Source organism: Photobacterium alginatilyticum (assembly GCF_009910675.1).
Lineage (GTDB): Bacteria > Pseudomonadota > Gammaproteobacteria > Enterobacterales > Vibrionaceae > Photobacterium > Photobacterium alginatilyticum.
On the sequence record NZ_RSEJ01000002.1, the window covers coordinates 57,672 to 173,014 of the forward strand.

Annotated in this window: 101 protein-coding genes and 1 riboswitch (2 of these 102 cut by a window edge); of the genes, 54 read left to right on the forward strand and 47 right to left on the reverse strand. The window is 48.9% G+C overall.

Annotation, left to right across the window (positions count from 1 at the left end):
* The 3 genes from norV to EIZ48_RS02530 form a co-directional block, all read left to right on the forward strand.
* A protein-coding gene (gene norV, locus EIZ48_RS02520) for an anaerobic nitric oxide reductase flavorubredoxin (RefSeq protein WP_160648560.1) crosses the window boundary here: on the forward strand, positions 1 to 689 show its final stretch. The gene continues 802 nt to the left of window position 1, outside the view; the window shows 689 of its 1,491 coding nt (coding positions 803-1,491); its start codon lies off the left edge, out of view; it ends in the stop codon at positions 687 to 689.
* Positions 690 to 700: 11 nt separating this feature from the next.
* A complete protein-coding gene (gene norW / locus EIZ48_RS02525) occupies positions 701 to 1,846 on the forward strand; it encodes an NADH:flavorubredoxin reductase NorW (protein ID WP_160648561.1) in 1,146 nt (381 codons plus the stop codon).
* A 120-nt stretch (positions 1,847 to 1,966) separates the two neighbouring features.
* On the forward strand, positions 1,967 to 3,100 hold the full coding sequence (locus tag EIZ48_RS02530) for a ribosomal protein uL16 3-hydroxylase (RefSeq protein WP_160648562.1): 1,134 nt from the start codon (positions 1,967 to 1,969) through the stop codon (positions 3,098 to 3,100).
* A 90-nt stretch (positions 3,101 to 3,190) separates the two neighbouring features.
* Here the strand turns inward: EIZ48_RS02530 and EIZ48_RS02535 are convergent, their stop codons facing one another.
* The 6 genes from EIZ48_RS02535 to EIZ48_RS02560 form a co-directional block, all read right to left on the reverse strand.
* Complete coding sequence (locus tag EIZ48_RS02535) at positions 3,191 to 5,305, reverse strand: methyl-accepting chemotaxis protein (protein ID WP_160648563.1); 2,115 nt, start codon at positions 5,303 to 5,305, stop codon at positions 3,191 to 3,193.
* A 182-nt stretch (positions 5,306 to 5,487) separates the two neighbouring features.
* Entirely contained in the window at positions 5,488 to 6,477 is a 990-nt protein-coding gene (gene oppF / locus EIZ48_RS02540; protein WP_160648564.1) for a murein tripeptide/oligopeptide ABC transporter ATP binding protein OppF, read from the reverse strand.
* Positions 6,477 to 7,442, reverse strand: a complete 966-nt coding sequence (locus EIZ48_RS02545; protein ID WP_160648565.1) for an ABC transporter ATP-binding protein — start codon at positions 7,440 to 7,442, stop codon at positions 6,477 to 6,479. Before EIZ48_RS02545 ends, oppF begins: the two co-directional genes overlap by 1 nt.
* A 75-nt stretch (positions 7,443 to 7,517) precedes the next feature.
* The gene (oppC, locus tag EIZ48_RS02550) at positions 7,518 to 8,429 is read right to left on the reverse strand and encodes an oligopeptide ABC transporter permease OppC (protein WP_160648775.1); all 912 of its coding nucleotides are present in this window, start codon (positions 8,427 to 8,429) and stop codon (positions 7,518 to 7,520) included.
* Positions 8,430 to 8,444: 15 nt separating this feature from the next.
* The gene (gene oppB / locus EIZ48_RS02555) at positions 8,445 to 9,365 is read right to left on the reverse strand and encodes an oligopeptide ABC transporter permease OppB (protein WP_160648566.1); all 921 of its coding nucleotides are present in this window, start codon (positions 9,363 to 9,365) and stop codon (positions 8,445 to 8,447) included.
* A 115-nt stretch (positions 9,366 to 9,480) separates the two neighbouring features.
* Entirely contained in the window at positions 9,481 to 11,112 is a 1,632-nt protein-coding gene (locus EIZ48_RS02560) for an ABC transporter substrate-binding protein (RefSeq protein WP_160648567.1), read from the reverse strand.
* Between the two features lie 59 nt (positions 11,113 to 11,171).
* Here EIZ48_RS02560 and EIZ48_RS29660 point away from each other — a divergent pair, with 59 nt between their 5' ends.
* Positions 11,172 to 11,303 (forward strand): hypothetical protein, encoded by a 132-nt coding sequence (locus tag EIZ48_RS29660; RefSeq protein WP_275690346.1) that lies wholly within the window; start codon positions 11,172 to 11,174, stop codon positions 11,301 to 11,303.
* A gap of 261 nt (positions 11,304 to 11,564) precedes the next feature.
* Here the strand turns inward: EIZ48_RS29660 and EIZ48_RS02565 are convergent, their stop codons facing one another.
* On the reverse strand, positions 11,565 to 11,741 hold the full coding sequence (locus tag EIZ48_RS02565) for a hypothetical protein (protein WP_240152848.1): 177 nt from the start codon (positions 11,739 to 11,741) through the stop codon (positions 11,565 to 11,567).
* A gap of 659 nt (positions 11,742 to 12,400) precedes the next feature.
* Between EIZ48_RS02565 and EIZ48_RS02570 the strand changes: the two genes are divergently transcribed.
* Positions 12,401 to 12,799: a MerR family transcriptional regulator gene (locus EIZ48_RS02570; protein ID WP_160648568.1), complete on the forward strand. Its 399-nt coding sequence runs from the start codon at positions 12,401 to 12,403 to the stop codon at positions 12,797 to 12,799.
* Between the two features lie 62 nt (positions 12,800 to 12,861).
* On the opposite strand, the gene EIZ48_RS02575 is transcribed toward EIZ48_RS02570, so the two are convergent.
* From EIZ48_RS02575 to moaA, 7 genes are all read right to left on the reverse strand, one after another.
* Entirely contained in the window at positions 12,862 to 13,944 is a 1,083-nt protein-coding gene (locus EIZ48_RS02575) for a porin (protein ID WP_160648569.1), read from the reverse strand.
* A 440-nt stretch (positions 13,945 to 14,384) separates the two neighbouring features.
* On the reverse strand, positions 14,385 to 14,921 hold the full coding sequence (locus EIZ48_RS02580) for a hypothetical protein (RefSeq protein WP_083651861.1): 537 nt from the start codon (positions 14,919 to 14,921) through the stop codon (positions 14,385 to 14,387).
* A gap of 365 nt (positions 14,922 to 15,286) precedes the next feature.
* Complete coding sequence (gene moaE / locus EIZ48_RS02585; protein WP_160648570.1) at positions 15,287 to 15,739, reverse strand: molybdopterin synthase catalytic subunit MoaE; 453 nt, start codon at positions 15,737 to 15,739, stop codon at positions 15,287 to 15,289.
* Positions 15,740 to 15,741: 2 nt separating this feature from the next.
* Positions 15,742 to 15,987, reverse strand: a complete 246-nt coding sequence (gene moaD, locus EIZ48_RS02590) for a molybdopterin synthase sulfur carrier subunit (protein ID WP_160648571.1) — start codon at positions 15,985 to 15,987, stop codon at positions 15,742 to 15,744.
* Positions 15,984 to 16,463, reverse strand: a complete 480-nt coding sequence (moaC, locus tag EIZ48_RS02595) for a cyclic pyranopterin monophosphate synthase MoaC (RefSeq protein WP_160648572.1) — start codon at positions 16,461 to 16,463, stop codon at positions 15,984 to 15,986. The genes moaD and moaC overlap by 4 nt, the downstream gene beginning before the upstream one ends.
* 3 nt (positions 16,464 to 16,466) lie before the next feature.
* Positions 16,467 to 16,979: a molybdenum cofactor biosynthesis protein B gene (moaB, locus tag EIZ48_RS02600; RefSeq protein ID WP_160648573.1), complete on the reverse strand. Its 513-nt coding sequence runs from the start codon at positions 16,977 to 16,979 to the stop codon at positions 16,467 to 16,469.
* 82 nt (positions 16,980 to 17,061) lie between these two features.
* Positions 17,062 to 18,051 carry a GTP 3',8-cyclase MoaA gene (gene moaA / locus EIZ48_RS02605; protein ID WP_160648574.1) on the reverse strand — a complete coding sequence of 330 codons (990 nt, stop codon included), beginning with the start codon at positions 18,049 to 18,051 and terminating at the stop codon, positions 17,062 to 17,064.
* Positions 18,040 to 18,188, reverse strand: a riboswitch (molybdenum cofactor riboswitch). Its footprint overlaps the gene before it by 12 nt.
* 180 nt (positions 18,189 to 18,368) lie before the next feature.
* Here moaA and EIZ48_RS02610 point away from each other — a divergent pair.
* From EIZ48_RS02610 to yvcK, 3 genes are all read left to right on the forward strand, one after another.
* Positions 18,369 to 18,596: a hypothetical protein gene (locus EIZ48_RS02610; RefSeq protein WP_160648575.1), complete on the forward strand. Its 228-nt coding sequence runs from the start codon at positions 18,369 to 18,371 to the stop codon at positions 18,594 to 18,596.
* 167 nt (positions 18,597 to 18,763) lie between these two features.
* Positions 18,764 to 19,339: an LON peptidase substrate-binding domain-containing protein gene (locus tag EIZ48_RS02615; RefSeq protein ID WP_160648576.1), complete on the forward strand. Its 576-nt coding sequence runs from the start codon at positions 18,764 to 18,766 to the stop codon at positions 19,337 to 19,339.
* Positions 19,340 to 19,530: 191 nt separating this feature from the next.
* Positions 19,531 to 20,427 carry a uridine diphosphate-N-acetylglucosamine-binding protein YvcK gene (gene yvcK, locus EIZ48_RS02620; protein ID WP_160648577.1) on the forward strand — a complete coding sequence of 299 codons (897 nt, stop codon included), beginning with the start codon at positions 19,531 to 19,533 and terminating at the stop codon, positions 20,425 to 20,427.
* Here yvcK and EIZ48_RS02625 read toward each other — a convergent pair.
* The 3 genes from EIZ48_RS02625 to uvrB all read right to left on the reverse strand — a co-directional run bounded on the left by EIZ48_RS02625 (position 20,389) and on the right by uvrB (position 24,607).
* Positions 20,389 to 20,748, reverse strand: coding sequence for an Hpt domain-containing protein (locus EIZ48_RS02625; protein WP_160648578.1), 360 nt, complete (start codon positions 20,746 to 20,748; stop codon positions 20,389 to 20,391). The genes yvcK and EIZ48_RS02625 overlap by 39 nt on opposite strands.
* On the reverse strand, positions 20,749 to 22,203 hold the full coding sequence (gene luxO, locus EIZ48_RS02630; RefSeq protein ID WP_160648579.1) for a quorum-sensing sigma-54 dependent transcriptional regulator LuxO: 1,455 nt from the start codon (positions 22,201 to 22,203) through the stop codon (positions 20,749 to 20,751).
* A gap of 379 nt (positions 22,204 to 22,582) precedes the next feature.
* Positions 22,583 to 24,607 (reverse strand): excinuclease ABC subunit UvrB, encoded by a 2,025-nt coding sequence (uvrB, locus tag EIZ48_RS02635; protein WP_160648580.1) that lies wholly within the window; start codon positions 24,605 to 24,607, stop codon positions 22,583 to 22,585.
* Positions 24,608 to 24,634: 27 nt separating this feature from the next.
* On the opposite strand from uvrB, the gene EIZ48_RS02640 reads away from it, so the two are divergent.
* Positions 24,635 to 24,799, forward strand: a complete 165-nt coding sequence (locus EIZ48_RS02640) for a hypothetical protein (RefSeq protein WP_160648581.1) — start codon at positions 24,635 to 24,637, stop codon at positions 24,797 to 24,799.
* 509 nt (positions 24,800 to 25,308) lie between these two features.
* On the opposite strand, the gene pepE is transcribed toward EIZ48_RS02640, so the two are convergent.
* The gene (gene pepE, locus EIZ48_RS02645; RefSeq protein ID WP_160648582.1) at positions 25,309 to 26,046 is read right to left on the reverse strand and encodes a dipeptidase PepE; all 738 of its coding nucleotides are present in this window, start codon (positions 26,044 to 26,046) and stop codon (positions 25,309 to 25,311) included.
* Between the two features lie 481 nt (positions 26,047 to 26,527).
* On the opposite strand from pepE, the gene rsxA reads away from it, so the two are divergent.
* From rsxA to gloA, 9 genes are all read left to right on the forward strand, one after another.
* Entirely contained in the window at positions 26,528 to 27,109 is a 582-nt protein-coding gene (rsxA, locus tag EIZ48_RS02650) for an electron transport complex subunit RsxA (RefSeq protein ID WP_160648583.1), read from the forward strand.
* Between the two features lies 1 nt (position 27,110).
* Positions 27,111 to 27,692 carry an electron transport complex subunit RsxB gene (gene rsxB / locus EIZ48_RS02655; RefSeq protein ID WP_075764791.1) on the forward strand — a complete coding sequence of 194 codons (582 nt, stop codon included), beginning with the start codon at positions 27,111 to 27,113 and terminating at the stop codon, positions 27,690 to 27,692.
* 2 nt (positions 27,693 to 27,694) lie between these two features.
* Positions 27,695 to 30,418: an electron transport complex subunit RsxC gene (gene rsxC / locus EIZ48_RS02660; protein WP_160648584.1), complete on the forward strand. Its 2,724-nt coding sequence runs from the start codon at positions 27,695 to 27,697 to the stop codon at positions 30,416 to 30,418.
* Between the two features lie 2 nt (positions 30,419 to 30,420).
* Positions 30,421 to 31,470, forward strand: coding sequence for an electron transport complex subunit RsxD (gene rsxD, locus EIZ48_RS02665; protein ID WP_160648585.1), 1,050 nt, complete (start codon positions 30,421 to 30,423; stop codon positions 31,468 to 31,470).
* 8 nt (positions 31,471 to 31,478) lie between these two features.
* Positions 31,479 to 32,114 carry an electron transport complex subunit RsxG gene (gene rsxG, locus EIZ48_RS02670; protein ID WP_160648586.1) on the forward strand — a complete coding sequence of 212 codons (636 nt, stop codon included), beginning with the start codon at positions 31,479 to 31,481 and terminating at the stop codon, positions 32,112 to 32,114.
* Positions 32,111 to 32,809 carry an electron transport complex subunit E gene (locus EIZ48_RS02675; protein ID WP_160648587.1) on the forward strand — a complete coding sequence of 233 codons (699 nt, stop codon included), beginning with the start codon at positions 32,111 to 32,113 and terminating at the stop codon, positions 32,807 to 32,809. The genes rsxG and EIZ48_RS02675 overlap by 4 nt, the downstream gene beginning before the upstream one ends.
* Before the next feature lie 131 nt (positions 32,810 to 32,940).
* Positions 32,941 to 33,582 (forward strand): endonuclease III, encoded by a 642-nt coding sequence (gene nth, locus EIZ48_RS02680; RefSeq protein WP_160648588.1) that lies wholly within the window; start codon positions 32,941 to 32,943, stop codon positions 33,580 to 33,582.
* 218 nt (positions 33,583 to 33,800) lie between these two features.
* The gene (locus EIZ48_RS02685) at positions 33,801 to 35,435 is read left to right on the forward strand and encodes a methyl-accepting chemotaxis protein (protein ID WP_160648589.1); all 1,635 of its coding nucleotides are present in this window, start codon (positions 33,801 to 33,803) and stop codon (positions 35,433 to 35,435) included.
* Between the two features lie 71 nt (positions 35,436 to 35,506).
* Positions 35,507 to 35,899, forward strand: coding sequence for a lactoylglutathione lyase (gene gloA, locus EIZ48_RS02690; protein WP_160648590.1), 393 nt, complete (start codon positions 35,507 to 35,509; stop codon positions 35,897 to 35,899).
* Between the two features lie 59 nt (positions 35,900 to 35,958).
* Here gloA and EIZ48_RS02695 read toward each other — a convergent pair whose 3' ends face one another.
* Positions 35,959 to 36,291, reverse strand: a complete 333-nt coding sequence (locus EIZ48_RS02695; protein ID WP_240152849.1) for a hypothetical protein — start codon at positions 36,289 to 36,291, stop codon at positions 35,959 to 35,961.
* A 171-nt stretch (positions 36,292 to 36,462) separates the two neighbouring features.
* Between EIZ48_RS02695 and EIZ48_RS02700 the strand changes: the two genes are divergently transcribed.
* Together EIZ48_RS02700 and EIZ48_RS02705 are read left to right on the forward strand one after the other, a co-directional pair.
* On the forward strand, positions 36,463 to 37,077 hold the full coding sequence (locus tag EIZ48_RS02700) for a superoxide dismutase (protein WP_160648591.1): 615 nt from the start codon (positions 36,463 to 36,465) through the stop codon (positions 37,075 to 37,077).
* Positions 37,078 to 37,091: 14 nt separating this feature from the next.
* Complete coding sequence (locus EIZ48_RS02705; protein WP_160648592.1) at positions 37,092 to 37,535, forward strand: DUF2753 domain-containing protein; 444 nt, start codon at positions 37,092 to 37,094, stop codon at positions 37,533 to 37,535.
* A gap of 110 nt (positions 37,536 to 37,645) precedes the next feature.
* Here the strand turns inward: EIZ48_RS02705 and motY are convergent, their stop codons facing one another.
* Positions 37,646 to 38,536 carry a flagellar protein MotY gene (motY, locus tag EIZ48_RS02710; RefSeq protein WP_160648593.1) on the reverse strand — a complete coding sequence of 297 codons (891 nt, stop codon included), beginning with the start codon at positions 38,534 to 38,536 and terminating at the stop codon, positions 37,646 to 37,648.
* A 150-nt stretch (positions 38,537 to 38,686) separates the two neighbouring features.
* Here motY and rnt point away from each other — a divergent pair, with 150 nt between their 5' ends.
* From rnt to EIZ48_RS02725, 3 genes are all read left to right on the forward strand, one after another.
* The gene (gene rnt, locus EIZ48_RS02715) at positions 38,687 to 39,358 is read left to right on the forward strand and encodes a ribonuclease T (protein WP_160648594.1); all 672 of its coding nucleotides are present in this window, start codon (positions 38,687 to 38,689) and stop codon (positions 39,356 to 39,358) included.
* Between the two features lie 599 nt (positions 39,359 to 39,957).
* Entirely contained in the window at positions 39,958 to 41,205 is a 1,248-nt protein-coding gene (locus EIZ48_RS02720; RefSeq protein WP_160648595.1) for an outer membrane protein transport protein, read from the forward strand.
* Positions 41,206 to 41,255: 50 nt separating this feature from the next.
* Complete coding sequence (locus tag EIZ48_RS02725; RefSeq protein ID WP_160648596.1) at positions 41,256 to 43,727, forward strand: VolA/Pla-1 family phospholipase; 2,472 nt, start codon at positions 41,256 to 41,258, stop codon at positions 43,725 to 43,727.
* Between the two features lie 79 nt (positions 43,728 to 43,806).
* Here the strand turns inward: EIZ48_RS02725 and EIZ48_RS02730 are convergent, their stop codons facing one another.
* Entirely contained in the window at positions 43,807 to 44,412 is a 606-nt protein-coding gene (locus EIZ48_RS02730; protein WP_160648597.1) for a peroxiredoxin C, read from the reverse strand.
* Positions 44,413 to 44,715: 303 nt separating this feature from the next.
* On the opposite strand from EIZ48_RS02730, the gene EIZ48_RS02735 reads away from it, so the two are divergent.
* The 3 genes from EIZ48_RS02735 to EIZ48_RS02745 all read left to right on the forward strand — a co-directional run bounded on the left by EIZ48_RS02735 (position 44,716) and on the right by EIZ48_RS02745 (position 51,978).
* Positions 44,716 to 46,038, forward strand: coding sequence for a Na+/H+ antiporter family protein (locus EIZ48_RS02735; protein ID WP_160648598.1), 1,323 nt, complete (start codon positions 44,716 to 44,718; stop codon positions 46,036 to 46,038).
* 183 nt (positions 46,039 to 46,221) lie between these two features.
* Positions 46,222 to 47,550: a response regulator gene (locus EIZ48_RS02740; RefSeq protein WP_160648599.1), complete on the forward strand. Its 1,329-nt coding sequence runs from the start codon at positions 46,222 to 46,224 to the stop codon at positions 47,548 to 47,550.
* A gap of 42 nt (positions 47,551 to 47,592) precedes the next feature.
* Complete coding sequence (locus EIZ48_RS02745; RefSeq protein WP_160648600.1) at positions 47,593 to 51,978, forward strand: transporter substrate-binding domain-containing protein; 4,386 nt, start codon at positions 47,593 to 47,595, stop codon at positions 51,976 to 51,978.
* A gap of 66 nt (positions 51,979 to 52,044) precedes the next feature.
* Here the strand turns inward: EIZ48_RS02745 and EIZ48_RS02750 are convergent, their stop codons facing one another.
* Positions 52,045 to 52,386, reverse strand: a complete 342-nt coding sequence (locus EIZ48_RS02750; protein ID WP_160648601.1) for a Grx4 family monothiol glutaredoxin — start codon at positions 52,384 to 52,386, stop codon at positions 52,045 to 52,047.
* Between the two features lie 373 nt (positions 52,387 to 52,759).
* Here EIZ48_RS02750 and sodB point away from each other — a divergent pair, with 373 nt between their 5' ends.
* Positions 52,760 to 53,344: a superoxide dismutase [Fe] gene (gene sodB / locus EIZ48_RS02755; protein ID WP_160648602.1), complete on the forward strand. Its 585-nt coding sequence runs from the start codon at positions 52,760 to 52,762 to the stop codon at positions 53,342 to 53,344.
* 91 nt (positions 53,345 to 53,435) lie between these two features.
* On the opposite strand, the gene asd is transcribed toward sodB, so the two are convergent.
* A complete protein-coding gene (gene asd, locus EIZ48_RS02760) occupies positions 53,436 to 54,551 on the reverse strand; it encodes an aspartate-semialdehyde dehydrogenase (RefSeq protein ID WP_089153680.1) in 1,116 nt (371 codons plus the stop codon).
* Positions 54,552 to 55,296: 745 nt separating this feature from the next.
* Here asd and nhaC point away from each other — a divergent pair.
* The 4 genes from nhaC (at position 55,297) to fldA (ending at position 63,015) form a co-directional block, all read left to right on the forward strand.
* Positions 55,297 to 56,793, forward strand: a complete 1,497-nt coding sequence (nhaC, locus tag EIZ48_RS02765; RefSeq protein ID WP_338046893.1) for a Na+/H+ antiporter NhaC — start codon at positions 55,297 to 55,299, stop codon at positions 56,791 to 56,793.
* A gap of 554 nt (positions 56,794 to 57,347) precedes the next feature.
* Positions 57,348 to 58,697, forward strand: a complete 1,350-nt coding sequence (gene hcp / locus EIZ48_RS02770) for a hydroxylamine reductase (protein WP_160648604.1) — start codon at positions 57,348 to 57,350, stop codon at positions 58,695 to 58,697.
* 165 nt (positions 58,698 to 58,862) lie between these two features.
* Positions 58,863 to 62,435 (forward strand): pyruvate:ferredoxin (flavodoxin) oxidoreductase, encoded by a 3,573-nt coding sequence (gene nifJ, locus EIZ48_RS02775; RefSeq protein ID WP_160648605.1) that lies wholly within the window; start codon positions 58,863 to 58,865, stop codon positions 62,433 to 62,435.
* An 85-nt stretch (positions 62,436 to 62,520) separates the two neighbouring features.
* Positions 62,521 to 63,015, forward strand: coding sequence for a flavodoxin FldA (gene fldA / locus EIZ48_RS02780; protein ID WP_160648606.1), 495 nt, complete (start codon positions 62,521 to 62,523; stop codon positions 63,013 to 63,015).
* Positions 63,016 to 63,134: 119 nt separating this feature from the next.
* On the opposite strand, the gene EIZ48_RS02785 is transcribed toward fldA, so the two are convergent.
* The 3 genes from EIZ48_RS02785 to yejK all read right to left on the reverse strand — a co-directional run bounded on the left by EIZ48_RS02785 (position 63,135) and on the right by yejK (position 66,721).
* Positions 63,135 to 63,494, reverse strand: coding sequence for a nitrous oxide-stimulated promoter family protein (locus tag EIZ48_RS02785; protein ID WP_160648607.1), 360 nt, complete (start codon positions 63,492 to 63,494; stop codon positions 63,135 to 63,137).
* Between the two features lie 220 nt (positions 63,495 to 63,714).
* Positions 63,715 to 65,469: an Hpt domain-containing protein gene (locus EIZ48_RS02790; RefSeq protein WP_160648608.1), complete on the reverse strand. Its 1,755-nt coding sequence runs from the start codon at positions 65,467 to 65,469 to the stop codon at positions 63,715 to 63,717.
* 238 nt (positions 65,470 to 65,707) lie between these two features.
* Positions 65,708 to 66,721 carry a nucleoid-associated protein YejK gene (yejK, locus tag EIZ48_RS02795; RefSeq protein ID WP_160648609.1) on the reverse strand — a complete coding sequence of 338 codons (1,014 nt, stop codon included), beginning with the start codon at positions 66,719 to 66,721 and terminating at the stop codon, positions 65,708 to 65,710.
* A 74-nt stretch (positions 66,722 to 66,795) separates the two neighbouring features.
* On the opposite strand from yejK, the gene EIZ48_RS02800 reads away from it, so the two are divergent.
* Together EIZ48_RS02800 and EIZ48_RS02805 are read left to right on the forward strand one after the other, a co-directional pair.
* Positions 66,796 to 67,014: a YejL family protein gene (locus tag EIZ48_RS02800; protein ID WP_075764867.1), complete on the forward strand. Its 219-nt coding sequence runs from the start codon at positions 66,796 to 66,798 to the stop codon at positions 67,012 to 67,014.
* Between the two features lie 45 nt (positions 67,015 to 67,059).
* Positions 67,060 to 68,916 (forward strand): DUF3413 domain-containing protein, encoded by a 1,857-nt coding sequence (locus EIZ48_RS02805; RefSeq protein ID WP_160648610.1) that lies wholly within the window; start codon positions 67,060 to 67,062, stop codon positions 68,914 to 68,916.
* A 79-nt stretch (positions 68,917 to 68,995) separates the two neighbouring features.
* On the opposite strand, the gene EIZ48_RS02810 is transcribed toward EIZ48_RS02805, so the two are convergent.
* Positions 68,996 to 69,271 (reverse strand): hypothetical protein, encoded by a 276-nt coding sequence (locus EIZ48_RS02810; RefSeq protein ID WP_160648611.1) that lies wholly within the window; start codon positions 69,269 to 69,271, stop codon positions 68,996 to 68,998.
* Positions 69,272 to 69,438: 167 nt separating this feature from the next.
* Here EIZ48_RS02810 and EIZ48_RS02815 point away from each other — a divergent pair, with 167 nt between their 5' ends.
* From EIZ48_RS02815 to EIZ48_RS02825, 3 genes are all read left to right on the forward strand, one after another.
* Positions 69,439 to 70,134: an SDR family oxidoreductase gene (locus EIZ48_RS02815; protein ID WP_160648612.1), complete on the forward strand. Its 696-nt coding sequence runs from the start codon at positions 69,439 to 69,441 to the stop codon at positions 70,132 to 70,134.
* Between the two features lie 150 nt (positions 70,135 to 70,284).
* Positions 70,285 to 70,476: a hypothetical protein gene (locus EIZ48_RS02820; RefSeq protein WP_160648613.1), complete on the forward strand. Its 192-nt coding sequence runs from the start codon at positions 70,285 to 70,287 to the stop codon at positions 70,474 to 70,476.
* A gap of 344 nt (positions 70,477 to 70,820) precedes the next feature.
* Positions 70,821 to 72,443, forward strand: coding sequence for a GGDEF domain-containing protein (locus EIZ48_RS02825; protein ID WP_160648614.1), 1,623 nt, complete (start codon positions 70,821 to 70,823; stop codon positions 72,441 to 72,443).
* Here the strand turns inward: EIZ48_RS02825 and EIZ48_RS02830 are convergent.
* The 5 genes from EIZ48_RS02830 to EIZ48_RS02850 all read right to left on the reverse strand — a co-directional run bounded on the left by EIZ48_RS02830 (position 72,440) and on the right by EIZ48_RS02850 (position 79,596).
* Positions 72,440 to 74,437 carry a DNA topoisomerase III gene (locus EIZ48_RS02830; RefSeq protein WP_160648615.1) on the reverse strand — a complete coding sequence of 666 codons (1,998 nt, stop codon included), beginning with the start codon at positions 74,435 to 74,437 and terminating at the stop codon, positions 72,440 to 72,442. The genes EIZ48_RS02825 and EIZ48_RS02830 overlap by 4 nt on opposite strands.
* A gap of 125 nt (positions 74,438 to 74,562) precedes the next feature.
* Positions 74,563 to 75,657 carry a tRNA 2-selenouridine(34) synthase MnmH gene (gene mnmH / locus EIZ48_RS02835; RefSeq protein ID WP_160648616.1) on the reverse strand — a complete coding sequence of 365 codons (1,095 nt, stop codon included), beginning with the start codon at positions 75,655 to 75,657 and terminating at the stop codon, positions 74,563 to 74,565.
* Complete coding sequence (selD, locus tag EIZ48_RS02840; RefSeq protein ID WP_160648778.1) at positions 75,657 to 76,694, reverse strand: selenide, water dikinase SelD; 1,038 nt, start codon at positions 76,692 to 76,694, stop codon at positions 75,657 to 75,659. Before selD ends, mnmH begins: the two co-directional genes overlap by 1 nt.
* A gap of 157 nt (positions 76,695 to 76,851) precedes the next feature.
* Positions 76,852 to 77,400 carry an NAD(P)H nitroreductase gene (locus tag EIZ48_RS02845; RefSeq protein ID WP_160648617.1) on the reverse strand — a complete coding sequence of 183 codons (549 nt, stop codon included), beginning with the start codon at positions 77,398 to 77,400 and terminating at the stop codon, positions 76,852 to 76,854.
* Positions 77,401 to 77,583: 183 nt separating this feature from the next.
* Positions 77,584 to 79,596 (reverse strand): NADPH-dependent 2,4-dienoyl-CoA reductase, encoded by a 2,013-nt coding sequence (locus EIZ48_RS02850; RefSeq protein WP_160648618.1) that lies wholly within the window; start codon positions 79,594 to 79,596, stop codon positions 77,584 to 77,586.
* Between the two features lie 264 nt (positions 79,597 to 79,860).
* Between EIZ48_RS02850 and sppA the strand changes: the two genes are divergently transcribed.
* From sppA to EIZ48_RS02865, 3 genes are all read left to right on the forward strand, one after another.
* Positions 79,861 to 81,714, forward strand: coding sequence for a signal peptide peptidase SppA (sppA, locus tag EIZ48_RS02855; protein WP_160648619.1), 1,854 nt, complete (start codon positions 79,861 to 79,863; stop codon positions 81,712 to 81,714).
* An 84-nt stretch (positions 81,715 to 81,798) separates the two neighbouring features.
* Entirely contained in the window at positions 81,799 to 82,809 is a 1,011-nt protein-coding gene (ansA, locus tag EIZ48_RS02860; RefSeq protein ID WP_075764890.1) for an asparaginase, read from the forward strand.
* Between the two features lie 324 nt (positions 82,810 to 83,133).
* Positions 83,134 to 83,805 carry a glutathione S-transferase family protein gene (locus EIZ48_RS02865; RefSeq protein WP_160648620.1) on the forward strand — a complete coding sequence of 224 codons (672 nt, stop codon included), beginning with the start codon at positions 83,134 to 83,136 and terminating at the stop codon, positions 83,803 to 83,805.
* A gap of 29 nt (positions 83,806 to 83,834) precedes the next feature.
* Here EIZ48_RS02865 and EIZ48_RS02870 read toward each other — a convergent pair whose 3' ends face one another.
* Positions 83,835 to 84,128, reverse strand: coding sequence for a YeaC family protein (locus EIZ48_RS02870; protein ID WP_160648621.1), 294 nt, complete (start codon positions 84,126 to 84,128; stop codon positions 83,835 to 83,837).
* A gap of 277 nt (positions 84,129 to 84,405) precedes the next feature.
* Here EIZ48_RS02870 and EIZ48_RS02875 point away from each other — a divergent pair, with 277 nt between their 5' ends.
* The gene (locus tag EIZ48_RS02875; RefSeq protein ID WP_160648622.1) at positions 84,406 to 85,203 is read left to right on the forward strand and encodes a DUF2989 domain-containing protein; all 798 of its coding nucleotides are present in this window, start codon (positions 84,406 to 84,408) and stop codon (positions 85,201 to 85,203) included.
* Between the two features lie 90 nt (positions 85,204 to 85,293).
* On the opposite strand, the gene msrB is transcribed toward EIZ48_RS02875, so the two are convergent.
* On the reverse strand, positions 85,294 to 85,695 hold the full coding sequence (gene msrB, locus EIZ48_RS02880; RefSeq protein ID WP_160648623.1) for a peptide-methionine (R)-S-oxide reductase MsrB: 402 nt from the start codon (positions 85,693 to 85,695) through the stop codon (positions 85,294 to 85,296).
* A 347-nt stretch (positions 85,696 to 86,042) separates the two neighbouring features.
* Here msrB and gap point away from each other — a divergent pair, with 347 nt between their 5' ends.
* Positions 86,043 to 87,038, forward strand: coding sequence for a type I glyceraldehyde-3-phosphate dehydrogenase (gap, locus tag EIZ48_RS02885; RefSeq protein ID WP_075764902.1), 996 nt, complete (start codon positions 86,043 to 86,045; stop codon positions 87,036 to 87,038).
* A gap of 252 nt (positions 87,039 to 87,290) precedes the next feature.
* The gene (locus tag EIZ48_RS02890) at positions 87,291 to 88,166 is read left to right on the forward strand and encodes a D-hexose-6-phosphate mutarotase (RefSeq protein ID WP_160648624.1); all 876 of its coding nucleotides are present in this window, start codon (positions 87,291 to 87,293) and stop codon (positions 88,164 to 88,166) included.
* Between the two features lie 107 nt (positions 88,167 to 88,273).
* On the opposite strand, the gene EIZ48_RS02895 is transcribed toward EIZ48_RS02890, so the two are convergent.
* A complete protein-coding gene (locus tag EIZ48_RS02895; RefSeq protein WP_075764906.1) occupies positions 88,274 to 88,654 on the reverse strand; it encodes a VOC family protein in 381 nt (126 codons plus the stop codon).
* A gap of 571 nt (positions 88,655 to 89,225) precedes the next feature.
* Here EIZ48_RS02895 and EIZ48_RS02900 point away from each other — a divergent pair.
* From EIZ48_RS02900 to EIZ48_RS02910, 3 genes are read left to right on the forward strand one after another with little or no spacing between them, the layout of a single operon-like run.
* On the forward strand, positions 89,226 to 91,160 hold the full coding sequence (locus EIZ48_RS02900; RefSeq protein WP_160648625.1) for a PrkA family serine protein kinase: 1,935 nt from the start codon (positions 89,226 to 89,228) through the stop codon (positions 91,158 to 91,160).
* Positions 91,161 to 91,198: 38 nt separating this feature from the next.
* A complete protein-coding gene (locus EIZ48_RS02905; RefSeq protein ID WP_075764910.1) occupies positions 91,199 to 92,470 on the forward strand; it encodes a YeaH/YhbH family protein in 1,272 nt (423 codons plus the stop codon).
* Positions 92,471 to 92,500: 30 nt separating this feature from the next.
* The gene (locus tag EIZ48_RS02910; RefSeq protein ID WP_160648626.1) at positions 92,501 to 94,030 is read left to right on the forward strand and encodes a SpoVR family protein; all 1,530 of its coding nucleotides are present in this window, start codon (positions 92,501 to 92,503) and stop codon (positions 94,028 to 94,030) included.
* Between the two features lie 74 nt (positions 94,031 to 94,104).
* Here the strand turns inward: EIZ48_RS02910 and fadR are convergent, their stop codons facing one another.
* Complete coding sequence (gene fadR / locus EIZ48_RS02915; protein ID WP_160648627.1) at positions 94,105 to 94,956, reverse strand: fatty acid metabolism transcriptional regulator FadR; 852 nt, start codon at positions 94,954 to 94,956, stop codon at positions 94,105 to 94,107.
* Between the two features lie 466 nt (positions 94,957 to 95,422).
* Between fadR and nhaB the strand changes: the two genes are divergently transcribed.
* Together nhaB and dsbB are read left to right on the forward strand one after the other, a co-directional pair.
* Positions 95,423 to 97,015, forward strand: coding sequence for a Na(+)/H(+) antiporter NhaB (gene nhaB, locus EIZ48_RS02920; protein ID WP_075764916.1), 1,593 nt, complete (start codon positions 95,423 to 95,425; stop codon positions 97,013 to 97,015).
* Between the two features lie 91 nt (positions 97,016 to 97,106).
* A complete protein-coding gene (gene dsbB, locus EIZ48_RS02925) occupies positions 97,107 to 97,628 on the forward strand; it encodes a disulfide bond formation protein DsbB (RefSeq protein WP_160648628.1) in 522 nt (173 codons plus the stop codon).
* Between the two features lie 59 nt (positions 97,629 to 97,687).
* Here dsbB and EIZ48_RS02930 read toward each other — a convergent pair whose 3' ends face one another.
* Together EIZ48_RS02930 and EIZ48_RS02935 are read right to left on the reverse strand one after the other, a co-directional pair.
* Positions 97,688 to 98,101, reverse strand: coding sequence for a (deoxy)nucleoside triphosphate pyrophosphohydrolase (locus EIZ48_RS02930; protein ID WP_160648629.1), 414 nt, complete (start codon positions 98,099 to 98,101; stop codon positions 97,688 to 97,690).
* Positions 98,101 to 98,748: a YecA family protein gene (locus EIZ48_RS02935; protein WP_160648779.1), complete on the reverse strand. Its 648-nt coding sequence runs from the start codon at positions 98,746 to 98,748 to the stop codon at positions 98,101 to 98,103. Before EIZ48_RS02935 ends, EIZ48_RS02930 begins: the two co-directional genes overlap by 1 nt.
* Before the next feature lie 247 nt (positions 98,749 to 98,995).
* On the opposite strand from EIZ48_RS02935, the gene EIZ48_RS02940 reads away from it, so the two are divergent.
* Positions 98,996 to 99,694, forward strand: a complete 699-nt coding sequence (locus EIZ48_RS02940; protein ID WP_160648630.1) for an NAD-dependent epimerase/dehydratase family protein — start codon at positions 98,996 to 98,998, stop codon at positions 99,692 to 99,694.
* A gap of 70 nt (positions 99,695 to 99,764) precedes the next feature.
* Positions 99,765 to 100,727 (forward strand): tRNA dihydrouridine(16) synthase DusC, encoded by a 963-nt coding sequence (dusC, locus tag EIZ48_RS02945; protein ID WP_160648631.1) that lies wholly within the window; start codon positions 99,765 to 99,767, stop codon positions 100,725 to 100,727.
* Positions 100,728 to 100,776: 49 nt separating this feature from the next.
* Here dusC and EIZ48_RS02950 read toward each other — a convergent pair whose 3' ends face one another.
* Entirely contained in the window at positions 100,777 to 101,634 is an 858-nt protein-coding gene (locus EIZ48_RS02950; RefSeq protein ID WP_160648632.1) for a VirK/YbjX family protein, read from the reverse strand.
* A 446-nt stretch (positions 101,635 to 102,080) separates the two neighbouring features.
* Here EIZ48_RS02950 and EIZ48_RS02955 point away from each other — a divergent pair, with 446 nt between their 5' ends.
* Complete coding sequence (locus EIZ48_RS02955; RefSeq protein WP_160648633.1) at positions 102,081 to 103,847, forward strand: bifunctional glycosyltransferase family 4 protein/polysaccharide deacetylase; 1,767 nt, start codon at positions 102,081 to 102,083, stop codon at positions 103,845 to 103,847.
* Positions 103,848 to 103,941: 94 nt separating this feature from the next.
* Here the strand turns inward: EIZ48_RS02955 and EIZ48_RS02960 are convergent, their stop codons facing one another.
* Positions 103,942 to 104,379 (reverse strand): YcgN family cysteine cluster protein, encoded by a 438-nt coding sequence (locus EIZ48_RS02960; RefSeq protein ID WP_160648634.1) that lies wholly within the window; start codon positions 104,377 to 104,379, stop codon positions 103,942 to 103,944.
* Positions 104,380 to 104,606: 227 nt separating this feature from the next.
* Between EIZ48_RS02960 and EIZ48_RS02965 the strand changes: the two genes are divergently transcribed.
* Positions 104,607 to 104,855 carry a YkgJ family cysteine cluster protein gene (locus tag EIZ48_RS02965; protein WP_160648635.1) on the forward strand — a complete coding sequence of 83 codons (249 nt, stop codon included), beginning with the start codon at positions 104,607 to 104,609 and terminating at the stop codon, positions 104,853 to 104,855.
* Between the two features lie 27 nt (positions 104,856 to 104,882).
* Here the strand turns inward: EIZ48_RS02965 and EIZ48_RS02970 are convergent, their stop codons facing one another.
* Complete coding sequence (locus EIZ48_RS02970; RefSeq protein ID WP_075764191.1) at positions 104,883 to 105,128, reverse strand: TIGR02647 family protein; 246 nt, start codon at positions 105,126 to 105,128, stop codon at positions 104,883 to 104,885.
* Positions 105,129 to 105,319: 191 nt separating this feature from the next.
* Positions 105,320 to 106,177: a Tim44 domain-containing protein gene (locus tag EIZ48_RS02975; protein ID WP_160648636.1), complete on the reverse strand. Its 858-nt coding sequence runs from the start codon at positions 106,175 to 106,177 to the stop codon at positions 105,320 to 105,322.
* 207 nt (positions 106,178 to 106,384) lie between these two features.
* Here EIZ48_RS02975 and EIZ48_RS02980 point away from each other — a divergent pair, with 207 nt between their 5' ends.
* From EIZ48_RS02980 to EIZ48_RS02990, 3 genes are all read left to right on the forward strand, one after another.
* Positions 106,385 to 106,780 (forward strand): NINE protein, encoded by a 396-nt coding sequence (locus EIZ48_RS02980; protein WP_075764187.1) that lies wholly within the window; start codon positions 106,385 to 106,387, stop codon positions 106,778 to 106,780.
* Positions 106,781 to 107,054: 274 nt separating this feature from the next.
* Positions 107,055 to 107,651 carry a TetR/AcrR family transcriptional regulator gene (locus EIZ48_RS02985; protein WP_160648637.1) on the forward strand — a complete coding sequence of 199 codons (597 nt, stop codon included), beginning with the start codon at positions 107,055 to 107,057 and terminating at the stop codon, positions 107,649 to 107,651.
* A gap of 12 nt (positions 107,652 to 107,663) precedes the next feature.
* Positions 107,664 to 109,538 carry an MFS transporter gene (locus EIZ48_RS02990; protein WP_160648638.1) on the forward strand — a complete coding sequence of 625 codons (1,875 nt, stop codon included), beginning with the start codon at positions 107,664 to 107,666 and terminating at the stop codon, positions 109,536 to 109,538.
* 75 nt (positions 109,539 to 109,613) lie between these two features.
* Here the strand turns inward: EIZ48_RS02990 and menE are convergent, their stop codons facing one another.
* The 5 genes in view from menE to menD are tightly spaced (at most 16 nt apart) and all read right to left on the reverse strand, a layout consistent with a single transcriptional unit that may run on beyond the window.
* Positions 109,614 to 111,020, reverse strand: a complete 1,407-nt coding sequence (gene menE / locus EIZ48_RS02995) for an o-succinylbenzoate--CoA ligase (RefSeq protein WP_160648639.1) — start codon at positions 111,018 to 111,020, stop codon at positions 109,614 to 109,616.
* Complete coding sequence (menC, locus tag EIZ48_RS03000; protein ID WP_160648640.1) at positions 111,008 to 111,982, reverse strand: o-succinylbenzoate synthase; 975 nt, start codon at positions 111,980 to 111,982, stop codon at positions 111,008 to 111,010. The genes menE and menC overlap by 13 nt, the downstream gene beginning before the upstream one ends.
* A gap of 16 nt (positions 111,983 to 111,998) precedes the next feature.
* Positions 111,999 to 112,865, reverse strand: a complete 867-nt coding sequence (menB, locus tag EIZ48_RS03005) for a 1,4-dihydroxy-2-naphthoyl-CoA synthase (protein WP_160648641.1) — start codon at positions 112,863 to 112,865, stop codon at positions 111,999 to 112,001.
* Positions 112,866 to 112,868: 3 nt separating this feature from the next.
* Positions 112,869 to 113,657 carry a 2-succinyl-6-hydroxy-2,4-cyclohexadiene-1-carboxylate synthase gene (menH, locus tag EIZ48_RS03010; RefSeq protein ID WP_160648642.1) on the reverse strand — a complete coding sequence of 263 codons (789 nt, stop codon included), beginning with the start codon at positions 113,655 to 113,657 and terminating at the stop codon, positions 112,869 to 112,871.
* On the reverse strand, positions 113,641 to 115,343 hold the 3' portion of the coding sequence (gene menD / locus EIZ48_RS03015) for a 2-succinyl-5-enolpyruvyl-6-hydroxy-3-cyclohexene-1-carboxylic-acid synthase (protein ID WP_160648643.1). Its footprint extends 46 nt past the window's final position; the window shows 1,703 of its 1,749 coding nt (coding positions 47-1,749); the start codon falls outside the window, past its right edge; its stop codon occupies positions 113,641 to 113,643. Before menD ends, menH begins: the two co-directional genes overlap by 17 nt.

Here is a 115,343-nt window from a genome sequence, read left to right on the forward strand (position 1 = left end):
TGGCTGATGCCATTGCGCAAGGTATGACTGAAGCCGATCCGAATGTTGCCGTGAAAATCTTCAATGTCTCCCGTCATGACAAGAATGAAATCCTGGCAAATGTGTTCTGCTCCAAGGGTATCCTGGTTGGCTCATCAACAATGAACAACGTCATGATGCCTAAAATTGCGGGGATGCTAGAAGAGATTACCGGTCTGCGCTTCAAGGGCAAAAAAGCAGGAGCCTTCGGTAGCTATGGCTGGAACGGCGGGGCTGTTGACCGAATCCATGCCCGCCTGACAGACGCAGGCTTCTTTACCACCATAGGTATGAAAGCCAAATGGCGCCCTGATGGCAATGCACTGGAAGAATGCCGCGAGCACGGACGTAAAATCGCACGCGAATGGGCACTGCAACCAGTTCCAACAAGCGAAGTAAATACTTCGCAGCCAGCAGAGCAGGCAAAACCTGAAGTCTCTATTGCTCAGCCTGCAACAGTGAAAAGCAATAACGACACCCCGGCAGAAAAAAACACAACTGGCGACAGCACTGAAAAGCAGATTTGTACTGTCTGTCAGTGGGTTTACGACCCAGAACTAGGTGAGCCGAACCAAGACGTTGCACCGGGAACCGCCTGGAATGACGTACCGGACTACTTCCTGTGCCCGGATTGCGGTATCGGTAAAGAAGTTTTTGAACCTATAGCCTGAGGACGTGACTGATGGATAAACATATAGTGATTATTGGTAGCGGCTTTGCCGCTTACCAGCTGGTGAAGTCGCTTCGTAAACTTAATACCGAGACACCGGTCACCGTCATTACGGCGGACAGTGGTGACGACTATTCCAAGCCGGAGCTGAGCCATGTCTTTTCCCGCAGGCAGAACGCGAGTGACTTAATCAAGCAATCGGCTGAAGACTTTGCCAGCACACACAACATCGAGCTGCTTGCCTACACCCGGGTTCAGTCCATAGATACAGAGGCAAAAACAGTCCAGCTGTCAGATAAAACTGTCAGCTACTCAGAGCTGGTATTGGCCACAGGTGCCTCATCTTTCGTACCGCCTTTTGACGGTAATGCAACAGATGAAATCGTAACGCTTAATAGCCTGGGGGAATATGCCAGTCATCAGGACAAGATTGCAACGGCCAAGTCAGTAATTATTCTCGGTGCCGGGCTGATTGGTACGGAGATCGCGATGGATCTTGCCGAGGCCGGTAAACAAGTCACCATCTGTGACCGGGCCAGCAGTTTAATGCCGACACTGCTTCCCTCATTTATGGGTGCCGAGGTGTTTCAGACCATGACAGAAAAAGGGGTCGACGTGAAACTCTCCGCTACCGTGACAGGGGTTAACCGTCACCACCAGCAGCTGCTTGTCCAAATTGATGACAAAAACATCGTCGAAGCCGACGTCGTGATTGCTGCCATGGGGCTAAAGCCGAGCACTGTCTTGGCCGAGCAGGCTAACATTACTGTCAACCGGGGAATTGTAATTGATGAGTTCCTTAAAACATCGGCAGATAGCGTCTACGCACTGGGTGATTGTGCCGAGCTGGGTGGAAAAATCAGGGCATTTCTGCAGCCTACTATGCTCTCGGCCATGGCATTGGCGAAAACCCTGTCAGGCAACCCAACACCGGTAAAATTACCTGCAAGCCTGGTCAAAGCCAAAACCCCGTGGTTCCCGCTTAATCTGTCGGGGCAAACGGCGCGTTCTGATGTGAGTTGGGAAATCACTCGAGATAACGATGGCTATATTGCCAAGGCATTTGAAAAAGGCACGGAGAAACTTGTCGGCTTCGTTGTTAGCCACGAGCAGCAAAAGGCCGCTTTCCCACTGCTTCGTCAACTGCCTGCCGAGTAGCAGCAATAGATTTGCAGCCTATCATCCCGAACTAAACTGACTTCAGCTGCGCATTCCCCGTCACCCTGTGATGCGGAATGCGCTATAATCGCGACAAATGCACCTCGATTAAATGGCACTATGTACCAGCTGACTTTCTCCTTTGAAGCGTTTATGTCCGAGTACTGGCAGAAGAAACCCACTGTAATAAAAGGGGGCTTCAAAGACTTTGTTGACCCAATTAGCCCTGATGAGCTAGCCGGGCTAGCAATGGAAGAAGAGGTAGACTCGCGATATATTGCCAAACGCGGTAATAAGTGGGAGGTTTCCCATGGCCCACTCAGCTTCGACAATATGCCGGAGGACAACTGGTCTTTTGTTGTTCAGGCAGCAAACCACTGGCATGAAGGGGCTGCGAAACTTGTCACTCCGTTTCACCAGCTGCCTAGTTGGCTATTCGACGACCTGATGATCAGCTACTCCACTCCCGGGGGCGGTGTCGGTCCGCATATCGACCAATACGATGTCTTTATTATCCAAGGCTCCGGCAAACGACATTGGCGCGTCGGCCCCAAAAAAGACGATTATGAAGAAGAATTCGGTCATCCGGCACTACGCCAGATCAAAGGGTTCGAACCAATCATTGATGAGATCCTGGAGCCTGGCGATATCTTATATATCCCACCGGGCTACCCCCATGACGGTTATGCCATCGACACGTCAATGAGCTACTCTGTCGGCTTCCGCTCCCCTAAAAAGCAAGAGCTTCTAAGCAGCTTAGCCGACTTTGTCATTGCCAACGAAATGGGTGATGTTCATTACCATAACCCTGATCTACCAACACGAACGAATAGTGGTGCGATCCTTAACGAAGAATATCAGGATCTGGAAGCCATGATGCGCAGCTTACTCGCACATCCCCACTTAATGAAACAGTGGATGGGAGAGCACCTGAGCAACAGCCGCCATGAATTGGATATCATTTCAGCCGAGCCACCTTGGCAAAATAGCGAAACGTACCAGTTTCTTGAAAACGGCGAGACCATGAAACGCCTAGGCGGCCTGCGGGCATTTTACTACCCAGAACAGCCATACATTCTCTACATCAACGGCGAACGGTTTGAGCTTCCCGAAGAATGCAGCTTTGCCGCCACTTACCTTTGCGACAATGAACAGGTCACCAGTGCTTCATTGGGCAAGCAACTCGACCACCCCGCCTTTATTGCCCTACTAACCCAACTGGTTAATTTAGGCTACTGGTACCCTGTCGAGTAGTATCCGAAATAAAAACAGGCGCAGCTGCCAAAGAAATTGGCTAGCTGCGCCGTCTTGTCATCATTTCAGCAATGGTAATAAAGAGCGCGACTAAACCTTAAACTGCCCGGCCAGCTCTTGCTGATGCTTGGCGAGGCTGGTCAGCCGATTGCCAATACCGGCAGAGCTCTCAGCCTGATCTAAGATATTCTCACTCAACTGACGAATATTGGCGACGTTGCTGTTTACTTCAGCCGAAACAGTCTGTTGCTCCTGAGCTGCATGCATAATTTGCTCATTCATCGACTGTATCGCCTTCACCGCATTCGAAATTTGATTCAGGCTGTCAACGGCCTGGCTTACCTGCTGCGCCGTATTCCCGGCCAGCTGGTTGCCCTGTTCGATAGCACCAACCACATCCCGCGTACCTTGCTGCAGTACCTCAATGACAGTACGTATCTGCCCTACCGAGTCCTGTGTGCGGCTCGCCAGCTGGCGTACTTCATCTGCAACAACCGCAAATCCACGCCCTTGGTCACCAGCGCGAGCAGCCTCTATTGCGGCATTCAGCGCCAGCAGGTTTGTCTGCTCGGAAATACCCTCGATCACCTGCAAGATTTGGTTGATGTCTTCACTGTTGTTTTCCAGATCCTTAGCAACAGGTACAGCCGCCTCCATCTGCGAGACCAGTGTCCCCATCGACTGGGCGGATGTCTGAATAACAGTCTGGCCATCCTGGGCAGAAATATCAGCCTGGCTAGCAGCAACCACCGCCGTTTCTGTATGATGTACAACCTGCTCGGCAGTCTGGGCCATTTCCTCGGCTGCCGTTGCAACCATATCAACCTCTTTGAACTGAGACTGGCTGCCATCCCGGGTTTGACTGGCCACATCAGCTGCTTCTGTCGCCGTTTTACTCACTTCGTCCACGGCAACTACGACCTGGCTAATGGTATTTTGCAGCTTATCCAAGAAGCGGTTAAACCAAAGAGCAAGCTCCCCCACCTCGTCTTGCTGTGCAACATGGAGCCTTTGGGTCAAGTCACCTTCACCGGAAGCGATATCTTTCAGCCGCTCAGCCACCTGCTTAATAGGCGCAACCAGGCGGGAGGCAGCCAACAGGACAACCAGCAGGCCGGTAAAAGCGATCACGACACTGGCGATAACCTGAATCCTTGATGACTCATCGCGTTGAATCGCTATTGTTTTATCCAAAGCGATAGCTTCTGCCAATACCTGTTCGCTCGGAAGCTGAATAACAACTCCCCAGCTCACCAGGCCAAGTTCGACCGGCGTATATGCCTGAAGCCATTGCTGATCCTGGCTCCAGCCGACATAATCGTTTCCTGTCGATAGCCAGCTATTTAACTCGACCGGTAGGCCATCGCTGTTGGTAAACTGACTACCGGGGCGATTATTTGCCTGGTCCCACGCAACGATAGTTCCGTCTTTGCTTAGCAAAGATACCTTGCCAGCCCCACGATATAGATTTTTATCAACTTCGCTGATGACAGCCTGCAGCGCATCTAGACGGATATCGATGCCCATCACACCGACAGCTTCGCCATCGACGCTTAGCGGTATGGTAATCGTACTCACCAGCTGCCCGCCGATTCCCCTTTTCGCTATTTGAGGATCAAGCACACAGGTCTGCTTGGCATCCAGGCTACAGTTGAACCATTGGTTTGAGCCACTATCTACAATTTCTTGTTCAGCGATAATAAATTGCTCGGCTTCATCCGCTCCTGCCTTCGACCAATATGGAGCAAAACGCCCATTGCCATTGGCACCGACATAGTCCGCCCCATGATAGTTGCTGTCTTCGGCATCCAACCCGTCAGGGATAAAGACAACGAAAGCACCGTAGATATTAGAAAATTCATTCACGGATCGCCGCAACAGTTCATTGATCGAGCCTCGAAGCTCAGAACTATTGGTAAAATTTTCCTCGGCATTGTATTTGAGGAACAACACGCTCTGGGCCAGCATTTCTGCCCGGTAGATGGCTTCATCGAAATACTGCTGAACATATATCGCCTGACGCTCTGCTTGAGCCTGGACAACATCCTGGGATTTGTTACGAAGAGAAGTGAATGACTGCTCACTCACTAGCTGCTGGCTCTGGCCAGAAAAGTAAAATGATAGGCTGGTTAACACCAAAACTGTTAGTAACAGACCAACCCCTGCCATCAGGGTGATCTTCCACTGCACCGATAGTGACCGCATATAAACAATCCTTGTTCGTACTACTCAGTCGAAAATGTAATGACAAATTACATTTTTATCAATATTTTATAACATGCAGACAAGGTCATAAATTTGACTGTCGGCAACAATTATTTGACAAAACAACAGGCGAAAAAAAGCGCGGCTTTGACACCGCGCTTAAAGCCTGTCACAGGCTTGAATTAATGAACATTCAGGCAGGCTACCGCGTGAACGTCTCCCCCTTCTAACTGAGGCTTGCTGTCAGCACACGACGCCGTAGCCTGAGGGCAGCGGGTACGGAACACGCAGCCTGAAGGTGGATTCATTGGTGAAGGAAGCTCTCCCTCCAGCAATTCAATATGTTTATTACGCTCCAGATCAGGATCCGGGATTGGTACCGCAGACATTAGCGCCTTGGTATACGGGTGCTTAGGCTCAGCAAACAACGCCTCACCTTCTCCCATCTCTACCGCATTACCCAGGTACATCACCAGCACGCGATCTGATATATGCTTAACCACTGATAAGTCGTGGGCAATAAAGATCAAACTCAACCCCATCTCTTTCTGCAATGATTTAAGAAGGTTAACAACCTGTGCCTGAATCGATACATCAAGGGCCGATACCGGCTCGTCACAAATGATGAGTTTAGGTTTGAGGATAAGTGCACGGGCAATACCGATACGCTGACACTGACCACCGGAGAATTCGTGCGGATAGCGGTTAATCACGTTTGGCAGCAGACCAACTTTAGCCATCATTGCCTTGACTTGCTGCTTCACATCGTCAGCAGGCAAGTCCGGGTAGAACGCCTTCAGCGGTTCGGCAATGATCTCGCCGACAGTCATCCGAGGGTTCAGTGATGCAAGCGGATCCTGGAAAATCATCTGGATCTCTTTACGCTTTTCACGCATGCGGACCTGATCTAGCTTGGTCAGATCCTGCCCCAGCCAGACAACATTACCCGCAGTAGCCTCAACCAGACCAATCACAGCACGAGCAAACGTCGACTTACCACAGCCGGATTCGCCAACCACCCCCAGCGTTTCACCTTCATAGAGGCGAATACCAACGCCATCGACCGCTTTTAGCTTGGACGGCTTGCTCCACGGCCATGCCGACTTAGGGGCAATATCAAAATGAACTTTAAGATCTTTAATATCTAACAGCAGGTTCTTTTGTGCTTCCATTACCACGTCCCCATATCAGAAAAACACGCACGTAAACGACCTTCGGCAAAGTCTTTCAACGCAGGAGCTTCCTGCGTACAGCGACTTGTCACCCTGTGGCAACGCTCCTGATAAGGGCAGCCAACAGGCAGGCGAAGTAAGTTAGGCGGGTTACCCGGAATCGTCGGTAACTCCTCGCCGTCCGTATCAAGACGAGGGATCGCTTTGAGCAAACCTTCTGTGTACGGGTGCGATGGTTTGTAGAAGATTTCATTGATCTTACCGTATTCCATCGTACGGCCTGCGTACATCACCAGCACTTTGTCACAGCTACCGGCAACAACACCCAGATCGTGGGTGATCATGATGATCGCGGTATTGAAGTCACTCTTTAGCTCGTTCAGCAATTCCATGATCTGGGCCTGAACAGTTACATCCAGTGCCGTCGTCGGCTCATCGGCAATCAATAATTTCGGACGACACAGCAATGCCATGGCAATCATCACACGCTGGCGCATACCGCCCGAAAATTCATGCGGATACATGGTAATACGCTTACGCGCTTCCGGAATTTTAACCGCTTCCAGCATACGTACACTTTCTTCAAAAGCTTCGGACTTACCCATTCCTTTGTGCAGCATCAGCACTTCCATCAGCTGATCACTGACTTTCATATAGGGGTTAAGCGACGTCATCGGATCCTGGAAAATCATCGCAATCTGCTCGGCGCGAAGCTTATTCAGCTTGCTCTCAGGCAGGTTAAGAATCTCGCGACCTTCAAATTTTGCGCTACCGCCGATGATACCGTTTTTGGCCAGCAGGCCCATAATGGCGAAAACAGTCTGGCTTTTGCCCGAACCTGACTCGCCCACAATACCCAGGGTTTCACCCTGTTTTAGAGAAAAATTAAGATCGTTAACCGCGGTGACAATACCGTCTTGTGTTGTAAATTCTACGCGTAGATCTTTGACATCTAATAAGCTCATAATACTTCCTTATACTCTCTCGCCTTTGACTCACGGCCTCGTTTCATCCGCCATGAGCCAAAGAACGATTCATTCTTATCTGTCTTTTGGATCCAGTGCGTCACGCAAGCCGTCACCCACATAGTTAAAGCAGAATAAAGTTACAACCATGAATGCCGCCGGGAACATCAGCTGCCAGATGGCAACCTCCATCGTTTGTGAGCCTTCCTGTAGCAAGGCCCCCCAGCTCGTCATTGGCTCCTGGACACCCAGGCCGAGGAAACTTAAGAATGATTCAGTCAGGATCATCGACGGTACCAGTAGGGTTGAGTACACAGCAACAATACCTAGAACATTCGGCACGATATGGCGGGTAATGATTCTCCAACGGCTAACGCCCGAAACATGTGCCGCCTCGATGAACTCTTTGCTTCGCAGGGACAAGGTCTGCCCCCGGACGATACGAGCCATATCAAGCCAGGAGATCGCCCCGATCGCCACAAAAATCAGCATGATGTTTCGACCGAAGAAAGTAACCAATACGATCACGAAGAACATGAACGGAATTGAGTACAAGATTTCCAGAAGACGCATCATAATGCGGTCGGTGCGGCCGCCGACAAAACCCGATGTTGCACCATAGAGAGTACCAATCACCACCGCAACCAAGGCGCCCAGAATCCCCACCATCAGGGAGATGCGCCCGCCGATCAGTGTTCGGGTATACAAATCACGACCAAGGCTATCGGTACCGAAGAAATGTCCCTCTGCACCGAGACTCGGAGCGGCATGCAGTGCATACCAATCGGTATCATCGAAAGCATACGAGCTGAACATCGGACCGAAAATAACCGCCAGCGTTATACAGAATAGAATGGCAAGGCTGATCATCGCCGCTTTATTTCGCATAAAACGAATACGGGCATCCTGCCACAAACTACGGCCTTCAATTTCCAGCTGCTCGGAAAACTTCTCGACGGCCTCTACATTGTCTTTTTTAGTAAGCATCATTTGTTCGGCCCTCTAGTAACGAATTTTCGGATCAATGTACGCAAGGACAATATCAACAACGGCGTTGAAGATAATAGTCAGCGTACCGATTAGAATTGTGATACCCAATACCAGTGAATAGTCACGGTTAAAGGCTGCGTTAACAAAGAGCTTTCCGATACCAGGCAAACCAAAGATGGTCTCGATGACAACAGAACCGGTAATAATACCGACGAAGGCCGGGCCCATATAGGAAACAACCGGTAGCAGCGCAGGCTTTAGCGCATGCTTGATAATGATGTAGGGATAACTCAGGCCCTTGGCACGAGCAGTACGAATAAAGTTACTGTTCAACGTCTCAATCATGCTACCGCGGGTAATACGGGCAAAGGTCGCAACATACAACAGTGACATACCGAACATTGGCAGCAGCATGTACTTGGTTGAGCCATCATTCCAGCCACCAGCCGGCAGCCAGCCAAGATTGATTGAGAAAATATAGATAAGCACCGGAGCCAATATGAAGGATGGCATGACCACCCCCGCCATGGCGGTAGACATTATCGTATAGTCTATCCAGCTATTTTGCTTCAACGCGGCAATGGTGCCGACGGTGACCCCCATCACCAATGCAAAGATGAAGGCAAAGAAACCGATTTTGGCGGAGACAGGCAGAGCCTTGGAGACCAGCTCGTTCACCGTAAAGTCTTTATATTTAAAGGATGGGCCAAAATCACCCTGAACAATATTTCCAAGATACGTCGTATATTGTTCAAATACAGGTTTATCCAAGCCGTATTTGGCTTCGATATTTGCCATCACTTCCGGAGGAAGCGGGCGGTCGCTTGAAAAAGGGTTGCCTGGTGCAAAACGCATCAGGAAAAACGAGATTGTAATTAATACCAACAGAGTTGGTATTGCTTCAAAAATCCGTTTAGCGATGAATTTAATCATAAACTCCACCGTATATTTAAGTCTGTGACAGTTAAAAAAATTGTAAGTATCAAGTACGAACAATGAGCACTGCCCCGAGTTCGGAGCAGCGCTTAATTATTTATCTTGCTGTTTATTAGTCAGCAATGATGTACATGTCTTTGCTGAAGATATTATCTTCAGGGTTTTTCTCTGGGTAGCCACCTAGTTTAGGATTAACCAGGCGAGCATTCACATAGTGGTAGATAGGCATGATAGGCATATCTTTAGCCAACAGTGCTTCAGCACCCTTATAGGCAGCCGAGCGGTCTGCATCAGATGCAGCAGCCAACGCCTTGTCTAGCTGGGCGTCGTATGACTTGCTCGAGTACTTCGGATAGTTCTGCGAGTGGCCATCACGAAGGATCGCCAGGAAAGTCGACGCTTCGTTGTAGTCACCACACCAGCCAGCACGTGATACATCAAAATCACCCTGACGCTTGGTGTCTAGGTAGCTCTTCCACTCCTGGTTTTCAAGAACGGCTGTAACGCCCAATGACTTTTTCCACATTGAGGCAATTGCTACAGCAACTTTCTTGTGGTTTTCACTGGTGTTGTATAGCAGGTCAAACTTCAGAGGGTTGTCAGAACCATAACCCGCCTTAGCAAGTAGCTCTTTCGCCTTGGCTACACGTTCTTTCTGCGACAACTCCGAGTACTGAGGCATATCAACGTCCAGTCCGTTAGTCGCGAGCGGAGTAAAGTTATAAGCTGGTGTCTCACCCTTGCCCACAATAAACTTGGCAATCACATCACGGTCGATGGCATAAGATAGTGCTTTACGCACATCTTCGTTATCAAACGGCGCTCTGGTGGTATTGAATTCGTAGTAGTACGAACACAGGTAAGGCGTAACTTTTACATCTTCCGGATATTCTTTCACCAAGCGTTTGAAGTGCTCGTTTGGCATTTCATACGTTACGTCTACCTCGCCTGCCAGGAAGCGGTTCATTTCGGCAACCTGGTTCTCGATAGGCAAATAAGTTACTTGGTTCAGAACGGTTTTATCGTTATCCCAATATGTTTCACTTCGGGCAAGTACGATACGCTCGTTAACCACCCACTTATCCAGTGTATAAGCACCATTCCCGACGTAATTGGCTGGGCTTGTCCACTTGTCACCGAGTGATTCAACAACTTTCTTGTTTACCGGCTTCAGTGAGGTGTGAACCGTCATTGATGCAAAGTAAGGAACTGGCTTATCAAGGGTAACTTTAAGAGTGTGCTTATCGACTGCCTCAACACCCAAAGTTTCTGGGCTCTTCTTGCCAAGAATAATGTCACCGGCGTTAGCCATGGTAGTCATTTCCAGGTAAGAGGCATAAGGCGAACCAGTTTTAGGATCAGCCAGACGACGCCAGGTGTAGACGAAGTCTTCAGCGACAACAGGATCGCCGTTTGACCATTTCGCATCTTTACGGAAGTGGAAGATCCACGTTTTATTATCTTTGGTTTCCCATGACTCTGCTACACCACCAACCAGCGCACCATTGCCGTCTTGGTTAACAAGGCCTTCAAGCAGATCACGCAATACATTGGATTCTGGAACACCTGAGACTTTCTGAGGGTCAAGAGATTCAACTTCTGTACCGTTACCGCGAACCAGTTCTTGTTTCGCTGCTAGCTTGACGCCAGCTGGTACATCAGCCGCAAGAGTAGAAAATGAGGTCGCGGCTACGGCCATACCCGCGCTTAATAGTAGCGCCTGAGTAATTTTATTCTTATACATGCATTAACTCCAATACATTCTATCGATACGTCCATGACGGTCTTCAGCAGGCGCATAAAATGTCAGCAATATCTGCATTATTAATCCTAAACAATACAGAGCAAACCGAAGAATTGGTCAAAACCTTATCAGGCATTGAAGCAATTTGCCACAATTTGATTACAAAAAGTGATATTATGCTTAATAAATAGCGTAAAACCAGTTAATTCACCCAATCAATATCAAGCTTGCAGTTCAATCTATCAGAAAACCCTAACTATAGAGAAAAATCCGCCAAAAACGCCAAGAAAATGTCTTTTTTGAATGAAAAATTGTAGGCATGAATAAATATTCAGCATAAAAAACTCATAGGGGGTAACAAAACAAGCTCGAGTCAATAACATTTTTGCAAAACCTCGACAAGCAAGCACAAAAAAGCACCCTAAACAGGGTGCTTCGGAAAAAACTGACACTTACTTATTTTCACTATCTATATCTAAACCTGGGTTCATATCACGATTTGACTGTTTTTTCTTTTCAACTAATGTCTGATCATTATCACTATTATGCGATTCAGTATGCATATCTTCATAAAGAATCTCACCCAGAATCTGTTTAATTCGTCGGTTTGATACGCGTCTGTGCTTCATAAAACCCTCCGCTGTTAACCTCAATAACAGAAATTCAATAAAACCTAAGCAAGCTGATAGCTAACAGAGGCTATCGATGCAAACAGCCAAATTGAATAATTATTCCCGGCAAAAAGTCTCTTTCATCGAAAAGCTTTCAAGCCGAGTTTTAAATATGGCACAAAAGAGATAACTACGCCTGTAGCACACACTTAATAACGAAACAGAATAAAAAAAACACTGATAGATTAACTTTTCACAAAGGCATTTATTAACAATTTTCAAGTACCTATAACAGGCCAATAACGCTACTATCGTTTCTATTGAAGCGACCCGCCAAGCCAGAGATATCAGGTGTGTACTTCAATATTCCGTTCCCGTTCCGTTCTATCTTGAGAGTTGATATATGAGACCAGCTGGTTGTTTCTCACGTCCAAGTCCTTCCCGTGTTCGTCACGGCTATGTGCCACCGTCACATAAGACCAAAGGCGACACTAACGGTGTCAAGTAAGCCCACGTCTTAAGCTTAAAACACCACCCTAGCCCCTTCTCATAGGGGCTATTTTCATTCTTATCTGCTGCCCCGTCAGCAAACCGGCTTGTCAATTTCAGCACGGTGTGAAATGATCTTTTCGCCGATCCAGGGACGTGGATCTAGATTGTAAATGGAACGACAACGGATGAAAAAAGATAAGCGTGATAATGCAGAAACTTATACCATCTCACAGTTGGCACAAGAGTTCTCGGTGACACTCAGAAGTATCCGCTTCTATGAAGATCAAGGTCTTCTAAAACCTGACAGAAAGGGAAAGCAACGGATCTTTTCACGTCAGGACCGTGCTCGCCTGAAATTGATATTACGAGGTAAGCGGTTAGGCTTCAGTCTTACCGATATTCATGAGCTATTCCATCTCTACGACTCTGAAAAACGAAACAAGAAGCAGCTACAAGCCATGCTGAACACTATCCAGCATCGGCAAAAACTCCTACAGCAACAACAAGCCGATATTCACTCTGTCATGATGGAACTCAATTCAGCTGAGCGCAGCTGTTATCAGCAGCTCGGCAAATTGGAATAAATACTGATTTCAATTCAAAAAAGCCCGGCGATGGCCGGGCTAAACACTGGAAAAGGTATCAATTACCAGTAAACTCGTGCGCCGATAGCAAATTTGCTTTCAGAGTCAGTTGACTTAACCCCGACAAAGCTATCACTTGCCTTATTGGTATAGCCAAGCGTATCGCCGTCTTCATAGCCGTATTCCACATAGATACGTGACCAGCTATTGAAATTGTAATCAGTACCTATGTAATAAGTTTTTCCGTCACCGTCTTCCTGCAGAGCATTCGACTCCTGTGCAGCATAGCCAACACCGGTGTACGCCGTTGCATTATCTGCCCAGCTATACGTTGCTCCCAGGCTAAAGCCATCTCCATCGATAGTAACGTTAGACCCTTTTTTCGCCAGCTCCGAATTATAGTAGGTGAAACCCAGCAGCACCGGTCCGACGGTATATTCTAGCGTACCTTCAAAGAAGGTATTTTCGATATCGGCAGTGATTTTCTCTTCCTTGGTAAACTCCGGAACAGCCGGGTTAGGCGTTACCGTTTTTGTGCCTACACTGAATGACTTATCACGGTTAACACCGCCACCGAAGTGAAAGTTAAAATTACCGACGCTCGAAGAGACGAACAATTCAGCCAGTTCCTGGTTGTTGTCATCTTCTGTCAAACCGTAGTTAGCCGCGAGCAGGAAACTTTCGCCTTCATAATTATATTTAACCAGCGAGTCATGACGTGCTTTCGATAGCGTGGCATGGAGAATTCCGTTTCCTCCAAAGAAATATGAATATTCAGCACCATACATGTCATCCGATACAATCCATTGACGACCGATAGAAAACTTACCAAAATCGGTATCTAACCCGACATAGTGCAGGCGGTTTTTCATCGTGTAATCAGAACCATCAGCTTTAAAGTTCAGGCCAAACTCCACTTTACCAAATACATCCACTGTCTCGGTAAGTGTATATTCAGCCTTTACACCTGCACGCGAAGAACCCGCATTTAAAGTGACATCTTTATCTTCATATTTTTCAATCTGAGTACGAAGCTGGCCATAAAAATCAACCATGGCTTCTTCAGTTTTAAGAAGTTCTACTGCGCTAACAGCGTTACTAAAGATAACGGCAGGAACCGCTACTGCTAATAATGTTTTTTTCATTATACTTTCCTGTAATATTTTGTTGTGTTTTTCAACCCTTCCTGAGTCGAAAAGAAACATATCAACAACAAAAAAACACCGCAACACCACAAAACACCATAAATAACCACATAAGCAGCATCTTGATCCATCATAACAAGCACATACAGAGAATGATTATTCAGTAGCTTTATAAAATAAGACCCAATATTGAAATTTAATTCATAAAACTTGAAAAAAAGGGAACTTTATATCGATAACCAAATGGAATAGGACATAAACAAAAGAGGAAAAAAAATATAATTTATTTTTTACCAATAACTAAAAAGATCTAAATCTGAGTCAATTTTAGGACAAAGTGAACTAATTTATAATAAGGAGAAAGCGACAGTTAATGCCAAACAAAAAATGGCGTCCCATAATTGGACGCCACTATATTCTAATTACGAATAGATTATTTCCTAATGAAGCGCAATACGCACCAACCATATATTATGATGGTCTTGTAAATATCCACCATTTTCTGCGATTGACTTTAAATATCCGAGGCGATGATGGCCCTCAAGCAAATTAAATGGTGCTTTTAATATCCGTCCGTTCGTCGCATACAGGTCTCTTTCATACTGCAGTACAATGGGGGCAACAGGCCAGGTTCCATTATCCTGCATATTCTGAACAAGCCAGCTACGCTGAAACAACGGATTATTCATTCGACTCGAGAACTTACTAACCACATCATCATGCGGTGTTTTGATTTGGTTAATAATGTCATCGGTACTCCATCGCTCCTTTGTAAAGCTCATGGCCTGAAAATCTAACCAGCCCCAATTACAAAGCACGCCTTTCCAATGACGATATACCCACTGCTCAAGCACTTCTTCCGGAAACTGGGGTAACACACCATGTACTCTTTCGCGCCATTGCTCCCAAGGTTCACAATGCCGACTACCAAAACCATCTGGTGCTAATTCATAGAGTAATCGATCGCTCCTGATCATAACTACATCCCCCTATTGCCAAACTGCTGCACCGAGCAACAGCGTAAAAACCATAACCATTCACTTTGAAAGGTTAATTATTCCGTTAATTTGAAATTAGCACAGGATAGGATGAAAGAACATAAGAATATTAGAGAAAGATTATTCACGGTAACGAAGCTGCCAGCCGGCGGCGACTCAAGAAACAACCACACAAGAGCGGCCAAACAACCCAAATAATCAAAGGTGGTAGTTATTCAATACTGGCGCGATGCCAAAACGAAGAGTTATGCAGCAAAAGAGAGAAGGGAGGCACACTCACCCGATACAAACAGGGCAGAACCTAAGTTCTGCCCTGAGCAAGAAAACCAAGTACCCGCATGGCTTTACTGATCTGTTACCCAGCGATCAGCAGCAGAGGTATCGGTCTCACGAGCATCAACCCAGCGTGACTCTTCGGGTGTCTGCTCTTTTTTCCAGAACGGGGCACGTGTTTTCAGGTAGTCCATAATAAACTCACACGCCTGAAAAGCGGCGCCACGGTGGGCACTCGACACACCGACAAAGACAATCTGATCGCCTAACTCCAAATCACCGACCCGGTGAATAACCCGGGTTTGCAGCAATGGCCAACGCTCACGGGCTTGCTCGACGATCTCTTCCAACGATTTTTCCGTCATTCCCGGATAATGCTCCAGAGACAAACCAGTGACAGTATCGCCCTGATTGAAATCTCGCACCTTACCGATAAAGGTCACCACAGCACCGGCATCAGTGCCTTCGGCCAGCTTGGCGTACTCATCCGCAACCGAGAAATCTTCAAACTGAACAGAGATCATATTTAGCCTCCGGTAACCGGCGGGAAGAAGGCAATCTCATCCCCATCCTTGATAACAGTATCTAACGGACAAATAGTCTGATTGACAGCGACCAGCAACTTGCCGGATTCCAATGCCAGTTGCCACTTGTCACCACGCTCGCACAGATGAGTACGCAGCTCCTCAGCCGTCGCAAACCCGGCATCCATTTCAAGGCGATCAACGCCTACCAGCTCTTTTACCTGAGCAAAGAAAAGTACATTAATCATGCTTCCACCTTAAAGTGACCTGACTTACCGCCTGTTTTCTCAAGCAACCGGATCTGACCGATAACCATATCTTTTTGCACAGCCTTGCACATATCATATATGGTCAACGCAGCAACGGAAGCCGCAGTCAGTGCCTCCATCTCCACGCCAGTTTTGCCCGCCAGCTTACAGCAAGATTCGATACGTACCATATTCTCGGCTTCTATCGCCTCTAACTGCACTTCGACTTTCGACAACAACAGCGGGTGACAAAGCGGGATCAAATCCCATGTTTTCTTGGCCGCCTGAATACCGGCAATACGCGCTGTTGCAAATACATCGCCTTTATGATGCTTACCGGACACGATAAGAGCAAGTGTCTCCGGCGCCATGTGGACGAACGCTTCCGCGCGTGCTTCCCGTACGGTTTCCGTTTTACCCGAGACATCGACCATGTTGGCCTCACCGGAAGCATTGATATGTGTAAATTGGTTCATTGTTTATTTTCCTAGATGAGGCATAAAGTTACATGGACGATGGCTGGCATCCAGCTGCTCTTTGATGATTTTCATCCACCCTGTCCGGCAGGCGCCCGTTGAACCCGGCATGGCAAAGATAACGGTCTTATTGGCCATACCTGCAACCGCCCGGGACTGGATTGTTGAAGTGCCGATCTCCTGGTAAGACACCATGCGGAAAATTTCACCAAAACCCTCAACTTGTTTATCAAACAAAGGGATCAACGCCTCTGGCGTATTATCTCTTGAGGTAAAGCCAGTTCCGCCAGTGATCAGTACCGCCTGCACCTTCTCATCAGCAATCCACTGAGAGACAACCGCGCGTATCTGATAAACATCATCAATCACTATTTTTTTATCGGCTAGCTTGTGACCAGCTTCTTGCAGTGACTCTGCAAGGTACTGGCCCGAGGTATCATTGTGTTCGGTGCGCGTATCTGACACCGTCAATACAGCCACATGTGCTGGTTCAAACGCAGTTTCTGCATGACCCATTACAGTAATTCCCAAACTGAAGTAGTAATAAATTGAAATGTAGGCAGTCTGATCAGTATCACGTACCGATCAGAACCGGAAATTATCCACCAATTGAGGCAAGGTGCGGCGTCATACCCGTATTACCGTCATCAAGAAAATGCCCAACGGCTTTTTGCTGCAACCCACTTTGGATACGATCGATCAAGTCTGCTCGCTGAGTATCAGCTTCCAGCAAATCGCGTAAATCAACGCCATGATCGCCGAACAGGCAAAGGTGAAGTTTACCGTTGGCCGAAATACGTAAGCGGTTACAGCTTTGGCAGAAGTCTTTTTCATACGGCATGATAAGACCAATCTCGCCCTGGTAGTCTGGGTGGCAAAATACCTGAGCCGGCCCGTCGTTGTTACTTTTTATTTTAAGAAGCCAACCGTTCGCGATGAGGTGGTTACGGATACTGACACCGGAAACATGATGATTGTTGAACAAATTGTCCATTTCACCCGTTTGCATTAGCTCGATAAATCGAAGTTGGATCGGCCGAGTCTTAATCCAGTCGAGGAACTTTGGCAGCTCCTGTGAGTTGAGATCTTTTAGCAGGACAGTGTTGATTTTTACCTGTTCAAAACCAGCTTCAAACGCAGCATCGATACCCGCCATCACCTGATGGAACATATTTTCACCAGTGATCTGGTAAAACATCTTCGGGTCAAGACTATCGACACTGACGTTGATATGGGTTAGCCCGGCATCACGCCACTCACCAACGTGCTTCGCCATGCGATAGCCGTTGGTAGTTGTCGCTACTTTACTGATACCTGGCTGGGAAGCCACAGTACCGATAATATCAGTAAAATCACGGCGCAGGCTCGGTTCACCACCTGTGATACGCACTTTCGTCGTACCACAGTCAGCAAACGCCCCTGTTACACGCTTGATTTCATCAAGCGTCAGAAAAGAAGGCTTCTTCCTTTCTGCAGGTTGATAGCCGTCTGGCAGGCAGTATGTACATCTGAAATTACAGACATCAGTCACTGAGAGTCGTAAGTAATAAAACTTACGATGAAAATTATCTTCAAATTGATTCGCCACGGAACACCTTTCCAAATACGGGAGGCCGATGCATTTCTTTGTCGACCCTGGTGACTACCTGTCACTGTCTTCATCCACCTATTGTCATCCCCAAAAGGCTGCAACTTAGTGAATAAAGCTCGGAGTTATGGCTGCTACACACATTATTATATCGCCTAGCGACATGTGCAGCGGCTTAATTATTATAACCTATCAGAGAAAGTGCTTTATTGACAAATCTCTGAAAAAAACGTGTTGCATTCTACCTTTCGTAAGAATTCACGACAATACTACTAAAGGGAAGATAGTTAAAAATTCTCATAAAAAGTGGGGGAATTATGTCCAACATTATTGAATCTGCGACTGTTGACGATATTGCACTCTATTTACAGCGAGAAGAAGGACTGGATGCAAAGCGTGCCCGTGAGCAGGCGATGCGTGTCATAGACGGCTTCAACGACATGATGGAAAAGGGGATCATTAAAGGCTGGTACTTTAACGAACAAAGCCATCTTGAGTTATTGCCTAGTGATAATGCGCTGAAAATCATTGCGAATCAGAAATAATTCGCATAATGCACAATGCAAATTGCAGTGAGATTCGCAATATGCAATTACATGCACCCATTCAACTTTAAAGCACCACTGCACAGCCAAAATAGCGGTATAAATTCCGGCATCACAATTGCATTGTCTAAGTTACCTGACAACTATAACGACAGTTGGAGCCGATTATGAAACAGTCTATACCGCTACTTTTTCAACAGCGCCATGTGCTACCTGGTGGGAGAATGCCAATACGGGTTGCCCCTGGGCCACAAATGGACGCATTCAAGGCTGCGCTAACCTCAGACATTGGCTTTGGTATATGTATGTTTGACGAGGCTGAACACGGCCACCACTTCTTCCATATCGGAACCCGAGTGACGGTTGAGGATTTAGATACTTCAGCCCTGGACGGTTCACTGATTGTTACTGTATACGGCCATGAAAACTTCCGAATCAATGCTCTGGAACAAGACGATAGCGGTGTCTTCTCCGGGGAATATGACATTATTCCTCAGTGGCCGGAAGTCGAAATTCGCAACGACCAAATTGTTCTGGCGGACAAACTCAAGCAAATGTTCAACAAGCATCCTGAGCTCAACCAACTTAACTTAAAGAAAGAGTTCAATAATTTAAGCTGGCTATGTCAGCGCTGGCTGGAAATACTGCCGGTGCCTGCCAGCGAGAAGCAAGCGCTGCTTAACACGCCTAACTGTCAGGATACCTACGATTACCTGATGAGTATCATGCAAAAACCGCACTAGCCGCGTTTCATCCCAATACACTGTCGTTCTATGTGTTTGCCTCTCGTACCCGGTACGGGAGGTTTTTTTATTATGAAATTAGCACTATACGTGACTTATACTCCATCTCGTCCCGGCCTATTTGTAATTCACATAGCGATTTGTTTACACTGACCACTCTATTTTGATAACGGATTTATGCAACTACGGCTATGACTACAACAAATATTGCTGATGCTAAAATTGTTGCCATTGGCGGCGGACATGGCCTTGGCAGGATCCTGTCTGCGCTCTCTGACTATGGCTCTCAGGTTACAGGAATTGTCACCACGACCGACAATGGAGGCTCTACCGGCCGTATTCGAGCCTGCCAGGGAGGAATTGCCTGGGGAGATACCCGAAACTGTATCAACCAGCTCATTACCGAGCCCTCGGTAGGTTCAATGATCTTCGAATACCGGTTTCGGGGCAACGGTGAGCTAAGTGGCCATAATCTGGGTAACTTGATGCTTAAAGCTCTGGATAACCTCTCTATTCGCCCGCTAGAAGCTATCAACCTGATCCGTGACATGCTCAAGGTGAAAACCCATATTGTGCCCATGTCTGAGCACCCTGCTGATTTGGCAGCCATGATTCAAAGTGGCGAGATAATCAGCGGCGAAACCAGCGTGGATGAGTTACAGGAAGTGCCGCAGCGACTCTATGTCGAACCCGCCGTTCCTGCCACAAGGGAAGCCGTCACCGCCATCGAGGAAGCGGACGTGATTTTACTAGGGCCAGGTAGCTTCTTAACCAGTGTCATGCCACCACTGTTACTCAAAGAAATTGAACTTGCTCTTAAGAGCTGCAACGCCAATATCGTCTTTGTCACTAATCTGGATAAAGAGAACGGACCTGCCGGGATGATGTCCCTTGAAACAATGCTACATTGGTGTGAGAGGGCAATGGGAGGACGCCAGGTTGATGGCGTCCTGTCGGATCAATACCGTTCTGAATTAGATGCGCGATATCACCAGGTGATTGAAGATCTGGCCTCGAGCAACCACGAGTGGCGTCATGATCGCGAGAAACTAAAGCATGCGGTTGATAAGCTCATCGTTGCTAGCTAGCTGTTTGTATTCTATAGCCATTCCCTTGACCATCTGTGTAAACTCACACAGGTGGTCATTCATCCACTGCTCCTGACCTTGTTTCACCCGAGATTCACACTCTTGCGCCATTTCAGCTAGCTCATCAGCACCAAAACTTGCAGCGCTGCTTTTTATCGCATGACTAATTTCCCTGACCTGGCTAATAGTAGGTTGATCTGATAACTGACGTAAGTACTGCTCCAGCTCGTCACTGAAGACATTAAGCAACAGTGTTACTGTGTCCTGACCAACTTCTTCAGATAAGCGCTTGATTGTAGATGCATTAATACTCGTTGCCATTTATTTTATCTCCCTGTTACTACCTGCCGCTTCCTGCCAGGCCTGTAATTTTCTATATATCGTCGATGGGCTGACTTCCAACAAGCCCGCTGCTCGGGGAATATTTCCCTCACACGCATCAATCGCCGCCTGAATGGCGCGTTTCTCAACAACCCACAAGGGCTCAATTTGCGATTTATCGATGGAATGATTGTGAGAAACCCCATCACGAGTGTCCGCATTATTTTGCGGTTCAGCAGTTAGCTGAACAGTACGTGCAATTTCTGCGCCATCTCCACCAGATATGGGCGGCGGAACCATATCCAACGTGACCTCTTCACCGGTATTCAGTACCACTATGTTTCGGATCACATTTTGTAGTTCACGGACATTCCCCTGCCAGCTATAGCGCTGAAACAGGTTGATGACCTCTGGAGAGAAGCGGCTAAAGTTCTTGCCTTCTTCTACTGACATCAGAGCCAGTAAAGCATGGGCAATTTCAATGACATCCTCGCCACGATCCCTGAGCGGCGGCAAGGTAACGGGAATCACATGCAGGCGATAATACAAGTCTTCACGAAAACGCCCTTCCTGAACCTCAACCCATGGATTGCGGTTGGTTGCACACACAAAGCGAACATCCACGCTGCTAGTTTTGGATGAGCCGACTTTCTGGTAGGTGCCGGTCTGGATAAAACGCAGTAACTTGCTTTGCAAATCCAAATCCATTTCGCAAAGCTCATCGAGAAACAGTGTCCCCTTGTTAGCGAGCTCTACGGCTCCCTGCCTTTCGGTCGAGGCACCGGTAAACGCCCCTTTTACATGGCCAAACAGTTCGCTTTCTATGAGCTCTTTCGGAATCGCCGCACAGTTCAAGGCTACAAAAGGATGATCATTTCGCGGGCTTGCCGCGTGCACAGCTTCTGCACAGACTTCCTTACCTGTGCCGCTTTCACCGGTAATAAATACCGTTGCCTTACTAGAAGCCGCAGACTCAATCACTCGATACACAGCCTGCATTGGAAGGCTGTTACCTATAAATCCTTGGTACTGTGCCCCGCCCTGTTTGGACTTCTGGCGCTCTTTCGGCGCTTTATTCTCTTCTTTTAGCGCGTTGTTAACGGTGATCCGCAAACGGTCCGCTTCACACGGCTTGATCAAAAAGTCCTGCGCACCATGACGCATGGCTTCTACGGCCACGTCGATAGAACCATGTGCCGTCATGATCACCACCGGAATATTACCGTGATCTCGACGCACAGATTCCAGCACTTCCATGCCCGTCATGTCAGGCAGTCGAAGATCAAGCAATATTAAGTCAGGAGTAATATCTTTGACGAAGCTGAGTGCTTCCGTCCCGGTCCCGACAATACTGACCATTAAACCCAGGGGGTTTAGGTAAGATTTGTACAAGGCCGCAACCGAGGCGGTATCTTCTACCATTAATACTTGTCGCTGAGTTGACCTGCTTTCCATTGCCCCTCCAAAGCCTTTCTTCCTAAACTAATTGTAATCAATAGAAAAAAAACTGTTATGAGAAATTTCAAATTTTCTAAACTCCTATTATGAATCGCATATTGATTTGCAAAATGCAAATAACAACGCGATAGATAAAGAAAACGGTGACAAATTACTCGTGAAGCGTCGCAAAAAAGTCCAATTATCGGGGTCAAAAAAGTTGGCACGGAGTCTGCATTAATTAAATTGACTCTTTCCTGAGAGTCAACCTAGCCAACTGACGTTGTTTGTGGAATTATTTCACTAAAACAATGACGCCAACCGAATCTGTTCTCGGTTGGCTTTTTTTTTATGGGGGTCGGGAGGAGTAAAAGAGCCTAACCAGGCCCTTGTGACGTTAGCTGTTTACGATGAACTGCTCTCGCATCGAGTGGATCTTATCGCGCAATTCAGCGGCTTTCTCAAATTCCAGGTTCTGTGCCAAGTCATACATTTCTGATTCCAGCTGCTGAATCTCAATTTCCAGCTGCTGTGGTGACATCGTCGTATACGTACCTTTCTGTTCGGCAACCTGATGAAGCTGGGCCGCCTTATTTGGCTTGCGACGCTTACCCGGCTGACCTAATTCCATGATATCCGATACCGCCTTGTTAAGCGCCTTAGGAACAATGCCGCGCTCTTCATTATAGGCTTGCTGCTTTTCTCGACGGCGATTGGTTTCGTTCATAGCCCGCTCCATCGAGCCCGTTATGCGATCAGCATACAATATTGCCTTACCTTCAAGGTTTCGGGCTGCACGTCCGATGGTCTGGATCAGCGAACGCTCCGAGCGAAGGAACCCCTCTTTATCAGCATCAAGAATCGCCACCAGGGAAACCTCAGGCATATCCAGGCCTTCTCGCAGCAAGTTTATCCCTACCAGTACATCAAACTCACCCAGACGCAGGTCCCGAATGATCTCGACCCGCTCAACCGTATCAATATCCGAATGAAGATAACGTACCCTGACACCATGCTCATCCAGGTACTCGGTCAGATCCTCTGCCATCCTCTTTGTCAGTGTCGTAACCAGCACCCGTTCGCCTTTGGCCTCGCGGATCCTAATCTCTGACAACAAGTCATCAACCTGGGTCGCCACCGGACGAACTTCAATCTGTGGATCAAGCAGTCCTGTCGGGCGCACAACCTGCTCGGCAATATCACCACCCGACTGCTCGATTTCATAGTTTCCCGGCGTTGCAGAAACGTAGAGGGTCTGCGGTGCCAGCGACTCAAACTCCTCAAACTTAAGCGGACGGTTGTCGAGGGCAGACGGCAATCGAAAACCGTACTCGACAAGATTTTCCTTACGAGAGCGGTCACCACGGTACATGGCACCAATTTGCGAGACGGTAACATGCGACTCATCAATGATAAGCAGGCCATCGGCCGGCAGGTAATCAAACAATGTCGGAGGCGGCTCTCCCTCCGCTCGGCCACTGAGGTAGCGCGAGTAGTTTTCGATCCCCGAACAAAAGCCCAGCTCATTCATCATTTCAATATCAAACTGGGTGCGCTGAGCTATGCGCTGCTCTTCCACTAGCTTGTTATTTTCTAAAAGTTGTTTTTTACGTACCTCGAGCTCAACTTTGATTTTTTCTACCGCTTCAAGAATACGTTCACGCGGTGTGACATAGTGAGTCTTTGGATAAATAGTGCAGCGAGGCAGGTCACGCTGAAGTACGGCTCCCGTCAGCGGATCAAATGCGCTGATGCAATCCACCTCGTCATCGAACAGTTCAATCCGTACCGCATTTTTTTCCGATTCAGCCGGAAAAATATCAATGACTTCGCCCCGGACACGGAAAGTACCTCGCTCAAAGGCAATATCGTTCCGGGTGTATTGCAGTTCAGCCAGTCGGCGAAGAATATCCCGTTGGTCCAACATATCGCCACGGCGAACATGCAACATCATCTTAAGGTATGAGTCCGGATCACCGAGGCCATAAATCGCAGAGACGGAAGCAATAATAATAACGTCACGTCGCTCCATCAGAGCCTTGGTTGCCGATAGGCGCATCTGCTCAATATGGGCATTCACCGACGCATCTTTCTCTATAAAGGTATCGGTCGTCGGAACATAAGCTTCCGGCTGGTAATAGTCATAGTACGAAACAAAGTATTCCACGGCGTTATCCGGAAAAAACTCCTTCATTTCGCCATAGAGCTGAGCCGCCAGTGTTTTATTGGGGGCAAGGATCAAGGTTGGCCGATCCGCTTCTGCTATGACATTGGCTACGGTAAAAGTCTTCCCCGATCCCGTCACCCCCAGTAATGTCTGGTGAGCAAGCCCCGCATCCAAGCCTTCCAGCAACTGATTAATTGCTGTGGGCTGATCGCCGGAAGGAGAAAAGCGGGAAGATAAATTAAACGTTTTGCTCATACTGAAGTTCCGTAGTAAGGAGGACTTATGGGACATTTTGCTGTTATGACAAGGCTTGTCAATAATCAGGCTTGTTCACCTTCCCATCCCCCCACCTCTGTCCATTTCCCCTCAGTCAAAACGATTGCTTTTCAGCGGGAAGAAAAAAGCGCAAAAAATTTAAAATCAGGGATTGAACAATTTTATCCTTAGGCGTATTATCACCGCCCACGAACAAGAATGACTTTGTTCAGCTATACTTCAGGTTGGCGATTAAAAGCCTATAAAATCCCTCAAAAACACTCTCTTCAAGAGCGATCATCCACAGCTTTTCCCACAATTGATTCAAATCAATTCACAAGCAACCGTATACTTGGCATTCTCTAAAGTATTTATTCTAATTGATTCATATATATTCTGCCGTTTATTCCTATATCGCTATAATACAACTATTTATTCTTCCTACGACCATGCTGTACAAAATATAACCACAGCGCTCTACCTGTCGCCATCACGGCTTTTTCCAAGCATCCATCAACACACTTATCCACAGTTTCCGTGGATAACTCACCTAACCCCTTGCCAAGTCTGGGCCGAACAAAATCAAGTGAATTTTAATCGCAATTTTAGAAATCAGTTTTGCACTGTTATTATCGGTATCCACTCGCCTCGACAAAAAACGGCAAGCCGTAGCCTGCCGTTATCTTATGCTTAGAAGCTATCTAGCAGCTGTGCGCCATCAGAAACTGAATATCCTCCTGCTCAGAATAATATACTGGCTCGTTTCCATAGCTAAAGAGCTTGAGATCCTTGCCGTTTGCACTGTGATAACTAAGCTGACCGTTATGCAAATGCAGCCAGGTCCCTTCAGGAATACCAATAACAGGTTCGTGCTTGTTCACCTCCAGAAACTCCTGAATGCGCTCATCCCGGGTTTCCCCGTTATGACCTTCTACTTTCGCTTCCAGATAATGCGGGTTGATTTGGAACGGTACCAAATTCAGTGACGGCAATACGGCACCGGTAATAATTGGCATATCGTTGGTAGTACGAATCGTCGGACAGGTAATGTTCGTACCGGCACTCCAGCCGATATAAGGAACACCCCGGCCAAGCACAGCTTTGCGTATTGGACCGACAAGCCCCAAGTCATGCAGTGTCTTGTTCAGGACCCAAGTATTTCCGCCACTCACCAAAATGCCATCTGCCGCCTGTAGCGCAGCAACAGGATCATCAGCCTGATGAAGGCCTGTAACCTGGCAGTCCAGTGCGAGAGCATCAAATGTCTGCTGAACCATGGCCACACGATCATCATGACTTGAACGAATAACCGCATACGGGATCAGCACCCAGTTTTTGGCGCCGGTGCGTTGTACCTGTTCGATGATGGCTTCACCGGCAAATTCCATAACATGTTCGTTTCCGGCGATCTTGCCGTTGCTCAACATTAAGATATCCATCTTTATCCCCTTACGAATACTTGATAACGGCCAGCACCAATGCACCAGCATACTGTTTCTCATTGGTGTTGAACGCTGGTGTTGTTTTTTTGATTTTACGCCCAGTTGCCACATATAAAACCACTGAACGGTCATTTATGCAGTACCTATCACTAAAGTACAGCCGTTAATCAAAAACGAAAACAACACACTTACATCCGCAGGCACACATATTCAAAAGGCAATCACAATTGTCATACATATGCTCAACAATCATGTCTAGTAGCCCTGAATGCATGTCGACACACTGCAAATATCAATCAGACAATACACACGATATTGTGCATGGCATCCATAAACCTTTCTTCTTAATTCGGGCTTAACCAAGTAATAACTGATGAAAAAATCAGCAATATTGAAAAACCCTGCAAGACAAGAGTTGTTATAGCTTGTGCAAAGGAAGATAATATGCAGATCTCTAGCAAATTATAATTAAGACGGTATGACTGAATACCTACTACTACTTGTCGGTACAGTGTTAGTTAACAACTTTGTACTGGTAAAATTTTTAGGCCTTTGCCCGTTCATGGGCGTGTCTAAAAAACTGGAAACAGCAATTGGCATGGGTTTGGCAACAACGTTTGTACTTACCCTGGCATCCGTATGCGCGTATCTTGTTGAAGCCTATATCCTCGTCCCTCTTGGCATTCAATACCTTCGAACACTTAGCTTCATTCTGGTGATCGCTGTCGTGGTTCAGTTTACCGAGATGGTCGTCCATAAAACCAGCCCGACGCTTTATCGTCTGCTGGGAATATTCCTGCCACTAATCACGACAAACTGTGCGGTTTTGGGGGTTGCGCTCCTGAATATCAACGAACGCCACAATTTCATTGAATCTGTGGTGTATGGCTTCGGTGCTGCTATTGGCTTCTCGCTGGTCTTGGTGCTGTTTGCTTCTATGCGTGAGCGCATTGCCGCAGCAGATGTTCCGAGTCCTTTTAGAGGCGCCTCAATCGCCATGATCACAGCCGGTCTAATGTCTCTTGCCTTTATGGGCTTTACTGGATTGGTGAAACTATAAAATGAGCGGAATATTAATTGCAGTTATTGCAATCGCAGTACTTGCCGCGATTTTCGGTCTGGTCCTTGGCTTTGCCTCGATCCGCTTCAAGGTAGAAGCCGATCCGATTGTCGAGCAAATCGATAGCATTTTGCCGCAAACTCAGTGCGGCCAGTGCGGTTACCCTGGCTGCCGTCCTTACGCGGAAGCCATTGCCAACGGTGATGATATTAACAAATGCCCTCCCGGCGGCCAGCAAACCATAGAGAAACTGGCTGATTTGATGGGGGTAGATGTTCAGGATTCGGCTCACGATGATGACAAAGGCCTGAAAAAAGTCGCATTTATCCATGAAGACATGTGCATCGGCTGTACCAAGTGCATTCAGGCATGTCCTGTTGATGCGATCGTCGGCGGCACTAAAGCGCTACACACCGTCATCAAAGATGAGTGTACCGGTTGCGATCTTTGTGTGGCACCTTGTCCGACCGACTGTATCGAAATGGTTCCGGTAGAAATGACCCCGGAAAGCTGGAAGTGGGAGCTTAACAAAATCCCCGTCGTCAATATTCCTGCTGATACAAGCGCCAACAAGGTAGAGTAACCATGCTGTCAATCATCGAACAAATAAAACAGGGTCAGCTATGGGACTTCCCGGGCGGGATTCACCCACCAGAGCAAAAAGCCCTGTCCAGCCATTCTGAAATTGCCGAAGCCAAGATCCCTGGTGAGCTGGTGCTGCCCCTAAAACAGCACATCGGCGCCGTTGGTGATGTCTTAGTCACAGCCGGAGACAAAGTACTCAAAGGTCAGCCACTGACGCATGCCGACGTAGCACTGAGTGTACCGGTTCACGCCCCGACTTCAGGCACAATTAAGGCGGTAAAACCTCATACTATCGCCCACCCTTCCGGCTTATCTGATCTTTGTATCATTATTGAGCCGGATGGCAATGATACCTGGGGTGAGAAAACAATCATCGCTGACTATCGCCAGACTGAAACAGCAGATCTGATTGATCATATCCGCCTCCAAGGGATCTCCGGCATGGGCGGTGCAGGTTTTCCAGCCGGCCGTAAACTTCAAAGTGGTTTGGGAAAAACAGATATCCTGATCATTAATGCTGCTGAGTGCGAACCATATATCACTGCCGACGATCGCCTGATGCAAGATAACGCTCGCGATGTCGTTGAAGGCATTCGGATCCTGAATCATATCCTTGTCCCCAAGCTCACTATCATCGGTATCGAAGATAACAAGCCGGAAGCAATCGAGGCGCTTCAACGCTGTATCAGCGAAGATGACGGTATTGTTATTCGTGCAATCCCGACCAAATACCCTTCCGGTGGCGAGAAGCAGTTAATCAAGGTGCTGACAGGCAAAGAGGTTCCGACTAAAGGGATACCTGCCGACATTGGCATCATGATGCATAATGTGGGAACCACGCATGCAATCAAGCGTGCCGTAGTTGACGGCGAACCCTTGATTCAGCGTGTTGTTACCGTCACCGGCAAAACGTTCAAACAGCCTGGCAACACCTGGGCATTGCTAGGAACACCGGTAAATTTCCTGCTGGAGCGTTTTGGCTATAAAGCCGATAAGAAACTACCACGCGTGATCATGGGTGGCCCGATGATGGGTTTTACCCTGCCACACTGTGATGTTCCAATCACCAAGATTGCCAACTGTATTCTGGCTCCGACACGCAAGGAAATTTCTCCGACAAACCATGAAATGTCCTGCATCCGCTGTACAGCGTGTGCCGAGGCCTGTCCGGTCTCCCTGCTACCGCAACAGCTACAGTGGTATGCCAAAGATCAGGACTATGCCAAATGCGAGGAATACAATCTCTTTGACTGTATTGAATGCGGAGCCTGTGCGTATGTCTGCCCAAGTGAAATCCCGCTGGTTCAATACTATCGCCAGGCCAAAGCTGAAATTCGTCAGCGTAAGCAAGATGAAGAGAATGCCGAGCGAGCCAAACAACGCTTTGAAGCCAAGAAAGCCCGTTTAGAGCGGGACAAGGCTGAGCGAGAGAACCGCTTTAAGAAAGCAGCTGATGATCGCCGCAAAGAAATGGCAGCTTCCGGAGGCGATGATGCGGTTGCTGCTGCTATAGCACGTGTTAAAGCCAAACAAGCAGCGGCCAGCACCAATGCCGACACCGACAAGAAACCAGCAGTTGCAGCAGCGATTGCCCGGGCAAAAGCCAAGCAGGCTGCAGCCCAGTCCGGTGACAGCCAAGTTTCTCAAGAGACTTTGCCTGACAATACGGAGATGGCAAAACTTCGCGAAGAACGCAAGCGCCTGGCTCGCGAGCGAAAAGCTACCAAACAGGCAGAAAGTACCGCTGATACGCCAGCATCGGAAACAACAGGCGATGCTAAAAAAGATGCAGTAGCCGCTGCCATCGCACGTGCCAAGGCTCGTAAAGCTGCGCAAGCGTCTGAGCAAGCTCAGGAAAAACCTGAGCCTGCAGCGACCGAAGCTGAGGCTGATCCGAAGAAAGCTGCCGTTGCTGCTGCCATTGCACGGGCCAAGGCTCGTAAAGCCGCGCAAGCGTCTGAAGCTGCTCAGGAAAAACCTGAGCCTGCAGCGACCGAAKCTGAGGCTGATCCGAAGAAAGCAGCTGTTGCTGCTGCCATCGCACGTGCCAAGGCCCGTAAAGCCGCGCAAGCGTCTGAGCAAGCTCAGGAAAAACCTGAGCCTGCAGCGACCGAAGCTGAGGCTGATCCGAAAAAAGCGGCTGTTGCTGCTGCCATTGCACGTGCCAAGGCCCGCAAAGCCGCGCAAGCGTCTGAGCAAGCTCAGGAAAAACCTGAGCCTGCAGCGACCGAAGCTGAGGCTGATCCGAAGAAAGCCGCTGTCGCTGCTGCCATTGCCCGTGCCAAAGCTCGTAAAGCCGCTCAAGCGTCTGAGCAGGCTCAGGAAACACCAGAGCCTGCAGCTACCGAAGCTGATCCGAAGAAGGCCGCTGTCGCTGCTGCCATTGCCCGCGCCAAGGCCCGTAAGGCTGCCAAAGAAGCTGAAGCTCAGACGGAGCAAACGCAGGACGAGCCAGTCAGCACAGTCACTGAGGAAGACGTCGATCCGAAGAAAGCCGCTGTCGCTGCTGCCGTTGCCCGCGCCAAGGCYCGCAAGGCTCGCAAGGCTGCCAAAGAARCTGAAGCACAGGCGGAGCAAACGCAGGACGAGCCAGTCAGCACAGTCACTGAGGAAGACGTCGATCCGAAGAAAGCCGCTGTCGCTGCTGCTGTTGCCCGCGCCAAAGCCCGCAAGGCTGCCCAACAGGCAGCAAAAGATACACAACAGAATAACGAGGATAACTAATCGTGGCTTTTAATATTGCCAGCTCACCCCATACACATAGCCGACGCAGTACCAGCGATATCATGCGTACTGTCATTCTTTGTTCGGCCCTGGGTATTGCTGCCCAATGGTTCTTCTTTGGCTGGGGTGTATTGATCCAGGTTATTCTGGCTTCTTTGGTAGCGCTCGCCTCTGAAGCTGCAATACTGGTTTTGCGTAAGCGCCCGGCATTACCTTATCTGCGCGATAACAGTGCGCTGCTTACCGGTATCCTGGTTGGTATTTCAATCCCACCGCTGGCTCCCTGGTGGATCACGGTGATCGGTGTTGTCTTTGCAATTGTTATCGCCAAGCACTTATATGGCGGTCTCGGACAGAACCTCTTCAACCCTGCGATGGTAGCCTATGTTGTCTTGCTGATTTCCTTTCCGGTGCAGATGACAACCTGGCTTCCTCCCTCTTCAATCAGCGCCGCTCCAGTGTCGCTGCTTGATAGCCTGTATACAGTATTTACCGGCTTTACCCAGGACGGGTTCAGTGTACATCAGCTCAGGATGTCCGTTGACGGGATAACCATGGCAACCCCTTTGGACACTCTAAAGACATCACTGACAACCGGCCATACCACTACTGAAACTCTCGCGAGCCCAATCTTCGGTATGATTGCCGGTATTGGTTGGGAGTGGGTAAATGTTGGCTTCTTGCTGGGTGGCTTGCTACTGCTGAAGTTACGCATTATTCAGTGGCAGATCCCTGTCGGTATGCTGGGCGCATTATTTGTGATCAGCACCATTGCCTTCCTGTTCAACCCAGACGGTACGGCATCACCCATCATCCACCTATTCTCTGGTGCTACTATGCTCGGGGCATTCTTTATTGCCACCGATCCTGTATCGGCATCGACCACAGTCAAAGGTCGTCTGATTTTTGGTGCCTTAATCGGGATCCTGGTTTACCTCATCCGAACCTGGGGTGGCTTCCCTGACGGTGTCGCGTTCAGCGTGTTGCTGGCAAACATGTGTGTACCTATGATCGATTACTACACACGCCCACGAACATACGGCCACTTATAGGAGCAAGCATGCTGATTGCAATGAAAAAAAACAGCGGTGTACTGGCAGTATTTGCCCTGCTTGCTACCCTGCTAGTATCTGTTACCCAACTGCTGACTGCCGGAAGAATTCAAGAGCAGCAACAAAAGGAGCTGCTTAAGGTTCTGAACCAGGTGATCCCTGCTGAAAACCATGACAACGAGCTCTACAAAAGCTGCACCCTAGTCACCAATGAGCAATATCTCGGCACCTCTACGCCAATGCCGGCTTACCTGGCTGAAAAAGAAGGTGAAGTGTCGGGTGTTGCGATTGAAGCTATTGCGCCCGGCGGTTACAACGGAGCCATCAAAATTATCGTCGGCCTTGATACCTCAGGTGTCGTCACGGGTGTGCGTGTCCTAAGCCACAATGAAACCCCGGGGCTTGGCGATAAAATTGATACCCGGATAACCGACTGGATTTACAGCTTTACCGGCAAGAAACTTCAGGGTGAAAAAGATGCCAGCTGGGCAGTACGCAAAGACGGCGGTAATTTTGACCAGTTTACCGGTGCAACCATTACTCCGCGTGCTGTTGTCGGTGCTGTGAAGAAAGTATCGCTGTATTACCAGCGCTACCAACAGGAATTGTTTAATCAACCTCTGAATTGTCAGGGCCACTCATGAGCATAAATAAAGAATTGATGAAAAATGGCCTGTGGGATAACAACCCGGCTATCGTTCAGTTACTGGGACTCTGTCCTCTTCTGGCCGTATCGGCAACTGTCACCAATGCCCTTGGCCTCGGGCTTGCTACCACGGCAGTGCTCATCGGATCGAACCTGATCGTTTCACTGGTTCGTCAATGGGTGCCGTCAGAAGTTCGGATCCCGGTATTCGTAATGATCATCGCGGCACTGGTTACCTGTGTCCAGTTACTGATGAATGCCTTCACTTACGGGCTTTACCAGTCACTGGGGATCTTCATCCCGTTGATCGTGACTAACTGTATTATTATTGGCCGCGCAGAATCTTTCGCCTCCAAAAACGAACCTATGCCTGCTGTGTTAGATGGTTTGTGGATGGGGCTGGGTCTTACCTCAACCCTGGTGGTGCTAGGCGCAATGCGCGAAATTCTGGGAAATGGTACCTTGTTCGACGGTGCTGACCGCCTGCTGGGTGACTGGGCAGCATCATTGCGAATCGAAGTATTCAGCTTTGACAGTAACTTCTTGTTGGCAATGCTACCGCCCGGTGCCTTTATTGGTGTCGGCTTTATCATCGCACTCAAGAATGTAATTGATAAAAAACGCGAACAGAAAGCGGCTGATGCTGAAGCCAAACCAGAAATTGAACGGGCACGAGTTACCTCGGCCAACTAAACGTTCAACCTTACAAAACATACTATAAACCGCAGTTAGCTACATACCTACAGGCGGCTCAACCTGTTTCTGGCCCTACACCAGAGGAATAGCTTACTGCGGCAACAGCCAACAGTTGTTAGGAAGCAAGCATGAACAATGAAAAACGCGTTCAGATCCTTGAACGTCTGCGGGCAGAGAATCCGCACCCGGAAACCGAACTCAACTGGAGCTCACCTTTTGAACTACTGATTGCGGTTCTTCTGTCAGCACAGGCCACAGATGTCAGCGTCAACAAGGCCACCGACAAACTCTATCCTGTCGCCAACACTCCTCAGGCCATGTTCGATCTGGGTGTCGAGGGCGTAAAGGAATATATCAAGACCATCGGCCTGTTTAACTCCAAGGCTGAGAACGTCATTAAGACTTGCAGGATCCTGCTCGAACAACACGGCGGGGAAGTCCCTGAAAACCGCGAAGCCCTGGAGGCTCTGCCAGGTGTCGGCCGTAAAACGGCCAATGTCGTCCTTAACACCGCATTCGGCTGGCCTACCATCGCCGTCGATACCCATATTTTCCGGGTCTCAAACCGGACCAAATTCGCAATGGGTAAAAACGTTGATCAAGTCGAGCAGAAGCTACTAAAAGTGGTTCCGAAGGAATTCAAGGTTGATGTCCATCACTGGTTGATACTACACGGCCGCTATACCTGTGTGGCCCGCAAGCCCCGCTGCGGCAGCTGTGTTATTGAAGACCTGTGCGAATTCAAAGATAAAGTTTACCCTGGCGAGTAACCACCGTTAACGGCTGTCATTAAGAAGCCGTTAACCTGTTTTTATACCCAATGTGACACATCTAAAAAGGAGTTCTGTGAATTGCGAGGCAACTGTCGCACAACGTAATTCACTATTCCTCACTCAATATGAAAGCACCAGCATAAGTCATACAATTTGAAAAATGATCGTTTTTTCTTACTCTACCTTCAGTGTAGAGGTGCCTTAGTGGTGTTATTATGTTCAATAACTTATCAATATCTCAACGCTTGCTTTTCCCTAGCCTTTTAATTTCTCTGCTTATTTTGCTTGGCAGCTTTATCGGTACCAGACAAATCGAGCAACAGAACCGAATAACCGGGTATATTTTCGCAACAATCAGCCCGGCTCTACTTCGTCATGAAGATGGAAACAAAGATATATTTCAGGCAATGGATGCCATGAAAAGCTATGTTTTGGCCTCTTCAGATAAGCAGAGAAAAAAAGCTAAAGAAGATTACGATAGCAATATTTATAAATCAGCTCCTCGTATTGCCTTCGCCAAAGAAGCCGCAGGGATCCCAGGAACCTCTATCTCAATTGATGCTATAGAGGTGGCCGTTCGTAATATTGAGCAATTAAAACAAGAGATGGACGTTATCATGAACACTCCTCATGAACTGTCCGAAAATATATACAAACAAAGAATTGATAAAATCAATAAGACTCTAGACACCACAATTTCTTCGGCAAAAGTAGTTCACAAAGAGTTATTAGACTCAGAGCAGATACTACTAATGCAGTCAGCCTCTGAGTCAACTCAATCTTATTATTACATCCTGATAATTGGCCTCTTAACCGCTTTCATCGTTATTCTAACCGCCGTCTGTACAGCTCGCTACTTCAGTCAACGTATAAAACTACTTAGTAATCAAGTAATTGACCTAACAAAAGGTAATGGAGACCTAACCGTTCGTCTTGCCGTCACCAATAACGATGAACTGGGCCAACTTTGCCATAATTTCGATTATTTTATTGACTCACTTCACCACACTTTAAGAAATGTTGTAGATGAAAGCAAACAAGTTTCAGAAAACCTTATTGAACTACAGCACCAGGCACATCAGACCAATTCCTTAATGACGGTTCAGCAAAATGAAACTCAAAATGTGTTGTTATCCGTTCATGAATTTGCCAACTCTGCCCAAGATGTCACAACCCAGGCTAATAATGCCCAAAGATATTCAGAGCAGGCCCAAACACAAACAAATATTGGTAATGATGCAATTAATATGACTTTCAATGCAATTACCAAACTTGAGCTGGATATTAGCGAATCATCCTCAATGGTCAGGCAATTAGAAAGTGACATTTCCGATATAACTCATGTTATTGATGTTATTCGCACCATTGCCGAACAAACCAATTTATTAGCGCTGAATGCCGCGATTGAATCAGCTCGGGCTGGAGAACATGGCCGCGGATTTGCGGTTGTTGCTGATGAAGTTCGAGGCCTGGCTTCTAAAACGCAGACAAGCACTCGCGAAATAGAATCGATGCTTCACAACCTGCAACAGTCGGCTTCACAAGCAGTAGATAAAATGACTGCCAGCCAGTCTTCATCAGAAATAACACTCAGTGAAGCCCATAAAACAAAAGAAGCCTTTCAACACCTAGTGGCAGCGATAAAAAAAATTAAAGAAGGTAATGAGCAAATAGCGACAGCTGCAAACCAACAACGTATCGTAAGTGATGAGATTAATACCAATACACAGCGTATTTCAGAAATGGCTCAAGGGTCTTTAGACCAGGCCATTGCTTCAACAAATACTGCCGACAACTCTCACAGGCAAATGCAAGTGATGAAAGAACATTTAGAACGTTTTAAAATCTAAACGACAATTGAACGTCATTAACTTGCTTTATTATAATACTTGGATTCAGCACCACACACACTGGAGGCACTATGGCTAACGGACGCATTCTTCATACTATGCTGCGCGTAGGCGATCTCGATCGCTCTATTCAGTTTTATACAGATATCATGGGTATGCAGCTACTTCGCAAGCGTGACAATGAGGCCTATAAATATACCCTGGCCTTTGTTGGCTATGGCGATGAATCAACAGGTGCCGTCATCGAGCTGACCTATAACTGGGGAACAACCGAATACGAAATGGGTGATGCTTTCGGCCATATCGCAATTGGTGTTGAAGACATTTACGCAACCTGTGATGCCATTAAAGCTTCAGGGGGCAACGTGAGCCGTGAACCTGGCCCGGTGAAAGGCGGAAATACACACATTGCATTCGTTACCGACCCGGATGGCTACAAAATCGAGTTAATTCAGCGCAGTTAAGCACCGCTAATAGAAACAGCAAAGCCTGCTAGAACAGGCTTTGCTTACACATACCATCACTACTCCACTTTACCGAAGTACTCTACGACAGTCGCGCGGTATTCATTGTCTTTATTAGGGTCATTAAACTCTATGGAGTAGAAAGGCATCACACTATCTTTCAGCTTCTCGGCAATTTGCAGCTCCAGATTTTCAACACTTACTGTACTGGTAACTTCATACGTATCAGCGCGATTAAGCTCCATTTCATCAGCTTGCTCTAACGTAATCTGTTTTGCCGACACTTCACGGGCTAATTCCTCTTTGACTCTTTCGGCATCACTGTCTATCACCGAGTCATCGGCAAATACCAAGCCAGAACCGAACATGAGTACCAACAAAAGCTTTTTCATAACTACCACCGCCCTTTCTTAGTATGTTTATCTCTATACCCATCTCAATTTAGCTCTTTCGGCAGTTACTTCAGCTCCAAAATTAAGAAAGTGGAAAGGCATCATAAAAAGCAGGGTTGATAATGATATTTATTCTCATTAGTATACTAAAAAAACCAAGAGAGAACGGTCATGTCATTCAACTTTCCAGAACTACCTTATCCTTATAATGCACTCGAACCGTATATCGATGCCAAAACGATGGAAATTCACTATAGCCGCCATCATAAAACCTACTTCGATAAATTTATCACTGCGATTGCTGGCACCGAGCTGGAACAACAACCTCTTCATGAGATTTTTGCCACGGTATCCCGACAACCTCCCGCTGTCAGAAATCACGGCGGAGGCTTTTTCAACCACAACCTATACTGGCAGTGCATGTCCCCCAATGGCGGCGGGCAACCCGGCGGCCTACTTGGCGAAGCGATTAACTGCCACTTCGGCAGCTTTGAACATTTCAAAACAGCTTTCTCCGAGGCAGCGGCCAACCACTTCGGTTCTGGATTCATCTGGCTGTGCGTCAACGACGGGCGGTTGGAAATCTCTTCCACCAGCAACCAGGACAACCCGCTGATGGATGTTGTCGATAATTGCGGGGAGCCGATTCTTGCACTCGATGTCTGGGAGCATGCCTACTACATCAGCTACCAGAACAAACGTCCGGAATACATCGACGCATGGTGGCATGTTGTTGACTGGCAGCAAGTCGAACAGCATTTTGTCGAGGCATTACAGCAGCAATAATCTAAGGAAGAATCATGGATGTATCACGCTGGGAACGGCATACGTTGCTGGCCGCAGAGGCCGAAGAGAATAACAAGCCAATGATGTCAGTGATTCATTACCAACTCGCTTTGGCCGAATCACAACAGCTAGAACCGGTTCAGGGGACGCGCGAAGAGCTTGAGGACTTACTGACCATCAAAATCACCTCTTGTCATAATCTGGCCTCTTTTTGGCGAAAAGCTGGCGACAACGAGTATGAGCTTAAGTACTTACAGCTTGCCTCTGAGCAAGTAATGGCACTTATTCCTCAGTGTCCTCGCAAGGAATGTGATGCATTTATTGATACTCTTGGATGCTGTAAATCCGCTTTGATCTCATTCCTAAAGCGACATCCTAACCCGGCGGTTGCCCGGCAGCTTGAGCATATCAATATCAGCAATCAGTGCGAGCTGATCGCCAAGTTCCGTCTTCACTGAGACGGCTGAACTTGAATGACACTATAGCCTGATAGGTACTATGAACTAGGATCAAAAAAGCGAGATACACTGAGTATCTCGCTTTGCTATATTAGGGGCTTAGATTTCAGCTAGATTAATGTCCGGCCAAGCGAAATCACTACCCGGCGGTTTTGATTACGCCCGATTGGCGTTTCATTATCGGCAATAGGTCGACGCTTGCCGTAAGCCTCAACCTGGATCCGATCTTTCGGCAAACCCATTGCCATAAAATACTCTTCCAGCTTCTTGGCCCGTCGTTCAGACAAGGCCTGATTGACGTTCTTGCCACCTCGCGAATCGGTATAGGTCGCCACCAATACCAAATCAACATCATCACTATATCGGACAAAGTCACTGATCTGAGCCAGGCGCTTGCGCGAGGCTTTATTCAGCTCATCGCTATCATGATCATAATGGAGAACAGTAAAGGCGATATCATCGAAGCTGTAGGGCAGCAAATTATCTATACACTGACTAAATTGCTGATAGGGTGTCTGGAACGATACCGCAGAAAGCCCGACTTCAATACGCTTATTTCTATGCTGCCAGTCCTGATAACTTAGCGTTGGATAGCGCCCGCTCTCAAGCTCGGTAAGCATAGTCCAAGCCATTTGCCCACCAATATAGCCATCAAACTGTTTGAAGAAGGTAATTTTAGTGATCGGCTCAGCCGCATCACCCGGCATCCAGCGCGGTGGCATCGAGACAAGGCTCACATCGCGTGTTTCCCCCATGGGGCGGCGCATCTTGAGTTCAAAATCCAGGTTGATTTTTTTACTCGCTCGGGAGGTAAACTGAGCTTCACCGTAATTGGGTATCTTATGCAGCATACGACATTCCAGCGGGGTATCAACAGCGACCTTCCAGCTCGATTGCGCAGGCGTAGCGACATATTGTTTGCTTGCCATCACCGGACTACATACTGTCGCAGCGGCTAGCAATGCGCCTGCCAAGCACAATGATGTTGTTGTATTGCCCATATTCCTACCACCAGCTCAATCGTAATGCTGACTATTGTATCGGATCTGACGAAAAAATCTTTAGGTGCAGTTTCCCCGCTATGAATTAAGGTTTAGCTCCCGGAATGAATCTGACATAATGCGCTCTTCATTTTTATCAACCGCAGTGCTATGAGCCAAGATAACGAACTAAACACCCTTAAAAGTCGCTTTCGCGGCTACTTTCCCGTCGTCATTGATGTAGAGACTGCCGGCTTTAATGCCAAAACAGATGCCTTGCTCGAAATCTGTGCAGTTACCCTGCAGATGGATGAAGAAGGCTGGCTAAAGCCTGCTTCGACTATCCATTATCACATCACACCATTTGAAGGCGCAGTGATCCACAAAGAGGCGCTGGAGTTTAACGGGATCCGGGATCCGTTCAGTCCGCTTCGTGGTGCGGTCTCTGAAGATGCTGCGCTAAAAGAGATCTACAAGCAGATCCGTAAAGAACAAAAAGCGGCAGGTTGCTCCCGTGCAATCATGGTTGCCCATAACGCCAACTTTGATCACAGCTTTGTAATGGCGGCTTCTGAGCGAGCCAAGCTAAAACGCAATCCCTTCCACCCATTTGCGACCTTCGATACGGCAGCGTTGAGCGGCTTGGCATTCGGCCAGACAGTATTGGCCAAGGCCTGTAGCACCGCCGGGATCCCGTTTGACAACAAGGAAGCTCACTCCGCGCTCTATGACACAGAACGCACAGCAGAATTATTCTGTGAGATTGTTAACAAATGGAAGAAATTAGGTGGATGGCCACTTTTTGATTCTGCAGAAGAAAAAAGCGAAGAACCTCAAGCTTAAAGAATAACAAACTCATCGGACCACACTAGTAGCTATCTTTTCGGCATTTTAGAGTAATTACTCAATACGCCTGATTGATATTTTTTTGTGAGTCCGTTAACAAATGAAAGAATTAGGCAAACAGCGACTTTTTAAACCTCAAACAGAAAAAAATGAAGTGTCTTAAAAATTAAACACGCAAAACTCATCAGACCTCCTATGAGTCCAGCTGTGCTGGGCTTTTAGAAACATGTTTTCAAACACCCAATTTATTTAAAACATGTGTTTTAAACATAATTTAATAATATACCATTCAATTGCTCATTTCTCACAAAAACAACGTGTTACAACGGCTTAACATTTATATTTTTCATCCTTATACTGCGTAATACTGTTTCATATTGTTTCAGATTGATTCTATGGAAGACTGGTCGCGCCTACGTAATCACCTCGTATCATAATGATGTGAAGCCACTATGCCTGAACAACATGCCTTGTTCTGAGCGCGTTAAGCATAGAGCCGGTGTTTTCTGATTCTGCATGAAGCCGTATTTCATTAATTTGTTTTTCCTTCATGGAACGAAGAACAAGAAGCAAAGATCAGAGAGGCAAATATAATAATGTCCAGAAAAATAACACTCACTGCCGTAGCCGTAACCGCGGCATTAATATCTGTCAATGTCAACGCAGCTGGCTTTCAGGTTAACGAACATTCTGCTTCAGGCTTAGGTAGGGCGTTCTCCGGCGAAGCCGCCGTAGCGGATAATGCATCGGTACTGGCCCGTAACCCTGCCGCAATGACCCTTTTCAAAACCGCAGAATTTTCAGGTGCGATCAGTATCGTTGACCCTGATATCGATGTTGAAGATAATGATTTCGGTCAGACAGCAAAAGACGTGGCACCCTTAGGAATCGTTCCGGCGGGTTACTATATTCATCCTATCAACGATCGCTTCGCTGTCGGATTGGCACTGTTTTCCAACTACGGGGTAGCAACAGAATATCCGGCAGATTTTAATGCTGGCTCCTCAGCTGGTGAGACCTCCCTTATTACACTGAATTTCAACCCGAATATTGCCTATCGGATCAATGAACATTTCAGCATCGGCGCAGGTGTCAGCCTCGTCTATGGCGATGCCGAGCTCACACGTTTTTTAGGGTCAATGGCTACTGCTGTTGATGGTGGAAAACCGAGTGATCAAAGTATAAAAATGGAAGGCGATACCACTGGCTGGGGCTGGAATGTCGGTGCTCTCTATGAAATCAATGATGATCACCGTTTCGGTCTGAGCTATCGCTCGCAAGTTGACCTTGATTTTGATGGTGATTTTACCGATTATCTCGGCGTTATTACAGGAACTCCCAATAATACCGTTCCCGGCTCACTCTCTGTTGTGCTACCTGCGATTGCCGAGTTCTCCGGTTATCACGCTCTAAATAGCCAATGGGCCGTCCACTATGGTATTCAGTGGATACAGTACAGTAAATTCGAAGAGTTACGTGGTACCGGTGATCAGTGTACCCCTGGTTATAATGGCCAAGCCGGGGTTTGCTTGCTGAAAGACGAAGATTACGACGATAACTCCCGCTACTCCATCGGGGCAACCTATATCCTCAATCCAACCTGGACCCTTCGCGCCGGTTTTGCCTTCGACGAGCAAGCCGGTAAATCAACCCTGAGTATCCCTGATACCGATCGTTACTGGTACTCGGCAGGTGCAACCTATACCTATAGTCCGAAGATGACATTTGATGTTGGCCTGACCTATCTCGACGGCAAAGAAGCCACCTTTACCGAGGACGGCAGCTCATTCACCTCTACTGGTGGTGCAATTATCAGCGCCGCACAAATCAACTACAAATTTTAGGATTCGCTAGCCACTCGGCTGCAACATGATTTGAAAGATAGGGATATAACATGAAAAAGAATATTTTAGCGGTACTGATTGCCTCTAGTATTGGCTTGGCTGGTTGCGGGAATGAAAGCGAAGTCGTCGGTAACCCAACCATTGATCCAATTATCGAAAGAAGCCTGAAAGCGGATACCAAGATCAAGTTTGACATTCTTTCCAACCCAAGTGCGCCTATCGTAGTCAAACCGACCTACCTGGCGGTTGATAAAAACGATGGAACCTTAGCGACCGAAGGTTTAGCTGCAGATCCAACTAAATGGTCAGACCCACTTGTGACTATGGGTAAAACTGATGGCTGGAGCACCAACCAACCGATAACAATTGAGTTTATTGGCAATAATTTAGATAGCACCACTGCTGCAGATGGATTCTACTTGCTAGAAACAGGGGATCCAACGTCCAGTACTTATGCTAACACCCAACCAGTACCACTAACTGAAGCTAACGGTGACTTCAAAGTCTTTGCCTCAGGAAAAACCTTGACGGTACTGCTGACCAAACCGCTTAAACCGGCGAGCCAATACCAATTTGCTATTACCTCTGATTTAAAGGATATCAATGGCAATGAAGTTGGCATGAGTAACAGCTACGCGGTATTAAAATCAACCACCCGACCACCGAGCGAAAAACTCGAACCAGCACAGCGCCTCGCCCGTGCCAGTGAAGCAACGTTTGCAGCAACTGGGGTTGATAAAAACAAGATTATCTTTACCAACTGGTTTACGACCGCTTCAGCCGGTGATGTTCTGTTCGCAGGAAAAGCCGCTTCAGCCCTTGCGCTGAAAAATGGAGCCTCAACCGTATGGCAAGGTTCAGCGATCGCTGACAATGTTGACCTCTCGAAAGTTTATAATATGGATCGCCCAACATTCATCCAAAAAACTGTTGGGGGAAACAACGATATCTATACCGGTTCCGTATATCTACCCTATTTCCTTGAAACAGCCGCAGACAAGTTTTCAACGACACCATGGCAGAGCGGCATGCCGAGCCTGGCTGCAATTAAATATATACTGGGAGATGATACGGCCAGCAGCACCGACAAAGCCATTGTTATGCAAAAGCTGACAAGCTGGGGCATTACCTTGGACGATCTTGAAAAAGTCAGTACCGATCCGGCCGTTCAGCTCAAAGTTCTTCCGCTGCTAACAGGCAAAACAATCACTTTATCCGATGGCAGTCAGCTAGATAGCGAACGCCTAATCACACGCTACAGCCCAGTACCTAAGCTCAAATCCGTACAAGAAGTTGAGTACACTCTAATCCTACCGGCTGACAACACTTGCAAAGCTGCTGGAAAGAATACAGTCAGTATTTACCAACATGGGATCACTGCGAATAAAGAGGAGCTCACAACTAGTTCGTTGGCGGATACCATCATCGGCAGTACTTGTAATGCAATTTTTGCCATAGACTTGCCGTTACATGGTACACGTGGCGTAACTATCCCTGGTGTAGGAAATGTTACAGCTTCAACTAAGCCTGAGATCTTCTTAAACCTTGAAACATTACCAGTAGGACGGGACAACCTGCGCCAAAGCGTCATGGACCAGATCAATCTACGTGTTGCTATCGGCCAGAAGTTATTTACGATTAGCAAAGGAGGCGCTGGTACAATTGATGAACTTGGATGGCTAAACCCAGCTAATGGCGTTAGCTTTATCGGCCACTCTCTTGGTGCAATGACTGGGGTTGCATTAGGTAACGTAGCCAACCGCCCACTCGGAACATCTGCAGCAGACCAGCAGAGCGATGCACTGTTCTTTAATATCAATAAACTTGCTCTAGCCAACCCAGGAGCCGGTATTCCTTACCTACTCATGGAATCGGGTGAATACGGTAACTTTGTAAAAGGCGCCCTGCTAGCTGGCTCCAGTGCTAAATTCAAGGCTAATTGTGATGCTCAGACTTTAGATTACAAAACTTGCTATACCGGTTATGAAGCAAGCCTGCTTGGCAATGGTGATCCGACTTCCATAGCAACTTTAACTGAGATATACAAAAACTTCAGTAACTTTGCCTATGCCGCACAGACAATTCTGGATACTGTTGATCCACTCAACCATGCACCACAGATAAGCAGCGGGCTACCTGTCTACTTATCAATGGTGAAAGATGACAGCACAATCCCGACACAGCTTACATTCAGAAGTACTGTCACTGGTACAAGTATCGCTAAGCCTTATTCGGTATTTGGTGGTACCTTGCCGTTGGTTGACGAAGGCCTGCTAAATTTAACTGTCACCGACAGCAATGTAGCATCTCTAGTCAAGCATGTTACTTACTTCACTGCCGGAGACCATGGCAGCCAGAAGAAAGACAGAAACGCTGCTAACCCAGATGCCGCTACAGGCGAAATGCAAGATCACATCGCCGACTTGGTCAATGGTGACGGCAATAGCCTTTCAGTACCGAATACAGGTACTGTACTTTCGGCAACCTTGCCTGATCCTTCTACAAAGCAATATGGCTTTTAACTATCTGTAATACATAAAAAGGCTAGCCTCGCGGCTAGCCTTTTTTTATCTGTCTTCTTCAGCCTATCCTGTAACTGAATTACAAATCATCGGTATGTTCAGACAGGTATTTCGCCACCCCTTGTGGTGATGCATCCATACCCTCTTTGCCTTTCTCCCACTGTGCCGGACACACTTCGCCGTTTTGCTCGTGGAACTGCAGGGCATCAACCATCCGTAGCATCTCGTCGATATTACGTCCCAACGGTAGGTCATTCACCACCTGATGACGAACAACCCCTTCCTTGTCTATCAGGAACGAACCGCGGAAGGCGACACCAGCTTCAGGGTGTTCAACATCATAGGCCTGGCAAATTTCGTGCTTGGTATCGGCAACCAGCGGATACTTAACCGGCCCAATGCCGCCGTCTTCAACGGCTGTATTACGCCATGCGTTATGAGAGAACTGAGAATCAATCGACACCCCGATCACTTCCACGCCTTTGGCCTGAAAGTCAGCAAAGCGCTTATCAAAAGCGATCAGCTCAGAAGGACAAACAAAGGTAAAGTCCAGCGGATAGAAGAAAAGCACCGTCGCTTTTCCCTGGGTATGCTGTTTCAAATTAAACTGCTCGACAATCTCACCATTTCCAAGCACTGCCGCAGCAGTAAAATCAGGGGCAGGACGACCTACTAGTACACTCATAACAAACTCCATTTAGTGAATGCCTTGTCGGGTTATTGACAACAAGGCATTGCGTTCGAAAATTAGCCCTAACATATTGTTATCGCTAACGGTTATACATAGCGTTCATTGCAGAATCAGTATAGACACGGCTTTATGGCAAGGCTGAGACATTCAGCAAAAAAAATAAAATACCTTACCGACATCAAATTTTTCTCGACATGTCGTTAAATTTCAGGAAACTGGATGTTTTTGAGCGAAACAGCCAAAAATAATAATAAACTTTACACATATGCCATAACACAACGGATGGATCTTAGTTTTATGAACCCAGTAGTTATATCGGTATGCGTCATGCTTGTCCTTGCATTAATGCGGGTCAATGTTGTCGTCGCGCTTACCTTCAGTGCCATATTAGGTGGCCTTATCGGCGGGATGCCGCTGGCAGAAACCGTTTCTGCCTTTGAAGGCGGACTAGGTGGCGGTGCCACTACCGCCCTGAGCTATGCCATGCTCGGTACGTTTGCTGTCGCGATTTCACGCTCGGGCATCACAGATGTACTGGCGCAGAAAGTTATCAAGCGAATCAGCGGCCATGAAAATGCAGCGGCTGCAACAGGTGTGAAATACTCCGTTCTTACCATTTTAGTGCTTCTAGCCATCTCTTCTCAAAACGCCATTCCGGTTCATATCGCGTTTATTCCGATTGTGATCCCGCCCCTGCTGCATGTATTTGCCAAGCTGAAGCTTGACCGCCGTCTGATCGCCTGTGTGCTGACCTTCGGTCTGGTTACGCCATATATGGTATTGCCTGTCGGCTTCGGGGGGATATTCCTCAACAACATTTTGCTTAAAAACTTGCATGACAATGGTCTGGATGTCACTGCCGGCCAGGTGCCTTATGCGATGTTGCTACCGGCACTGGGCATGATTTTCGGCCTACTTGTGGCTACGTTCTTCAGCTACCGCAAACCTCGCGAGTACTCTGAGGAAAAAATCCTGGCCAGCGAGCCAGAGCACGCTGAAATCAACATGCAGCATGTCTATATTGCCGTAGGTGCCATTATTGCGGCACTGGGTGCCCAGCTATACAGCGGCTCTATGATCATCGGTGGCCTGATTGGTTTCATGGTGTTCACATTCGGTGGCGTGATCAAGTGGAAAGAAACCCACGATGTATTCACCAAGGGTGTACACATGATGGCTATGATTGGCTTTATCATGATCGCAGCTGCCGGCTTTGCCTCGGTAATGAAAGCAACCGGCGGTGTTGAGACACTGGTTAGCTCTTTGGCCGACGTGATTGGTGATAACAAGCCTCTGGCTGCGCTTCTGATGCTGGTTGTCGGCCTGTTGGTAACTATGGGTATTGGTTCGTCGTTCTCTACCATCCCAATTCTGGCAACTATCTATGTCCCGCTGTGTCTGACGTTTGGCTTCTCACCCCTGGCAACCGTTGCCCTAGTCGGTACTGCTGCCGCTCTGGGTGATGCGGGCTCGCCAGCTTCTGACTCGACGTTAGGCCCGACAGCAGGTCTGAATGCCGACGGTCAGCATGAGCACGTCTGGGAAACCGTTGTTCCGACCTTCATCCACTACAACCTGCCGCTGATTGCCTTTGGCTGGTTGGCATCGATGATCCTGTAGAACAACAAATCAATACGAAATACAATAATAAAAGGCCGCGAAAGCGGTCTTTTTCGTTGTTTCGCCCTAATTACATTCACTTCTGTTAATTATCTCAAAACATAGCCAATTGTTTTCATATGTCATTTTTCTAAACTATAGTTGATTCATACGGATACGTGTTTTTTCGTGATGGGGCTCTATATGGAAATACTTGCTCAATCAACCTATTTGATCATTGACGACAGCAACATTATTCAGAGTGCTACCCGTGCATTGCTTATGAAGCTCGGAGTACCAATGAATAATATAATTAGTACGGCCAGCGCCAAAGGTGCCATTGCTGCCTGCAACAAACAGAAGTTCGACATTCTGCTCATCGACCATAACCTCGGGACAGGAAGCACCGGATTGCACCTGCTCGAGTTTTTGCGTTACAAGGAGATGCTCAAGCAACAGGCACTGGTTTATATTGTAACCGGCAACGACAGCCAGGATGTATTTCTTGGTTACTCACAGCTTGAACCCGATGGTTACCTGATCAAACCCATACGCTCAGATGACATTATCAAGCGTGTGTCGTCCGGGCTATTAAGGCGCGAATTCTGCCAAACTCTCGAACAGGCATTCAACAGAAACGGACTGGCAGACGTCAAACCGCTGTTTGCCGGTGCACCGGATACGATGGCGTTAAAAAATGGCATTCTTCATATCGTCAACCTGCTGTGTAAAAACCAGCAATATGACGAAGCGCAGGCAATGCTTTCCGGATTACTGCAACTGCACAACCACCTACCGGCTAAAATCAAGCAAGTCGAAATATTATTACGCAAGCAGCAGCACCAGCAGGCACTTCAACAAGTGAACACCCTGATCAAAGAAAATAAATTCAATGTTCGCCTGCTATATCTCAAAACGGAAATCTGTATCGAGGCAAACCAGTGGCCGGAAGCCGAAGATACCATTCAGCGAGCGTTGAAGTTAAATAACAGCAGCATTGAACAAACACTGAATATTGCCTGGCTGCATATTGCCAACGGTCATTTCGACAAAGCAATACCACACCTGCTGCATGTTGCCCATCTACTGCCTTATTCGATGTGGGACAACTCGGGCCGCCGTGGTTTGGCTGTCTATGCCGACATGTTCAATACAGAGCTAGAGCCACTGCAAAACTGGCGGACTGATGCCGCCTGGTACCGGCTAAGCAAGGGAAACGAAAGTCAGTTATCTTCAAAAGCAACCCTCAAGGCGCTGCAGGCACTGCGGCAGAATCGATTGGGCAATGCCGAGCTGGCAGCTGAGCTATTAGGCCAAATCCCCGATCAGGATATTACCGATTTTGAAACCGGCTTTTTAATTTGTCTTGGTTATCGCGAACTTGGGCTCAATGAACAGCTTAACCAAATGAAGCTCAAATTGAATGAACTGAACATACTTACCACGACAACGCCTGCACTCTCACGACTTCAGTTTTTGGCCTTGAAGGAGATGGGAAATGTTAATGCCCCTTCTATGACAGTAACGGGTTAACGAGGCGGGTTAACGACAACGACATCGGAAAGGATGTAGGGAATGATGACCGAACAGTTCTTTCAACGGACCAGGTGTTTTTTTATTACCTGTTGTCTGCTCTTGAGTATCTTGCCAATTCCCGGCCAGGCAGATCCACAATCATCACTAACGATCGTAAGTGACAGACCCCATCTTCGAGTCGGTCTCCCCGGTTTCAGTTTTCCTCCCTATATTTTCGTTACCGAGAATAAAGATGCCTCCCCTGGCACCCGCACATCGACAAAGACAGAAACTCAGGTTGACGGGTTGCTAATTGAGATCCTCGACCAGGTCGCCAAACATGCCGATTTTACCTACGAGATTACGTTTTATTCGACTTATAACGAGGTCGTCACAGCCTTTAAAGCCGGTGAACTGGATCTCCTCCCCGGAGTAACCTCCACCTTCAGCCGCCAACAATATATGGCATTCAGCGAGCCGATGTTTTCAATACGGCGGGGAGTGATCACCAAGCAACAGCCGGTTAATCAGTTTCAGGAATTAACGGGCAAGAAAATTGCCGTAGAGCAAGGCTTTGCCCTAATGGAGCTGTTACCCAGCCTGATGCCGAAAACAACCTTAGTTCCCGTCAGCAACAGCCTGCAAGCCATTGAATCAGTCCAGCAGTCTAAAGCCGATGGCTATATCGGCGATGCCGTCGTCCTATCCGACCTGCTCCGGCAACATAATGATCCTTCACTGGAACTGTCGATCCTTCCCGGCCTGCCGACCAACCATTTACATTTCGCAACCCAAAAGGGTAAGCACAAACTGCTAAGCAGGATCAATTTCGCCTTGGAAGACATAAAAAGTCAAAGCCTGACAGCGATTTATAACCAATGGCTAAACCCCGGGCAAATTAATATGTTCACGAACTATGGACAGCTTCGCCTCAGCCCGGAAGAAAGAAGCTGGTTAGACAAAAATCCCTACATCACCATTGGCGTTCATCGTGACTGGGCGCCCTATGACTATATAAATGTCGATAAGATCCATTCCGGCCTGACGGCAGATTTACTGAATATCATCAGTAACGAGCTGGGCGTCAAATTTGAAATCAGCAGCAACAAAACCTATTCGGAGCTCAACCGCGCTTTTCATGACGGTGAGCTTATGATGCTCTCAGCGCTGCCTGAAACGCCGACTCAAGACAAGCTGATGTACTTCTCAAGCCCATACATTGACGAACCCTGGGTACTGTTTGCACCCGCCGAGGAAGGGATCGACTCCCTGCTTAACAACAGCAAGCTCACTGTCGGCATCATTGCCGATACTTCGGGATCGGAACTGCTCACTGATTTCTGTAACAATTGCTCGTCGGTCTCATACATCAATCAGGTATCAGCCTTTCAGGCCTTGCAAAAAGAAGAGGTCGACCGCGTGCTGACCTCGCTGCACCACGCCTCCCCGCTACTGCAATCGGACTACCTCGGCCAGTTTAAAATGGTCGGCCAGATCGAAGATAAAAACCTCGTTCCCTTACACTTTGCGGTGAATTTCCGCCAGCCGATATTACTCAATATCATCAACAAAGCGCTGGGCTCCATACCGCAGGAAGAATTGACCCGGCTTGAGAACAAATGGCTGACCTTTGAATATCAGGAAGGATTAGCCCCCAAGGAGGTCGCGAAATGGGCGGGCATCATAACCTTACTGGTGCTGACGGTAATCATTACTATCACCTGGTGGAACCGTAAAATGGCCGAGGAGATTTTACAGCGGAAAACGGCCGAGAAACGTGCCAAACGAGCCGAACGACGCCTGCAACACCTTGCCGACAACCTGGACGGTGTCGTATTACAGCATGTTCAGCCCGACCCGGAACAGCCTCTGAACATCCAGTACACCTTTGTCAGTGCGGGCGTTAAAGATCTGCTGGGGGTTTCAGCCACCTCGATCAAGCTCCATCCCGAGCACCTGCTCAACCTGCTCGACGACATTGATATGCCCGCACTTAAGCAGAGTATGTGTGAGGCAACCAAGCAAGGTCACTGGGATAGCGAACAAAAACTGAAATACCACAGAGGCCAGCTTAAGTGGATACAGTTTAAGAGCCGTGTCACTCCCCATGAAGAAGGCGGATTTTACTGGAATACGGTTGTCACCGACATTTCCCTGCTAAAACAACAACAACTCGCTCTGGAACATGCAAGGCAAAAGGCAGAAATCGCTACCGCCGCAAAATCACAGTTTCTTGCCACTATCAGCCATGAGGTACGTACTCCCATCAGCGGTATTCTGGGTCTACTCGAATTGATGGCAGACCAGCCCCTCAATGATGAGCTTGTTAACCTGCATGGCGGCCTGACCCAATCGGCCAGGAATATGCTCCACATCGTCAATGACGTTCTGGATTATTCTAAAATCGAAGCCGGAAAACTGGATCTTAATCCAACCAATATCGAGCTCGGCAAAGTGCTGGCCCGTATCATCCAGCCTCAATCCATTCATGCTCAGCAAAAGAACCTGGCCTTTAAATACTGGCAGGATCCCAGATTGGCTGACTGGGTACTCGCCGACGATATTCGCCTCCACCAGATCCTTAATAACTTCCTGAACAATGCGGTCAAATTTACCGAACAAGGCACGATCGGGCTGGCTGTCGATGTACTCAGCCCGGCTGACTCTGAGCTCTCTTCCGGGAAACAAACAATACGCTTTACCGTCAGCGACACGGGTATAGGTATCTCACAGGCACAACAAAAGAACCTGTTCAAGCCGTTTGAACAAGCCGATCAAAGCACCAGCAGACGGTTTGGCGGCACGGGTCTGGGACTCGCGATAGCGCGCAAACTGGTCGAACAGATGGATGGGAGTATCCAGCTCAACAGCCAATTAGGCAAAGGGAGTGAGTTCAGTATCATAGTGACTCTTCCATTGGGTGAGCCGGAGCCTGAACACAGGCCTTCTCATACGGCAAACGATACTGATGTCCCCGCCTCTATAACTAGCGGCAGCAGCCTGATTATCGGCTATTTTATGCAGCGGGAAGCCCTGTACCGCTACCTGCAGCACCTGCAACTCACCCCGGTGATCGTTGCTGCCAAACACCGTTACGAACTAAAAAATGAAGCGGACAAACACCAGCCCAGACATATCTTTATTGCCATGTCGATCTGGCAGCAGCTTCAGCTCAATGACCAATGGCTGGAAGAACACTTACCGGACATCAATATTATTATCATCAACCAGAACCCGATGCTCTCTCCGGAACCTCTCGGCCAGCAGTGGTGTCTGTCTGTCAATCCACTCCTTCCAGACAACCTGCGGCATGTTCTTACCATGCCGGTCAGTAGCATGCAGAATAGACTCATCGAACTTGTTGAGTCTGAAAACTGGACGGAGAGCCGGGAATCTGCCGAGGCCAACGGACGGCTGATCCTCGTTGCCGAAGATCACCCCGTCAACCAGCAGGTTATATCCAAGCAACTGAAGAAGATTGGCCTCCATGCCGACATCGTTGACAACGGTGTCCTGGCCCTGGAAGCGATGAAACACCACCGCTATGGACTGCTGCTCACCGACTGCCATATGCCTGAGATGGACGGATATACCCTCTCAGCCACAATTCGACAACAAGAACGTCGCGCCACTGACACTGACAACGGAGGTGAACTGGCACATGAACAACTCATCATGGAATTCGGACCGACCATTAGCCATTCCTACCAACAAATGCATGCCGGACACAGCGTCAAAGGACTCCCCAAATCAGGACTTCCTATCATCGCCCTGACAGCAAATGCGATTCAGGGAGAGGACAGCCATTGTTTTGAAATGGGTATGAGTGACTTTCTGGTCAAGCCAGTCTCAATAGCCAAACTCAAACAGGTTCTGCTGAAATGGCTTAACGCAGACCCGGTTACACCGATGAACACAGAAGAGCAAGGCCAAATCCAAGACGATGATAGCCACAGTGCCAGCGAATTCCTCGATCTGTTCAGCGCTGTCGACCAACAGCTTGACGACGATGATCTGCAAGCGTCTCTGGACGCTTCACCTCGAAAAACCAGCAACGCAGATGATATCAACCAAAATAAAAGCTCATCGTCAGCAGTACTCGACGAACAAAAGATCCTGTTGCTATTTGAAGACCAAGAGGTGGTCAGTCAACTGATGGAGGAGTTTAAGCACAACCACCGGCAAGATTTCAGACTGCTGAATAAGGCAATCGAGCAAGGTGACCAGCAATCGATAAAAACCATTGCCCACCGGATGAAAGGCGCCTCCCAGATGCTGGAGTGCGACACGCTGGCAATTCCTTTGGCTACGATTGAAAAAGATGCGGAACGCGCACAGTTCAGCGCCGACTGTACTGCTTATGTCACCTTAAAAGAAGCTACTGCCAAGCTGCAACAAGAAGAGAGCTCTGACCGTAGTCACCATAAAGCAAGCCAGCAGACATAACACAGACAATAAAAGCCCCGACAGATGCGGGGCCCTTCTTGAACTCAGTATTAGCAAACGGGAGAATTACTCCGCAGCCGCTTCACCGTCACGACGCTCGGCCGCTTCTTTGATCAGAGGCTGCAGTTCGCCTTTCTGGAACATTTCAAGAATAATGTCACAACCGCCAATCAACTCACCTTCAATCCATAACTGCGGGAAAGTCGGCCACTGCGCATAGGCAGGAAGTTCTGCACGGATATCCGGGTTTTGCAGAATATCGACATACGCAAACTTCTCGCCACATGCCATTAGCGCCTGAGATGCCTGAGATGAAAAACCACAGCTAGGCAGTTTTGGCGAACCCTTCATGTACAACAGAATTGGGTTTTCAGCGATCTGTTGCTTAATTTTGTCGATGGTTTCCATAGCTTCCTCTTACGACACTTACTTATAAGTTGAATTTCACAGACATCATTCTACTTGGTCATGCCAAGGAAAAAAACGCCTAAAATTTATATGGATATTTTAAATGGCAATCTAGGCAAGTGTCTGAATGAAAAATATCACTTGAGATCCCGGCATATCCCTCTTTGAGATGCTATTTTTTAACAGATGGGGGTTTTAATAAAGTAAAAACTTGCTAAAATAGCTCAGCAGTCACATTATGCCTCTATACCAATGAGTATAGTGACCTAATATGATTGGTATCAGTCAGTTTCAAAACAATAAGTAGACCGAAGTCTACTGGAAGCAATGTCGGGGGCTTGTCCCCAAAAAAATCAGAATGGAGAACCGAGCAATGGCATTTGAACTACCAGCTCTACCGTACGCAATCAACGCTCTTGAGCCACACATCTCTCAGGAAACGCTTGAATACCACCACGGCAAGCACCACAACACCTACGTTGTGAAGCTAAACGGCCTGGTTGAAGGTACAGAGCTAGCTGAGAAGTCTCTGGAAGAAATCATCAAAACTTCTACTGGCGGCGTATTTAACAATGCAGCTCAAATCTGGAACCACACTTTCTACTGGCACTGCCTAAGCCCTAACGCAGGCGGTGAACCAACAGGCGAAGTGGCAGACGCAATTGTAAAAGCATTCGGTTCTTTCGAAGAATTCAAGGCGAAGTTCACAGACTCAGCAATCAACAACTTCGGTTCTTCATGGACTTGGCTTGTTAAGAAAGCTGACGGTTCTCTAGACATCGTGAACACGTCTAACGCAGGCACTCCTCTAACAGAAGAAGGCGTAACTCCGCTTCTGACTGTTGACCTATGGGAACACGCTTACTACATCGATTTCCGTAACCTTCGTCCTGACTACATGAATGCGTTCTGGGCACTGGTTAACTGGGAATTCGTTGCGAAGAACCTGGCTGCCTAATTGTTAGAAAATTAGACATACTTTCAAAACGCCTGCAAATGCAGGCGTTTTGATGCTTAACCGTTAGAACAACTTGCAGGTACTGCCTGCGTTATTGTTTCTCGGCCAAAATGATACGCAGCGTACGACGTAACGGCTCTGCCGCCCCCCATAGCAGCTGATCACCCACCGTGAAAGCATTCAGGTAATCATCACCCATTGCCAGCTTGCGCAAGCGACCAACCGGAATAGACAGTGTCCCGGTTACCTTGGTCGGGCTCAGCTCCTGAACAGTGATATCACGCTCATTCGGGATCACCTTCACCCAATCGTTATGGGACGCAATCATTTCTTCAATTTCATCCAGCGGAACGTTCTTCTTAAGCTTAAGAGTCAGCGCCTGACTGTGACAGCGCATGGCACCGATACGGACACAAGTACCGTCAATCGGGATTGGGTTATTGTCCAAACCAAGGATCTTGTTGGTCTCTACCGAGCCTTTCCACTCTTCCTTGCTCTGGCCGTTATCACGCTTCACATCAATCCATGGGATCAGCGAGCCTGCCAGCGGCACACCAAACTCCTGGGCAGGGAAATCAGCAGCACGCATTGTATCTGCCACCTTACGGTCAATATCCAGGATTGATGTTGCCGGGTTAGCCATTTCGCTAGACACCGTATCGTTAATCACACCCATCTGGCTGATCAGCTCACGCATGTTCTTGGCACCGGCTCCCGATGCAGCCTGGTAAGTTTGAGAGGTCATCCACTCAACCAACCCGGCCTGATAAAGGCCGCCTACCGCCATTAGCATCAGGCTGACCGTACAGTTACCACCGGTAAAGGTGTTGGTGCCAGAGTGAATACCCTGTTTAATTTGATCGAAGTTCACCGGATCAAGCGCGATGATCGAGTCTTCTTTCATTCGCAGCGTTGAAGCAGCATCAATCCAGTAACCTTTCCAGCCTGCCTGGCGCAAAGCCGGGAAGACTTTCTCGGTATAGCTGCCACCCTGACAAGTAATAATGGCGTCGAGTTTTTTCAGGCTCTCGATATCAAATGCGTCCTGCAATACACCAGCGTCTTTACCAAAATTGGGCGCCGGAATACCAACTTGAGACGTAGAAAAGAACACTGGCTCGATAACGTCGAAGTCTCCTTCTTCAACCATTCGCTGCATCAGCACCGAACCCACCATACCACGCCAACCAACCAGACCAACTTTCATCATTGTTACTACACTCCCTGTTCAGAATTTCATATTCGACATACCAATCGGCAGAACTATCTGGCCATACCACTCACAGCATTAGCTGCAGATAGTTATGCCTACTGGCAGTAGTTCATCTATAGAGATTTAGGCGATGAAAAACAAGCACAATCTGCATGAAATGAGCAAAAAAATGCCTAATCGCAGAATAAGGAGCATTTTTACTGGGTAAAAATGCCTCATACCAAACAAAACAGCCACCACCAGTTCAGACACCCTTTACGGGCCAGAAAACAATCTACTTAGCAGTAAAACGCCAGATAAACAGCCTAAAAGTGACCCTTTTATACACCAATAAGAGAAAAGCACATTTAACAAAACAAACTGTATCATACGACTGTTTTTGAAATACTGCTCACACCCTGATAACCTAAAAATAGCCATAACACTGGTCGTTTACTTCAACAACAAAGCAAATAACCAGAAATAAAGCTACAAAACAAGGAATTTAAGACAAATAGATCAACCTTTGAGAACAGTTAAAAAACAACCAAAGCACAACACAAACACTAAAAATTAACACTTTTTAAAAGAGTTAATATGTATTTTTTCTTTATTCAGCCAACTGGTTGGATGAGGTCACAGAAAGGCACAATATTTATCGCGGGACTCAGTGCATTCGGATAGAGTAGCGCCGAAACGACATGAGCACCTAAATAAATGACTCACAAGTCATAAGAATTATTATTATTTGCCTCTGAGAATTGCTAATTCAGAGGCTTTCCATTTTTTACAGGCTCGAACTAACAAGGTTAGAAGTATGAACAAACAGACTGTGAAACTGCCATCGCTGTTACAAGTCATTGTAGCGTTGGGTATTTTTCTTGCGCTGGCATTCTCTTTCACCGCAAAACTAGATTTACCTATCCAGCTGGCTCTCTATATCGGCTGGTTCGTTATCATGGCACTGGGCATTAAACTGGGTCATGACTACAAATCTCTGGAACAGGCTGCAACCAAAGGTATTTCCAACGGCCTGGGTGCCGTACTGATCCTGCTTGCCGTGGGTGCGCTGGTCGGTACCTGGATTGCCGGCGGTATTGTTCCAACCATCATTTACTATGGTCTTAAAGCCATTCACCCATCCATTTTCCTTCTGGCAACAATGATCATCTGTTCCCTGACGGCGCTGGCTACAGGTACTTCCTGGGGAGCTGCCGGTACAGCAGGTATCGCCATGATGGGGATTGGTCAGGGCCTTGGGATCCCGGCACCAATGACTGCAGGTGCGGTACTGTCTGGCTGTTACTTCGGTGACAAGATGTCTCCGCTGTCAGATTCGGTGATCCTTGCCTCTTCTATGTCTAACGTAGAGATCATGGAACACATTAAAGGCATGCTGCCGATTGCACTGATCAGCTACATCATTACAGGTATTCTGTTCACCGCGGTAGGCTTCCACTACGCAGGCAATGTTGACATGTCTCAGGTTGAGTCTGTTATTGCCGCGATGGATCAGCAGTTCGTTATCTCTCCGTTCTCGTTCGTTCCTGTCATTATCGTGCTGGCACTGCTAGCCATGCGTCTGCCTTCATTCCCTGTTATTTCGCTTGGCTCTCTGCTAGGTATCGTCTGGGCAGTGATGGTTCAGGATATGGATCCGCTACTTGCGTTCAACACGGCATGGGCACCATTCTCTATCAGCTCCGGCGTAGACTTCATCGATGCGATCCTGAACCGTGGCGGTATGTCATCCATGCTGGGCTCGGTTGCGGTTATCGTCTTCGGTCTTGGTTTTGGTGGCCTGCTGGACAAAGTCGGCGTGCTGCAGACCATTGCCAAGCTATTTGAAAAACGTGTTAACTCTGCAGGTAGCCTGTCTGTATCGACCATTGCAACGGCATTCCTGGGTAACGTGTTCGGCTCGGCGATGTACGTATCGCTTATCCTGACGCCTAAGATCTGTGCCAAGAACTACGACCGTCTGGGTTACCAGCGCAAGAACCTGTCTCGTAACGCCGAGTTCGGTGGTACGTTAACTTCCGGTATGGTGCCGTGGAGTGATAACGGTATCTACATGGCAAGTATCCTGGGCGTGGCGACATTCTCTTACGCACCATTCATGTGGCTAAGCTTTGTTTGTATCATCGTCACGATTGTGTCTTCTTACATGGGCTGGTTCGTTGACCGCTGTCCACCATCAGCAACGGCTGATGCTGAAGACGAGATTGAAGGTATTACCCAGCAGCAAACCGCTTAATACCTTGCACATAAACTAAAAAAGCGCCTAAGGGCGCTTTTTTATATCCGCGCCCTGTGTAGTTAATAATGATTATCCTGCCGTTCGTGATCTCGCTGGGAGCTTCGGTGCCGGTTACCCGTATACCTTTTCATAAATTTCGCTCTGACCGCACACAAGTGCCGTTGAGACTCATGAAGCACTTCTTTTCGTAGCTTTCTTTCTAGTTTGCACGCTTTCATTGCCAACCTCGATACAGACTTCTATCAGGGTCACATCAGTACTCAACATCTTTGATAGCAATGCTATTTCACTCCGACCATTATGCTCGCAATGAATTCCTGACGGTTCAATCAATAGAATATAACTGCGAATAGTCCCTCTCAACCAATATGACTCAATCCTGACAAAACCATACAAGCTGATGCTTTCCTGCTCGGCATCAAAAGTTTCATTTCAAATGTAGGTTATTGGGCAGATAATGATCCGGATCAATGACCCGGGGCATTCAGTACCTATATCCTCCTCCCCTATTATAAAGTTGCACAATAAATACACCTTTAAGGAATGCAATAATGTCGAACCTAGCAATGTTTTGTCACCAGTGCTCAATGGCCCAAAGCGGCGGCTGTGGCAGCACAGGTAAAACTCAGGGTACATGCGGCAAGGATGAAACCCTGTCTCGCCTTCAGGATATTATGATTTTCGGCCTAAAAGGCCTGTCAGCATACCGTACCCATGCCGACGATCTTGGCGCGGATACCAAATCGGTTGACGATGTTATCGCCGAAACACTGTACTTCACACTAACAAACGTTAACTTCAGCTTTGACCAGCATATTGCCCAGCTAATGAAAATCGGCGGTGCCGGTAGCGAAATGATGTCTCGCCTCGGTGAAGCTCACCATGGTCGCCTTGGGATCCCTACTCCTGTATGCGTACCGCAGAACAAAGCCGAAGGTAAAGGTATTCTTGTTACCGGTCACGATCTTGAGCTGCTAGAGCGCCTGCTGATTGCCACTGAAGGCAAAGGCATCAACATCTACACCCACTCGGAAATGCTGCCAGCCCACGGCTACCCTGAGCTACGTAAGTACAGCCACCTTAAAGGCAACATCGGTAAAGCTTGGTTTGACCAGAAACAACTGTTCCAGAAGTGGAACGGTACCATTATTGTAACGACTAACTGTATCGTTCCTCCTACAGGCCGTGCCGATTACGCCGACCGTCTGTACAGCTACGGTATTGTAGGTATCGACAACTGCCGCCAGTTGGAAGATGACTTTGCACCGCTGATCGAGCAAACACTAAGCCTGCCGGATATCGAAGGCTTCGACAGCGACGACACGCTAATGACAGGTCATAACTACAAGACAATTCTTGGCCTTGCTCCGCAAATTCTTGAAGCCGTTAACGCTGGCAAGATCAAGCAGTTCTTCGTCGTTGCCGGTTGTGACAAACCAGGTAAGCCGAACGATTACTTCCGTGATCTGGCACTGTCTATCCCGGACGACTGCATTATCCTGACCTCGTCTTGTGGCAAGTTCCGCTTCAATGACCACGACTTTGGTACCGTACCGGGCACAGAGATCCCTCGCTACCTTGACCTTGGCCAGTGTAACGACAGCTATGGTGCAGTCATGATTGCACTTGCACTGAGCGATGCGATGGGTGTACCGGTTAACGAGCTGCCTGTGAACATCGTTCTATCCTGGATGGAACAGAAAGCCGTTCTGATCCTGCTGGCCCTGTTCAACCTGGGTATCCAGAACATCTACCTGGGCCCCAACCCACCAGAATTTGTCAACGAGGCAATCTTCGAGTTCCTGCAGCAGCAATTCAACCTGCAGCTAACTGGCAATGTTGAAGATGACCTTGCCAAAATGCTGAACCCTCAGCCAGAGATTGAGGTAGTCGAAGCCTAAGTCGCTTCGCTCCCTTCGCTCAACCGGGCCGGCCTCACCCTACCCACACAGAGGTCGGTCCGATTCAAAATAATAAGACAGCCAAGCTTAATCACTGACGGTACCCCATTTCAGACGCCATCAGTATTCGCTTGAACAGACAGTGCTTGTTCGCTGGAGTAAGTTATGCCTAAAAATCCACGGATTGATAACCAAAACATCACCTATGCTACGATGGACGGCAACGAAGCCGCTGCTTCCGTCGCCTATCGCTGCAATGAAGTCATCGGTATTTATCCCATCACACCTTCTTCCCCGATGTCGGAAGCATGCGAGATCTGGGAAAGCCAGGGACAAAAAAACCTGTGGGGACAAATACCGCGGGTCATTGAAATGCAATCTGAAGGTGGTGCAGCCGGTGCGGTTCACGGTGCATTGATGGCCGGTTCGATGGCCACCACCTTTACCTCGTCTCAGGGCTTGCTGCTTAAAATCCCGAACATGTACAAAATTGCCGGTGAACTGACACCGTTTGTTATGCATGTCGCTGCGAGAACACTTGCCACCCATGCTCTATCTATATTTGGCGATCACTCTGATGTGATGGCAGTACGCCAAACCGGTTTTGCCATGCTGGCGGCCAACTCTGTCCAGCAGGCCCACGATTTTGCCCTGATCAGCCAGGCGGCAACACTGGAAAGCCGGATCCCATTTGTCCACTTCTTCGATGGCTTCCGCACCTCGCATGAGATCAACAAGATTGCCAAGATCGACGATGACACCATTCGCCAGATGATCTCCGAAGATCATGTTGATAGCTTCCACCAGCGCGGGCTGACACCCGATGCGCCAAGCATTCGCGGTACAGCGCAAAATCCGGACACTTTCTTCCAGGCACGTGAAGCCGCCAATGGTTTCTATCAGGCCTGCCCGGATATCGTGGCCGATAAAATGGCCCAGTTTGCCAGCCTGACTGGAAGAGAATACAAGCTATTTGATTACTACGGACACCCGGAAGCCACCGATGTCATTGTGATTATGGGCTCGGCCACCTCGGCTGTTGAGCAGGCGATTGATCACCTGCTGACGACCGGCCGTAAAATCGGTATCGTCAGTGTTCACCTTTATCGTCCGTTCTCGCTCAAGCATTTCATGTCCGTGCTGCCTGCTAGCGTTCAGCAGATCGCCGTCATGGATCGTACCAAAGAGCCAGGATCCGTCGGTGAGCCGCTATACCTTGATGTGGTTTCGACCATCCAACAGGCACATGCAGCGAAACAATACCCGCACCTGCCAGCAATAATGGGCGGTCGCTACGGCCTGTCATCGAAAGAATTCAATCCGGGCCATGCCGTCAGCATCTTCAATGCGATGGCCGACGAGCAGCTCAGCCATAACTTCACGGTGGGGATCTGTGATGATATCACCCACCTTTCTCTGCCGCCGGTTCCTGCCATTGATGCCGAGCCAAGCAGCCGACTACGTGCCCTATTCTACGGTCTGGGTGCCGACGGTACGGTCAGTGCCAATAAAAACACTATCAAGATCATTGGTGAAAACACCGACCTGCATACGCAGGGGTATTTCGTCTATGACTCCAAGAAATCAGGCGGTACGACTGTTTCGCACCTGCGTTTTGACACCATGCCTGTCGAAGCGCCGTACCTGATTGAACAGGCTGAGTTTATTGCCTGCCACCAGTTCCAGTTTGTCAACAAACTGGAGATGTTCGAGCACGCTGCCGAGCAGGGTATCCTGTTGCTCAACAGCCCGCATAGCGCCGATGATGTCTGGGAGCACCTGCCGCAGGAAGTCCAGAAAGTTATCATCGACAAGCAGCTCAACCTGTATGTTATCAATGCCGTAGAGCTGGCCCGTGAGCTCGGGCTGAAAAACCGCCTGAACACCATCATGCAGACGGCTTTCTTTGCCCTCAGCGAGCTGATGCCACTCGAGCAGGCTATTGCCCAGCTCAAAGAGGCGATTGAGAAAAGCTACGGCAAACGTGGACCGGCCATTGTTGAGGCCAACCACAAGGCCGTCGATGCAACGGTTGCCCGTCTGCAACAGGTGGCAATTCCGCAGCAGGCCACCAGCCTGTTCCGCCGTCCGCCTGTCGTTAATGAAAAGGCCCCTGAACTGGTCAAGCGTGTCAGTGCCATGATGATGGCCGATAAAGGTGACCTGCTGCCAGTGAGTGCCTTCCCTGTTGATGGCTGCTGGCCAACGGCGACCAGTCAATGGGAAAAACGCAACATTGCCCAGGAAGTACCGGTCTGGGAAGAAGACCTGTGTACCCAGTGTAATATTTGTACCCTTGTCTGCCCGCACGCAGCAATCCGTGCCAAGACTGTCAGTGCCGATGCTCTGGAACTTGCGCCAGTTGATTTCAAGAGCGCCGAGTACAAACAGCGAGACTTTAAAGGCCAACAATACACATTGCAGGTTTCACCGCAGGATTGTACCGGGTGTAACCTCTGTACCACGGCTTGCCCGGCCAGTGACAAGGCCGATCCATCACGCAAGGCCATTAACATGGCACCGAAGCAGCCGGTACTGGAATCACAAAGCAAGAACTACGAGTTCTTCCTTGACCTGCCAGAGCTTGAGCGTATTGATATCAAACGTATCGATGCCCGTACCAGCCAGTTACTGCAGCCATTGTTCGAGTATTCCGGAGCCTGTTCCGGTTGCGGGGAGACGTCCTATGTGAAGCTGCTAACCCAGCTGTTTGGTGATCGTCTATTGGTTGCCAATGCCACCGGCTGCTCGTCAATCTATGGCGGTAACCTGCCGACCACACCGTATGCCGTCGACAAGCACGGACGCGGACCGGCCTGGGCGAACTCTCTGTTCGAAGATAACGCCGAATTTGGTTTAGGTATGCGCCTGGCACTCGACAGCAAACGTAACAACGCGCTAAGCCTGTTGGAGACAGCTGCTGACATCTTACCGACCGAGCTACAGGAGCAGATCAAGCAGGATGCCTTTGACAGCAGCGAAGCCGCTGTTACTCGTCAGCGCCAGAACCTTAGCCGCATGCGAGCCGAGCTGCCTTACAGCCACCGTCAGCTCAACGAACGGGCAGACAACCTGGTTGCCAAAAGTAACTGGATTGTCGGCGGAGACGGCTGGGCCTATGACATTGGCTTCGGCGGCCTGGATCATGTCCTGGCTGGCAGCGATAACGTCAATGTACTGGTCATGGATACCCAAGGTTACTCCAACACTGGTGGCCAGCAGTCCAAAGCAACCCCAACCGGTGCTGTGGCCAAATTTGCCACCCAGGGCAAAACCAGCAACGGCAAAGATCTGGCGCTAAACATGATGATGCACGGCAATGTCTATGTCGCCAAAATTGCATTGGGTGCCAATATGAACCAGACCATCAAGGCTCTTCAGGAAGCTGAAGCGTATCCTGGTCCGTCACTGGTTATCGCCTACTCACCATGTATTACCCATGGCTTTGACATGGCCGAGGGTGTCGAGCACCAGCAGTTACTGGTAGAAACCGGTCTGTGGCCACTGTTCCGCTTTGATCCGCGACGGACAGACAAAGGCCGGGCCGCTCTGCAAATGGACTCTAAAGCACCGAAAAAGGATGTCGAGGAGCTGATCAGCCGTGAAGCTCGCTTTACGCAGATCCTGCGCCGCAACCCTGAACAGTATCAGGCCAACCTGGAACGGTTGCGCCAGCAAGTTGCTCACAAGCACCTGTTGCTGGAGCAACTAGGCCAATGGAAGCCTGAAAAGAAATAAACATTTGGCGTGGCAGCTCTCTGCTACGTCTAACCGAACATAAACAGACTGAACCATCAGCAATACAAGTTAGCTGGAGATGAACATGACAAATATTGGTATTTTTTTCGCAAGTGACACAGGCAACACCGAGAAAGTTGCTGAAAAAATCGCGACCCGACTAGAGCTGGAGACCAACGATATTGCCGGCTGCAGCAACGAGGTTTTTGATGACTATGATTTGCTGATCCTCGGTACGCCAACTGCAAACTATGGTGAAATGCAGCCGGACTGGGACTGTTTTGTACCAGAGCTGGAAGATGCTGATCTAAGCGGAAAGAAAGTAGCACTATTTGGTCTGGGCGATCAGGTGGACTACCCGGATAGCTTCCAGGACGCCATGGGTGATCTGGCCGATCTGATTGTTGAAGCAGGCGGCGAGATCATCGGTCAGTGGCCAACGGACGGTTATGAGTTTAACGACTCGCGCGCGGTAAAGGATGACAAATTTGTCGGTCTGGCTCTTGATGAAGACCGCCAGCCTGAGCTTACCGATGACCGTATCGCAACCTGGTTAAACACGCTGGGACTTTCGGCTTAACGCCTTAACATGTACCAGACGTTATAATAGCGCAAAACAAACAAAGGCTGCATCATGCAGCCTTTGTCGTATATAGCCAAAATGTATCGAACACTTCTGTGTGATTTATCTCGAAGCTGTTATCTTGTCGACATTGACTGTGCGTCAACCGTTCCTACAGAGCGATAACTGTCGAGTTTGAACTTTAAGGCCTGCAACGGACGCCGCCAGGCGAATTTTGGCGAAGACCAACGCAGCACATGAGAGAAATGCAGTCGCTTGGCAGGGTGGTAACACTGACTCTTGCATTGCAGACAGTTAGGCTTGTCTTCTCCCAGGCGACAGCTGGCAACCCGCGTTTCGACATATTCAATAAGCCCTTCACATTCAGGACAAATGATTGCCCCACGGTGCAGCGTTTTACAATATAGGCGAATCATCGCTTTTGCTGTGTCCAGTTCACGCTGCTTACGAACTGAATGTTTCGTTTGAACTATCATAGGGGCGGTATTATCCATCGCAGCCAAAAACAACCTTTGATAAAGATCAATTTTGCCTGTCGATTGAATTATTCCGCCAAATCAACCATACCCGCAGTATAAATATCTAGCCAAACTCAAACCAGACAGCTGTTATTCTGCAATAATTACTTTCACCTCTCAGATTTGGGTCAAAAAACACCATTTTAGCCTATCCAGATCCCAATTATCCGAACGAGATTTAAGCAACCACCGCTGCTTGTTGAGTCAGGTAATGCGTAACTGCAACAACAGTATCATTCAATACTCTCTCCAGTTTCCTGTATTCAACATCGGCAACAACTTGCTGCTTTTTGAAATGCTTCTCGATGATCTCCGCCTGCCGCTTTAGAGACGCAGCACCCAAACTGCTTGCGACCCCTTTAAGAGAGTGAACCAGCCTCAGAGCAGCCTCATCGATGTCATCGGGCGCACGCTGGTAGACCATCTGCTGCAGCTTTTTGGCATCAAGTGCATGTTCCTCAATAAATATCTCAAACAACATTTTGACTGATTCTACATCGTCATCCATAGACTCCATCACATACGCCACATTCAGCACGTCTAGCTGCTCATCCTCTCTCTTAGGTCCTGACTGCTGGGCGTCAGCCTCCAAACTCTCACTGGCCGCACTACCGCGCTCGGTAATATCAGGTATCTCAGAAGAGTTGGCCTCAAAATACTTGATCTGAGAATGATCAGTCTCAACAGGCTGGATCTCAGCATCCTGAATCACGTCAGGCGCAACAACCCTAATCTGTTCAGCATTCGCCACCTCTTCATCACATGTCATCTCTTCAACCACAACAGCACCTTGTTCGCGTTCTGCTTCCTCGGCAAGGTATGCCACGATGGCCGCCTTCAGCTCTTTAAGCGCCCCATCTAATCGCTCAATATCTTCGGCGTGAACGGCAATACCCTGTTTGCAACAATGCTCGATATATTCAGCACGCTGGCGCAACCGGCCTGCGCCAAAACTGCTAGCGACACTTTTGAGGCTGTGTGAGATTAAACTGACCTCATCACACTGACCGCGCTCAAGACTGGCAGATAGGCGCTTGGCATCATCAATGTGCTCCTTGAGGAAAACCTCCAGCAGCATCACCACTGACTCCCTGTCACCGTCCATGCTGTCGAGCATCTGTTCCGTATCAAGTACAGAGTCCGCAGTGCGGGCTTTTTGCTCTGGGTCCTCAGCAATCACATCCGAGCCCTTAACCTCGTCGTCCTCTCTTATATCACGCTCCGGTACTAACAATGGAGGTGCTGCCTCCGTGATCTGCATGGCTTGCACTTTCCTGCGGCGACCGACAACACCATAGCTCACCCCACCAATACCCACGAGCGCTACCAGAACAGCCAGCAACAAGCTCAACCAGGTCAGGGTTGTCTCAGATTGGATCAAAGCAGATTGCAACTTCTGTAGGGAGGCAAGGAAAGGGTTCATGTCGACGCTTTTGATCGCCGTCAGGTCTGCGGTAACCTGACCTTTAGCAAGGAGAGTCTCCTTATCAAAAACATAATGCCGAGTCAGCCAGGCATATTCGGCCTGGTCGGCAAATTGATTACCCTGCTTAACCAACGGGGTGATCTTGGCTTGAACTGAAGCCGGGATATCGCCATATTGCCACTCGGTCAAACGGCTACGAAACGGCGCTGTCAGTTCACTTTGTTGTTCTGAAACGGGCCGTAATGAGTCGGCAGGTACGGTAATCACTTGCCACCGCAACTGCTCAGCCTCATTTTGCAACTGCGAGGTAGAACTGATGAAACTCAGGGTCGATGCCGATAGCATAGACAGATAGGCAATAACGCCCGTTCCGACCAACAATAACAATAAACCCAACACGAGAATAATAGGTGACGAGTCTCTGCCCTGCTCTTCAGCCTGCCGACTTCGTTCTGGCATTACAGGTGCAACAGCAAACTCTGATACAGGCTTTTCTTCTATTTTCATACTCACCCCTATCTACGGTATTACAAGATCTGTTGGTACACCCCTTTCCAACGCTAAGTCACTTTACACACTATATAAAAACCAAGTCATCATAGCCTAGCAACACTAACATTAACCTTAGTCAAGATATTCACCATATTCCATTAGACCTTATGCACACAATGGCACACCCATAACTAAGTTACAAAAAAACCACCTCCATCAAAGACAAAGGTGGCTGTCTGCTCGTCAGCGTAATTTAGCTATCAGTGTTTAGACGTCGCTGCAGTTGATCCTTCAGATTCGGTGGCGTTCCCTTAATTGTCAGCGTATCGGTTTCGGCATCATAAAAAATGCGCTCACCCAGTAGCATGCTGTCAAAGTTAATCGAAATCCCGCCACCTGAACCGACAAATTTAGTCAGCTTGCGCATGGCGGTACGATCGGCCGGAAAGCTCTCTTCCAACTCGTACCCCTGGTTGGCAGCAAACTGATAGAAGTCAGTCCCGTCCTCGGTGGTCGGCAGCTCTCCCGCCAGCTCCTTCACCGTCACCTCATCGCCGGCCTGTAGCTGGCCATTGCAGTAATCGTAGACTTGCTTACGGTATTGCTGTTTCTCATCCTTTTCCAAACGCGAGTCAGCACAGTAGTCCTCTACCGCCTGCATCAGCACCTGATTTTGTTCCTTCACGTCCAGCCCGACTTCTGCCTGCATGAAATCAAGGAAAAAGTCTGCAATTTTACGACCGACACGCCCCTTAATGAAGGTCAGGTAACGGTTGGATTCGCTATCCGTTTCCCAGGACGAGAGATCGATGCGCGCAACAATGTCCATTTTGCCGACATCGAGATAGTCAGTCGCACTGATATCTAGTTGCTCGGTCACCTTCATACTGTGACAGGTCGGCAGCAAACCGATAAACAGATAGTCGGTTGCCAAAGACTGGTACTCGGCCAGAACCAGGGTGCCAGCATCGGCAAACGGATATTTAGCCAGCTCGGTCTGCAGTTTTTTCGCCGATTGGTTAGAAAATGACAGGAAATCTAATTCTCCGGAGCGAATTTGCTTCAGCCAATGACTAAACTCACTGTCTTCGGCAAAGTGGGCAAAGCCTTTCGCGCCCTTGCTGCTGTAGACCCGGTGTAGTTCAGCAACCAAATCCTCTGTCGATTGGCTATTTTCAAGCGTTTGTTTTCTAAGATGAACTTCAAGTTCATCCTGATCATTTTTTGTCAGTTGGTGCAGGATGACGTTCGAAAGCGTAAGACTCATAATGGAAAAGTTTCAGTTAATCTAAAGTGTAGGTTATTATAAGTCGCTTTCTTTAACATTAAACAAGACTTCCTATGCCAATTACTTCAAAATACACCAATAAAAAAGTTGAACAAATCATTGATGACGTGTTCGATGTACTAGAGAAGCATGATGCTTCTGCGGAACTAGCACTGATGATCGTAGGTAACATCGCTACCAACGTGATCAATGCCGACGTTCCAGCATCGCAAAGGAAAGCAATCGCAGAAAAATTCTCACAAGCTCTGCTCTCCTCGATTAAGGAAGATTAATTTGTTTGTTGGCGTCGCAACTATGACTGGGAATTACTGACATCTATGGTCAACAGCGGTAACAATTATAAAGACAAAGTCTCACAGCTCATCAGCTGGGGACACTGGTTCAGTTTTTTCAATATCATCGCGGCCATGCTTCTTGGCACCCGTTATATTGCCCATTCTGAATGGCCTGAAACTATCCTGGGCCAACTTTATCTTGGATTAAGTTGGGTCGGACACTTCGGGTTTCTTGTATTTGGTTTTTATATTCTGGTTCTCTTTCCGGCCAGCTTTCTGATCCCCTCACAGCGCCTGATGCGGCTGTTTGCGGTGTTGGTCGGCACCATTGGCCTGACAGGGTTGCTTCTGGACACCCATGCCTATGAGTCTCTGGATTTGCACCTAAGTCCACTGGTGTGGGACTTGCTGTTAAGCGGTGAGAAAACAGATCTTAACGCCCGCTGGCAATACCTATTTGTTGCTGTCCCTGCGATATTCCTTATGCAGTTAATTCTGTCGGAATGGTTGTGGCGCAAGCTCAGGAAGCTGACTCGAAAACATGTCGGCGTACCTATCGCTGTTATTTTCGGTTTCTGTTTCCTGAGCAGCCACCTGATCTATATCTGGGCGGATGCGAACCTATACCGCCCTGTGACCGTGCAGCGCTCCAACTTCCCGCTGTCCTATCCGATGACTGCGAAGACCTTCATGGAAAAGCATGGCTGGCTGGATAAACAGGAATATGCCAAACGCCTTGATGCCCAGGGCATTGCCGAAAGCGAACATATCCGCTATCCAATGAATAAGCTGGCATTCAACGATCAGGGCACGGGTCAGAATGTGCTGATCGTGATGATTGATAGCCTGCGTAGCGATATGGTCAACAAAGAGACCATGCCGTATCTAACCGCTTTTGCCCAGCAAAACCTGAACTACAGCAATCACTATAGTGCCAGTAACGAGAATGCCGGGGGTGTCTTCGGCCTCTTCTACGGGTTGCCGGCCGGCTATATCAACAGTGTCCGCTCTGCGAACTCGTCACCGGTATTACTCGATACGCTCAAAAGGCGCGGTTACCAGTTTGGCTTGTTCAGTGGTAACGGGTTCGAGACATCAATCTACTCGGAAGCCATTTTTTCCAGCCGCAAGCTGGCTGAAATAGCAGACGAAACCGTTACCAATAGTGACACGAAAGCCATCGCGGAGTGGAAGGACTGGCTTGACACCCAATCCAACGACTCACCGTGGTTCAGCTATATTGAACTGGCATCTATCGAGAATTTCGAGGAAGATGGCGACTTTTCCCCGCAATTTGAACCATCTCTGAGCAGTACCGACTCAAATCCTGCCAATGTCGATACGACCCAGTTGCTGAAGAACAGTTACCGCAATGCCGCCTATTATGTTGATGAGCTGCTTATTGATGTATTTGATCAACTCGTTGCCAACAATGCGCTGGACAATACCGTGGTTGTCATCACATCGAACCACGGCAACGAATTTAATGAAACAGGTACCAATAGCTGGGGGGCAGAAACCAACTACAGTCGCTACCAGCTAAAAGTACCGTTTATCATGCACTGGCCGGGAACTGTACCGACCCAGACTACGCGTGCAACAAGCCATTTGGATCTTGTACCGACATTGATGGAGTCATTATTGGCAACAACCACGCCGGTCACAGACTACAGCAGTGGTGTCAGTTTGTTCGAGACTAGCCCCAAGCGCCGCTGGGTACTGGCTGGGAGTGACCGGGACATTGTCGTACTGCAGAAAAACACGACGACAGTCGTGGATAAACACGGTAACTACCGGGTTTATGATCAGGACTACAAGCTGAAAAGCGGTGGCAAACCGAAGCTTTCAACCCTGATGCAGGTCATGCATGAGCTGAAGCGCTTCTATCAGCCGGAGTGATCCTACAGTCACCGGCTGTCACAACTAATCCATCACCTATCAAAGGCAGCTTCCGAGCTGCCTTTGTTCTATGCCCAAACTAATAAAACTTGGAATTATCGGCATAACACTGCTCGAACCCGTCATTCCAGCCATTGGCATATTTCTTGTCAGTCATCAGCCGCTCAGGATCACGACGAAAGCCGTCATGGTAAGTCTGAGCTTCTTCTTTCCGGCTGCTACAGCCATCTTGGTACCCATCAAGGTAATTACGGGTAAACCCCAGCTCAACAAGCCTTTCATGGCGAGTATCTGCACAGCTGGCAACCAAAATGAGGATGCCGGCAACCCAGCTCCCGCGCATTATGAGAGTCATAGCACACCACCCTAAATTGCATCGAAAATCATAGGCAACAATGAACATAATAGGCTAGCTTGACGGCGTAGCGCTGTCTTAGTTCCGATACTGATTCTGAATAAATAGCCAACTACATAAACGATTTGATTGGTATACACTTGGCAAAAAACTAACAGGATTGAACCATGCAAAAAAATGCACTGATAACCGGGGCTAACCGAGGTGTCGGCCTCGCACTGGTAAAGGCCTACCTGTCAGCAGGCTGGCGAGTCTTTGCCTGCTGCCGTCATATCGCCGATGCAGCAGAGCTTCGGCAGCTACAGGCCAATAACACCTCCCTGACCTTGCATCAGCTGGATGTCACTGACTATCAGGCAGTAACAGCACTCAGCCAGGAAATGGCCGATGTTACTCTCGATCTGCTCATCAACAATGCAGGCTACTACGGTCCCAAAGGCTACGGCTTTGGTAACACCGATATCGACGAATGGCGAAAAGTACTCGAGATAAACACCATCGCACCGCTTAAGCTGGCCGAAGCATTCTACCCCCAGCTCTTGGCCAACCAACCCGGTACCATTGCCAACCTCTCATCCAAGGTAGGGAGCATGACCGAAAATACCAGCGGCGGCGGCTATATCTATCGCTCTTCCAAGGCCGCGCTCAACTCGGTGGCCAAGAGTTTGTCTAACGACCTTTCCCCCCAGGGGATCATCTCGGTAGCCCTTCATCCTGGCTGGGTACAAACTGAGATGGGCGGGCCAAATGCTAAAATAACAGCATCTGAGTCTGCGCAAGGGCTGAAGGCTGTCATTGATTGCCTTACTTTAGAAAGAAGTGGTGGGTTTTATAACTACGATGGTTCAGTGATCCCGTGGTGATATCAATAATGACTGGTTAATACAACCAAATATGTACTACCATTACATATGCAACAGGATAACCATGTCAACTCAGACATGGCGATATAGAACTTGTCTTTTGTTCTGTTTTTTCGGGATTGAACCTATCCAAGGAAAAGGGGAAACAGTATGAATAGAGCAACAGTTATTCTATTAGTAATGGCGGCCGCCCTAACAGGGTGCGAGGCAACCACAACTAGCCATCAATACGCGGGAGTTGAGTGTCAGCAGTTAGGATCTGGCGCGTCACCAGCCACACACCCTGGTTGCGCACCCGTTTGGGGAGCACAAAGCTCAGACAGCAACTCTTCACCGAACTAACTTCAGCAAACTTCTACTAATAACACGCTAATAACCTCAAGCTAATACCTTGAGGTTATTTATTCCGCTATCAGCCCTAGTCTCAAGATGAATGATCCACTTTTTGGGCTCACTATAAAGCCTCACTTTCCTCATCACCTGATTGATAAAATAAACATTCCACCACGACGGCCAACCATCCTGACACAATCCTCCTTACATACTGAAGATCGGTGTGTTTTGAGTCGCAAATTTATAAATCTGCCCAACTTTCTGATCATAATGCGGGCTTGGTGCCTAGCTTTATTTCTGCGATTGATAAAAATAAGTGCTCAACCATTTAACTCTCACACGGACAACCAGTATTGACCCAAACTGAACGGTTAGACAATTTCTATCAACGCATCCTTGAGCAATGGGGGAAGGCCCACGGACTTCGTACTGTCTGCGAACTCACCTGCCGAAACCTAAGCGAAAGCTTCTCAGCCTACCGGGCCCAGCTGGTCGTTGCCTACAAGTCGCGATGGAAAATTCTTCTCGAAATGAATGACACCGGGATCCACTACCAATTCCCGCCTGTCGACATCTCTGACCGTAACAGTATTCCATTCTTCCAGGTAACCAGGGCTATTCGTCAACGCACGCCCAAAGTTGAACTACGTGACGGTTACGCGCGCTTATGCCTGCCGCTGGAGCACCGTTCCCATATCATCGGCTGCCTTATCGTCGACTTTCCGGAGCATTCAATCACGGAAGGCAGTGAATTCGCTTTCCTGGCTGCCCTCATGGCCTCTGAGCTCGATGCCTGCCTGCTGAGCGAAAGTATCCAGGATGAACATGACGGCCGCCGCTCTGCTGAACGTGAACTGCAGATCAGCCAACAGGAACAGCAACTGCTCAAAGAGCAGCTCCAGGCGCTACACGATATTTCGTTCAAACTCTGGCGCGCCGGCTCCATGGATAATATGCTGTTTACCGCCGTCGATGAGGCAAAAAAGCTACTGCTCATCGACCGCATGGCCATCTTTCTGTTCAAAGGGAAGAACCGCATGCAGGGCACCTATGGCACAGATATTCACGGCAATACCGTGAACGAGCACTATTTCGAGGAAGAAATTCCGGATCTGTGGTTTACCAAGATAAACAAAGACTACCGGCGCAAAGAGTACCTGGCCATTGAAGAAGATACGCCGCTTTTCCATGAACTCAGGCAAGTTGGATTTGGTTGGAGCGCCTATATTTCCCTGTGGGACGAAGACACCCCGGTAGGCTGGATTGCCTGTGACAACCTGTTAACCGGTACTCCGCTCCATAACTATCATCAGCAACTGTTAAAACAATTTGGTTTCATCGTTTCACAGCATCTGGTTCGCCGCCAGGCAGAAGAGAACTTAATCAATCTGAACAAAGAGCTTGAGCAGCGAGTATCCGACCGTACCGCCGAGCTGGAAAAGGTAAACCGAAAATTAGAGAAGATATCCCGGCTGGATCCGCTCACCTCGGTGTCCAACCGCCGGGTCTTCGATAGAAGAATTAACGAAGAGTGGCGTCGCGCCGAACGCCACCAGCTTCCGCTTTCCCTGCTGATCATCGATGTCGACCTGTTTAAGGCCTATAACGACAGCTACGGTCACGCCGCTGGCGACCAGTGTCTGAAAATCATTGCCAACACCCTGGCAACGCTGGAAAAGCGTGCCGGAGCTCTCTTTGCACGCTACGGCGGGGAAGAATTTGTACTGCTGCTTCCGGGCCAGGACAAAAGTGCAGCTCGTTACGCCGCCCAACGTGCCATCCATGCTATACGTGAACTGCAGCTGCCCCGCAGCCAGGGAGTCAGCAGCGCGCCAGACATAGTTACCATCAGCATAGGGATCAGCACGGCGGTTCCCTCGGTGCAGAGTTCCCCCGGCGAGTTTTTCAAACAGGCCGATGGGGCGCTATATGAAGCCAAATCACTGGGCCGCAACCAGTATTACGAACATGCTTAGTCGGCTTTCTTTCTTGGCTTACGTTTCGCTCCCGCCCGGCTGCTGCCGGCCTTGGTGCCAGTTCTGCCTCCTCCCTTGCTGTTTTTGCTATAACGCCGCTTCTTGCCGCCTTTAAAAGGCTCCGGCGATTTCAGCTCTCTCAAACTCGGGGGGACCTCGCTATGTTTCACTTTCTCCATGATCTGCTGGACCCGCACCTGCAGTGCATCCATAAACGGCTGATAGGCACATTTCTTCTCCGCCATATCCTGCAACTGGTGCTCCCAGTGCGCCGTCATATCCGGATAGGTTGACTCATCGGGAAGCGCATAGACAAGCCCCCGGCCAGCCTCGGTGGCATGAATACTCTTGCCCTGCCGTGTTAATAACTGACGTTTGAACAAAATATCAAGGATCCCGGCACGGGTGGCCTCAGTCCCCAACCCGTCGGTATCACGGAGAATTTTTTTCAGTGACGGATCTGATACAAACCGGGCGATGCCTGTCATAGCCTGCAACAATGTCGCTTCGGTAAACGCTTTGGGCGGTTCTGTCATTTTGTCCTTTATCTCACCGTCCTGGCAGGTCAGTACCATACCTTTTTCAAGCGGTGGAACCTTATCGGCCAGATCCTGTTCACTGGTCGAGTCCTCTCGTCCCAGCAACTCTCGCCAGCCTGCACTCATCAGCTGACGTCCTTTGGCCACAAACATCCCCCCCGCAATGGTAAAGACAAGTTTCGCCTCACTATAGACAGCGGCTGGATAGAACTGCATCAGGTACTGTCTGGCGATAAGCTGGTAGATTTTATTCTCCCCGGCGCTCAGCGCATTGCTGTTAACGGCCTTGGGAGTCGGGATGATTGCATGGTGAGCGTCCACCTTCTTATCGTTCCATGCCTTCGATTTTAATGTGGTATTGGCACCGTCGACGGCCGAACTAAGCGCTGCGGCAGTCTTGGCTATGGCCTGACAGACCTCATCCGCCTGCCTGAAGTGATCCAATGGCAGGTACCGGCAATCTGAACGCGGATAAGTGATGACTTTGTGCTTTTCATAGAGCGACTGACAGGTTGCCAGTACGTCGGCCGCACTCATGCCGAATCGCTTGGCGGCATCGATCTGCAACGCCGACAGCGAATACGGCAAAGGCGCAGACTGGCGCGTTTCCTTACGTTCTGATTCAGTTACCTCTGCAGGCTGACCCTTTATTCGGTTAACGACGTTTTCGCACAACTTTCGGTTCAGAATCCGACCATCTTCATCCTGCCACGGCTTGCATGCCTCACTGGGTATCCAGCGGGCGCGGATCATGTTGTCCTGATAGGGGATCAGGGCGAACAACTCATAAAAGGGCTTGGGAACAAAATTGGCAATTTCATCATCCCGTCGTGTTACCAGCCCCAATACGGGAGTCTGAACCCGGCCAACCGATAATACGCCCCGGTATCCCCCTTTCTGCCCCAGCAAGGTATAGGCACGAGTCATATTCATACCGTACAGCCAGTCTGCCCGCGAACGGGCCAGCGCCGAAACCGACAGCGGAATAAAATCGCGGTTGCTTCGCATCTTGCCCAGCGCCCGCTTCACGGCAGCCGGGTTAAGATCGGAAATCAGCAAACGTTGCATGCTGGCCTTCTTGTTCGCAGCGAGCTTGATATAGTCAATCACCTCATCAACCAGCAGCTGCCCTTCCCTATCCGGGTCACCAGCATGAACAACCTCGGTAGCCTGCTTGGCCAACTTGCGGACAACGCCCAGCTGTTGCCTGGCCGTCTTCCTCGGCACCAGCTGCCATTGCTGTGGCACAATCGGCAAATCAGCCATGTTCCACTTCTTGTATTTTTCGTCATAGGCATCGGGTTCGACCTGCTCGAGCAGGTGGCCGATACACCACGTCACAATATCGCCATTTCCGACTTCGATATAACCGTTGTTGTTTTTATGGGGGCGCGGCAATACCGCAGCGATGGCTCGGCCTAAGCTTGGTTTTTCAGCAATATATAGACGGGTCATGAAAATTGTTGGCTAGTTCTTAGTAACACGAACTATAGAGAAAAGAAGAATAAAGGACAAGAAAATACTGGATATAAATACAGGGCGAGAAGCGAGGACAGTATCCCCCGCTTCTCGTTTTCAGCTTACGCCGTTTTATCAACCAACCAGGCTTTTACCTCATCGTATTCGCCGCGGAATACAATACGATCAGCTTTTTTGCTGAGCTGGTAGGTATACATAGGGTCGTAATACTGCTCCAGCAAGGGCTTGAGCCAGCCTTCATGGCCGTCCAGCGAGCCCGAGCTTTGCATCAGGCGAACCGCATCTTGCTGTACCTGCAGCAATTGCTCATAACGCTCCAGACCGAGACGCTTGCGAATACTGAACATCCCGCGCTCCAAGTACTCGGCAAAACGTGTCCAGCCCAGCTCCTCACCGTAGTGAGCAACAAAATCCCGCTGCATCCGCACGACATAGTCATCCGTCAAGCGAGCCAGACGCACATCGAGTGGATCATCAACAATAGCAATCGGTGCCTCTTGCATTGCTGCATGAATAGGCAAAGGAACGCTGACCGAGCCGATAATTTTCCCTTCGTCCTCAAGAACAAACTGGTTGATACCAAGCGCCTGCTTTTTCAGCATTGACACAGCCAGTACATTCTCGAAGTCAATCTGGGTTCGCTGTTTGGTCACATACCGTCCGAACGAGGAGCCACGGTGGTTGGCCGCGCCTTCCAGATCAAGGCCGCTTTCCAACTCGTTGACCATAATAGTCTTGCCACAGCCGGTGTTGCCACCAATCAGGGTCATAGGCTGCTGGGCAACCTGCTCGATGGTATCAATCAGGAAGCGTCGCAATGCCTTGTAACCACCCACAATTCGCGGATACTCAATGCCTGCCTCTTTCAGCCACTGCTGGGTGATCTGGGAGCGCAAGCCGCCGCGGAAGCAGTAGAGATAACCATCGGGATTCGCTTCGCAGAAAGCTTTCCACTGGGCAATACGCTCAGCTTTGATATCACCATGAACCAGCTCGTGGCCAAGCGCAATTGCAGCCTCCTGGCCTTGTTCTTTATAACAGATACCGACAGCCTCACGCTCGCTATCTTGCATCAAAGGGCGGTTTACCGATGTCGGAAAGGCACCCTGTTCAAACTCGACCGGGGCACGCATATCCATTAACGGGGTATCATTGACAAATAACTGTCGAAAATCTTCGCAATTCGGACGTGACATTAACAAATCTCAATCAAGGTAGTATCGCCATCAGCCGGTAGCAACTCACCAATTGCGTTTAGCTCAATGCCGTGGCGCTCGGCAACGGCCTGAACCTCAGCTTCGGCTTCCGGGCTCACAGCCAACAGCAGGCCGCCAGATGTTTGCGGATCACATAGCAACGCTTTTTGCTGCTCGCTCATGTTACCCAGGCGATGGCCGTAGCTATCAAAGTTACGTCCCGTACCACCCGGTACACAACCCTGCTCGATATAATCAAACACGCCCGGCAGATGCGGGATCTGATCAAACCATACTTTGGCCTTTAACTCGCTGCCTTCACAAATTTCGTTCAGGTGGCCCATCAGGCCAAAGCCGGTCACATCCGTCATGGCTTTAACGCCTGCAACATCGGCAAAATCTGCACCCGGCTTGTTCAGCTTGCACATCCAGTCACGCGCCAGTCCCTGGTGCTGCTCGGCCAGCTTGGATTTTTTCTCGGCCGTGGTCAGTACACCGATCCCCAGCGGCTTAGTCAGATACAGTTTGCACCCGGCTTCGGCCTGATTATTTCGCTTCACGCGATCGGTATCAACAATACCCGTTACGGCAAGGCCAAAGATAGGCTCCGGCGCATCAATAGAGTGTCCGCCAGCCAGGGAAATCCCTGCCTCACGACATACCGAACGACCGCCTTCGATCACCTGCTGGGCAATCTCTGGATCCAGCACATTGACCGGCCAGCCAAGAATAGCGATTGCCATGATCGGCTTGCCGCCCATCGCATAGATATCACTGATGGCGTTCGTGGCGGCAATGCGGCCAAAATCAAATGGGTTATCGACAATCGGCATAAAAAAATCAGTGGTACTGATCACCGAACTGCCATTGCCGAGATCATAGACGGCAGCATCATCCTTGCTTTCATTTCCCACCAGCAGGTTAGGATCCGAGAATGGGGCGAGTTGAGTTCGGAGAATAGTATCAAGAACTTGAGGGGATATTTTACAGCCGCATCCTGCGCCGTGGCTGTATTGTGTAAGGCGGACATTTTCCATGACACGCTCCGGAATAATAACAAGAGCAGAGAATTCTACTCCGGCGGTCAAACCCTGTCACCTCTCTGGATCAATAAAGAGGGGAAACTGATAGAGTATCAGCTTCCCGATAAACGATTTTTAGCGTTCAGCACCTGAACAAGACTTCAAGCTAAGGCTAGAGGTATTCAACAAACTGGCCCAGATCTCGTTCAGAGACTTTTGCCTCGCGACACCCCGGCGTACCAAGATATAAAAATCCGACAATCTGGTCATTGCCTTGTACACCCAATGCCTCACGTACGACCGGATGGTAGGCCCATTTGCCGGTGCGCCAGAAACCGGAAAAGCCCTGCGCGACCGCCGCCATCTGCATTGCCTGAGCAGCGCAACCTGCCGACAGGTGTTGCTCAATCACCGGCACCTTCTCGTGCTCGGTCACTTTAGCAACCACAGTGATCACCATCGGGGCGCGAAATGGTGCTCTCGCGGCTTTTTCAATGGTCGCCTCATCGGCACCATCCGCTTTCGCCGCTTCCACCAAAATACCCGCCAGCTTATTCAGGCCTTCACCATGCGAAACGATAAACCGCCATGGCGTCAATCCGGCATGATCCGGTGCACGCAGGCCGGCCCGGAAGATATTGTCCAGCACCTCGCCCTGCGGAGCCGGCTCCATCAGCTTGGGTAACGAACGACGATTTAACAATAATGACAGAGCATCCATAACAACCTCGTGATGATAATAATTATTGTTTTACAATATCATAAATAACACGCAGTAAAACCGCAGTAATATTATGGAATTTAGTGGAAGAATACTCCTCCCCATTTTCAAGGGGGAGGCTGGGAGGGGGTTCGCAGCCAGCCCCGAACATCTCGGCACTGGCTGCTTAGCTTACCAACTATCTTATAGTTTCGCGGCCAGCTCGATACCCTGGCGGATAACCCGCTTGGCATCAACTTCCCCTGCGACATCGGCACCGCCAATGACATGCACGTTGACATTCATCGCCTTCAACTTGTCAGACAGCACCTCCACCGAGGTTTGACCGGCACAGAGCACGATATTGTCGACCTCCAGCAGGCGGGGCTGACCTTCGACCGTAATATGCAAACCCTGATCGTCAATCTTGTCGTAGCTGACGCCACTGAGCAGCTCCACCCCGCGCTTTTCCAGTACCTTGCGATGAATCCACCCTGTGGTGCGCCCCGGTCCCTTACCGACTTTGCCCGGCTTACGCTGCATGAGCCACACCTGGCGCTGACTCACATACTCATCATGGGGATACAGGCCACCGGCATGTTCAATCGACTTGTCGACGCCCCAATCCTGAAGCCAGCTGTCGAGATCCTGATTTTCAGGCTCTGTCAGCATGGTCGAGACGTCCACACCGATACCGCCGGCACCGATAACGGCAACTTTCTGACCAAGCTGGACCTTATCTCGGATCAACGTCTGATAATCGATCACTTTTTCATGCTCAACACCCGGGATCTTCGGATTTCGCGGCTGAACCCCGGTTGCAACGATCACTTCGTCATAGCCTTTAAGCTCATCGGCACCGACAGGATGACTCAGCTTGACGTTAACGCCGGTCTGTTCCAGGCGGCGGGTAAAGTAACGGATCGTTTCCTTGAACTCTTCCTTGCCCGGGATTTGCATTGCAAGGTTAAACTGGCCACCGACATGGTCGTTCTTCTCAAACAGATCAACCTCGAAACCACGTTCTGCCGCTGCGACGGCGGTAGCCATCCCGGCTGGCCCGGCCCCGACGATGGCCACACGCCGCTGTTTAGCCGTTGGGGTCAGCACCAGCTCGGTTTCGTAACAGGCCTGCGGGTTGACCAGGCAACTCGCGCGCTTACCGACAAACACATGATCCAGGCACGCCTGATTACAGCCAATACAAGTATTGATATCGTCTGCTCGATCCTGCTCTGCTTTGACCACAAAATCCGGGTCGGCAAGAAACGGTCTTGCCATCGAGACCATATCCGCCTGCTGCGAGGACAATATATCTTCGGCAACCTGAGGAGTGTTGATCCGGTTACAGGTTACCAACGGAATATTGACTTCACTCTTGAGCTTTTCGGTCACCCAGGTAAATGCCGCACGCGGGACCTGGGTCGCAATAGTCGGCACCCTGGCCTCGTGCCAGCCGATACCGGTATTTAGAATTGTCACCCCGGCCGCTTCGAGCTCCTTCGCCAACTGGACCACTTCTTCATGGGTACTGCCCTGCTCGACCAGATCCAGCATCGACAGACGGAAAACAATAATGAAGTCTCGCCCGACACGCTTGCGAACTGCCTTTACCACTTCAATCGGAAAACGAATACGGTTTTCATAACTTCCGCCCCATTCATCATAGCGATGGTTGGAACGCTTACAGATAAACTGGTTAATCAGGTATCCTTCCGAGCCCATGAGCTCAACACCGTCATAACCCGCTTCACGTGCAAGCTCTGAACTACGCGCAAAAGCCTCGATCGTCTTGTTGATCTGGCGCGTACTCATCTTGCTCGGGGTAAACTTTGAAATTGGCGCGCGAATGGCTGACGCACTCACGGCAAACGGGTGCATCGCATAGCGACCGGCATGCAACAGCTGCAGGGCTATCTTGCCGCCTTCTTCATGAACCGCATCGGTAATCACCCTGTGGGCCCGGGCAGCGCGCGCCGAACTGAACTCGGCACTCAGTGGATGCAGCCTGCCACGGAAATTCGGCGAAAAACCGCCGGTGACAATCAACCCGACCCCGCCTCGAGCTCGGGCTGCATAGAACGCAGACAGTTTCTTGAAGCCGTCTCGCGACTCTTCAAGGCCAGTGTGCATAGATCCCATTAACACACGGTTACGTAACTGAGTGAAACCAAGATCTAGGGGCGCTAACAAATGAGGGTAAGATTTATCGTCCATGGCTTCCATTCTTTTGTTGTTATGGTCTGACCAGTATATTAACTGCTCAAACTTTTATCAAACACTTGTTTACATTATTACAACACTCATCTCTACATGTGGTAACTCATAACCCTGGGATCTAAGCTGAACTATCCTTACAACAACCGTTGAAGCACGCAATACTTAAGGGAAGGAATACATGGTAAACAAGGATTATTACTGTAATTCCTTGTTTACTAAGTTAGGATAGAAATAATACCGATCGCATCATCAGGAACGTTCATGAAAGTGGTACTCAAAGGAATTGGAAAACTATTCCGAGCTATCTGGAAACTGATCAGTTTCACCCGGCAGCTGATACTTAATCTGATTTTTTTATTTGTTATCGGCCTGCTTTTCTTCGCATTTAACCAGAGCGGAGAGCAACCGGCACTCCCCAAAGAAGCCGCATTGGTGCTGGATTTGTCTGGCCCGATCGTCGAACAACGCACCTACATTAATCCGATTGACCAGTTGGCCAGCAATGCCCTGGGCCAGCCGCCTGTGCAGGAAAATGTCCTGTTCGATATTGTTGATACTATCCGCGCCGCTTCAACAGATAACCGCATCACGGGCCTGGTACTGAACCTGAAAGGAATGGCTGAGACCAATCTCACCAAACTGCGCTACATTGCCAAGGCCGTCGAGGAATTCAAGCAAGCGGGCAAACCTGTCTATGCGGTAGGTGACAACTACAAACAGAGCCAGTACTACCTCTCTAGCTATGCAGACAAAATCTTCATGTCGCCAGATGGCGGCGTGTTACTGACAGGCTACGGCAGCTATACCCTGTACTACAAAAGCCTGCTCGAAAAGCTCGATGTCAACACCCATGTATTTAGGGTCGGCACCTATAAATCTTTCGTTGAACCCTATACCCGAAACGGTATGTCAGCACAGGCACGCGAAGCAAATACAGTATGGCTAAACCAGCTATGGGGCGCGTACACGACAGATGTTGCCAAGAATCGCCACATCGACGCTGCTGCCCTGACGCCGGAACTTGACCAGTTCGTCAAGCAGCTCAAGGCGGTAAACGGTGATTTTGCCAAACTGAGCCTGGAAATGGGACTGGTTGACGAGCTCGTCAACCGCCCGCTACTAAACCAAAAAATGATTGAACAGTTTGGCAGTGACGGTGAAAACAGCTTTAACCAGATCAGTTACTACGATTACCAGCCAACGCTGTTCAGTAACGATCTGCCAAGTCCGAACCAAGTTGCCGTCGTTGTAGCCAGTGGGGCAATTGTGGACGGACAACAGCGTCAGGGCACTGTCGGCGGTGATTCGACAGCGGCACTGCTGCGTGAAGCCCGCCTCGATGACGAAGTCAAAGCCGTTATTCTGCGCGTCGACAGCCCAGGCGGCAGCGCTTTTGCCTCCGAGGTGATCCGCAGTGAAGTCGATGCCCTGAAACTGGCCGGAAAACCGGTTGTTGTTTCAATGTCCAGCCTGGCCGCTTCGGGCGGTTACTGGATCTCATCCAGTGCCGACAAGATCCTGGCCCAGCCTACCACTATCACCGGCTCTATCGGGATCTTTGCCATCCTGACAACCTTCGAGAAGGGACTGGAAAAGATGGGCGTATATAGCGACGGAGTCGGTACCACCCCATTCTCTGGTGTCGGTGTGACACGTGAGCTGCCAGAGGGCGTAGCCGAAGTCTTCCAGCTCGGCGTCGAACATGGCTACCAGCGCTTTATCGGCCTTGTCAGCCAGTATCGCAATATGTCACTGGCACAGGCCGACAAGATTGCCCAGGGACGAGTTTGGACCGGTCACGACGCCCTTGAGCTCGGGTTGGTTGATCAGTTGGGTGATTTTGATGACGCTATCGCCGCTGCTGTTGAACTTGCCAAGCTAGACAGCTACGAGCTTCGCTGGATGGAAGAGCCTCTCAGCCCGGCTGAATTGCTGTTGCAGGAGTTTGCCTCTGAGGCAAGCGCCAAACTGGCAACCATGGTATTTGGCCAAGTACCTGCGGCGCTGCGGCCTGTTACGCAACAAGTTGTAACAGACTTCACAACGCTAAGTAACTTTAACGATCCAAAAGGTCAATATGCCTTCTGCCTAAACTGCAGCAATATCGAAAAGTGAGAGCAGCCCGGCACACGCCGGGCTTTTTTTACTGCGCGTTAACCGTATAATGCGGCCACCAACTCGTAATGTCTGTACCCGATTATGGAAAGAAAACACATTTACATTGCTTACACCGGCGGCACCATTGGTATGCAGAAGTCAGACCATGGCTACATCCCTGTTGCGGGCTTTATGCAAAAGCAGCTGGAAAGCATGCCTGAGTTCCATCGTCCAGAAATGCCGAGATTTACGATTCACGAGTACGAGCCTCTTATCGACTCATCAGATATGACGCCAGCGGACTGGCAGCGCATTGCAGATGATATCAAGGCAAACTACGACAAATATGACGGTTTTGTCATTCTTCATGGTACGGACACCATGGCATATACCGCCTCGGCACTGTCGTTTATGTTTGAAAATCTGGACAAGCCTGTCATTGTTACCGGCTCTCAAATTCCATTGGCCGAACTGCGTTCCGATGGCCAGAGCAACTTGCTGAATTCTCTTCACATCGCGGCGAACTACCCGATCAATGAAGTGACTGTTTTCTTCAACAACAAGTTGATCCGTGGTAACCGCAGTACCAAGGCACATGCTGACGGATTCGGCGCGTTTATCTCACCAAACCTGCCCCCTCTTCTGGAAGCCGGTATCAACATTCAGCTCAATAATGTCGAGCTGAGCAAACAGCCTGAAGGCAAGTTTAAAGTACATGCGATCACTCCACAGCCAATTGGCGTGATCACCATGTACCCGGGGATCTCACCGGAAGTTATCCGTAATACCTTACGTCAGCCGGTCAATGCGATGATTCTGCTAACGTTTGGTGTGGGTAATGCACCGCAGAATCCAGACCTTCTAGCCCAGTTGAAGGAAGCAACCGAGCGCGGTGTCATTGTGATGAACCTGACGCAGTGCCTATCCGGAAAAGTGAACATGGGTGGCTATGCCACGGGATGTGCCTTGGCTGATGCCGGCGTACTCAGTGGTTATGACATGACCCCGGAAGCAACTCTTGCCAAACTACATTACCTGCTCAGTCAGGATCTACCGATTGAAACGGTACGTAGTATGATGCAGCAAGATCTACGTGGTGAGCTGACGCACTAGTTTCGCCTCTGGAAACACAAGCGCGGCTCCCGTTACAGACTACAGCCCTAGCCTTTGGCTAGGGCTGTTTTTATCAAGAAAACTCGTTCTGCCTAAACGTCAATAAACCCATACGGTTCGCCTTGGGTCGGTATGTCACTCAGCCCGTACTTTCCAATTTTGGCAATATTCGCAGGAAGTTCTCCGGCTAACTCGTAAACCAGCAAGCTGGCCTTTGCCAGACCACACCTCTAATCCTTTATCTCGGCTACACTTTATAACAATTACGTCTATTCACCTGTTCATGTCTGTAGCACTACAGGCCAATTAGCCCGAGACAATACTATGATTCTACACGGTGCCTCCATTTCTCCGTTTGTCAGAAAAATCATGCTCGCGCTCTCCTACAAAGGGATTGCCTATGATCTGCAGCCTCTTAACCCCTATCTAGAAAAAGAACTGGCTCAGAAGCGCCACCCGATGGGCAAGGTGCCGGTCCTCGAGCATGACGGCAGCAACATCATGGACTCGACGGTCATCGCCCACTATCTTGATGATATTTTCCCGGTCCCTCCCCTCTATCCTGGCTCGGCGACGGCACGCGCCCAGGTACGCTGGCTGGAAGAATATGCCGATACCCGACTGACATCGCTCATCGGCGGGGTGCTTTTCTACCAAAAAATCATGCGCGGAAAAATGCTGAACAAAGATGTGGACCAACAGGCCATCAAGCAATGCCTTGAGCACCACCTGCCACAGGTCCTGGATTACGTAGAAGAGCAGCTGCCGGTTGAAGGGTATGTCGCCGGACACTTTTCGATGGCTGAAATCAGTTTATGGAGTGTATTTCGCAGTGGCTGGATGGCCGGGCTAAGACTAACCCACTATCCGAAATTACAGGCCTATCTTGCCAATATTGAACAGGAGCCCTGGATAGCGAATTTAATCAGCGAAGAAGATCACGAGCTCAGCAGTTTTTACTGTGAACCCATGATCTTTGACAACCATGTCGGTTAGCCCAACAACACGATATTGGATTTCACATATCAGAGCTGGTTATGGTCAAAGCGTGCGATGTCATCATGGTCAGGTTCTTTGACGCCAAAATCACGTTTCAGCTCGGCTTTCGACTTGAATTTAATTTCTCCCCCGGCCTCGACGGACATATGCTCGGCATCGGTATTGTGGCGGGACTGATAAATCATCACGGCTTGCATCGCCGAGTCACGCTGCTCCTGAGTGAGCGGCGTACCATCGGGCCACTTGCCAATCTCTACTGCCGTGGTGATGCGCTGGTACACTTCCGGGGTCATCACTTTTAATAGTTGTTCTAGTTCCATATGCAGGCTTCCTATCTGATGAGGTTAGCCTCATCAGTTTGATTCTAATTAGTTCTATACAAGTATAGGAGGGGCAGTAATACCAATTACATCCCAAAGCGCCAACTACCGGTCGGTTTTTTTGCTCCTCAGATCACAATGCGAAAAAAATCTGGGCCTTTGGCTTTTTTTCAATATACATCGGTTAAGATAACACCATATCAGTCGCTAAATTCTATTAGACACTCAAAGTAATCTATTACCCAATATGAGCATTGCCCGTAGATCAACAACATTAATGAAACTATCGCTGGCAGCAGCAAGCCTCACGCTGCTTAGCGGCTGCCTTGAACGCCACCGTTCAACAGACAGCCTATGCGAAAAGTATCCGGAGATCTGCGAGAACACTAACCTGAATGATGGGCAGTGTCGTCTTCAGCGCACCAACCTAATTTGGCAGCGCTATGATGTGCTGAAAAATCCTGTCGCCGAAGAGAAATTTAAAGAGCTTAAATTCACCTACGATTACCAAAAGTGCCTGGAATACGCAGCTCGAATCGAGCCGACAGAACTGAAAGAGCGCAAAACCCTACGAACAAGAGCCCTCATAAATAGCTATAAATCGATTAGAAGGTTGTCCGAGGAACTCGCAAAGTCCGATGATCCTGAAATTATCTATTACCGCTGGAGCCAGGGCGAAAAAGGGGCATTACGTCAGTTCTTGCAGCTTGAAGACACACCAGCCCTTGAAACACCCGAGATGCAGCTTGCACTGGCAACCTACTACACCGACAAAGACAAAGCTAAAACAATCCAGCTGCTCAAGCATGCCCTGGAGCTATACGAGCGCGGACAGACTATAAAACCAGAAATCATCCAATCTCTGGCAACGCTGTCCCATCAGACAAAATCGATCACCAACGCCTACCTGTGGGCCAGAGTCGGCACCGAGCTCGGGGCTTCCGTCGTCAGCCAGGAAAAGCTGATCAGCTTCTACCCGATGCCTGACGACGAGCGACAAGCGATAGATATTCAAGCTCAGAAGATATCCAAAGCGCTGGAGAAAGGAAACTTCAGAGCCAGCATGGTCAATTAAGTCTGCTGACTGATATCTAAAGCCTCTCTCGCTGGGGGGATAAATACAAAAGGGCTCAACGAGCCCTTCTTCAAACAATCAAATCTGTAATTACTTTTCAATCGTAGCGTCAGGCTGAAAGGCCAGTGACACTGAATTGACACAATACCGTTCACCCGTTGTTTTCGGTCCATCCGGAAATACATGGCCTAAATGACTGTCGCAAGAGGCGCAACGGATCTCGATACGCTGCATGCCGTGGCTGCTGTCTTCCAGATAGCGGATTGCATCAGTGTTGATCGGTGCATCGAAACTTGGCCATCCGCATCCTGAGTCATATTTGTTCTCTGATTGGAACAAAGGCTTGTTACAACAAGTACAGTGGTATATCCCCGTTTCGCGGTTATGAAGCAAGGTTCCAGAAAATGGACGCTCGGTTCCTCGTTCACGGCAAATATGATATTGCTCCGCCGTTAAATTATCGCGCCAATAAGCATCTGATTTATCTGACATTACCTATCCTATCTGTATTTTTCCATCACTGGCCAAGCAAATTTATTTGCCAATCACTCGAACTGTAGCACATACTTCCTGCTCGAAAGGATTTTACATGTACGTGTTCATTTAAGCATATTTTAGATGAGCTGAGTGTGGATATTAAAAGTTAACAACAGCAATGATGGATATTCATACAAGTATTGTACGAAATTGCATCGTTGTAGTGGGAATGTAAAAAAAATCCGAACTTTTTTTTGACCTTACGCAATTTAAGTTCGTTTTTGGCTTGCAGGGTCACCCAAGATTCTGTAATTTTACTACCAGTTATCTTTCATTAGAAATTAAGTTGTGGAGCAACTGTAATGACTATCAAAGTAGGTATTAACGGTTTTGGCCGTATTGGACGTTTCGTTTTCCGTGCTGCAGTAGAGCGCAATGACATCGAAGTTGTTGGTATCAACGACCTTATCGACGTTGAATACATGGCATACATGCTGAAGTACGATTCAACTCACGGCCGTTTCAACGGTACTGTTGAAGTTGAAGGCGGTAACCTAATCGTTAACGGCAAAACAGTTCGCGTAACTGCAGAGCGCAACCCAACTGACCTTAAGTGGGACGAAATCGGTGTTGACGTTGTTGCTGAAGCAACAGGTATTTTCCTAACTGACGAAACTGCTCGTCAGCACATCACTGCTGGTGCGAAGAAGGTTGTTCTAACTGGTCCTTCTAAAGACGCAACTCCAATGATCGTTATGGGTGTTAACCAAGACACTTACGCAGGTCAGGACATCGTTTCTAACGCTTCTTGTACTACTAACTGCCTAGCGCCAATCGCTAAAGTTCTTAACGACAAGTTCGGTATCGAGTCTGGTCTGATGACTACTGTTCACGCAACTACAGCTACTCAGAAGACTGTTGACGGTCCTTCTGCTAAAGACTGGCGTGGTGGTCGTGGTGCTTCTCAGAACATCATCCCATCTTCAACTGGTGCTGCTAAAGCTGTAGGCGTTGTTCTTCCAGAACTAAACGGCAAACTAACTGGTATGGCTTTCCGCGTACCAACTGCTAACGTTTCTGTAGTTGACCTAACAGTTAACCTGAAAACTGGCGCATCTTACGAAGCTATCTGTGCAGCAATGAAAGAAGCTTCTGAAGGCGAGCTGAAAGGCGTTCTAGGTTACACTGAAGATGCAGTAGTATCTCAGGACTTCATCGGTGAAGTTCAGACTTCTGTATTCGATGCTAAAGCTGGTATCGCTCTAACTGATAACTTCGTTAAAGTTGTATCTTGGTACGACAACGAAATCGGTTACTCAAACAAAGTTCTAGACCTAATCGCTCACATCTCTAAGTAATGTAAGCTTTTAGCAAGAATGACAAAAGGCGGCTTAATAGCCGCCTTTTTTGTATGTTGAGTTCGGGGTCCTGTTCAACATATACAGCAAAGACAAAAAAGTGCCTACATATTTAACAAATTTATTTTAATTTTTACTGATATTTTTTAAATAAAATTAAGTTCCTATTTCATTGGTATTTCCTTTCATCTCGTCGAGGTGCCAATCAAATAAGCATTGACCCGATTACAACCTGTGAGGAATGAAGATCTTATGGATTTACGTAACCTTCCAACAATTTCAGCACTATCTGACGCAGTCACGATCTGTGAGTTTCAGGGCATCAAAATTGTACGTGTGATTCACCAGTTGGCCGAAGCCGGAATTTCCCTCCACGGCGGCCACCTGATTTGGTACAAGCCTGCCGGAGAGAAAGACGTCATCTGGCTCAGTGAAAAGGCCGAGTTCGATACGACAAAGGCCATCCGCGGCGGTATACCTGTCTGCTGGCCTTGGTTCGGCAAGGTAGCGACACCTTCTCACGGCTTTGCACGTAACAGTCAGTGGACGCTAAATCAGCATCGTGAAAATGAGCACGGTGTGATTGTGTCACTGACATTGGAAGACACCGAGGCGACTCGCGCTATCTGGCCTCACCAATTCCACAATGAGATTACCTTTGAGATTGGTCGCGAACTGACAGTCAGCCTGACCTCGACCAATACCGATGAGCATCCCTGGTCATTCACTGGCGCCCTGCACACCTACTTTAACGTGGCTGCTATCAGCGACGTTGCTGTAACGGGCATGGGTCAAGGCTACCTGGATAGCACCAAAGGCAACGAAGCCTGTACTGGTGGCGATACGCTGACATTCAACACTGAAACAGATCGTGTTTATACCTCGCCGGCTAATCCGGTTGTCATTGATGACAAAGCCCACCAGAGGCAACTTCAGGTTACTAATCATGGCCATGATGCCGCCGTCATCTGGAATCCATGGCAGGCGCTATCTGTCAGCATGGGGGATATGGCAGACAACAGCTTTGAGACTATGGTCTGTGTCGAATCCGCCATCCACGAGCAGGCAATCGAATTGGCGCCGGGTGAATCCCACACGCTCAGCACGCAGATAACTGTGCAGAAGTAATAGCAGAGATTGCTTTCAATGCCGCCATCTCGGCGGCATTGGCTTAACCAGCAACACTAGCGCAATCAACGCGATGCCAGAGTGCACACATTCACTGAGCTTCGTCCCTAGGCAAGCATATGCGTGTTTGTTTCAATGAGTACCCAACCATTGCCATCCGGATCGGCAAACGTCGCAAACCGCCCGCCAATTATGGTGACAATCTCAGAAAGAGGCACTCCCCTGCCTGTCAGTTCGCTGTGCGTGGTGTGGATATCATCTGTTTGCACAACCAGCCCCTGAACCGAGCCTGCCTTCATGCCGCCAAATGGTATGACTAGACTGATTGTCGTCTCGGCCCCTTTCGGTGCCAGCTGGATCCAGCGCTTATGATTATCGGCGTGATGATCGCGTATCAGCTCAAACCCTAAGGCGTCACGATAAAAGAGCAAGGCCTGACTCTGGTCTGAGACCGGAATCGAAACTGTATCAACACGTGAAATCCCCATTAATCAAGCTCCCCCGTTCCACAAATTACTTCTCTAGCATATGTCAGGGGGATCGTTTTCGCCCTCCCAAAAGGCCGTTATCGCAAATATTTGACAGCCTGGATGCAGGCTACTTTCACCACGATCATCAAATTTTGTTCTGTAAAAGGAAAACAGTTCGTCACAAACTGGCTTTGAGCAAAAAAACCACATAAAGCCAAACAAAGCACTTTATGGCACATTTTTGCGCAATGAAAAGCTTTACATTCAGGCAGTATAACCAGTAATGAAACAATATCCCTGATTTGCGACTCAACTTTCCTGCAACGACCGAGATCACAATATCGCAACAAAATCGACGCTATTTTTTAAACAAATCCGCTTGCGATTCCCGATTTATAGGAGGATAGTAAGAATATGTTCAAAAAACATTCAGTTCGTTAGGCAAGGACAAAAGGGAAATTTAGTTTATAAACCAACAACTCAGTGAAGCAATTTGATCAGTTAGGTCTAGTCTTAAGATATGAGGGATGTGAAAGATAATTGTTTTCGTCCTTTCTAATTGATTGATGAACGATTCAGGGGGCATACCATGAGTATTTTTGACCACTATCGTCAACGCTATGAAGAAGCCAAGGATGAAGAGCTTTCATTGCAAGAATTCCTTGAAATCTGTCGTAATGACCGCAGTGCTTACGTCAATGCGGCAGAGCGCTTGCTGATGGCAATCGGCGAACCAGAAATGATTGATACCGCTCAAGACCCACGCTTGAGCCGTCTATTCTCCAACCGCGTCATTTCCCGTTACAAAACGTTTGAAGACTTCTACGGCATGGAAGATGCCATTGAGCAAATCGTTTCTTACCTCAAGCACGCGGCACAAGGCTTGGAAGAGCGCAAACAAATCCTATACCTATTAGGTCCTGTAGGTGGCGGTAAGTCATCACTGGCCGAAAAGCTTAAGAGTCTGATGCAGAGAGTACCTGTTTATGTACTGACAGCAAACGGCGAACGCAGCCCGGTTAACGACCACCCTTTCTGCCTGTTCGATAAAAATGAAGATGGAGACATCCTCAATAAAGAATTTGGCATTCCTGAGCGCTATCTCAACAACATCATGTCACCATGGGCTGCCAAACGCCTGCACGAATTTGGCGGTGATATAACTAAATTCAAAGTCGTCAAAGTCCGTCCGTCGATTCTCGATCAGGTCGGTATCGCCAAGACCGAACCCGGCGACGAAAACAACCAGGATATCTCATCGCTGGTCGGTAAAGTCGACATCCGTCAGCTTGAGCACTTCTCTCAGGATGACCCGGATGCCTACAGCTATTCCGGTGCGCTCTGTAAGGCCAACCAGGGTCTGATGGAGTTCGTCGAGATGTTCAAGGCACCACTGAAAGTGTTGCACCCATTGCTGACAGCAACGCAGGAAGGCAACTACAACGGTACCGAAGGGCTTTCAGCATTGCCGTTTGACGGTATTATTCTGGCTCACTCCAACGAATCTGAGTGGCAGACGTTCCGTAACAACAAAAACAACGAGGCCTTCCTTGACCGAGTTTATATCGTCAAAGTGCCTTACTGTCTGCGTGTATCGGAAGAAATCCGCATTTACGAAAAACTGCTTCAGAACAGTGAACTGTCTGCGGCACCTTGCTCACCAAGCACCCTGGAAATTCTGGCACGCTTCACCGTACTGTCTCGCCTGAAAGAGCCGGAGAACTCCAGCCTTTACTCGAAAATGCGTGTCTATGACGGTGAAACACTGAAGGATACGGATCCGAAAGCCAAGTCTTACCAAGAGTACCGTGACTACGCCGGTGTCGATGAAGGGATGGCCGGTCTGTCGACCCGATTCGCCTTCAAGATCCTGTCGCGAGTCTTTAACTTCGATCACTCAGAGGTGGCAGCCAACCCCGTTCATCTGTTCTATGTACTGGAACAGCAAATTGAACGAGAGCAGTTCCCACAGGAAATGGCAGAAAAATACCTCGAGCACTTAAAAGGTTACCTGACACCGAAGTATGTCGAGTTCATCGGCAAAGAAATCCAGACCGCTTACCTTGAGTCTTACTCCGAATACGGTCAGAACATCTTTGACCGCTATGTCAGCTATGCCGACTTCTGGATTCAGGATCAGGAATACCGCGATCCGGAAACCGGTCAGTTGTTTGACCGCTCGGCGCTGAATAACGAGCTCGAGAAAATCGAGAAGCCTGCCGGAATCAGCAACCCGAAAGACTTCCGTAATGAGATCGTTAACTTCGTCCTGCGTGCCCGTGCCAGCAATGCCGGCAAGAACCCGAACTGGACCAGTTACGAGAAGCTTCGTACCGTAATCGAGAAGAAAATGTTCTCGAATACCGAAGAGCTGCTTCCTGTCATCTCGTTTAATGCCAAGACATCCACCGATGAGCAGAAAAAACACGATGACTTCGTGGCTCGTATGATGGAAAAAGGCTACACCCGCAAGCAAGTACGCCTGCTATCCGAATGGTATCTGCGCGTACGCAAGTCGTCGTAGCCTGCCACGGAATTATGGGATGAATAAGGGGAGAGCTTATGGGGCATTTTATAGACCGAAGGCTCAACGGTAAAAACAAAAGCACGGTGAACCGTCAGCGTTTTCTGCGCCGCCATAAACAGCAGATCAAGGAATCGATTGCTGATGCGGTAAACAAACGCTCGATCACCGATGTCGAGAGCGGCGAGGATATTACCATTCCTTCCCGCGACATCCGCGAGCCAAGCTTTCACCAAGGCCGTGGTGGACAACGTGAAGTTGTCCACCCGGGCAATGACCAGTTCAGCCCCGGAGATCGCATTGAACGCCCCCAGGGAGGGGCGGGTCAAGGCGGTGCCGGTGAGGGACAGGCCAGCCCTGACGGTGAAGGCCAGGATGAATTTGTTTTCCAGATATCCAAGGATGAATACCTTGATTTGCTTTTCGAAGATCTGGAACTGCCAAATCTGGAAAAAAACCAGCTCAATAAAATCGTCGAGTGGAAAACATTCCGCTCCGGCTATAAATCTTCCGGAGTACCGGCCAACATTGCCATCGTGAAATCGTTGCAGAATTCGCTGGCTCGCCGGACAGCAATGACGGCCGCCAAACGTCGTCAGCTAAGGGAGCTGGAACAAGCGCTAGACTATTTGATGAATACCGAACCGGCCCAGCCACTCGAAGAAGACAGAGTGAAACGGGAGATTCAGGCCCTGCGGGAAAAAATCAGCAGCGTGCCCTTCATCGATACCTTTGACTTACGCTACAAAAATTACGAACGTCGGCCACTACCCACCAGCCAGGCAGTGATGTTCTGCCTGATGGATGTATCCGGCTCGATGGATCAGGCGACCAAGGATATGGCAAAGCGCTTCTATATCTTGTTGTACCTGTTCCTCAACCGAACCTATAAGAATGTCGATGTAGTCTTTATTCGCCACCACACCCAGGCCAAGGAAGTAGACGAACATGAGTTCTTCTACTCTCAGGAAACCGGGGGTACGATTGTATCTAGTGCATTGCGAATGATGGATGACATCGTCAAGAAACGTTACTCACCGGCTGAGTGGAATATCTATGCGGCGCAAGCCTCAGATGGTGATAACTGGGCTGATGATTCACCCGGCTGTCGAGAACTGCTGGACAAGCATATCCTGCCAGTCAGCCGTTATTATTCCTACATCGAGATCACCCGCCGGGCACACCAGACATTATGGCGGGAGTATGAGGCACTGCAGGCAAGCCACAGCAACTTTGCGATGCAAAACATAAGGAGTGTGGAAGACATCTTCCCGGTATTCCGGGAGCTATTCAAGAAACAAGTGAATTAGATGTCAGCAAGCGCTATAGGGGAGTGTGTTATGGTAACAACCACTAAGTCAAAAACACTCAGTGATGGTCCTGACTGGACGTTTGACCTGCTTGAGCAGTATCACACGGAAATTAAACGCGTCGCCGATCACTATCGGCTTGACGCCTATCCTAACCAGATCGAAATCATCACTGCTGAACAGATGATGGATGCCTATTCCAGTATCGGGATGCCCATCAACTACCATCATTGGTCTTTCGGGAAGCGCTTTATCGAAACGGAGCGTGGCTACAAACACGGCCAAATGGGGTTGGCCTACGAGATTGTAATTAACTCGGATCCCTGTATCGCTTACCTGATGGAAGAAAATACGATAACCATGCAGGCACTGGTCATGGCCCATGCCTGCTATGGTCACAACTCGTTCTTCAAGGGCAACTACCTGTTTAAAACCTGGACCGATGCCAGCTCAATCATCGACTACTTGCTCTTTGCCCGCAAATACATCACTGAATGCGAAGAAAAATACGGCGTCGATGAGGTCGAAAGACTGCTCGACTCTTGTCATGCGCTCATGAATTACGGTGTGGATCGCTATAAGCGCCCGCAAAAAATTTCACTCGTCGAGGAAAAGGCCCGGCAAAAGGCACGGGAAGATTACTTGCAAACCCAGGTCAACGCACTATGGCGCACCATTCCTATCCAGGAAGAAAAAGAACTCAAGACAGAGGAAGCACGTTACCCTCATGAGCCCCAGGAGAACATCCTGTATTTCATCGAGAAGCATGCACCGCTGTTGGAGCCATGGCAGCGTGAAATAGTCCGTATCGTGCGTAAAGTCAGCCAGTACTTCTACCCGCAGAAACAAACGCAGGTGATGAACGAAGGCTGGGCGACTTTCTGGCACTATACCATCCTCAACCACCTCTATGACGAAGGCCTGGTTACCGATCGATTTATTATCGAGTTTCTTCACAGCCATACCAATGTTGTCGCTCAGCCGGACTACAACAGCCCGTATTATAGCGGTATCAATCCGTATGCCCTGGGCTTTGCCATGTTCCAGGACATCCGCAGAATCTGCGAAAACCCGACGGAGGAAGACAAATACTGGTTCCCGGACATTGCAGGATCTGACTGGCTGGATACCGTGCACTTTGCGATGGAGAATTTCAAAGACGAAAGCTTCATCAGCCAATACCTGTCACCGAAAGTGATGCGTGATTTTAAACTCTTCGCCGTGGACGACGACGACCGCCACAACTATGTCGAAGTTAGCGCCATTCACAATGAGGAAGGTTACCGGATGATCCGCGAGAAGCTCTCGTCCCAGTACAACCTCAGCAATAATGAGCCGAACATTCAGGTGTGGAATGTGGCGTTGAAAGGTGATCGCTCACTCACTCTGAGGTACGTACCACATAACAGGATCCCGCTGGCAGACAGCCATGCGGAAGTACTGAAGCACATGTACCGTCTATGGGGCTTCGATGTCACACTGGAGGAAGAGATGCCTGACGGCAGATCACAGATCCTCGGCACCTGTCCTGTCCGCAATCAGTACAATTCGGAGATATAACAGCCAGAACCACAGACAAAAAAGGAGATGCAATTGCATCTCCTTTTTACATCTATGGCTATATAGTTCCGAGCTTACTGCTCTTCCTCATACAGGTAACGTGCAATCTCAACACGGTTGCTGTACCAAATCGCCCCGCTCTCGCGGCCATACTTCTTGATGCGATCGGCAACCAGCTCCGGCTGGTTATTGTCACAGTAAGATTTCATGTCACGGTAGAAGTTAAGTGCCAGTTCACAGGCTTCCTTCGACATAAAGTAGTAACCGCCAACACGGGTATAAATCTTACGCAGGCCATTAATCGTCAGAACATACAGCGTGTTGCCTGACTTCGCTGCCATCCCCTGGAACATACGGTAATCGTAGTAATTGAACGCACGGGCACGGCAAATCGCTTCGCAAAGCTCCGGCTGATCTTTTCCGTATTTGTCGACGATCTTCTTCACTTCCTGCATCAACTCTGTCTTTTCGTCGCTTGCTTCGACGAAATCGGTAAAGTTGCCAGCCTTTAGCAAGGTCTCGCAAGAAGTGATGATGTTAGCCAGCAATTGGCTAGCTTCTTCACTGTTCCCCTTAACAGCATATCGCATATACACGCTGCTAATATCTGTTCGAGCAGAAAGCAGGTCTTCAAGTACCCCCTGAACATCTTGTCCGTCCAAAGTAATCAAAGTATCGAGAATGCTCAGGCCCGACGTGTCCATGTAGTTGTTTACACGAGTCGGTTTGCCGTGCTGAATAGTCAACCAACCATCACGGGCAAGACGCTGCAGCACCTCACGAAGCGTCGTACGGGTAACACCAATCAGCTCGGACAGTTCCCGCTCAGCCGGAAGAATCGACCCCTGTGGGAAGTGATTATTCCAGATACTCTCTATGATATATTTCTCAGCAAATGTTGCTGGGCTATCAGCCTTTATAACCATCTGATTATTTTTCCAGTTGCTTCTTGCTTATATATTATTAACTCATCATACCACTAGTTAAGCAATGGGCGAAACTCTGCTGAGTATGTAAAAGACATGTTTTACTTTGCGCTTCAAAATTTGATAATGCTCAACGTTTCCTGCGAATTGTAAGCAAATATTTCAGAGCGTGGTAATCTACCGCCCTAAATCCCCGGTTTTGAGATGAGATATCAATAAATTAAACATCTTCCCATCTCACTACTTGACTGATCTAGATCAAACTGTACAGTTAGCACGATCTATCTCTGGGAGCTAAATGGAAGCTGCTGCCTGCTTTAAGTTAAAAACCATCAGGGAAATGATTTTTAGCTTAGGGGGTCTCATAAGAACACTTAACCACCAACTGGTTATCTTGGTCTCGGACTAATAGGCAAGTAGCAGCCGGCTCATTGAATAATTTGCGTATTTTGAGAGACCCAAGAACATGGCTATTTCGCTAGGGAACGCCTTCATCAAGAACTTTTTAGGCAAGGCTCCCGACTGGTACAAACTGGCAATCATTGCCTTCCTCATCATCAACCCAATCGTCTTTTTCCTAATCGACCCTTTTGTCGCAGGTTGGTTACTGGTCATTGAGTTTATCTTTACTCTTGCCATGGCCCTGAAATGTTACCCGTTACAACCCGGTGGTTTGCTGGCTATCGAAGCCGTGGCAATAGGAATGACCAGCCCCGAGCAGGTCAAGCACGAACTGGTTGCCAACATCGAAGTCTTATTGCTACTGATCTTCATGGTTGCCGGTATCTACTTCATGAAGCAGCTACTGCTGTTCATTTTCACCAAGATACTGATCAATATCAAATCGAAGACACTGCTGTCGTTGTCGTTTGTTGTCATGGCCGCCTTTCTGTCCGCCTTCCTTGATGCACTGACCGTTATCGCGGTTGTGATCAGCGTGACCATTGGCTTCTACAGCATCTATCACAAGGTAGCCTCAGGCCGTGAACCCCATGCCTCGCACGACCATACGACTGATTTGCATATCCGCGAAGTGAGCCGTAATGATCTGGAAAACTACCGTGCGTTTCTTCGCAGCCTGCTAATGCATGCCGGTATCGGTACCGCCCTGGGTGGCGTAATGACCATGGTGGGCGAACCCCAGAACCTGATCATTGCCGATCAGGCCGGTTGGCTGTTCGGTGAGTTCATCCTGCGCATGGCACCGGTCACGGTTCCTGTATTCTTGTGCGGCATAGTGACTTGCATACTGGTCGAAAAATTTCAGATTTGTGGTTACGGTACCCGCCTGCCGGAGAATGTCCGTAAAATTCTGGTTGATTTCGACGACGAAGAACGCAAGCGCCGCACCAATATTGATTATGCCAAGCTGGCTATCCAGGTTGTCATCGCGATATGGCTTATTCTTGGCCTTGCCCTGCACCTTGCAGCAGTCGGCCTGATTGGTCTGACGGTCATTATCCTGGCTACCTCTTTCACCGGCATTACTGAAGAACATGCACTAGGTAAAGCGTTCGAAGAGGCACTGCCGTTCACCGCGCTGCTTGCCGTTTTCTTCTCTATCGTTGCTGTTATTATCGACCAGCATTTGTTTGCACCGATTATCGAAATGGTACTTAGCCTTGAAGGTAGCGCCCAGATGACAATGTTCTACATTGCCAACGGCCTGCTATCGATGGTGTCGGATAATGTGTTCGTCGGTACGGTATACATTAACGAAGTGAAAACCGCACTGATTAATGGCGTCATCACCCGCGACCAGTTCGATATGTTGGCTGTTGCTATCAACACCGGTACCAACTTGCCGTCAGTCGCAACACCGAACGGTCAGGCTGCTTTCCTATTCGCATTGACGTCGGCGCTGGCTCCGTTGATTCGTCTGTCCTACGGCCGAATGGTGTACATGGCCTTACCGTATACCATTGTGCTGTCACTCGTTGGCCTTGCCGGTATCGAATTCATGCTGGTTCCGATGACGGAGTGGTTCCACGACATGGGCTGGCTAAGTCACCATGTTGCGGAAGCTGCCTCACATATTGCACCTGCTACTGGACATTAATTGAATCTTTAGCAAAGATAAGTGTCAGTAATTACAAGTTCAAAGCCCTGATATCTCAGGGCTTTGTTTTAAGTATAGGTGAGATCATTTCATGCAATTTCTGAATACCTTTTCCAAAAGCCAGTTATCCTGGCTATTACTGCTCATTTTCATTGTTTTCTTTGAAGCTTGCGCCCTGTTTTTTCAGCATGTCATGAAACTCGATCCATGTGTCATGTGTATCTATGAACGTGTCGCTATGATGGGAATAGGCTTTGCTGCCCTGCTTGGCATGATTGCCCCGCAAAACGCCGTGATCCGCTGGACCGGGCTTGCCGGATGGGGATACAGCGCCTATCAGGGGCTGGCTCTCGCCAACGAGCACGTCGGTTACCAGTTCAATCCGTCGCCTTTTGCAACCTGTGATTTGTTTGTGACGTTTCCGGAGTGGGCACCACTGAACCAGTGGGTTCCGTGGATGTTTGAAGCAACCGGTGACTGCAGCAAGGTGGTCTGGTCCTTCCTCGGTCAGTCCATGCCACAATGGCTGGTCATCATTTTTGCCGCTAACCTTGTGGTTCTGGCGCTCATTGTTATCGCACAGTTTTTTGGCAAGAAAAAAGAAAGGTTCTAGAAACTAGAATCGCGGAATGAAACTAAAAAAGCGAGAGGTCACCCCTTTCGCTTTTTCGTTTAGCCCTCTAACGCAGCCACAATCGGATAGTCTGCTGGACACAAGGGGTAAGCCGCCATCTCGGCATGTTCAACCCATACGGCATTCTGGTGGCTATGCAACACTAACTCACCGCTCTGCCAGTGGCTAAGGTAGCCTTTGAGGTGAATGACTTTATCACCGTAATCAAACACACTATCTGCCAGCCAGCGGCCTGTACAGGTAGTAATTGCTAACTCTTCCTGTAACTCACGCTCCAGCGCCTGCTCGGGGGTTTCTCCTTCTTCAACCTTACCGCCGGGAAACTCCCATAGGCCCCCCTGACTGGCATGGTCAAAGCGCTGGGCCAGCAGGTAACGGCCATCTTTTTCGATGACGGCCGCAACAACCAGGAGCACCGGCTTATGTTCAGGTGACGGCTGAAAATCTGTCATTACCGACCACAGCACTGCTTGAATTTTTTACCGCTCCCGCACGGGCACTCGTCATTACGCCCGGTGTCTTTATACGGGTTTACGGCCTGGGCAGCTGCCCCCTGCTGGAACTCATCGGCCGCCATCACCACTTCGGTCAGCATCAGTGGCAATTGGGCATACAGCTGAGCCGGTTCGGGCATACCTTCGACACCCGCCTCTTGCATCTGAGCCAGGGTCGAGCTTTCATCAACCAGCAACATGCAGGTTGTCAGCAGTGCCGATAACATGCGCATGGTGCCATCAGACATCACCTGATCAGCCCAGTTCGGCTCAATGAAAGGCCAGACTGCAAGAAAACCTTCGGCAAAATGACTCATCCCTTCAGTCACACCAGACTCTTCCTGCCAGCAGACCTGCTCAGGCAACACATATTCACCGGCCTTGATGTATCGGTACTGCATCTCAAAGTGATTCAAGATGGCCATTTTAATGTCACCCTCAACGGTGATCTGCGCATCTTCCGTCACTCCGCCATGCACCAGTACAGGCAGCCATTTTTCTGGTTCCAGGGGTTTCGGGTTGGCATTAGCCGCCAGCAAAGCACCTTCAATGAAAGCAGCTGGCATACCTTCCCAGCCTGCTGGTAATGTCATTAGTTGTGTCATCATGTGTTCCGGTTCATCGGGCAAAACTGATTAGGCGCAAGATTATATACCCAAATGACACCAAGATGCTCGTTTCCGCTCCAGTGAATTGACTCCATGGGAAAACCTGGTGTCCTCAGCAGCTAACCCGATGCCAAAACCTCCCACTAGCGGTATCTACCAGACATTACTTGAGTTTTCTTGTTGAATTTTGATGCAGATGCTGGCAAAAATGACGTAATTAACGACAAGTATCAGGACGATGTCGATGTATCAAGGGACAGCAAACGCGATTATTGCCGGTGCCAGTGGCCTGGTTGGCGATGAACTTCTCCACCAGCTTCTCGCCCACCCTCATTTTCATACTGTCTATTCACTGTCTCGCCGTGAATTGCCTTTTCACAGCAAGAAACTGGTCCAGATCGTCCACCCCGAACTACGTGTAACCGCCTGGGGTGAAACGGATCCGACGCCAACAATTGGCTTCATCTGCCTGGGCACAACCAAGAAACAGGCCGGTAGCAAGCAGGCGCTTGAAGCAGTCGATTTTCAGTTAGTCAAGGATGTCGCGACCACGATGCAATTGCTTGGCGTCCGGCACCTTGTGGTGATATCGAGCCTGATGGCACATTCATGGTCTCCCTCGCACTACTTACGCTGCAAGGGAAAAATGGAGCTGGCAATCAGCAAAATGGGCTTTTCCCACTCTGTCTTTGTCCGTCCGGGACCACTACAAGGGGAGCGCTCTGTCCCTCGCCAGGATGAACAAGTCGTACAAGGGGTTTTCAATGTGATCAAACCATTGATGCTCGGCCCCCTTGGCCACCTAATACCCATTCCAGCCGAGGATGTTGCCCGCTCTATGCTGGAGCTTTCTTTACTCGCCGAAAATGAACAGCTAGGAGCTGTAGCAACGGTCTCCGGCAAACAGCTTTTTTCTGAATCACACCATGTGCAGCAGGATTAGGTGACAAAGGCGCTATTCCAGACTAAAATCTCGCCCCTTATGTAGATAACGGTACAGGGCGAGAGAGCTAATGCCAAAAGCGACGCGTGTAATATTAGGCCCGATGGAAGGTGTACTCGATCATTTAATGCGAGAGATGCTCACCGACATCAATGACTACGATCTTTGCGTCACTGAATTCGTACGAGTCATTGATCAGCTACTGCCAAATAGCGTCTTTTACCGCCTGTGCCCGGAGCTTCATCAAGGAGGCCGAACCGCATCAGGTACCCCGGTGCGGGTTCAGTTGCTTGGCCAGGATCCCGACTGGCTGGCGGAAAATGCCAACCGCGCCGTCTTGCTGGGATCGGCTGGTGTTGATATCAATTTCGGGTGCCCGGCCAAGGCAGTCAATAAAAGCCGGGGCGGTGCCGTGCTGCTCCAGGATCCGGAACTGATGTACCAGATAGTCAAAGCAGTCCGACAGGCAACAGATCCAAGAAAGCCTGTAACCGCCAAGGTTCGTCTGGGCTGGGATGATCCTGCCCGCTGCTTTGAAATTGCCGATGCCGTCGCCCAGGCAGGCGGCGATGAAATCACCATCCATGCGCGGACCAAGATCGACGGCTATAAGGCCGGGACCATCAAATGGGACTACATCCGCCAGGTCAAAGAGAAAATCACGATTCCAATTATTGCCAACGGCGAAGTCTGGAATTACAAAAATGGCCAGGAATGCCTGCAGGCCACCCAAGTCGATGCGCTCATGGTTTGCCGCGGTGCCCTGAACTTGCCAAATTTATGCAACGTTATCAAACATAACGATACACACATGAGCTGGGTGGTGGTTCTTGATTTGCTACTGCGTTACTCCCAATACGAAATCAAGGGAGATAAGGGTCTCTATTACCCGAACCGGGTTAAACAATGGTTTGCCTACCTTCGGCACGAGTATCCCGAGGCCAAAGCCTTGTTTGCCGATATTCGCCGCCTGAATAAGGCTGCGCCTATTGTCGACACCCTGCAGGCAGCCCGGATAAAGCTTGTAGCCTAACGGCCTCGATCTCAAGCAGCCTCAGCCAAACAAACTGGGGCTAATAAGATCAGTTGATTAAAGCTTGTTGTATTGCCTGCTGATAGCTATCAAGCCACGCATAGCGTTTCCGATACATTTTACGTTTCGTTCTATTCAACTCTTCGATATTTCTTCGCTCTGCGTACAGCGGAATTTCATACAAATCTTTGTCATACGAAATACCGGAATGCTCTTCCCAATAAGAGTCATAGTCAAAATAGACTTTCTTGCTTAAATACCGAAGTGATGTATAAGTGTGAGAACGATTCTTGACGCCAAATATGCGACTCACTTCCAGTGACTGCAGCACCACTCTCACCGTTTCCAGCATCAGCGACTTGGGTCTTAGTCCAAATAATTTCTTTGTTGCTGATCGACTAAAGCCGTCATCAATATCGGGGCCTTGAACACCACCAATATAGGCATTATTTTCAAATACTGTAAATGACAGTACATAGTAATTTATGCCCTTATTGTCAGATAGCCGTAATGTTAATTCCCCCTCTTTCCAATAACGCCCCTCATAAGACAAAACCATATAATAGCTATTATCACCCAGGTCAAATTCATCAAGAACAATGCCATCCTTGTAAATCAATCGAACGTTATCTTCAGAGAAAATATGTTTTACCCAGTTGTGATGAGCTACCAACATATTCACGACATCTTTCTTTTTTAAACCTCGGTGAAGATAAGGTCTCATACACTTCGTTAAGAAATCGGGTTGCTTTGAAAATAGCATCTCTTTATAAGGACCGGTGAAACTCTTCATCAGCCGGGTTAAATAAGGATAATAAACCAGTCCCCTAAGTAAAAACTTACTGACATGTTTTACCATTTTGGGGTCATCGGGATAGCTCATTACTGCGGTACTAACAATGTTCATTGATCCACCAATACTTCAAACACAAACACAAACACAAACACAAACACAAACTAAAATATAACAATCTAATACTCTTATAACGGTTTATTCTGTTTAAAGACAAAATAAACCGACTCATCGCAAAACAATATGCAACTGACAAGACAAGTAATAACTAAAAATCAATATTGATACTAAAAAACATATAACCATTTAGGTATCAGATTATTAAACAGTCATCAGTAATGAACAGTGTATTATAAGTTAATAGGAAGACAACGTAATAAACGCACTGCTTTGTATTGATTTGTATCTACACCCTGACAGTTTGATACACCATCTGACTTAACCCTATTAATACACTGTATTATTATTAAAGGCCAAATTCGATAGACAATAAACACACCAACAGAAGGCTACTTTAAATAGCCTTTATCTCTTCGTGTTTCTTTTAATATGGGCTAGGTATGAATATCTTGATGGCGCTTTCACAGCTAGAGGTTACGGGTGCAGAGGTGTATGCCACGACAGTCGGTGACGAGCTGACAAACCGCGGGCATAATGTCTTTTATATTTCGGACACTCTTACCAAACCTCACCAAGGACCATCGTTCACATTGCGCTTCAACAAGCGCAGCATCCCGAGACGTTTTTGGCATGTCGGCTATCTGGTCTATCTCATTAAAAAACATAATATTCAATTAGTACATGCCCACTCGCGAGCCTCCAGCTGGAGCTGCCATCTCGCGTGCAAGTTGACCGGCACTCCGATGGTCACCACAGTACATGGCCGCCAGCCGGTGCATGCCTCACGCAAGAAATTCCATGCGATGGGCAACAGGGCACTTCCTGTCTGTGAAGCCATAAAGGCTCAACTCATTCAAGATCTCGGTGTCGCTAAAAATCAACTGGAGGTTAGCCGTAACGGCATTGAAACCGAGCGTTTCAATGTCTGTGCACCGCCCAAAAACCCTCGCCCTGTTATCACTATTGTCGGCCGCCTCACTGGTCCTAAAGGCGACCTGTGTTATCGGCTACTTAACGAATGTCTGGATCTGGGAAAATATGACGTTCGGGTCGTATCCGGCTCACAGTGTGATACACGCTTCGATGCCTTCAAAGATAACGTGACCTTTACCGGTTACACCCATGATGTCCCTAAAATACTTAGCCAGGCAGACTTGGTGATCGGCGCAGGTCGCGTAGCAATGGAATCACTGCTTTGTGGACGTCCTACTCTTGCCATCGGTGAAGCCGCCAGTATAGGTATCGTGACTCCAGACAATGTACAGCAGGCTATGGCAACCAACTTTGGTGATATTGGGCCCAAAGATCTGGATATAGATTTTAGTTCTGTTGCCAACGAAGTCGAGCGGGGACTCAGCCAGAAACAATGTGATCCCGAGCTAACAGCAACTATCAAAGCTAGCTACAACCTGGCTGCTGTTGTCGATCATATCGAACGTATCTATCAGGATGTCTACATTGAAACGCTACAGCGCGAAATGCCCGTTATTATGTATCACCGCTTCATTCAAGATGAGAGCGAAAAAGGCGTCCACGGGACCTATCTCCATATCGAGATGTTCGAAAAGCATCTGAAGCTGTTAAAGCGCATGGGGTTCGAGTCCCTTACCTTTGAAGACCTGGCACAAAGTAACCTCATTCGCCGGTTGGAACCCGGCAAGCGCTATATCATGATCACCGTCGATGACGGCTACGCCGATAACTACCACCTGATGATGCCTTTGCTCAAGAAATACGGTTTCAAAGCCGTGGTATTCGTTGTCACCGGCGAGACATTCAACCGCTGGGATGTCGAAAACCCGGATAACCCCGAGACTCAGGTAAACCTGATGACGAAAGAGCAAATCAAGGCGCTGGCTGACTCCGGCGTGGTCGAAATTGGTGGCCACACAATGTCACACCCCAAACTAGACAGCCTCAGCCATGAAGAACAGTACCGGGAAATCCTCGAGAATAAAACCCTGCTCGAAGAGCTTCTGTGCAAGCCGCTGACATCCTTCGCGTATCCGTTCGGCCTTCATAACGAGGACACCAAATCTATCACGCAGGATGTCGGGTACCAGTTTGCCGCCGCTACCAACTCCGGCCCGCTGCAGTTGCATCAGGACCCTTATCAGATCCGCCGGATCGGGATATTTCCGCGTACCGACGTCTTCGGCTTATGGCGAAAAGTTCGCGGCAACTACCTGTTCAGGAAGGTTAAATAATAGAAAGCTTAAGGTTTAGTGGCAACAGCCAGCCTTGTGGCCGAACAGGCGATTTGGTTGGCTGTTTACAATAAATGAGAGGTGATGAAGTATCCTAGCCTCGCGAGGGATGGTTCAATATGTGATCTTCCCAGTCAATCACATCGATCTCATAGACGATTTTATCTCGGACAGATTCGTCAGCCTTGTGCATGGCGTCTTTGGAACCGGTCAGAAGCGGGTGCCATTCGGGTAAGTCTTTGCCTTCCGCCAGCATGCGGTATGCACACGTTTCCGGGAGCCAGACAAATTCGTCAATACGTTCACGGGTCAGCTTGAGGCACTCTTCGCCGGACTCAAAGCGGTTCGGGTAATCTTTACAGGAGCACGTCTTTTCGTCCAGCAGGCTGCAGGCAACATTGGTGTAATAGATCTCGTCGGTATCATCATCAATCAATTTATGAAGGCAGCATTTCCCACAGCCATCACAGAGCGATTCCCACTCCGGATCTGTCATTGCCTGTAAATCTTTTTCTTGCCAAAAATATGCCATATAACCAGCCTTTTCTGTAACGACCCTCAACCCTTATGGTTAAGAAGGCGGTTTTATAGCCGCCCAGCAGGTAAAGTGCAAGTGTTTCATCGGGATCTGGCCGCATAAACTGCCGTAATAATAGTCATTATTATTTGTCGCCAATTGAGCTGATATTTTTTGCTTCCATAGCTATTGAATGGTAACTTTCGCCCCGTTTCGAGAGACTAATTAATTATAGGTGGGTTATGGAGTGTCGATTAGGGTGTGGGGCGTGCTGTATTGCACCGAGTATCTCTTCAGCCATTCCTGGGATGCCTAACGGGAAGCCTGCGGGTGTCCGCTGCATTCAACTGAATGAGAACAATTTATGTAAGCTATTTGGCAAGCCGGAGCGACCAGCAGTCTGCCATCACTTCAAAGCATGTCCCGACATTTGCGGCAGCACATCAAAACAAGCAATCGAGAATATCACTGAATTGGAAAGCATGACCTGACGCCATGCTCTACCCATTATAACTCGCTTATACAGCGACTTTACCGGTCAAAATTCGTAGTACCGACTTGGCATGCTCTACGGCCTGATGACCTGAGTAGGTCAGGTAACCACCGTCTTCATTTGTGACCAGTCCCTTGGCGTACAGTCGCTTCGCCGCTTCTACCAATTCAGGTGCAGCATCGCTACGTACCTTAATTCCTTCCATATCGCTGTGCATAGGAAATTTAACCAGCAAATTCATTTCATTAACCAGTTCAGCTGTATATGGCATAGTCACCTCTTTATTTCTTTGGCCTGACTTAATACTAGCGGTTGGGATGAATAAAAGTAGGTGGCGAGATCATAACAGTTGCAATCATCAGGCGGAAAAAGAGACGTGCTTCAAAGAAATGAGTTTTTCTAGTGAATAAAAAACCGCTCGACTGAGCGGTTTTTTTGATAGTTTTGCTTATTGTTCAATAATTAAGCTTGAATGCCGACAATCAGCCAAGGGGCGCTTTGGGCACGCAGGTCACGTTCAAGATGCCAGATATCGGTAATATCTTCTTCGACACCCTCGTTGCGATCTTTATATCGACCTGAGAACTTAATGCTTATCTGCGCCGTGCTCGCATCGTAATCGGCACGAACCAGCTCGGCATCAACATACATCACTTCGGTATGCTGCTCACCATCAAGTTTTGCACGCTCTGCGGCTAGATCGTCAAACAGCGCCGGGCTGACATACTCGCGGATCTTATCCAGCTCATTATGATTCCAGGCTCCCTGGATAATGCGGTAATGATCGCGCGCGCCATTCAGAAACGCATTCATGTTAAAGCCAGGAGGCAGATTAAACGGCACGTCACTGTCTGTTGAGGTGTAGCTTTCCTGCTGGGCAAAGCCAGAATTCATACCGTCAGCAGCCTGGCGATGCTGGTTCTGCCGAGGTGAGTTACCGGCATAGGCTTCGCGATGGCCCATAGGTGTACGCTTTGCCCCTCGCATTGTCTTGAACAATTTGAAGATCACGAACGCAATCAGGCCGAAGATCAAAATATCCATGAACTGGATACCTTCAAAAGCTCCGCCAAAGAAAGCAGCAAGTAGACCACCAGCCAATAAACCGCCAAGCAAGCCGCCCATTAGTCCTTTTTTGCTAGACTTCGCTGGTTGCTGTTGTTTTAGCGTGTCAGTCTGTTTCGGCTGCTGTTGTTTAACCGGTGCCGTTTTGAAACTTTTACCAAACGATTTACCACCGCCGAATTTCTTTGCTTCTGCATGCGGAGTCATAAAAGACACCGTCAAGATCAAAGCAAATACTGTGAAGAAGCGTTTCATTGATACGAATACCTTTGCCAAATATATGCTTTTGAATCCTAACGTGCTACTTCTGAATGTCAACTAAACAACCCGAGCAAATTGTTACTAATATTTATCCGCCTGAGACCGGCCCTTTCATCGTTCTGATATATTATCTAGTTGGTATTGTTGCACTTATTGCTAATATTAGTGTCCAATATCGGTATCATAACAACAGGAAAGACTATGCAAGATACTCACAGCAAACTCATCGGCTACCTACTGTGGATTTTCGGTTTCACCGGTGCACATCGCTTTTATTACGGTAAGCCTGTTACCGGTACCATCTGGTTTCTGACACTGGGCTTACTGGGAATAGGCTGGTTAATCGATCTGTTCCTGATACCGTCCATGGATCGCGAGGCCGATATCCGCTTTCAGAGCGGCGATGTTGATTATACCGTGGCCTGGCTCTTACTCACTTTCCTTGGGGTATTTGGTGTCCATCGTATGTACATGGGAAAGTGGCTAACCGGGATCCTCTATCTGTGCACATTCGGCTTCTTTTTGATTGGTATTCTGGTTGATTTCTGGACATTAAATGATCAGGTATCGATCCGAAACGCAGAAAATAGGCGCTAAAACCTGCTTTTTCCCGCACAAAAGTGGCTTAAATCCTGTTAAATGTGTATTCAAACTGTATGATTTAAGTCACAACAAACTCAGTAACCATAAACCTGACTTTGTTTCTGCTTGACCTGTCAAAGCGAGAGCAACTAAAATATCGAACATCGTTCTATATTATTCAGCTGACTTAATGAAGTCAGGACACTATGCTTACTGTGCAGCCACCATTCGGTGTATATCCATATTACAATTAGCTAAGTAAGACTATCTTCGATTAAGAGTAAATTCGATGGCAAGACGAAATGACCACACTCGTGAAGAGTTGGTAAGTATGACACTGGAGCAAGTCAAAAACTTTCTCGATGAACACCCACACCATGAGCTAAGCCTACGTAAAGTCGCCGCGATGATCGGCTATGTACCAAGTACCTTGGTAAACGTATTTGGTAACTACAACCTGTTACTTTTACATGCCGTTGCACAGACGCTGGATGAGTTGTTTGCTGAAGCGGAAGAGCAGATGAAGGATGTATCCTCCCCTGAGAATGCCCTCCGTAAGCTGGCCTACTGCTACCTGGATTTTGCCTCTCAGCACCCTTACCGCTGGCAACTGATCTTCCAGCACACCATGAACGGAGAGGAACTTCCTGACTGGCAGTCTGAGCGTATCGACAGCATGACCGGTATGCTGGAAAGCCTGATCCGTCAGATCACACCCAGCAAATCAGACGAAGCTATCCTGGAAGCAAGCCGCGTACTTTGGGCTGGCGTACACGGTATTACCCTGCTAACCGTCGACGATAAACTCTTCACCTCGACTCCTGTTGACGGCAAGGCACTGATCGACAACCTTATCGACACTTACCTGAACGCCTGGCAGGCATAACCGGAGACTTCAATGAGTGTAAAGCCCCAGTCTCGCCTGCTAACTAAACAGCGTTTTTTACCATATTTTCTTACCCAGGCATTTGGGGCTTTCAATGACAATGTGTATAAGAATGTACTGCTCATTCTTATCGCATTTGCAGCCCCCGGCACCCTGCCGATCAACTCCGATCTGGTTATCAATCTCGCGGCGGGATTATTTATTCTGCCGTTTTTCCTGTTCTCGGCTTCTGCCGGTGTCCTTGCCGATAAATATGACAAGGCACTGATCATGAGAGTCGTCAAAATGGCCGAGATTGTGATCATGTCGCTGGCGGCCGTCGCCTTTTTGACCGAAAGCTATATGGCGTTATTGGTGCTGCTGTTCTTAATGGGAACACAATCAGCATTTTTTGGCCCGGCCAAATATGCCCTGCTGCCACAGCACCTTAAAAGAGAAGAGCTGGTATCAGGTAATGCACTGGTTGAAACCGGTACATTCCTGGCTATTCTGCTCGGTACTCTGCTTGCCGGTGTCATTGCCAACCAGGAAAATGCCCCCGCTATTGCCGCTACCAGTGTTATCTGTTTTGCGGTGATTGGTTATCTGAGCTCACGCTGGATCCCAGAGGCAAGACCAAGCAACCCCGATATTCCCTTTAAGTGGCATCCAGTCCGTCAGACGCGCCACACTCTGTCTATCGCCCGCAAGGACAAGACTATTTTTCAATGCGTCATGGGGATCAGCTGGTTCTGGTTTTTGGGTGCCTGCTACTTAACCCAATTTCCTAATTTTGCCAAACTCCACTTAGGTGGCAGTGCCGCAGCGGTCTCTTTTTTGCTGACCCTTTTTTCCATCGGTATCGCTATCGGCTCATTACTCTGCGACCGCTTATCCGGCCACCGTATCGAACCGGGAATCGTTCCCCTCGGCAGCCTGGGGATCACGCTATTTGGTGCCGACCTGATGTTTGCCACTCCCGAGGTCGTTCCGGCAGCCCAAAGTTTCTTAGCCTTTGTGACTAACCCTGAATTACTACGGGTCTTTGTTTCTCTGACTATGCTCGGCGTGTCCGGCGGGATCTTCATTGTTCCGCTGTATGCCATGATGCAGAGCCGGGCCAAAGAGGAAGAGCGTGCACAGATTATTGCGGCCAATAACATCTGGAATGCCATCTTCATGGTGGTCAGCGCCATCACGGCAATTGTATTTTTGTCGGTGCTAGGACTGTCAATTCCGCAGTTCTTCCTGTTCCTGTCGTTGGTAAACTTTTTTGTCGTCCTCTACATCTACACCCAGGCTCCTGACTTTTTCTGGCGCTTTGTTGTCTGGCTGGTCAGCCACACCATGTACCGGGTTCGTCATAAAGATCTGTCCAATATTCCAACCAAAGGCGGCGCCCTGGTTGTCAGCAACCACGTCAGCTATATGGATGCGCTGCTATTGGCCGGGGCCTGCCCAAGACCAATCCGTTTCTTGATGGACAAGGATATTTACAATATCCCGTTCATCAAAGCCTTCTGTAAAGCCTGCAAAGTCATCCCTATCGACTCCACAGATCGAAAATCGATCCTCAAGGCTTTCATCAAAGTTAACGGCTATCTGGAACAGGGCGATATTGTCTGTGTCTTTCCGGAGGGACAACTCACCTATGATGGTGAAGTCGGGCCCTTTATGCGTGGTATTGACCTCATCATCAAACGCTCGAATGTGCCTGTGATACCGGTAGCGTTACAAGGCCTGTGGGGCAGCTACTTCAGCCGCGAAGGCGGTCGTGCGCTACTGAAGATCCCCAAGCGTTTTTGGTCGAAGGTAGATATCGTCGCAGGCTCCCCTGTCGAGGCCAAAGTGGCAAACAGTACGATGCTACGGGAACAAGTCCTGGCATTACGGGGGGAAAATAAATAATGCTGTAGTTAACCTGCCCTCCCCTTCATAAGGGGAGGGAACAAAGGCTTCACATTAAAAATCTTAGTACCAAACTCACTCCCGCGTTTCAAGCCACTCAGTCAGGCACTTACGCGAGACCTTGATCCCGCCCGCTCCCAGGTTATCAGGCATTTCCAGATACTCAACCGGACGACGAAATGTCGTGACTCTTTCCTGCATATACTCGTGCAGTGCCTGTTTCAAGCTTTTATCGAGTAGCGTTTCTACTTCGACAATAGCAACCGGGCGCTGACCAAATTCACTATCATCGACAGGCAGTACAAACGCCTGTTTCACACCAGGGTATGCCAGCAGCTCCTTCTCGACCATCTCAGGCTGAATGTTTTCACCGCCAGAAATAAACATGTTATCGACCCGGCCAAGAATATGGAGTTCTTCGCCAGACCAGCGGCCAAGATCTTTGGTTGCGAACCACTCGGCATCAGCCACCGGAAAAATAGTCTTGTTTCGATAGTACCCGATGCACTGTGTTTTACCCCGAACCAAAATCTCGCCATCTTTCAGGGTTAGCTCCCGGTTAGGCAACACACTGCCGACACCACTGCTGGCATCTGCCCGCTTGGCCGTTACGGTTGATCCCATTTCGGTCAGACCATAACCACACCAACAATTAATCCCGACAGCCTCAGCCTGCTTCGTCAGGCTAACGGGTATCACCGCCCCGCCCAATAGCACCTGCTTTAGGGCTAATGGCGGTGGATCAGATCGATCTTGCGAGACCAGCAACCGCTGGAGCTGAGTCGGTACCAGTGATGCATGGGTAACCGCAGCAAGAGCAGTCTCGAACTGTGCAGGTTCGGCAATAACCAGTCCCGCGCCGCGATATAACCAACGCCAGACAATCGCCAGCCCCGAGATATGAAATAACGGTAACGACAGCAACCAGCTATCCTGCTCACCATAATCCATCCACTCCAGCAGCCCGGCGGCACTTGCCAACTGGCTTTGTGCGGAGTGCACCACAGCCTTTGGTTGCCCGGTAGAGCCTGAGGTCAAGGTTAAGGTCGCCGGACGTGTCGGCTGCCAGGTCACCGGTACCAGACGAGGCTGCTGAGGAGGCAACAGGCTCACTCGGGCGTAATGTTCGAATGCATGTTCTATTTTGGCGGGATACCAGATGAAATCACATTGCAGCGACTCAAGCTGCTGGTCCAGCTCAGGCTGACTGCTTCTCGGGTTTAAGCCCACATATCGGGCACCGACCCGGATAGCAGCCAGAATCAGCCACAGTACCTGCACCGAGTTAGGGGCAACAACGGCAATAAGCTGATCACGCTTCACCCCCTGCTCAATCAAGCCCTGCGCATACTCATCAACACGCGCCGAAACCTCAGCCCAGCTAAATGTCTGCTCGCCAAAAGACAAAGCGGCCGCTGACGGCCGCTTTGTTGCCCAGTGTTGCCAGGGCCATGTGGCAAAGTAAGACGTTACTTCTGCCATACCACCTCAAGCTCAGACAATCCGGTTACCGGCAGTTCGCAGTTCGGCCACGGTGTTTCAAGCTGTGCCCTGAACAATTGCATGGTATCAAGCCCCGGGATCACACCCGGTGTCTGCCAGGCCGCAAAACGTGCGAGCTGGCTCAGCCCAAGACTCGATTCCATGCTGGAACTGATCACTGCGGTCAGCTTGGCTTCGTGCGCTTGCTTAACAAGCGCCATACAACGCTGAACTGACCCCACCAGAGTCGGTTTGATCACGATTGCCACTACACCAGGTTCGGCTTTAACCTCAAACCCTTCGTCACGGACCGTTTCGTCCCATGCGATATTGATACCGGTTTCCGCAGCAAATGCCAGGCTGTCAGCCGGCGTCTTACACGGTTCTTCAAGAAACGCAATGCCGGCACGGTGCTCAGGTTTAACATACTTGGCAAACTGCTGTGCTTTCAGCGGTGTCCATTTACGGTTGGCATCCAGACGTAAACGAATTTCCGGGATCGCCTCGATAAACATGTTGGCGACCATACCATCGCGAACCGCCTCATACATGCCGACCTTGATTTTGGCAATCTTATCGCCCGACATCTTGCTAAGTTCTTCGACCAAATCATCCGGATCACCGGCACACAGCGGTGCAACCTGATAGTTACCTTCCGCAGGCAGGCCGCCGGCCATTTCAAGCTCGGCCATACTCAGGCCAAATGCTACCGAAGGAAGCGCTGTAGCATAATCAGGCGCTTCTCCGCTTACCCAGGCATTCAGCAGTTGCTGAGCCTGCTGGCCAGCCTGTTCAGCCGTTTCCTGACTAAACTCCGGTAACGGCGCAATCTCACCGAAACCGACAGCCTCTCCGTCACGTAATTCAACAATCCAGCCCTCACGGGTTACCAGGCGCTGATTTCGCAGGATCACCCCACTGTCCATTGGCAACTGGTACTGATACAACTTTGCACTACGCATATCTTCAGTACTCGCCTTATGGGTTACGTTTGAACTTGCTGAAGTCCGGACGGCGCTTCTCGTTAAACGAGTTACGACCTTCCTGACCTTCCTCGGTCATGTAGAACATCATCGTCGCATTACCGGCCAGCTCCTGCAGACCCGCCTGACCATCACAGTCGGCGTTCAGGGCCGCTTTCAGACAACGTAGTGCCATCGGGCTATGCTGCAGCGTCTCGCGACACCAGCGGACTGTCTCGCGCTCAAGCTCTTCGTATGGGACAACATGGTTTACCAGGCCCATATCAACGGCTTCCTGAGCATCGTAGAAACGACACAGGAACCAGATTTCACGCGCTTTCTTCTGGCCAACGATACGTGCCATGTAAGAAGCACCCCAGCCACCGTCAAACGAGCCGACTTTAGGGCCGGTCTGACCAAACTGAGCATTGTCTGCCGCGATTGTCAGATCACACATCATGTGCAGAACATGACCACCACCAACGGCATAACCAGCCACAGAGGCAATCACCGGCTTAGGACACGTACGGATCTGGCGCTGGAAGTCCAGCACATTCAGGTGATGGGTACCTGATTCATCACGGTAGCCGCCGTAGTCACCGCGGATCTTCTGATCACCGCCCGAACAGAACGCATCTTTACCCTGCCCTGTCAGAACAATTACGCCAACCTGCTCGTCGTAGCGGGCATCAGCCAGCGCATCAATCATCTCTTTCACTGTCTGAGGACGAAATGCATTGCGTACCTGTGGACGGTTAATGGTGATCTTCGCGATACCATCTGCTGATTTTTCAAAAAGAATGTCTTCATAACCTTCTGAACAATCCGTCCATTCTACCGGTGCATACAGTTCTTCTTCAGTCAGACCTACGGTTCTTGCCATGATTTATTCCAATCTATCTAAAAAATGAGTGACAGCCATACTGAACTCATGAGGTAGTTCAACATGGACATTATGCCCCGCTGACGGGATCACGGTCAGATCTAATCCCGAATTTTCAGCCAGGCTTCTGAATTTGTTATCGTTCTCTCCGCAAATATAGTGAACCGGGAACGACAATTGTTCAACCCGTAACTGCAGCTCGGGTTGTTTGGCTAACGATGTAGCCTGTAACATACGTGCTATACCAGCCCCAAGGTTATCACTGCGTTTTGAGATCAAACTTTGTCTTTGGTCATGATTTAGTGACGAAAAAACAGATTGCTGATACCAATCAGCCAGGACTTGGGAAATAGGCTCTGACACAAATCGCAGTGCCCATTGCTGATCATTGGCTAGCCTGGCGGCACATTCTTCGCGCGGAAGGCCAAAGTGACCACCTTCGAGTACCATCCCAACCAATTTTCCCTGACTCTGATTGTCAGGAAAACAGGCATGATACATCGCAAGGCGGGCGCCCATCGAGTAGCCAATCAGCACATAAGAGCGAACATTGCGGTGTGACAGGGTTTGCAAGATCTGCCGGTTTACCTGCTCAAAATCGGACGGCATCAATAGCTGACTATGCCCATGCCCGGGCAAATCCATCGTCAGGCAGTCATACGATGCCGACAAACTATTCACCACCTGACGCCAATCTTGCCCGGAACCAAGCAGACCATGCAGAAAAACCAACACCGGGCGCTCAGTGTCACTTCCGATCCGACAACCATAGGTGTCAGAGTAAAGTGGCATTCTTCACCTCTGCAAACAGGGCCTTTATCAGTTCGCCGCTTTGACCAGGCGGTGTTTTGATTTCTACCAGTGTCGCACCCGGTTGGCTTAATCCCTGCTTACAAGCCTGTTCGGCTTCCTGCAATGAATTCGGACAAGCGTAATGTAATCCGAACATGGCAGCGGCATGTCTAAATTCCAGCCCGTGCGGCATCCGGTACAAGGATTCTTTCTGCAGATCGGGAACGGGCAAGAGATCAAAAATCGCCCCGCCATCGTTATTGGTCACCAGCACCACAACCGGATAGTCAGCCTGCTTCAACAATGCCAGAGAATTGAGATCATAAAGCAGCGAGGTATCGCCCAGCACGCACAACAAAGGAGCCTGCCTTGCCTGTTGTACCCCTGCTGCCGTTGCAATCAGGCCATCAATACCGGATGCACCGCGATTAGCAAACGTTGCAGTAAGTGGCAACTGGCCACACATATCCAGCAGACGAACAATCAGGCTATTACCGAGAAAAACCTCAGTGTGCTCAGGCAACCAGTAAGGTAAGTGAGCCGCCAGACTGACCTCGTTCAGGCTCTTTTCGCGGCCGGCCAATAATTCAAAATACCCTGCCGAGGCACGCTTTAGCGGCTCAGCCCAACCAGAATGAACAGAGTCAGAGGTTTTCTGGGTTGCGATTTCAGCCCAGGCTCTGATATTGGCCTGGATACGCTGGCTACGGCGGTGAGATGGGTCCAGTCGTACCGACAAAGGGTCCACCAGCCAATAGTCCTGCCACTGCCGCTCGGCTATCAATTGCAACAGTCGCTTGGAGACCAGGCGGGCACCGAACTGTAATACCGCCTCAGCCTGTTCAATATGTCGGCGACACTCGGCATTTTGCATCCAGACATCATAACCGGCCCAGTCACTGGTTCCGCCCGCCTGGGGATCAACCAATAATGGCCAGCCCAGTTTATCAGCCAGCACCTGAACCACAGACAACTCACCAGGTAACATCCTACCGGCAACAACAAGCCCTTTCTTCGCGACCAGCGAAGACCAGGCGATATGGTCCAGCGTAACCTGTCCGGCATCAGCCTGCTGGAAATGGGTATACGGCTGGTCATCAGCCAGCCATTCATTCAGCGACGCAAGGTAGTGGGAAAAATCGACGTCTTCACCGTACAAAGGCTCGGGATAACGGCAATTAAAGTGAATAGCACCACCTTGAGTCGATTGCTGATACATGGCCGCATCAATCGTTGTCAGCAACCAGCCGGGTGCAATATCAAGCGTCGGCGACGGGATATCATGAAACTCAGTCACATGCTCGGAAAAAATACCATGCTGACGAATCGCCTGATTCGCCCCGCACTGGATCAGCTCCACGGGGCGATCCGATGTCAGCACGACCAATTTTTCACCAGTCAGACCGGCTTCGGCAACGGCTGGCAATAAATTGGCAACGGCGGTACCCGAAGTTACAATCACGGCAACAGGCTGTTGCGATGCCTTCGCAATACCCAACGCCAAAAAGCCCAACCCGCGCTCATCAAAATGAGTATGCAGTGTCAGCCTGTTATTATTGGCCGCCGCCAGAGTCAAGGGAGTCGAACGAGAGCCCGGCGCAATACACACATGTTTTACGCCCAGCCGTACCAGTTCTTCGAGCATCATGTCGGCCCACTGGTTATTCAGGGCCGCCCGATATGCGG

What these genes read in the sequence shown, in the direction of transcription:
- EIZ48_RS02535 (WP_160648563.1), bottom strand. Translation starts at nt 5,305, where the DNA reads ATGCGGTCACTATCGGTGCAGTGGAAGATCACCCTGATGGCAGGGGTT.
- EIZ48_RS02615 (WP_160648576.1), top strand. Translation starts at nt 18,764, where the DNA reads ATGAAACAGTCTATACCGCTACTTTTTCAACAGCGCCATGTGCTACCT.
- EIZ48_RS02870 (WP_160648621.1), bottom strand. Translation starts at nt 84,128, where the DNA reads ATGGAACTAGAACAACTATTAAAAGTGATGACCCCGGAAGTGTACCAG.
- ansA (WP_075764890.1), top strand. Translation starts at nt 81,799, where the DNA reads ATGGAAAGAAAACACATTTACATTGCTTACACCGGCGGCACCATTGGT.
- EIZ48_RS02890 (WP_160648624.1), top strand. Translation starts at nt 87,291, where the DNA reads ATGGATTTACGTAACCTTCCAACAATTTCAGCACTATCTGACGCAGTC.
- EIZ48_RS02695 (WP_240152849.1), bottom strand. Translation starts at nt 36,291, where the DNA reads ATGAAAAAGCTTTTGTTGGTACTCATGTTCGGTTCTGGCTTGGTATTT.
- selD (WP_160648778.1), bottom strand. Translation starts at nt 76,694, where the DNA reads ATGGAAAATGTCCGCCTTACACAATACAGCCACGGCGCAGGATGCGGC.
- asd (WP_089153680.1), bottom strand. Translation starts at nt 54,551, where the DNA reads ATGAAAGTTGGTCTGGTTGGTTGGCGTGGTATGGTGGGTTCGGTGCTG.
- EIZ48_RS02905 (WP_075764910.1), top strand. Translation starts at nt 91,199, where the DNA reads ATGGGGCATTTTATAGACCGAAGGCTCAACGGTAAAAACAAAAGCACG.
- EIZ48_RS02580 (WP_083651861.1), bottom strand. Translation starts at nt 14,921, where the DNA reads ATGATCAGGAGCGATCGATTACTCTATGAATTAGCACCAGATGGTTTT.
- fadR (WP_160648627.1), bottom strand. Translation starts at nt 94,956, where the DNA reads ATGGTTATAAAGGCTGATAGCCCAGCAACATTTGCTGAGAAATATATC.
- oppB (WP_160648566.1), bottom strand. Translation starts at nt 9,365, where the DNA reads ATGATTAAATTCATCGCTAAACGGATTTTTGAAGCAATACCAACTCTG.
- EIZ48_RS02820 (WP_160648613.1), top strand. Translation starts at nt 70,285, where the DNA reads ATGAATAGAGCAACAGTTATTCTATTAGTAATGGCGGCCGCCCTAACA.
- gloA (WP_160648590.1), top strand. Translation starts at nt 35,507, where the DNA reads ATGGCTAACGGACGCATTCTTCATACTATGCTGCGCGTAGGCGATCTC.
- EIZ48_RS02685 (WP_160648589.1), top strand. Translation starts at nt 33,801, where the DNA reads ATGTTCAATAACTTATCAATATCTCAACGCTTGCTTTTCCCTAGCCTT.
- menC (WP_160648640.1), bottom strand. Translation starts at nt 111,982, where the DNA reads ATGCGTAGTGCAAAGTTGTATCAGTACCAGTTGCCAATGGACAGTGGG.
- pepE (WP_160648582.1), bottom strand. Translation starts at nt 26,046, where the DNA reads ATGGATATCTTAATGTTGAGCAACGGCAAGATCGCCGGAAACGAACAT.
- EIZ48_RS02700 (WP_160648591.1), top strand. Translation starts at nt 36,463, where the DNA reads ATGTCATTCAACTTTCCAGAACTACCTTATCCTTATAATGCACTCGAA.
- gap (WP_075764902.1), top strand. Translation starts at nt 86,043, where the DNA reads ATGACTATCAAAGTAGGTATTAACGGTTTTGGCCGTATTGGACGTTTC.
- EIZ48_RS02805 (WP_160648610.1), top strand. Translation starts at nt 67,060, where the DNA reads ATGGTCAACAGCGGTAACAATTATAAAGACAAAGTCTCACAGCTCATC.
- menH (WP_160648642.1), bottom strand. Translation starts at nt 113,657, where the DNA reads ATGCCACTTTACTCTGACACCTATGGTTGTCGGATCGGAAGTGACACT.
- EIZ48_RS02790 (WP_160648608.1), bottom strand. Translation starts at nt 65,469, where the DNA reads ATGAAAATAGAAGAAAAGCCTGTATCAGAGTTTGCTGTTGCACCTGTA.
- hcp (WP_160648604.1), top strand. Translation starts at nt 57,348, where the DNA reads ATGTCGAACCTAGCAATGTTTTGTCACCAGTGCTCAATGGCCCAAAGC.
- EIZ48_RS02865 (WP_160648620.1), top strand. Translation starts at nt 83,134, where the DNA reads ATGATTCTACACGGTGCCTCCATTTCTCCGTTTGTCAGAAAAATCATG.
- rsxB (WP_075764791.1), top strand. Translation starts at nt 27,111, where the DNA reads ATGAGCGGAATATTAATTGCAGTTATTGCAATCGCAGTACTTGCCGCG.
- EIZ48_RS02935 (WP_160648779.1), bottom strand. Translation starts at nt 98,748, where the DNA reads ATGACACAACTAATGACATTACCAGCAGGCTGGGAAGGTATGCCAGCT.
- EIZ48_RS02785 (WP_160648607.1), bottom strand. Translation starts at nt 63,494, where the DNA reads ATGATAGTTCAAACGAAACATTCAGTTCGTAAGCAGCGTGAACTGGAC.
- EIZ48_RS02575 (WP_160648569.1), bottom strand. Translation starts at nt 13,944, where the DNA reads ATGAAAAAAACATTATTAGCAGTAGCGGTTCCTGCCGTTATCTTTAGT.
- EIZ48_RS02740 (WP_160648599.1), top strand. Translation starts at nt 46,222, where the DNA reads ATGGAAATACTTGCTCAATCAACCTATTTGATCATTGACGACAGCAAC.
- EIZ48_RS02955 (WP_160648633.1), top strand. Translation starts at nt 102,081, where the DNA reads ATGAATATCTTGATGGCGCTTTCACAGCTAGAGGTTACGGGTGCAGAG.
- EIZ48_RS02930 (WP_160648629.1), bottom strand. Translation starts at nt 98,101, where the DNA reads ATGACAGATTTTCAGCCGTCACCTGAACATAAGCCGGTGCTCCTGGTT.
- menE (WP_160648639.1), bottom strand. Translation starts at nt 111,020, where the DNA reads ATGGCAGAAGTAACGTCTTACTTTGCCACATGGCCCTGGCAACACTGG.
- EIZ48_RS02985 (WP_160648637.1), top strand. Translation starts at nt 107,055, where the DNA reads ATGGCAAGACGAAATGACCACACTCGTGAAGAGTTGGTAAGTATGACA.
- EIZ48_RS02845 (WP_160648617.1), bottom strand. Translation starts at nt 77,400, where the DNA reads ATGGATGCTCTGTCATTATTGTTAAATCGTCGTTCGTTACCCAAGCTG.
- menB (WP_160648641.1), bottom strand. Translation starts at nt 112,865, where the DNA reads ATGGCAAGAACCGTAGGTCTGACTGAAGAAGAACTGTATGCACCGGTA.
- EIZ48_RS02970 (WP_075764191.1), bottom strand. Translation starts at nt 105,128, where the DNA reads ATGCCATATACAGCTGAACTGGTTAATGAAATGAATTTGCTGGTTAAA.
- EIZ48_RS02975 (WP_160648636.1), bottom strand. Translation starts at nt 106,177, where the DNA reads ATGAAACGCTTCTTCACAGTATTTGCTTTGATCTTGACGGTGTCTTTT.
- dusC (WP_160648631.1), top strand. Translation starts at nt 99,765, where the DNA reads ATGCCAAAAGCGACGCGTGTAATATTAGGCCCGATGGAAGGTGTACTC.
- moaB (WP_160648573.1), bottom strand. Translation starts at nt 16,979, where the DNA reads ATGGGTCATGCAGAAACTGCGTTTGAACCAGCACATGTGGCTGTATTG.
- oppC (WP_160648775.1), bottom strand. Translation starts at nt 8,429, where the DNA reads ATGCTTACTAAAAAAGACAATGTAGAGGCCGTCGAGAAGTTTTCCGAG.
- EIZ48_RS02910 (WP_160648626.1), top strand. Translation starts at nt 92,501, where the DNA reads ATGGTAACAACCACTAAGTCAAAAACACTCAGTGATGGTCCTGACTGG.
- EIZ48_RS02830 (WP_160648615.1), bottom strand. Translation starts at nt 74,437, where the DNA reads ATGACCCGTCTATATATTGCTGAAAAACCAAGCTTAGGCCGAGCCATC.
- msrB (WP_160648623.1), bottom strand. Translation starts at nt 85,695, where the DNA reads ATGTCAGATAAATCAGATGCTTATTGGCGCGATAATTTAACGGCGGAG.
- luxO (WP_160648579.1), bottom strand. Translation starts at nt 22,203, where the DNA reads ATGGAAAGCAGGTCAACTCAGCGACAAGTATTAATGGTAGAAGATACC.
- EIZ48_RS02800 (WP_075764867.1), top strand. Translation starts at nt 66,796, where the DNA reads ATGCCAATTACTTCAAAATACACCAATAAAAAAGTTGAACAAATCATT.
- motY (WP_160648593.1), bottom strand. Translation starts at nt 38,536, where the DNA reads ATGGGCAATACAACAACATCATTGTGCTTGGCAGGCGCATTGCTAGCC.
- EIZ48_RS02950 (WP_160648632.1), bottom strand. Translation starts at nt 101,634, where the DNA reads ATGAACATTGTTAGTACCGCAGTAATGAGCTATCCCGATGACCCCAAA.
- EIZ48_RS02640 (WP_160648581.1), top strand. Translation starts at nt 24,635, where the DNA reads ATGGGACATTTTGCTGTTATGACAAGGCTTGTCAATAATCAGGCTTGT.
- EIZ48_RS02675 (WP_160648587.1), top strand. Translation starts at nt 32,111, where the DNA reads ATGAGCATAAATAAAGAATTGATGAAAAATGGCCTGTGGGATAACAAC.
- EIZ48_RS02875 (WP_160648622.1), top strand. Translation starts at nt 84,406, where the DNA reads ATGAAACTATCGCTGGCAGCAGCAAGCCTCACGCTGCTTAGCGGCTGC.
- EIZ48_RS02965 (WP_160648635.1), top strand. Translation starts at nt 104,607, where the DNA reads ATGGAGTGTCGATTAGGGTGTGGGGCGTGCTGTATTGCACCGAGTATC.
- yejK (WP_160648609.1), bottom strand. Translation starts at nt 66,721, where the DNA reads ATGAGTCTTACGCTTTCGAACGTCATCCTGCACCAACTGACAAAAAAT.
- EIZ48_RS02565 (WP_240152848.1), bottom strand. Translation starts at nt 11,741, where the DNA reads ATGAAGCACAGACGCGTATCAAACCGACGAATTAAACAGATTCTGGGT.
- EIZ48_RS02530 (WP_160648562.1), top strand. Translation starts at nt 1,967, where the DNA reads ATGTACCAGCTGACTTTCTCCTTTGAAGCGTTTATGTCCGAGTACTGG.
- EIZ48_RS29660 (WP_275690346.1), top strand. Translation starts at nt 11,172, where the DNA reads ATGTCAGCAATATCTGCATTATTAATCCTAAACAATACAGAGCAAACC.
- EIZ48_RS02570 (WP_160648568.1), top strand. Translation starts at nt 12,401, where the DNA reads ATGAAAAAAGATAAGCGTGATAATGCAGAAACTTATACCATCTCACAG.
- EIZ48_RS02850 (WP_160648618.1), bottom strand. Translation starts at nt 79,596, where the DNA reads ATGGACGATAAATCTTACCCTCATTTGTTAGCGCCCCTAGATCTTGGT.
- nth (WP_160648588.1), top strand. Translation starts at nt 32,941, where the DNA reads ATGAACAATGAAAAACGCGTTCAGATCCTTGAACGTCTGCGGGCAGAG.
- mnmH (WP_160648616.1), bottom strand. Translation starts at nt 75,657, where the DNA reads ATGTCACGTCCGAATTGCGAAGATTTTCGACAGTTATTTGTCAATGAT.
- rsxA (WP_160648583.1), top strand. Translation starts at nt 26,528, where the DNA reads ATGACTGAATACCTACTACTACTTGTCGGTACAGTGTTAGTTAACAAC.
- sodB (WP_160648602.1), top strand. Translation starts at nt 52,760, where the DNA reads ATGGCATTTGAACTACCAGCTCTACCGTACGCAATCAACGCTCTTGAG.
- moaC (WP_160648572.1), bottom strand. Translation starts at nt 16,463, where the DNA reads ATGAACCAATTTACACATATCAATGCTTCCGGTGAGGCCAACATGGTC.
- EIZ48_RS02990 (WP_160648638.1), top strand. Translation starts at nt 107,664, where the DNA reads ATGAGTGTAAAGCCCCAGTCTCGCCTGCTAACTAAACAGCGTTTTTTA.
- EIZ48_RS02705 (WP_160648592.1), top strand. Translation starts at nt 37,092, where the DNA reads ATGGATGTATCACGCTGGGAACGGCATACGTTGCTGGCCGCAGAGGCC.
- rnt (WP_160648594.1), top strand. Translation starts at nt 38,687, where the DNA reads ATGAGCCAAGATAACGAACTAAACACCCTTAAAAGTCGCTTTCGCGGC.
- EIZ48_RS02610 (WP_160648575.1), top strand. Translation starts at nt 18,369, where the DNA reads ATGTCCAACATTATTGAATCTGCGACTGTTGACGATATTGCACTCTAT.
- EIZ48_RS02730 (WP_160648597.1), bottom strand. Translation starts at nt 44,412, where the DNA reads ATGAGTGTACTAGTAGGTCGTCCTGCCCCTGATTTTACTGCTGCGGCA.
- nifJ (WP_160648605.1), top strand. Translation starts at nt 58,863, where the DNA reads ATGCCTAAAAATCCACGGATTGATAACCAAAACATCACCTATGCTACG.
- EIZ48_RS02815 (WP_160648612.1), top strand. Translation starts at nt 69,439, where the DNA reads ATGCAAAAAAATGCACTGATAACCGGGGCTAACCGAGGTGTCGGCCTC.
- EIZ48_RS02725 (WP_160648596.1), top strand. Translation starts at nt 41,256, where the DNA reads ATGAAAAAGAATATTTTAGCGGTACTGATTGCCTCTAGTATTGGCTTG.
- dsbB (WP_160648628.1), top strand. Translation starts at nt 97,107, where the DNA reads ATGCAATTTCTGAATACCTTTTCCAAAAGCCAGTTATCCTGGCTATTA.
- EIZ48_RS02895 (WP_075764906.1), bottom strand. Translation starts at nt 88,654, where the DNA reads ATGGGGATTTCACGTGTTGATACAGTTTCGATTCCGGTCTCAGACCAG.
- EIZ48_RS02980 (WP_075764187.1), top strand. Translation starts at nt 106,385, where the DNA reads ATGCAAGATACTCACAGCAAACTCATCGGCTACCTACTGTGGATTTTC.
- fldA (WP_160648606.1), top strand. Translation starts at nt 62,521, where the DNA reads ATGACAAATATTGGTATTTTTTTCGCAAGTGACACAGGCAACACCGAG.
- EIZ48_RS02625 (WP_160648578.1), bottom strand. Translation starts at nt 20,748, where the DNA reads ATGGCAACGAGTATTAATGCATCTACAATCAAGCGCTTATCTGAAGAA.
- EIZ48_RS02750 (WP_160648601.1), bottom strand. Translation starts at nt 52,386, where the DNA reads ATGGAAACCATCGACAAAATTAAGCAACAGATCGCTGAAAACCCAATT.
- nhaB (WP_075764916.1), top strand. Translation starts at nt 95,423, where the DNA reads ATGGCTATTTCGCTAGGGAACGCCTTCATCAAGAACTTTTTAGGCAAG.
- EIZ48_RS02560 (WP_160648567.1), bottom strand. Translation starts at nt 11,112, where the DNA reads ATGTATAAGAATAAAATTACTCAGGCGCTACTATTAAGCGCGGGTATG.
- uvrB (WP_160648580.1), bottom strand. Translation starts at nt 24,607, where the DNA reads ATGAGCAAAACGTTTAATTTATCTTCCCGCTTTTCTCCTTCCGGCGAT.
- moaE (WP_160648570.1), bottom strand. Translation starts at nt 15,739, where the DNA reads ATGATCTCTGTTCAGTTTGAAGATTTCTCGGTTGCGGATGAGTACGCC.
- EIZ48_RS02735 (WP_160648598.1), top strand. Translation starts at nt 44,716, where the DNA reads ATGAACCCAGTAGTTATATCGGTATGCGTCATGCTTGTCCTTGCATTA.
- EIZ48_RS02810 (WP_160648611.1), bottom strand. Translation starts at nt 69,271, where the DNA reads ATGACTCTCATAATGCGCGGGAGCTGGGTTGCCGGCATCCTCATTTTG.
- rsxG (WP_160648586.1), top strand. Translation starts at nt 31,479, where the DNA reads ATGCTGATTGCAATGAAAAAAAACAGCGGTGTACTGGCAGTATTTGCC.
- norW (WP_160648561.1), top strand. Translation starts at nt 701, where the DNA reads ATGGATAAACATATAGTGATTATTGGTAGCGGCTTTGCCGCTTACCAG.
- EIZ48_RS02545 (WP_160648565.1), bottom strand. Translation starts at nt 7,442, where the DNA reads ATGAGCTTATTAGATGTCAAAGATCTACGCGTAGAATTTACAACACAA.
- sppA (WP_160648619.1), top strand. Translation starts at nt 79,861, where the DNA reads ATGAAAGTGGTACTCAAAGGAATTGGAAAACTATTCCGAGCTATCTGG.
- EIZ48_RS02720 (WP_160648595.1), top strand. Translation starts at nt 39,958, where the DNA reads ATGTCCAGAAAAATAACACTCACTGCCGTAGCCGTAACCGCGGCATTA.
- EIZ48_RS02960 (WP_160648634.1), bottom strand. Translation starts at nt 104,379, where the DNA reads ATGGCATATTTTTGGCAAGAAAAAGATTTACAGGCAATGACAGATCCG.
- EIZ48_RS02745 (WP_160648600.1), top strand. Translation starts at nt 47,593, where the DNA reads ATGATGACCGAACAGTTCTTTCAACGGACCAGGTGTTTTTTTATTACC.
- EIZ48_RS02940 (WP_160648630.1), top strand. Translation starts at nt 98,996, where the DNA reads ATGTATCAAGGGACAGCAAACGCGATTATTGCCGGTGCCAGTGGCCTG.
- oppF (WP_160648564.1), bottom strand. Translation starts at nt 6,477, where the DNA reads ATGGAAGCACAAAAGAACCTGCTGTTAGATATTAAAGATCTTAAAGTT.
- yvcK (WP_160648577.1), top strand. Translation starts at nt 19,531, where the DNA reads ATGACTACAACAAATATTGCTGATGCTAAAATTGTTGCCATTGGCGGC.
- moaD (WP_160648571.1), bottom strand. Translation starts at nt 15,987, where the DNA reads ATGATTAATGTACTTTTCTTTGCTCAGGTAAAAGAGCTGGTAGGCGTT.
- EIZ48_RS02900 (WP_160648625.1), top strand. Translation starts at nt 89,226, where the DNA reads ATGAGTATTTTTGACCACTATCGTCAACGCTATGAAGAAGCCAAGGAT.